Source organism: Sphingobacterium daejeonense (assembly GCF_901472535.1).
Lineage (GTDB): Bacteria > Bacteroidota > Bacteroidia > Sphingobacteriales > Sphingobacteriaceae > Sphingobacterium > Sphingobacterium daejeonense.
Genome location: NZ_LR590470.1, coordinates 1,555,188 through 1,670,530 on the forward strand (window position 1 = coordinate 1,555,188; position 115,343 = coordinate 1,670,530).

At 37.7% G+C, this 115,343-nt stretch carries 127 protein-coding genes, 1 tRNA gene and 5 pseudogenes (2 of these 133 cut by a window edge); 64 read left to right on the forward strand and 69 right to left on the reverse strand.

The window, feature by feature from the left end; genetic code table 11:
- Together FGL31_RS07410 and arsB are read left to right on the forward strand one after the other, a co-directional pair.
- A protein-coding gene (locus FGL31_RS07410; RefSeq protein ID WP_002993237.1) for a low molecular weight phosphatase family protein crosses the window boundary here: on the forward strand, nt 1-328 show its 3' portion. The gene continues 287 nt to the left of window position 1, outside the view; the window shows 328 of its 615 coding nt (coding positions 288-615); its start codon lies off the left edge, out of view; it ends in the stop codon at nt 326-328.
- Between the two features lie 3 nt (nt 329-331).
- Nucleotides 332-1,361, forward strand: a pseudogene (gene arsB / locus FGL31_RS07415) (ACR3 family arsenite efflux transporter).
- Nucleotides 1,362-1,434: 73 nt separating this feature from the next.
- Here arsB and FGL31_RS30290 read toward each other — a convergent pair.
- Nucleotides 1,435-1,911 (reverse strand): hypothetical protein, encoded by a 477-nt coding sequence (locus tag FGL31_RS30290; protein ID WP_262709056.1) that lies wholly within the window; start codon nt 1,909-1,911, stop codon nt 1,435-1,437.
- Nucleotides 1,912-1,927: 16 nt separating this feature from the next.
- Here FGL31_RS30290 and FGL31_RS30295 point away from each other — a divergent pair, with 16 nt between their 5' ends.
- The 23 genes and pseudogenes from FGL31_RS30295 to FGL31_RS07515 all read left to right on the forward strand — a co-directional run bounded on the left by FGL31_RS30295 (nt 1,928) and on the right by FGL31_RS07515 (nt 18,953).
- Nucleotides 1,928-2,314 carry an efflux RND transporter permease subunit gene (locus FGL31_RS30295; RefSeq protein WP_446677064.1) on the forward strand — a complete coding sequence of 129 codons (387 nt, stop codon included), beginning with the start codon at nt 1,928-1,930 and terminating at the stop codon, nt 2,312-2,314.
- 3 nt (nt 2,315-2,317) lie between these two features.
- Nucleotides 2,318-2,653 carry a hypothetical protein gene (locus FGL31_RS24895; RefSeq protein WP_232046374.1) on the forward strand — a complete coding sequence of 112 codons (336 nt, stop codon included), beginning with the start codon at nt 2,318-2,320 and terminating at the stop codon, nt 2,651-2,653.
- A 165-nt stretch (nt 2,654-2,818) separates the two neighbouring features.
- Entirely contained in the window at nt 2,819-3,193 is a 375-nt protein-coding gene (locus FGL31_RS24900) for a hypothetical protein (RefSeq protein WP_232046375.1), read from the forward strand.
- Between the two features lie 574 nt (nt 3,194-3,767).
- Nucleotides 3,768-4,331: pseudogene (locus FGL31_RS07435) on the forward strand (helix-turn-helix domain-containing protein).
- Nucleotides 4,332-4,797: 466 nt separating this feature from the next.
- Entirely contained in the window at nt 4,798-5,199 is a 402-nt protein-coding gene (locus FGL31_RS07445; RefSeq protein WP_138090282.1) for a TonB-dependent receptor domain-containing protein, read from the forward strand.
- Nucleotides 5,183-5,623, forward strand: coding sequence for a hypothetical protein (locus FGL31_RS07450; RefSeq protein WP_138090284.1), 441 nt, complete (start codon nt 5,183-5,185; stop codon nt 5,621-5,623). Before FGL31_RS07445 ends, FGL31_RS07450 begins: the two co-directional genes overlap by 17 nt.
- 218 nt (nt 5,624-5,841) lie before the next feature.
- The gene (locus tag FGL31_RS24905) at nt 5,842-6,030 is read left to right on the forward strand and encodes a hypothetical protein (protein ID WP_232046376.1); all 189 of its coding nucleotides are present in this window, start codon (nt 5,842-5,844) and stop codon (nt 6,028-6,030) included.
- Nucleotides 6,031-6,181: 151 nt separating this feature from the next.
- Nucleotides 6,182-6,406: a hypothetical protein gene (locus FGL31_RS24910; RefSeq protein WP_232046377.1), complete on the forward strand. Its 225-nt coding sequence runs from the start codon at nt 6,182-6,184 to the stop codon at nt 6,404-6,406.
- A gap of 264 nt (nt 6,407-6,670) precedes the next feature.
- Nucleotides 6,671-6,958 carry a heavy-metal-associated domain-containing protein gene (locus tag FGL31_RS30300; RefSeq protein WP_446677065.1) on the forward strand — a complete coding sequence of 96 codons (288 nt, stop codon included), beginning with the start codon at nt 6,671-6,673 and terminating at the stop codon, nt 6,956-6,958.
- The gene (locus tag FGL31_RS30305) at nt 6,915-7,448 is read left to right on the forward strand and encodes a cation transporter (RefSeq protein ID WP_446677079.1); all 534 of its coding nucleotides are present in this window, start codon (nt 6,915-6,917) and stop codon (nt 7,446-7,448) included. The genes FGL31_RS30300 and FGL31_RS30305 overlap by 44 nt, the downstream gene beginning before the upstream one ends.
- A complete protein-coding gene (locus tag FGL31_RS30310) occupies nt 7,336-7,650 on the forward strand; it encodes a hypothetical protein (RefSeq protein ID WP_446677086.1) in 315 nt (104 codons plus the stop codon). The genes FGL31_RS30305 and FGL31_RS30310 overlap by 113 nt, the downstream gene beginning before the upstream one ends.
- Nucleotides 7,651-7,669: 19 nt before the next feature.
- Nucleotides 7,670-9,085, forward strand: coding sequence for a copper-translocating P-type ATPase (locus FGL31_RS30315; protein ID WP_446677066.1), 1,416 nt, complete (start codon nt 7,670-7,672; stop codon nt 9,083-9,085).
- 99 nt (nt 9,086-9,184) lie between these two features.
- Entirely contained in the window at nt 9,185-9,406 is a 222-nt protein-coding gene (locus tag FGL31_RS07465; protein ID WP_002993257.1) for a heavy-metal-associated domain-containing protein, read from the forward strand.
- 260 nt (nt 9,407-9,666) lie between these two features.
- Nucleotides 9,667-9,846 carry a hypothetical protein gene (locus FGL31_RS07470; protein WP_002993259.1) on the forward strand — a complete coding sequence of 60 codons (180 nt, stop codon included), beginning with the start codon at nt 9,667-9,669 and terminating at the stop codon, nt 9,844-9,846.
- 267 nt (nt 9,847-10,113) lie between these two features.
- Nucleotides 10,114-10,995 carry a DUF3347 domain-containing protein gene (locus FGL31_RS07475; RefSeq protein ID WP_037459498.1) on the forward strand — a complete coding sequence of 294 codons (882 nt, stop codon included), beginning with the start codon at nt 10,114-10,116 and terminating at the stop codon, nt 10,993-10,995.
- A 14-nt stretch (nt 10,996-11,009) separates the two neighbouring features.
- Nucleotides 11,010-11,315: a hypothetical protein gene (locus tag FGL31_RS07480; RefSeq protein ID WP_002993263.1), complete on the forward strand. Its 306-nt coding sequence runs from the start codon at nt 11,010-11,012 to the stop codon at nt 11,313-11,315.
- A gap of 18 nt (nt 11,316-11,333) precedes the next feature.
- Nucleotides 11,334-13,455, forward strand: a pseudogene (locus FGL31_RS07485) (heavy metal translocating P-type ATPase).
- Between the two features lie 6 nt (nt 13,456-13,461).
- Nucleotides 13,462-14,127, forward strand: a complete 666-nt coding sequence (locus FGL31_RS07490; protein WP_002993266.1) for a DUF3347 domain-containing protein — start codon at nt 13,462-13,464, stop codon at nt 14,125-14,127.
- 11 nt (nt 14,128-14,138) lie between these two features.
- Nucleotides 14,139-14,663, forward strand: a complete 525-nt coding sequence (locus FGL31_RS07495) for a DUF305 domain-containing protein (RefSeq protein ID WP_002993268.1) — start codon at nt 14,139-14,141, stop codon at nt 14,661-14,663.
- 26 nt (nt 14,664-14,689) lie between these two features.
- Nucleotides 14,690-15,109, forward strand: coding sequence for a hypothetical protein (locus FGL31_RS07500; RefSeq protein WP_002993270.1), 420 nt, complete (start codon nt 14,690-14,692; stop codon nt 15,107-15,109).
- A 122-nt stretch (nt 15,110-15,231) separates the two neighbouring features.
- Nucleotides 15,232-15,597, forward strand: coding sequence for a heme-binding domain-containing protein (locus FGL31_RS07505; RefSeq protein WP_232046378.1), 366 nt, complete (start codon nt 15,232-15,234; stop codon nt 15,595-15,597).
- Between the two features lie 13 nt (nt 15,598-15,610).
- A complete protein-coding gene (locus FGL31_RS07510; protein WP_037459500.1) occupies nt 15,611-17,884 on the forward strand; it encodes a multicopper oxidase family protein in 2,274 nt (757 codons plus the stop codon).
- Nucleotides 17,885-18,110: 226 nt separating this feature from the next.
- Complete coding sequence (locus tag FGL31_RS07515; RefSeq protein ID WP_002993275.1) at nt 18,111-18,953, forward strand: RteC domain-containing protein; 843 nt, start codon at nt 18,111-18,113, stop codon at nt 18,951-18,953.
- Nucleotides 18,954-19,071: 118 nt separating this feature from the next.
- Here the strand turns inward: FGL31_RS07515 and relB (FGL31_RS07520) are convergent, their stop codons facing one another.
- Together relB (FGL31_RS07520) and relB (FGL31_RS07525) are read right to left on the reverse strand one after the other, a co-directional pair.
- On the reverse strand, nt 19,072-19,488 hold the full coding sequence (relB, locus tag FGL31_RS07520) for a type II toxin-antitoxin system RelB family anti-toxin (protein WP_002993276.1): 417 nt from the start codon (nt 19,486-19,488) through the stop codon (nt 19,072-19,074).
- A 7-nt stretch (nt 19,489-19,495) separates the two neighbouring features.
- Nucleotides 19,496-19,906 (reverse strand): type II toxin-antitoxin system RelB family anti-toxin, encoded by a 411-nt coding sequence (gene relB, locus FGL31_RS07525; protein WP_002993277.1) that lies wholly within the window; start codon nt 19,904-19,906, stop codon nt 19,496-19,498.
- Between the two features lie 308 nt (nt 19,907-20,214).
- Here relB (FGL31_RS07525) and FGL31_RS07530 point away from each other — a divergent pair, with 308 nt between their 5' ends.
- From FGL31_RS07530 to FGL31_RS24935, 8 genes are all read left to right on the forward strand, one after another.
- Nucleotides 20,215-21,543 carry a TlpA family protein disulfide reductase gene (locus FGL31_RS07530; RefSeq protein ID WP_094280393.1) on the forward strand — a complete coding sequence of 443 codons (1,329 nt, stop codon included), beginning with the start codon at nt 20,215-20,217 and terminating at the stop codon, nt 21,541-21,543.
- 13 nt (nt 21,544-21,556) lie between these two features.
- The gene (locus FGL31_RS24915) at nt 21,557-23,560 is read left to right on the forward strand and encodes a carboxypeptidase-like regulatory domain-containing protein (RefSeq protein ID WP_232046379.1); all 2,004 of its coding nucleotides are present in this window, start codon (nt 21,557-21,559) and stop codon (nt 23,558-23,560) included.
- 296 nt (nt 23,561-23,856) lie between these two features.
- Nucleotides 23,857-24,537, forward strand: a complete 681-nt coding sequence (locus FGL31_RS24925) for a hypothetical protein (RefSeq protein WP_232046380.1) — start codon at nt 23,857-23,859, stop codon at nt 24,535-24,537.
- Entirely contained in the window at nt 24,531-24,752 is a 222-nt protein-coding gene (locus tag FGL31_RS24930; protein WP_232046381.1) for a hypothetical protein, read from the forward strand. The genes FGL31_RS24925 and FGL31_RS24930 overlap by 7 nt, the downstream gene beginning before the upstream one ends.
- Nucleotides 24,753-24,908: 156 nt before the next feature.
- A complete protein-coding gene (locus FGL31_RS22575) occupies nt 24,909-25,121 on the forward strand; it encodes a hypothetical protein (protein ID WP_171017575.1) in 213 nt (70 codons plus the stop codon).
- Nucleotides 25,069-25,410 (forward strand): RagB/SusD family nutrient uptake outer membrane protein, encoded by a 342-nt coding sequence (locus tag FGL31_RS29740; protein ID WP_394366130.1) that lies wholly within the window; start codon nt 25,069-25,071, stop codon nt 25,408-25,410. The genes FGL31_RS22575 and FGL31_RS29740 overlap by 53 nt, the downstream gene beginning before the upstream one ends.
- A 17-nt stretch (nt 25,411-25,427) precedes the next feature.
- Nucleotides 25,428-25,766, forward strand: coding sequence for a hypothetical protein (locus FGL31_RS22585; RefSeq protein ID WP_171017577.1), 339 nt, complete (start codon nt 25,428-25,430; stop codon nt 25,764-25,766).
- A complete protein-coding gene (locus FGL31_RS24935) occupies nt 25,730-25,927 on the forward strand; it encodes a RagB/SusD family nutrient uptake outer membrane protein (RefSeq protein WP_232046382.1) in 198 nt (65 codons plus the stop codon). The genes FGL31_RS22585 and FGL31_RS24935 overlap by 37 nt, the downstream gene beginning before the upstream one ends.
- A 212-nt stretch (nt 25,928-26,139) precedes the next feature.
- On the opposite strand, the gene FGL31_RS07545 is transcribed toward FGL31_RS24935, so the two are convergent.
- The 4 genes from FGL31_RS07545 to FGL31_RS24945 all read right to left on the reverse strand — a co-directional run bounded on the left by FGL31_RS07545 (nt 26,140) and on the right by FGL31_RS24945 (nt 27,832).
- Nucleotides 26,140-26,454 (reverse strand): hypothetical protein, encoded by a 315-nt coding sequence (locus FGL31_RS07545; protein WP_002993282.1) that lies wholly within the window; start codon nt 26,452-26,454, stop codon nt 26,140-26,142.
- Between the two features lie 134 nt (nt 26,455-26,588).
- A complete protein-coding gene (locus FGL31_RS24940; RefSeq protein ID WP_232046383.1) occupies nt 26,589-26,729 on the reverse strand; it encodes a hypothetical protein in 141 nt (46 codons plus the stop codon).
- Nucleotides 26,730-26,903: 174 nt separating this feature from the next.
- Entirely contained in the window at nt 26,904-27,167 is a 264-nt protein-coding gene (locus tag FGL31_RS29745; RefSeq protein WP_394366131.1) for a MauE/DoxX family redox-associated membrane protein, read from the reverse strand.
- Nucleotides 27,168-27,589: 422 nt separating this feature from the next.
- Nucleotides 27,590-27,832, reverse strand: coding sequence for a helix-turn-helix domain-containing protein (locus FGL31_RS24945; protein ID WP_232047136.1), 243 nt, complete (start codon nt 27,830-27,832; stop codon nt 27,590-27,592).
- A gap of 172 nt (nt 27,833-28,004) precedes the next feature.
- On the opposite strand from FGL31_RS24945, the gene FGL31_RS24950 reads away from it, so the two are divergent.
- Complete coding sequence (locus FGL31_RS24950) at nt 28,005-28,208, forward strand: hypothetical protein (RefSeq protein WP_232046384.1); 204 nt, start codon at nt 28,005-28,007, stop codon at nt 28,206-28,208.
- Between the two features lie 748 nt (nt 28,209-28,956).
- Here the strand turns inward: FGL31_RS24950 and FGL31_RS29750 are convergent.
- The 8 genes and pseudogenes from FGL31_RS29750 to FGL31_RS07585 all read right to left on the reverse strand — a co-directional run bounded on the left by FGL31_RS29750 (nt 28,957) and on the right by FGL31_RS07585 (nt 34,814).
- The gene (locus FGL31_RS29750; protein ID WP_262709059.1) at nt 28,957-29,370 is read right to left on the reverse strand and encodes a hypothetical protein; all 414 of its coding nucleotides are present in this window, start codon (nt 29,368-29,370) and stop codon (nt 28,957-28,959) included.
- Entirely contained in the window at nt 29,363-29,770 is a 408-nt protein-coding gene (locus FGL31_RS29755; protein ID WP_262709060.1) for an ORF6N domain-containing protein, read from the reverse strand. Before FGL31_RS29755 ends, FGL31_RS29750 begins: the two co-directional genes overlap by 8 nt.
- The gene (locus tag FGL31_RS07570; protein WP_262709061.1) at nt 29,767-31,407 is read right to left on the reverse strand and encodes a type IA DNA topoisomerase; all 1,641 of its coding nucleotides are present in this window, start codon (nt 31,405-31,407) and stop codon (nt 29,767-29,769) included. The genes FGL31_RS29755 and FGL31_RS07570 overlap by 4 nt, the downstream gene beginning before the upstream one ends.
- Nucleotides 31,385-31,852: a toprim domain-containing protein gene (locus tag FGL31_RS30320; RefSeq protein WP_262709062.1), complete on the reverse strand. Its 468-nt coding sequence runs from the start codon at nt 31,850-31,852 to the stop codon at nt 31,385-31,387. Before FGL31_RS30320 ends, FGL31_RS07570 begins: the two co-directional genes overlap by 23 nt.
- A 2-nt stretch (nt 31,853-31,854) precedes the next feature.
- Nucleotides 31,855-32,247 carry a DUF3945 domain-containing protein gene (locus tag FGL31_RS30510; protein ID WP_512745622.1) on the reverse strand — a complete coding sequence of 131 codons (393 nt, stop codon included), beginning with the start codon at nt 32,245-32,247 and terminating at the stop codon, nt 31,855-31,857.
- 104 nt (nt 32,248-32,351) lie between these two features.
- Nucleotides 32,352-33,323, reverse strand: a pseudogene (locus FGL31_RS07575) (DUF3945 domain-containing protein); the annotation flags it as partial.
- Nucleotides 33,324-33,424: 101 nt separating this feature from the next.
- Nucleotides 33,425-33,706 (reverse strand): helix-turn-helix domain-containing protein, encoded by a 282-nt coding sequence (locus FGL31_RS07580; protein WP_002993296.1) that lies wholly within the window; start codon nt 33,704-33,706, stop codon nt 33,425-33,427.
- A 262-nt stretch (nt 33,707-33,968) separates the two neighbouring features.
- Nucleotides 33,969-34,814, reverse strand: coding sequence for an RteC domain-containing protein (locus FGL31_RS07585; RefSeq protein ID WP_002993297.1), 846 nt, complete (start codon nt 34,812-34,814; stop codon nt 33,969-33,971).
- 1,075 nt (nt 34,815-35,889) lie between these two features.
- On the opposite strand from FGL31_RS07585, the gene FGL31_RS07590 reads away from it, so the two are divergent.
- The 3 genes from FGL31_RS07590 to FGL31_RS07600 all read left to right on the forward strand — a co-directional run bounded on the left by FGL31_RS07590 (nt 35,890) and on the right by FGL31_RS07600 (nt 38,979).
- Nucleotides 35,890-36,612: a DUF2071 domain-containing protein gene (locus FGL31_RS07590; protein WP_138090285.1), complete on the forward strand. Its 723-nt coding sequence runs from the start codon at nt 35,890-35,892 to the stop codon at nt 36,610-36,612.
- A 62-nt stretch (nt 36,613-36,674) separates the two neighbouring features.
- A complete protein-coding gene (locus FGL31_RS07595; protein ID WP_138090287.1) occupies nt 36,675-37,796 on the forward strand; it encodes a WD40 repeat domain-containing protein in 1,122 nt (373 codons plus the stop codon).
- Nucleotides 37,789-38,979 carry a putative Ig domain-containing protein gene (locus FGL31_RS07600; protein WP_138090289.1) on the forward strand — a complete coding sequence of 397 codons (1,191 nt, stop codon included), beginning with the start codon at nt 37,789-37,791 and terminating at the stop codon, nt 38,977-38,979. Before FGL31_RS07595 ends, FGL31_RS07600 begins: the two co-directional genes overlap by 8 nt.
- Before the next feature lie 62 nt (nt 38,980-39,041).
- On the opposite strand, the gene FGL31_RS07605 is transcribed toward FGL31_RS07600, so the two are convergent.
- Complete coding sequence (locus FGL31_RS07605; protein ID WP_138090291.1) at nt 39,042-39,668, reverse strand: hypothetical protein; 627 nt, start codon at nt 39,666-39,668, stop codon at nt 39,042-39,044.
- 144 nt (nt 39,669-39,812) lie between these two features.
- Here FGL31_RS07605 and FGL31_RS07610 point away from each other — a divergent pair, with 144 nt between their 5' ends.
- Together FGL31_RS07610 and FGL31_RS07615 are read left to right on the forward strand one after the other, a co-directional pair.
- Nucleotides 39,813-40,478, forward strand: a complete 666-nt coding sequence (locus FGL31_RS07610; RefSeq protein WP_138090293.1) for a hypothetical protein — start codon at nt 39,813-39,815, stop codon at nt 40,476-40,478.
- A 102-nt stretch (nt 40,479-40,580) separates the two neighbouring features.
- The gene (locus FGL31_RS07615; protein ID WP_138090295.1) at nt 40,581-41,135 is read left to right on the forward strand and encodes a dihydrofolate reductase family protein; all 555 of its coding nucleotides are present in this window, start codon (nt 40,581-40,583) and stop codon (nt 41,133-41,135) included.
- Nucleotides 41,136-41,144: 9 nt separating this feature from the next.
- On the opposite strand, the gene FGL31_RS07620 is transcribed toward FGL31_RS07615, so the two are convergent.
- The 8 genes from FGL31_RS07620 to FGL31_RS07655 all read right to left on the reverse strand — a co-directional run bounded on the left by FGL31_RS07620 (nt 41,145) and on the right by FGL31_RS07655 (nt 47,975).
- Nucleotides 41,145-41,612 carry an RES family NAD+ phosphorylase gene (locus FGL31_RS07620; protein WP_138090297.1) on the reverse strand — a complete coding sequence of 156 codons (468 nt, stop codon included), beginning with the start codon at nt 41,610-41,612 and terminating at the stop codon, nt 41,145-41,147.
- Complete coding sequence (locus tag FGL31_RS07625; RefSeq protein ID WP_138090299.1) at nt 41,612-42,112, reverse strand: Xre family toxin-antitoxin system antitoxin; 501 nt, start codon at nt 42,110-42,112, stop codon at nt 41,612-41,614. Before FGL31_RS07625 ends, FGL31_RS07620 begins: the two co-directional genes overlap by 1 nt.
- Nucleotides 42,113-42,237: 125 nt before the next feature.
- Nucleotides 42,238-42,828 (reverse strand): hypothetical protein, encoded by a 591-nt coding sequence (locus tag FGL31_RS07630; RefSeq protein WP_138090301.1) that lies wholly within the window; start codon nt 42,826-42,828, stop codon nt 42,238-42,240.
- On the reverse strand, nt 42,794-43,081 hold the full coding sequence (locus tag FGL31_RS07635; RefSeq protein ID WP_138090303.1) for a hypothetical protein: 288 nt from the start codon (nt 43,079-43,081) through the stop codon (nt 42,794-42,796). The genes FGL31_RS07630 and FGL31_RS07635 overlap by 35 nt, the downstream gene beginning before the upstream one ends.
- Complete coding sequence (locus FGL31_RS07640; RefSeq protein ID WP_138090305.1) at nt 43,038-43,421, reverse strand: hypothetical protein; 384 nt, start codon at nt 43,419-43,421, stop codon at nt 43,038-43,040. Before FGL31_RS07640 ends, FGL31_RS07635 begins: the two co-directional genes overlap by 44 nt.
- Nucleotides 43,422-43,954: 533 nt before the next feature.
- Complete coding sequence (locus FGL31_RS07645; protein ID WP_197734128.1) at nt 43,955-46,108, reverse strand: pectate lyase-like domain-containing protein; 2,154 nt, start codon at nt 46,106-46,108, stop codon at nt 43,955-43,957.
- A gap of 87 nt (nt 46,109-46,195) precedes the next feature.
- Complete coding sequence (locus FGL31_RS07650; protein ID WP_138090307.1) at nt 46,196-46,705, reverse strand: SH3 domain-containing protein; 510 nt, start codon at nt 46,703-46,705, stop codon at nt 46,196-46,198.
- 253 nt (nt 46,706-46,958) lie between these two features.
- Nucleotides 46,959-47,975 carry a DUF3626 domain-containing protein gene (locus FGL31_RS07655; RefSeq protein WP_138090309.1) on the reverse strand — a complete coding sequence of 339 codons (1,017 nt, stop codon included), beginning with the start codon at nt 47,973-47,975 and terminating at the stop codon, nt 46,959-46,961.
- Between the two features lie 236 nt (nt 47,976-48,211).
- On the opposite strand from FGL31_RS07655, the gene FGL31_RS07660 reads away from it, so the two are divergent.
- From FGL31_RS07660 to FGL31_RS07685, 6 genes are all read left to right on the forward strand, one after another.
- Nucleotides 48,212-48,508: a hypothetical protein gene (locus tag FGL31_RS07660; RefSeq protein WP_138090311.1), complete on the forward strand. Its 297-nt coding sequence runs from the start codon at nt 48,212-48,214 to the stop codon at nt 48,506-48,508.
- A 143-nt stretch (nt 48,509-48,651) separates the two neighbouring features.
- Entirely contained in the window at nt 48,652-49,578 is a 927-nt protein-coding gene (locus FGL31_RS07665) for a hypothetical protein (RefSeq protein ID WP_171017578.1), read from the forward strand.
- A 53-nt stretch (nt 49,579-49,631) separates the two neighbouring features.
- A complete protein-coding gene (locus FGL31_RS07670) occupies nt 49,632-51,572 on the forward strand; it encodes a TonB-dependent receptor (RefSeq protein ID WP_232046386.1) in 1,941 nt (646 codons plus the stop codon).
- Between the two features lie 5 nt (nt 51,573-51,577).
- A complete protein-coding gene (locus FGL31_RS07675) occupies nt 51,578-51,952 on the forward strand; it encodes a hypothetical protein (protein ID WP_138090315.1) in 375 nt (124 codons plus the stop codon).
- Nucleotides 51,953-52,008: 56 nt separating this feature from the next.
- Nucleotides 52,009-52,869 carry an MbnP family protein gene (locus tag FGL31_RS07680; RefSeq protein ID WP_138090317.1) on the forward strand — a complete coding sequence of 287 codons (861 nt, stop codon included), beginning with the start codon at nt 52,009-52,011 and terminating at the stop codon, nt 52,867-52,869.
- Nucleotides 52,870-52,925: 56 nt separating this feature from the next.
- Entirely contained in the window at nt 52,926-53,969 is a 1,044-nt protein-coding gene (locus FGL31_RS07685; protein WP_138090319.1) for a cytochrome-c peroxidase, read from the forward strand.
- 59 nt (nt 53,970-54,028) lie between these two features.
- Here FGL31_RS07685 and FGL31_RS07690 read toward each other — a convergent pair whose 3' ends face one another.
- From FGL31_RS07690 to tnaA, 8 genes are all read right to left on the reverse strand, one after another.
- The gene (locus tag FGL31_RS07690) at nt 54,029-55,153 is read right to left on the reverse strand and encodes a hypothetical protein (RefSeq protein ID WP_232046387.1); all 1,125 of its coding nucleotides are present in this window, start codon (nt 55,151-55,153) and stop codon (nt 54,029-54,031) included.
- Nucleotides 55,068-55,553, reverse strand: coding sequence for a DUF5689 domain-containing protein (locus FGL31_RS24955; protein ID WP_232046388.1), 486 nt, complete (start codon nt 55,551-55,553; stop codon nt 55,068-55,070). The genes FGL31_RS07690 and FGL31_RS24955 overlap by 86 nt, the downstream gene beginning before the upstream one ends.
- Before the next feature lie 18 nt (nt 55,554-55,571).
- On the reverse strand, nt 55,572-57,092 hold the full coding sequence (locus tag FGL31_RS07695) for a SusD/RagB family nutrient-binding outer membrane lipoprotein (RefSeq protein ID WP_138090321.1): 1,521 nt from the start codon (nt 57,090-57,092) through the stop codon (nt 55,572-55,574).
- A gap of 95 nt (nt 57,093-57,187) precedes the next feature.
- Nucleotides 57,188-58,180, reverse strand: coding sequence for a SusC/RagA family TonB-linked outer membrane protein (locus tag FGL31_RS24960; RefSeq protein ID WP_232046389.1), 993 nt, complete (start codon nt 58,178-58,180; stop codon nt 57,188-57,190).
- Nucleotides 58,122-59,726: a TonB-dependent receptor plug domain-containing protein gene (locus tag FGL31_RS24965; RefSeq protein WP_232046390.1), complete on the reverse strand. Its 1,605-nt coding sequence runs from the start codon at nt 59,724-59,726 to the stop codon at nt 58,122-58,124. Before FGL31_RS24965 ends, FGL31_RS24960 begins: the two co-directional genes overlap by 59 nt.
- Nucleotides 59,665-59,916, reverse strand: coding sequence for a TonB-dependent receptor plug domain-containing protein (locus FGL31_RS24970; protein ID WP_232046391.1), 252 nt, complete (start codon nt 59,914-59,916; stop codon nt 59,665-59,667). Before FGL31_RS24970 ends, FGL31_RS24965 begins: the two co-directional genes overlap by 62 nt.
- A 31-nt stretch (nt 59,917-59,947) precedes the next feature.
- Entirely contained in the window at nt 59,948-60,343 is a 396-nt protein-coding gene (locus FGL31_RS24975) for a carboxypeptidase-like regulatory domain-containing protein (protein WP_232046392.1), read from the reverse strand.
- A gap of 611 nt (nt 60,344-60,954) precedes the next feature.
- Entirely contained in the window at nt 60,955-62,331 is a 1,377-nt protein-coding gene (tnaA, locus tag FGL31_RS07705; RefSeq protein ID WP_138090323.1) for a tryptophanase TnaA, read from the reverse strand.
- Nucleotides 62,332-62,555: 224 nt separating this feature from the next.
- On the opposite strand from tnaA, the gene FGL31_RS07710 reads away from it, so the two are divergent.
- A complete protein-coding gene (locus FGL31_RS07710; protein ID WP_138090325.1) occupies nt 62,556-63,641 on the forward strand; it encodes a Gfo/Idh/MocA family protein in 1,086 nt (361 codons plus the stop codon).
- Nucleotides 63,642-63,697: 56 nt separating this feature from the next.
- Here the strand turns inward: FGL31_RS07710 and FGL31_RS07715 are convergent, their stop codons facing one another.
- A complete protein-coding gene (locus FGL31_RS07715; RefSeq protein WP_138090327.1) occupies nt 63,698-63,967 on the reverse strand; it encodes a hypothetical protein in 270 nt (89 codons plus the stop codon).
- A gap of 339 nt (nt 63,968-64,306) precedes the next feature.
- On the opposite strand from FGL31_RS07715, the gene FGL31_RS07720 reads away from it, so the two are divergent.
- Complete coding sequence (locus tag FGL31_RS07720) at nt 64,307-65,104, forward strand: glycerophosphodiester phosphodiesterase (protein ID WP_138090329.1); 798 nt, start codon at nt 64,307-64,309, stop codon at nt 65,102-65,104.
- A gap of 45 nt (nt 65,105-65,149) precedes the next feature.
- On the opposite strand, the gene FGL31_RS07725 is transcribed toward FGL31_RS07720, so the two are convergent.
- Complete coding sequence (locus FGL31_RS07725) at nt 65,150-65,764, reverse strand: NAD(P)H-dependent oxidoreductase (RefSeq protein ID WP_138090331.1); 615 nt, start codon at nt 65,762-65,764, stop codon at nt 65,150-65,152.
- Between the two features lie 99 nt (nt 65,765-65,863).
- On the opposite strand from FGL31_RS07725, the gene FGL31_RS07730 reads away from it, so the two are divergent.
- Together FGL31_RS07730 and FGL31_RS07735 are read left to right on the forward strand one after the other, a co-directional pair.
- Nucleotides 65,864-66,760, forward strand: coding sequence for a LysR family transcriptional regulator (locus tag FGL31_RS07730; RefSeq protein ID WP_138090333.1), 897 nt, complete (start codon nt 65,864-65,866; stop codon nt 66,758-66,760).
- 162 nt (nt 66,761-66,922) lie between these two features.
- Nucleotides 66,923-67,417: an ankyrin repeat domain-containing protein gene (locus FGL31_RS07735; protein WP_171017579.1), complete on the forward strand. Its 495-nt coding sequence runs from the start codon at nt 66,923-66,925 to the stop codon at nt 67,415-67,417.
- Between the two features lie 154 nt (nt 67,418-67,571).
- On the opposite strand, the gene FGL31_RS07740 is transcribed toward FGL31_RS07735, so the two are convergent.
- Entirely contained in the window at nt 67,572-67,970 is a 399-nt protein-coding gene (locus FGL31_RS07740) for a hypothetical protein (RefSeq protein ID WP_099372563.1), read from the reverse strand.
- A gap of 127 nt (nt 67,971-68,097) precedes the next feature.
- Here FGL31_RS07740 and FGL31_RS07745 point away from each other — a divergent pair, with 127 nt between their 5' ends.
- Nucleotides 68,098-68,844, forward strand: coding sequence for a copper homeostasis protein CutC (locus tag FGL31_RS07745; RefSeq protein WP_138090337.1), 747 nt, complete (start codon nt 68,098-68,100; stop codon nt 68,842-68,844).
- 34 nt (nt 68,845-68,878) lie between these two features.
- Here the strand turns inward: FGL31_RS07745 and FGL31_RS07750 are convergent, their stop codons facing one another.
- Both FGL31_RS07750 and FGL31_RS07755 read right to left on the reverse strand, forming a co-directional pair.
- The gene (locus FGL31_RS07750; protein WP_099372565.1) at nt 68,879-69,058 is read right to left on the reverse strand and encodes a spore protein; all 180 of its coding nucleotides are present in this window, start codon (nt 69,056-69,058) and stop codon (nt 68,879-68,881) included.
- A 31-nt stretch (nt 69,059-69,089) separates the two neighbouring features.
- A tRNA-Cys gene (locus tag FGL31_RS07755) sits at nt 69,090-69,160 on the reverse strand.
- Nucleotides 69,161-69,456: 296 nt separating this feature from the next.
- Between FGL31_RS07755 and FGL31_RS07760 the strand changes: the two genes are divergently transcribed.
- From FGL31_RS07760 to FGL31_RS07775, 4 genes are all read left to right on the forward strand, one after another.
- Entirely contained in the window at nt 69,457-70,080 is a 624-nt protein-coding gene (locus FGL31_RS07760; protein ID WP_099372566.1) for a porin family protein, read from the forward strand.
- A gap of 295 nt (nt 70,081-70,375) precedes the next feature.
- On the forward strand, nt 70,376-70,999 hold the full coding sequence (locus FGL31_RS07765) for a porin family protein (protein ID WP_138090339.1): 624 nt from the start codon (nt 70,376-70,378) through the stop codon (nt 70,997-70,999).
- Between the two features lie 158 nt (nt 71,000-71,157).
- Nucleotides 71,158-71,787: a porin family protein gene (locus FGL31_RS07770; protein ID WP_138090341.1), complete on the forward strand. Its 630-nt coding sequence runs from the start codon at nt 71,158-71,160 to the stop codon at nt 71,785-71,787.
- Between the two features lie 188 nt (nt 71,788-71,975).
- Entirely contained in the window at nt 71,976-72,623 is a 648-nt protein-coding gene (locus FGL31_RS07775; protein ID WP_099372569.1) for a porin family protein, read from the forward strand.
- 304 nt (nt 72,624-72,927) lie between these two features.
- Here the strand turns inward: FGL31_RS07775 and rpsJ are convergent, their stop codons facing one another.
- The 8 genes from rpsJ to fsa all read right to left on the reverse strand — a co-directional run bounded on the left by rpsJ (nt 72,928) and on the right by fsa (nt 80,656).
- Nucleotides 72,928-73,233, reverse strand: coding sequence for a 30S ribosomal protein S10 (gene rpsJ / locus FGL31_RS07780; protein WP_013667229.1), 306 nt, complete (start codon nt 73,231-73,233; stop codon nt 72,928-72,930).
- 76 nt (nt 73,234-73,309) lie between these two features.
- The gene (gene fusA, locus FGL31_RS07785; RefSeq protein WP_099372570.1) at nt 73,310-75,433 is read right to left on the reverse strand and encodes an elongation factor G; all 2,124 of its coding nucleotides are present in this window, start codon (nt 75,431-75,433) and stop codon (nt 73,310-73,312) included.
- A 126-nt stretch (nt 75,434-75,559) separates the two neighbouring features.
- Nucleotides 75,560-75,685 (reverse strand): uS7 family ribosomal protein, encoded by a 126-nt coding sequence (locus FGL31_RS30325; RefSeq protein WP_349676342.1) that lies wholly within the window; start codon nt 75,683-75,685, stop codon nt 75,560-75,562.
- Nucleotides 75,678-76,028 (reverse strand): 30S ribosomal protein S7, encoded by a 351-nt coding sequence (gene rpsG / locus FGL31_RS07790; protein WP_446677067.1) that lies wholly within the window; start codon nt 76,026-76,028, stop codon nt 75,678-75,680. Before rpsG ends, FGL31_RS30325 begins: the two co-directional genes overlap by 8 nt.
- A gap of 15 nt (nt 76,029-76,043) precedes the next feature.
- Complete coding sequence (gene rpsL, locus FGL31_RS07795; RefSeq protein WP_002993550.1) at nt 76,044-76,457, reverse strand: 30S ribosomal protein S12; 414 nt, start codon at nt 76,455-76,457, stop codon at nt 76,044-76,046.
- A 321-nt stretch (nt 76,458-76,778) separates the two neighbouring features.
- A complete protein-coding gene (gene rnr / locus FGL31_RS07800; RefSeq protein ID WP_138090343.1) occupies nt 76,779-78,908 on the reverse strand; it encodes a ribonuclease R in 2,130 nt (709 codons plus the stop codon).
- Between the two features lie 537 nt (nt 78,909-79,445).
- Nucleotides 79,446-79,910: a Fur family transcriptional regulator gene (locus FGL31_RS07805; protein ID WP_138090345.1), complete on the reverse strand. Its 465-nt coding sequence runs from the start codon at nt 79,908-79,910 to the stop codon at nt 79,446-79,448.
- Nucleotides 79,911-79,996: 86 nt separating this feature from the next.
- Complete coding sequence (gene fsa / locus FGL31_RS07810) at nt 79,997-80,656, reverse strand: fructose-6-phosphate aldolase (protein WP_099372573.1); 660 nt, start codon at nt 80,654-80,656, stop codon at nt 79,997-79,999.
- A 278-nt stretch (nt 80,657-80,934) separates the two neighbouring features.
- On the opposite strand from fsa, the gene FGL31_RS07815 reads away from it, so the two are divergent.
- Nucleotides 80,935-82,164, forward strand: a complete 1,230-nt coding sequence (locus FGL31_RS07815; RefSeq protein ID WP_099372574.1) for an MFS transporter — start codon at nt 80,935-80,937, stop codon at nt 82,162-82,164.
- Here the strand turns inward: FGL31_RS07815 and FGL31_RS07820 are convergent.
- The 5 genes from FGL31_RS07820 to FGL31_RS24985 form a co-directional block, all read right to left on the reverse strand.
- On the reverse strand, nt 82,131-82,583 hold the full coding sequence (locus FGL31_RS07820) for a retropepsin-like aspartic protease (protein ID WP_138090347.1): 453 nt from the start codon (nt 82,581-82,583) through the stop codon (nt 82,131-82,133). The genes FGL31_RS07815 and FGL31_RS07820 overlap by 34 nt on opposite strands.
- Before the next feature lie 19 nt (nt 82,584-82,602).
- Nucleotides 82,603-83,547 (reverse strand): malate dehydrogenase, encoded by a 945-nt coding sequence (locus FGL31_RS07825; protein WP_138090349.1) that lies wholly within the window; start codon nt 83,545-83,547, stop codon nt 82,603-82,605.
- Between the two features lie 134 nt (nt 83,548-83,681).
- Nucleotides 83,682-85,979 (reverse strand): translocation and assembly module lipoprotein TamL, encoded by a 2,298-nt coding sequence (gene tamL / locus FGL31_RS07830; RefSeq protein WP_138090351.1) that lies wholly within the window; start codon nt 85,977-85,979, stop codon nt 83,682-83,684.
- Entirely contained in the window at nt 85,969-88,557 is a 2,589-nt protein-coding gene (locus tag FGL31_RS24980) for a translocation/assembly module TamB domain-containing protein (protein ID WP_232046393.1), read from the reverse strand. Before FGL31_RS24980 ends, tamL begins: the two co-directional genes overlap by 11 nt.
- A 67-nt stretch (nt 88,558-88,624) precedes the next feature.
- Nucleotides 88,625-91,288 (reverse strand): DUF748 domain-containing protein, encoded by a 2,664-nt coding sequence (locus FGL31_RS24985; protein ID WP_446677068.1) that lies wholly within the window; start codon nt 91,286-91,288, stop codon nt 88,625-88,627.
- Between the two features lie 451 nt (nt 91,289-91,739).
- Between FGL31_RS24985 and FGL31_RS07840 the strand changes: the two genes are divergently transcribed.
- Nucleotides 91,740-92,210, forward strand: a complete 471-nt coding sequence (locus FGL31_RS07840) for a Dabb family protein (protein WP_138090353.1) — start codon at nt 91,740-91,742, stop codon at nt 92,208-92,210.
- A gap of 60 nt (nt 92,211-92,270) precedes the next feature.
- Here FGL31_RS07840 and FGL31_RS07845 read toward each other — a convergent pair whose 3' ends face one another.
- From FGL31_RS07845 to FGL31_RS27645, 3 genes are all read right to left on the reverse strand, one after another.
- Nucleotides 92,271-92,585, reverse strand: a complete 315-nt coding sequence (locus FGL31_RS07845) for a DUF4342 domain-containing protein (RefSeq protein ID WP_138090355.1) — start codon at nt 92,583-92,585, stop codon at nt 92,271-92,273.
- A 161-nt stretch (nt 92,586-92,746) separates the two neighbouring features.
- Nucleotides 92,747-93,067, reverse strand: a complete 321-nt coding sequence (locus FGL31_RS27640) for a sulfite exporter TauE/SafE family protein (RefSeq protein WP_262709234.1) — start codon at nt 93,065-93,067, stop codon at nt 92,747-92,749.
- Nucleotides 93,030-93,527: a sulfite exporter TauE/SafE family protein gene (locus tag FGL31_RS27645; RefSeq protein WP_262709063.1), complete on the reverse strand. Its 498-nt coding sequence runs from the start codon at nt 93,525-93,527 to the stop codon at nt 93,030-93,032. The genes FGL31_RS27640 and FGL31_RS27645 overlap by 38 nt, the downstream gene beginning before the upstream one ends.
- A 565-nt stretch (nt 93,528-94,092) precedes the next feature.
- Here FGL31_RS27645 and FGL31_RS24990 point away from each other — a divergent pair.
- From FGL31_RS24990 to FGL31_RS07875, 5 genes and pseudogenes are all read left to right on the forward strand, one after another.
- Entirely contained in the window at nt 94,093-94,218 is a 126-nt protein-coding gene (locus tag FGL31_RS24990) for a YeeE/YedE family protein (RefSeq protein WP_232046395.1), read from the forward strand.
- A 236-nt stretch (nt 94,219-94,454) separates the two neighbouring features.
- Nucleotides 94,455-94,673, forward strand: a complete 219-nt coding sequence (locus tag FGL31_RS07860) for a DUF6691 family protein (RefSeq protein ID WP_232047138.1) — start codon at nt 94,455-94,457, stop codon at nt 94,671-94,673.
- 155 nt (nt 94,674-94,828) lie between these two features.
- Nucleotides 94,829-95,057 (forward strand): annotated as a pseudogene (locus FGL31_RS23230) (rhodanese-like domain-containing protein).
- Nucleotides 95,058-95,099: 42 nt separating this feature from the next.
- Nucleotides 95,100-96,479 carry an MBL fold metallo-hydrolase gene (locus FGL31_RS07870; protein WP_138090357.1) on the forward strand — a complete coding sequence of 460 codons (1,380 nt, stop codon included), beginning with the start codon at nt 95,100-95,102 and terminating at the stop codon, nt 96,477-96,479.
- An 11-nt stretch (nt 96,480-96,490) separates the two neighbouring features.
- Nucleotides 96,491-97,117, forward strand: coding sequence for a Crp/Fnr family transcriptional regulator (locus FGL31_RS07875; RefSeq protein WP_171017580.1), 627 nt, complete (start codon nt 96,491-96,493; stop codon nt 97,115-97,117).
- Here FGL31_RS07875 and FGL31_RS07880 read toward each other — a convergent pair.
- Nucleotides 97,101-97,331, reverse strand: coding sequence for a sigma factor-like helix-turn-helix DNA-binding protein (locus FGL31_RS07880; protein WP_171017581.1), 231 nt, complete (start codon nt 97,329-97,331; stop codon nt 97,101-97,103). The genes FGL31_RS07875 and FGL31_RS07880 overlap by 17 nt on opposite strands.
- A gap of 134 nt (nt 97,332-97,465) precedes the next feature.
- On the opposite strand from FGL31_RS07880, the gene FGL31_RS07885 reads away from it, so the two are divergent.
- Nucleotides 97,466-97,663 carry a hypothetical protein gene (locus FGL31_RS07885; RefSeq protein ID WP_138090363.1) on the forward strand — a complete coding sequence of 66 codons (198 nt, stop codon included), beginning with the start codon at nt 97,466-97,468 and terminating at the stop codon, nt 97,661-97,663.
- Between the two features lies 1 nt (nt 97,664).
- On the opposite strand, the gene FGL31_RS07890 is transcribed toward FGL31_RS07885, so the two are convergent.
- From FGL31_RS07890 to FGL31_RS07960, 15 genes are all read right to left on the reverse strand, one after another.
- A complete protein-coding gene (locus tag FGL31_RS07890) occupies nt 97,665-98,492 on the reverse strand; it encodes a DNA adenine methylase (protein WP_138090365.1) in 828 nt (275 codons plus the stop codon).
- Between the two features lie 168 nt (nt 98,493-98,660).
- On the reverse strand, nt 98,661-99,641 hold the full coding sequence (locus tag FGL31_RS07895; protein WP_138090367.1) for a hypothetical protein: 981 nt from the start codon (nt 99,639-99,641) through the stop codon (nt 98,661-98,663).
- Nucleotides 99,610-101,412: a phage tail family protein gene (locus tag FGL31_RS07900; protein ID WP_138090368.1), complete on the reverse strand. Its 1,803-nt coding sequence runs from the start codon at nt 101,410-101,412 to the stop codon at nt 99,610-99,612. Before FGL31_RS07900 ends, FGL31_RS07895 begins: the two co-directional genes overlap by 32 nt.
- Nucleotide 101,413: 1 nt before the next feature.
- Nucleotides 101,414-102,901, reverse strand: coding sequence for an SGNH/GDSL hydrolase family protein (locus FGL31_RS07905; RefSeq protein WP_232047139.1), 1,488 nt, complete (start codon nt 102,899-102,901; stop codon nt 101,414-101,416).
- A 13-nt stretch (nt 102,902-102,914) separates the two neighbouring features.
- Entirely contained in the window at nt 102,915-103,610 is a 696-nt protein-coding gene (locus FGL31_RS07910) for a hypothetical protein (protein ID WP_138090372.1), read from the reverse strand.
- Nucleotides 103,611-103,617: 7 nt separating this feature from the next.
- The gene (locus tag FGL31_RS07915) at nt 103,618-104,124 is read right to left on the reverse strand and encodes a hypothetical protein (protein ID WP_138090374.1); all 507 of its coding nucleotides are present in this window, start codon (nt 104,122-104,124) and stop codon (nt 103,618-103,620) included.
- Entirely contained in the window at nt 104,114-108,094 is a 3,981-nt protein-coding gene (locus FGL31_RS07920; RefSeq protein ID WP_138090376.1) for a glycine zipper domain-containing protein, read from the reverse strand. Before FGL31_RS07920 ends, FGL31_RS07915 begins: the two co-directional genes overlap by 11 nt.
- Nucleotides 108,091-108,465, reverse strand: coding sequence for a hypothetical protein (locus FGL31_RS07925; RefSeq protein ID WP_138090378.1), 375 nt, complete (start codon nt 108,463-108,465; stop codon nt 108,091-108,093). The genes FGL31_RS07920 and FGL31_RS07925 overlap by 4 nt, the downstream gene beginning before the upstream one ends.
- 324 nt (nt 108,466-108,789) lie before the next feature.
- Nucleotides 108,790-109,287, reverse strand: a complete 498-nt coding sequence (locus tag FGL31_RS07930; RefSeq protein ID WP_138090381.1) for a hypothetical protein — start codon at nt 109,285-109,287, stop codon at nt 108,790-108,792.
- Between the two features lie 40 nt (nt 109,288-109,327).
- Nucleotides 109,328-109,771 carry a hypothetical protein gene (locus FGL31_RS07935; RefSeq protein ID WP_138090383.1) on the reverse strand — a complete coding sequence of 148 codons (444 nt, stop codon included), beginning with the start codon at nt 109,769-109,771 and terminating at the stop codon, nt 109,328-109,330.
- Complete coding sequence (locus FGL31_RS07940; protein WP_138090385.1) at nt 109,761-110,294, reverse strand: hypothetical protein; 534 nt, start codon at nt 110,292-110,294, stop codon at nt 109,761-109,763. The genes FGL31_RS07935 and FGL31_RS07940 overlap by 11 nt, the downstream gene beginning before the upstream one ends.
- A complete protein-coding gene (locus FGL31_RS07945; protein WP_138090387.1) occupies nt 110,291-110,695 on the reverse strand; it encodes a DUF5675 family protein in 405 nt (134 codons plus the stop codon). Before FGL31_RS07945 ends, FGL31_RS07940 begins: the two co-directional genes overlap by 4 nt.
- On the reverse strand, nt 110,679-110,993 hold the full coding sequence (locus tag FGL31_RS07950) for a hypothetical protein (protein WP_138090389.1): 315 nt from the start codon (nt 110,991-110,993) through the stop codon (nt 110,679-110,681). The genes FGL31_RS07945 and FGL31_RS07950 overlap by 17 nt, the downstream gene beginning before the upstream one ends.
- 59 nt (nt 110,994-111,052) lie before the next feature.
- A complete protein-coding gene (locus FGL31_RS07955; protein ID WP_197734131.1) occupies nt 111,053-112,156 on the reverse strand; it encodes a hypothetical protein in 1,104 nt (367 codons plus the stop codon).
- A 61-nt stretch (nt 112,157-112,217) separates the two neighbouring features.
- On the reverse strand, nt 112,218-113,264 hold the full coding sequence (locus FGL31_RS07960; RefSeq protein ID WP_138090391.1) for a hypothetical protein: 1,047 nt from the start codon (nt 113,262-113,264) through the stop codon (nt 112,218-112,220).
- Between the two features lie 176 nt (nt 113,265-113,440).
- Between FGL31_RS07960 and FGL31_RS07965 the strand changes: the two genes are divergently transcribed.
- Entirely contained in the window at nt 113,441-113,896 is a 456-nt protein-coding gene (locus FGL31_RS07965) for a terminase gpP N-terminus-related DNA-binding protein (RefSeq protein WP_138090393.1), read from the forward strand.
- Nucleotides 113,896-115,343 carry the 5' portion of a hypothetical protein gene (locus FGL31_RS07970; protein ID WP_138090395.1) on the forward strand. 79 nt of this gene lie beyond the right edge of the window, so the window shows 1,448 of its 1,527 coding nt (coding positions 1-1,448); it begins with the start codon at nt 113,896-113,898; its stop codon lies off the right edge, out of view. Before FGL31_RS07965 ends, FGL31_RS07970 begins: the two co-directional genes overlap by 1 nt.

Genomic DNA, 115,343 nt, shown 5'->3' on the forward strand with positions numbered 1-115,343 from the left:
TGAACAGGGTTTTTCTGCTTTCAAAATTTCGGAAGCGGACAATCCTGTTTATGCTATTAAGTACAGTGAAAATGCTTTGCCGATTATCGGTTTTTCAAAAAAGTACGATAGCCCTTTCAATCCTGTATCGGCATTCACTGCCATTATGACCTGTTCACAGGCAGACGATGGCTGTCCTTTTATTGCAGGTGCAGAAAAGAGAATACCTATCACATTTGAAGACCCGAAGATTTCAGACGGCACAACAGAGCAGACAAAGATATATGCGGAAAGGAGTTTGGAGATAGCAACTGAAATGTTCTATGTTTTTTCAATGATTAAAAAATAACCAATGCAACCAAAACTAAAATTTCTTGACCGTTACCTTACCCTATGGATATTCCTTGCTATGGCATTTGGCGTAGGATTAGGATATTTCTTTCCCAACATTTCTAACGTAACAGACAGCTTGTCCGTAGGAACCATTAATATCCCGCTGGCAATAGGTTTGATACTGATGATGTACCCGCCATTGGCAAAGGTGGATTATACAGTATTGCCCAAAGCGTTTAAGGATAAAAAAAGTAATTGGAATATCTTTATTCCTCAATTGGGTAATCGGTACGGTAATGATGTTCGGGTTAGCCGTTCTGTTTTTAAGGAATGAACCCGATTATATGACGGGATTGATTTTGATAGGATTGGCAAGATGTATCGCAATGGTAATTGTATGGAGCGACCTGGCAAAAGCCAACAGGGAATATACGGCACTATTGGTAGCGTTGAACAGTGTCTTTCAGATATTGAGTTACAGTTTTTTGGTTTGGCTTTTTATCAACGTATTGCCGAGTAAATTAGGATTAGCCAATTTCAATGTAAATGTATCAATGAAAGACGTTACCGAAAGCGTGTTGATATACTTGGGTATTCCTTTTTTTACAGGTTTCGTGAGCCGATATGTTCTTATAAAATCAAAAGGCATTGAATGGTACAATAGAAAATACATACCGGCAGTATCACCTATTACACTTTACGCATTATTGTTTACCATTGTACTGATGTTCAGTTTGAAAGGCGACAAGATATTGGAGTTGCCAGTGGACGTGATTAAGATAGCCATACCGCTAATCATCTATTTTGTATTGATGTTTTTCGTGAGCTTTTTTATAAGCAAATCCCTGAATGTTCCTTATGACAGGAACGCGTCCATAGCATTTACAGCCACCGGGAACAATTTTGAATTGGCCATAGCCGTAGCCATTGCGGTTTTTGGTATTCATTCTCCACAGGCATTTGTTGGCGTTATCGGACCATTGGTCGAAGTGCCTGTACTGATACTATTGGTAAGGGCAAGTTTATGGTTGAAGAAGAAACTATACTAAGTTGATGTAAATAACTTAGCGGGATTTTAGAATTGTCAAGAAACTAAAATTAAACCCTCTGAATCCGGAGCGTTTATTGTTTGTTCAAGATGTGAAGCATCCTGCCCACCTCAATATCCATTCGGGAAAATGCAAACCATTTTTTGCCCAGGTCTTTGAGCGAAGCCCCTATATGGTAAAGCTCCGCTTGGTCTATTATCAAAAATCGGTCGTGGGTATCGGAGAAAACCTTAATTTCAATCGGGAGGTATTGGCTGTTGTACCGTTTTATGTCCAATTGTAGCTGATTGCTGATTGCTTTGGTGTAGATTGTTGCGGTTACATTTTGTTTTCGCTTAACCAATATCGTTAGTGCCGTTGAGGAAATCCAACAGATAGTGGGGCGAAAAAATAAAGCTGCCCGAAGATTACCCACATTGAATACGGTGGGCAATTTGAAGCGGAGGCAGAAGCATCGCAGACCTTGATTGCGACCTCCCTGCTTTCCATTCTGATTATTTTCCTGATACTGTTCCGGGAGTTCCAAAACGGTAAAGTTAGCCGCCATCATTTTAATCAACCTGTCTTTGGCATTGATTGGCGGTGTGTTCAGCATCTATTTTACCAGTGGCATTTTGAGCATTCCTGCCATTATCGGTTTTATCACCTTGTTTGGTGTGGCTACCCGTAACGGCATCCTGCTCGTATCGCATTACAATACATTGTGTGATGAGGGGGTTGGATTTGTACGATACGGTTATACAAGGCTCAAAGAACAGGTTAAGCCCCATCCTGATGACGGCACTTACCGCAGGGCTGGCATTGATACCGCTTGCTATTGCGGGCGATTTGCCCGGCAACGAGATACAAAGTCCTATGGCAAAGTGATATTGGGCGGCTTGCTTACTTCTACATTGCTCAACATTTTTATTGTTCCGGCGGTGTACTATTTATCTAACAAAAAAAGCAGCTAAAGCATGAACATAAAATTTTTAACGGCAATCTGTATGTGCGTTTTTACCATACAATTGCAGGCACAGTCAGGATTGGAAACCGTCTTGTCTGATGTTGCCAAGAACAATAAAACGCTGCAAACCCAAAGCAAATATTGGGATGCGCAGAAGTTATTGTACCATACGGGCAATACGCTGTACGACCCTGTGGTCAGCTACGATTTTATGCGTGGCTCACCCTATGCCATTGCGGGCAACCAAACGGACATTAACGTCTTGCAGCGTTTCGACTTTCCCACGGTTTACAGTAAAAGAAAGCATTGGCTGGCGAGCAGAGTAAGCAGGCAGATTTTTCGCTAACAGCCAACAGGCAGGAAATATTATTGGGAGCGAAAAAGATTTGCATTGAACTGATATACCGCAATAAACTTCAGGAAAGAATTATAGAACGGAAAACAAAAACCGAAAAGTTCCTGGACCGACTTTCAGACCAAACTGGATAAGGGCGAAGGTAATGTGCTGGACGTGAATAAGGCTAAACTTCAATTGATTGAGATTAATAAAGATTATCAGTTGAACATTTCCGCTATCAACCAACTTCATCAAAAACTGACGGAACTTAACGGCGGTATAGAGATAGTCTTTAACGATACCATATACCCTGAATATAAGCCCGTTCCTGCATTTGAAGAATTGGAAGAAACAATTGAATACAAAGACCCGGTAAGAAAATATTTGACACAACAGACCGTAGTAGCCCAAAAGGATATTGAAGTTACTAAGGCATTGACCCTGCCAAAATTTGAAGTGGGTTTTCATTATCAGGCTATTTTAGGGCAGCAGTTTTACGGTGCAAAAGTAGGCGTGAGCATTCCTTTGTGTGAAACAAAAATCGGGTGAAGCAAAAGCAGGCTGAATTATCGGTGGCAGAAGTACAGGTAGCACGGCACAAGAACGAACATTATTATCATTTGAAGCAACTGTATGAAAAGTATATCAACCTGCAAAAGACGGTAAGCAGAATATGAGAAAGTATTAAGCAGTATCAACAGTATTAAACTATTGGGATAAAGCGTTATCATTCGGAGAGATAACCACTATCCAATATTTTTTGGAGGCAAGTTAACTTTTATACCGCTACCAATAATTATTTGCAGGCGGGAGAAAGAGTACAACGATGCAATAGCCGAACTGTACCATTATTTGCTATAATTTAATATTGTAGGGTGAATGCAGACCATTAGCAAAGGCAGATGTATCACTGTTTTAAAACCTTGCGGAATACAACTTTCGCAAGGTTTCAATTAACTAAATTAGAAGCCTGGGCCGAGGCTTCAGGTTAACAAAAACCCAAATTAAAAGCGCCTATGCAGACAATGCAATCAGATAACTTGATTTAGACAGGAAGCAACGAGCGTAGTTCGACTTAAATCGTAAATTTGTTTATTGTGCTTAATATAGCAGTTAGTAAGATATGAATACACTCTTTATTAAAAATATGGTATGCGACCGCTGTATTATGGTGGTGCAAAACGAATTGGATAAACTTGGTTTAGATGCTAAAAATGTAAAGCTGGGCGAAGTACCCTTACCAAAGAAATTACACCTACGGAGAAAGAGGCTTTGGTCAAGACTTTAGAGCCATTGGGGTTTGAAGTAATTGATGATAAAAAAAGGCAGGATAATAGAAAAGATAAAGAACATTATCATTGACCTGGTACATCATCAGGATAGTGATGTAAAAACCAACCTTTCCGATGTATTGAGCGATAAACTGCACCACGATTACAATTACTTGTCCAATCTGTTTTCAGAAGTAGAGGGTACAACTATTGAAAAATACTTTATCGCCCAAAAGGTGGAAAAGGTAAAAGAACTGCTGGTGTATGATGAACTGTCGTTAAGTGAGATTGCCATGCGCCTCAACTATTCAAGCGTAGCCTATTTGAGCAACCAGTTCAAGAAAGTAACGGGGCTTACCCCGAGCTATTTCAAACAAGTCCGGGAAGATAAGAGAAAGCCGTTGGATAAAGTATAGGAACGGCTACGCTTATTCAGGAACGCTGCGGGCAAAGCCCTGACACCGTAAAATTGACTTCACTTATTTTATATCCTTTAGGCAACTTAAATAACGGTTGCACATCCTCTATACAAGTTACCGATTTACATTTTTGACAACTGAAATGCAAGTGGTTATGATTGTGGACTACTTCACAGTTATGGCAACTTGCATATCCTACACCCCCGTCAACGTTTACCACTTTGTGGACTAAATCTTCTTCCATTAACCTATCCAGTACCCGGAGATATTTGCCGGAGAGAAAGCCGGGAAACTGAACATACAGATTTGCCGCACAATTCAACAACAGGGAAGAATTTGATATAGTCAGGAACAGCGAAATTACAACGCCTCAAATGACTTTGAATGTCAGCACGATTTCCGAAGAAATTTCTTGGGAGCATCCCACATTCAAAAACTTTAACGAAGTATCGGCATATCCGCTATGCAGCAGGACAATACCTACAAAGGTCGGTATCTCATCCCTGCCTACAATTCCCAAACATACGGTGCATACTGGATTGAAAAATGGAAGAAGAACAAATGGGAGCTTCAGGGCGGTATCAGGTATGATTTTAAGCAAATCAGTACGGTACGATACCCTTACAATAACCAGCCTGTGGAGCATGACTTTGATTTTTCAACAATCGGGGCATCATTCAATACCATCTACCATCTTTCAGACCATATCAGGATAAACGGAATGGTCAGCTTTGCCAATAGGGCTCCCCACGTTAACGAACTGCTCATTGACGGCATACATCAAGGTACTGCCACCTATGAACTTGGGGACGTAAACCTGAAAATAGAGCAGGCTGTAAAACACGGTCTTGGGGCTTTCATATAGCAATGAAGAAAAATCAGTAAATATAGACTGGTCTGTATTCTACAATTCCATCAACAACTTTATCTATTTACAGCCCCGCCCGGGAGAGCCTGTATTGACCATTGCAGGTGCATTTCCCAAATTCGTCTATCAACAGGCTGATGCCTATCTCACGGGAACGGATTTATTAATCAATTACAAGCCTGTACAGAAACTGGACATCATAGGAAAGGCATCTTTGCTAAGGGCGTACAATAAAACGATAAACGACTGGCTGATTTCCATGCCATCGGACAGGTTTTCATTGGGGTTCAATTACGAACTGCCCGATATAAGGTCTTTCCAAAAATCCTATATCGGGATGGAAATTCCGCTGGTCTTAAAACAGACAAGAGTACCTGATGAAAACATACACGGCCAGCAGGATTATAAGCTTGCCCCCTGATGGTTATCTCCTGACAAATATATCCGCTGGTACAGTGGTCAGTGTCTTGGGCAGGTCACTGAACATCAATCTTGCAGTGAGCAACCTGTTCAATACCCGGTACAGAAACTACTGAACAGCTTCAGGTATTTTACGGACGAAATGGGCAGAAACATCTCCGTTAGATTAAAGTACGTTTTCTGACAAACACGTTTTTCAACAATTAAATTTATATAACAATGACACAGAAATTCAAACATTTTTCTTCGATTGCCGTAGCGGCAATCGTACTATTCGCAACCTCATGCAGCAAAGACGATGACCCTATCCCCGAAGAAAACGACAACGAGGTAATCACTACGGTACAGCTACGTTTTAAGGAACAGGGAACCACGAACGAACTTCTTTTATGCTTGGAAAGGTGCTGACGGAGCCGGAGGAAACGCCCCGGTCATAGACCAGATTGCACTGCAACCGGGTAAGTCCTATGATGTCAGCGTATCCTTTCTTGACGAGGTAAATGGTGAAGACATTACCGAAGAAGTAAGTGAGGAAAATATAGACCACCGTATTTATTACGTGCCATCTTCCACATCAAATATACAAATCACAAATTTGGATAAGGATGACAACAACGTTACGTTAGGGCTGGAAAGCGTTTGGACAACCACGACCGCTTCCACTGGTACGGTCAGGGTTGTGCTGCGCCATTATCCACAGGGAGGAAAGATTGAAACGGACTTGATTAATGACCCTAAGTCATCAACTGACGTAGATATTCAATTTAATTCTAAAGTTGAATAAACCCCGCACCAAGAAGAAGACCGGGCATCCGTCAGTATTTTAAGACCACAGCTTTTTAAGCAAACAATAAAGCATTGCGATTATCTTTCGCAATGCTTTGTGGTTTTAAAGACCATCTAAAACTGGCTTTATGGCGATAACCATCTGATGAAGTGGCTCACCTATACAGGATTTCAATAAATCTTACAAATCAAATCCAAAATTTCACAACAGTACCCATAATTATAATAGCCAATTTTGCATTGTAAATTAAAGCAGGCAAATATGGCGACAAACAGAGAAAATATATACATACCGTTGGAGGATGTAGAAAGCGAACACTGTGCATTAATCGTTGAAAAGGGATTGGCACAGGTAAAAGGCGTAGAAACCCATAAAGTAGAGCTGAACAACCGCAGGGCAGCGATTACAGTAGATAGCAATGAAACCGTAGGCGAAGCTGTTAAGGCAATTAAAGATTTAGGTTACGGAGTTCCTACGGTTAAAAGTGCTTTTTCCGGTATTGGGCATGACCTGTGCATCCTGTGCGGGCAGTGCCGAAAGCATTGTTAAATACCAACCGGGAGTAGTTAATGCTTCCGTGAACTTTGCAACGGGCAATCTTACCGTGGAATATCTGCCCAATATGACCGATGCCTCCACCCTGCAAAAAGCGGTTCAGGGAGTAGGTTACGACCTATTGATTGAAGACAAAACCAAGCAGCAGGAAACGCTCGAAGCCATCCACGAAAAGAAATTCCGAACCTTGAAAAACAAGACCATTTGGGCAATTATCCTTTCCCTGCCCGTGGTAATCATAGGAATGTTCTTTATGGATATGCCCTATGCAGACCCGATAATGTGGCTCTTTTCCACGCCCGTTGTAATATGGTTGGGCAGGGATTTTTTTTGTAAACGCTTGGAAGCAGGCAAAGCACCGTTCCGCCAATATGGATACGCTGGTGGCATTGAGTACAGGTATTGCCTACCTGTTCAGTGTTTTCAATATGCTGTTTGCCGACTTTTGGCATCAACGGGGACTGCATGCTCACGTATATTTTGAAGCGGCTGCCGTTATTATCGCATTCATCCTCTTGGGAAAACTGCTGGAAGAAAGAGCCAAAGGCAACACCTCTTCAGCCATTAAGAAGCTGATGGGCTTGCAGCCAAAAACGGTCATCGTGGTACATGCGGACGGAACGGAAAAGCAGACCGCTATCGAAGACGTAAGCGCAGGCGATGTGATACTCGTAAAAGCCCGGTGAAAAGATTGCGGTAGACGGCATGGTCATATCGGGCAATTCGTATGTGGACGAAAGCATGTTAAGCGGTGAGCCTGTACCTGTATTGAAAAAAGAAAAAGAAAAAGTATTTGCAGGAACGATTAACCAAAAAGGCAGCTTCCGGTTCAGGGCGGTAAAAGTGGGCAAAGAAACCATGCTTGCCCACATCATCAAAATGGTGCAGGATGCACAGGGAAGCAAAGCACCCGTACAGAAACTGGTCGATAGGATTGCGGGCATCTTTGTTCCCACAGTGATAGGTATTGCCATCCTGACATTTACGCTATGGTTGATTTTGGGAGGCGAAAACGGGGTTGTTCAAGGTCTGTTGGCAGCCGTTACGGTATTGGTCATTGCCTGCCCCTGTGCTTTAGGCTTAGCGACACCCACCGCTATTATGGTAGGCGTTGGTAAAGGTGCTGAAAATGGCATTTTGATAAAGGATGCCGAAAGTTTGGAACTGGCCAAAAAAGTAAATGCCATCGTTTTGGACAAAACCGGAACCATCACCGAGGGAAGACCACAGGTAACGGGCATTAAATGGCTGAACAATGAGGACACTGCAAAAGAAATCCTTTTGAGCATCGAAAAGCAATCCGAGCATCCATTGGCAGAAGCCGTAGTGAAGCATCTTGGCGATGTAGCGACCACCTCTTTATCCATGTTCGACAGCATTACGGGCAAAGGCGCAAAAGCAGACCATGACAACGAAACCTATTATGTAGGCAACAAAAAGCTATTGGCAGAAAACAACATTGCCATTGCCGGCGAATTACAAGACCAGGCCGAAGAATGGGGCAAACAGTCTAAAACCGTTATCTGGTTTGCAAACAGCAAAAAGGCTCTTGCTGTAATCGCTATCGCCGATAAGATTAAGGAAACATCGGTGCGGGCTATCCGGGAAATGCAGGAAATGGGCATTGACCTGTATATGCTGACCGGAGATAATGAAGCTACTGCAAAAGCCATTGCGGAGCAGACAGGCATCAAGCATTACAAAGCCGAAGTTTTGCCACAGCACAAAGCCGACTTTGTGAAAGAACTGCAAAGTAAAGGAAAGGTAGTGGCAATGGTGGGCGATGGTATCAACGACAGCACCGCATTGGCAACAGCCGATGTAAGTATCGCAATGGGCAAAGGCAGCGACATCGCAATGGACGTAGCCAAGATGACCATCATTTCGTCCGACCTGACCAAGATACCGCAGGCAATACGCTTGTCCAAACAGACCGTAGCCACCATCAAGCAAAACCTGTTCTGGGCGTTTATCTACAACGTAATCGGCATTCCGGTAGCGGCAGGCATCCTTTACCCTGTTAACGGCTTCCTGCTCAACCCGATGATTGCGGGTGCGGCAATGGCATTGAGCAGCGTGAGCGTGGTCAGTAACAGCCTGCGGTTGAAGTGGAAGAAATAAAACAGTAAATCTCACAAATCAAACAAGAAATTACACAACAATAACTAACTGAATAGTACGGAAATTTGCATTATCAGATAACTCTAAAATTTGTAAACAATGGAAAATAAACAATTTCAATTCAAGACGAACATCAATTGCGGCGGCTGTATCGCATCTGTAAAGCCGCACTTGGACAAGGCAGAGGGCATCTGCCATTGGGAAGTGGACACGGCCAACAAGGACAAAGTACTTACCGTGAAGTCCGAGGGCATTACCGAGCATGAAGTAATATCGACCGTGCAAAAGGCAGGCTTCAAAATAGAACCTTTGGATGCCTAAGCCAGCAACTTTTTGAAATGCCCTTTTTCCGACCGAATTTCCATGAGGTTGGGTTGATGAAAAGGGCATTTTATCAATTCTGAAAAAAGGCGATAGGTTATTGCGTATATGGCATTATTTTTCCATATAGCAAAAAAAACGTAAAACGATATAAAAAACCAATCTAATTTGTAACTTTGTTGCGTTGAAAAATTATAGAATACATATAGGCATTTTGACATTGTTCTGTTTGGTTTTCTTTATGATACCAAGTCAGAGCTATGCCTGTTCCAAAAATTCAACAAAGACCGAGCAGTCTTCCTGCTCAAAGGAGAAATCCAAAAAATCAGAACATACAAAAGGTTGCAAGAGCAAATCCTGTAAAAAATGCAAAAGTGACAAATGCGGGGGCGGTTGTTCCCACAGCTCTTGCAGGTGCGGTGCTTCAACCACTTCCCTAAATGTCCCAACCGTAATCGAATTAAAGGCAAAAGATCACTTAGCAGCAGCTAAAAAGCAAAAATTCGCTTTCAAAGAAGCCTATTATTCTTCGGGCTTTTTTTCCATTTGGCTACCGCCTAAAATAAGCTAAATTTATGGCCTGCCAGCCATAGGTATGTCCTGTCAGAAGCCGCTTCGGCTTTTTGCAAATCCCTTATTTGTATCATTTATTTAAAGTTTAAAACAGAAATGGGCTTTCAATACTTCATTTCTAAAAAGTAATTATTATGAAATCATTATCAAAAATAGTGATGGTAATCGCCGTATTACTATCCTCAATGAATGGTTTCGCACAAATCAAAAATGCGAAAACAGAAACCGTAAAGATTTACGGCAATTGTGGTATGTGTAAAACCACCATCGAAAAAGCAGGTAACATAAAAAAGGTAGCCAACGTGGACTGGAACAAAGATACCAAGATGGCTACGCTCACGTATGACAGCGAGAAAACAAATCAGGATGAAATCCTGAAACGTATCGCTTTGGCGGGTTATGATAGTGAGAAGTTCCGTGCGCCGGATGACGTATATGCGAAACTGGCTGAATGCTGCCAGTACGATAGACCTTTGAAGACAATTGCCCAAAACAAAGGGGCGGCAATGGACATGAAAGTCGGACATGGCAATCACAACCACGGTGAAATGGCAGCACCCGCTAACAAGGATGCAGCTCAAAATCAATCACAGCTAAAAGCTGTGTTTGACAACTACTTTTCAGTGAAAGATGCTTTGATAAAAACCGATGAGGCAACTGCATCTGCCAAAGCCGCTGAATTGGCTGCATCCCTTAAAGCAGTCGATATGAACAAGCTTTCGGCAGAGGAACATACGGCTTGGATGAAAGTAATGCAGGACTTGACAGCTAATGCGGAAAGCATTTCAAAATCAAAAGACGTTGCAAAACAAAGAAGTGCTTTTGCGGCACTTTCGGGAAGCATCTACATACTGGCTAAAGTGTCTAAACAGGATACACCAGTTTATTACCAGCACTGTCCTATGTACAATGGAGGTAAGGGGGCCAATTGGCTAAGTAAAGAGAATGCCATTAAAAACCCATATTACGGCTCACAGATGCTTACCTGCGGCAGTACGGTCGAAACCATTAAATAACAGGTCGGAAAGCTATGGAACAGTATAGTGATATGGTGCAGGCTCTTAAAGACCTAAGACAACGTGGGTACAGTATTGATTTTAGTCTGTTGCCGGACTGCCTTTACTGTGCGTCAAAGAGCCTGAAACTAAAACCGGAGGATTTTACGGTTACGGAAACTCATAGGTTTGAAAGCCTCGACAGCAGTCCTGATAACAATGCCGTGATTTATGCCATATCGTCCAATGACGGTAAGAGCAAAGGGGTACTTGTTGATGCCTATGGTACTTATGCTGAAGAAATGACCCATGAGATGGTAAAAAAATTAAATGCAACATAACTTTTAAAATCCCTTGTTATGAAAAAATACACGTGTCCCATGCACCCGCAGGTGCTAAAAGACGAACCGGGCAAATGCCCTCTTTGTGGCATGGCATTGGTTCCCGGTGGCGGTACGTCAGCTTCTCATGAACACACGCCAGAACATGAGCATTCCGGGCATTCTCAACATGGCCATGATGACGAAAACTTTGATAAACATGAGGGGCATAATACAGGCGATTTCCTCACACGTTTTTGGATAAGCCTTGTCATTACAATCCCTATCCTGCTCCTGTCGCACATGATACAGCAATGGTTGGGTTTCTCCCTTGCTTTCAATGGCGATAAATATGTGCTGTTGGCATTGGGTACGGTGATTTATTGCTATGGAGGCTTACCGTTCCTAAAGGGAATGATTGGCGAGGTGAAAGCCAAAGCCATAGGGATGATGACACTTGTTGCCATTGCCATATCCGTAGCCTATGTTTATTCCGTAGCCGTTGTATTTGGCTTGCAGGGTATGGACTTCTTTTGGGAACTGGCAACCCTAATTGACATCATGCTGTTAGGGCATTGGCTGGAAATGCGTTCCCAAATGGCTGCTTCACGGGCATTACAGTCATTGGTGGCTTTGCTGCCCAACGATGTTACCGTGGAACGTGGCGGAGAAGCTGTAAAGATAAAGCTCGAAGACCTGCAAAGCGGTGAAACGGCTATCATAAAACCGGGAGAAAAAATTCCAGCCGATGGATTGGTACTGGAGGGGCTTTCGTATATCAACGAGAGTATGCTTACCGGGGAAAGTGTTCCCGTAAAAAAGGAAAAGGACGGAAAGGTCATCGCAGGCTCTATCAATGGCGATGGTGCGCTGAAAGTTAAGGTAACAGCCGTGGGAAAAGACAGCTACCTGAACAGGGTTATCAATCTTGTGCAGGAAGCGCAGGCTACTAAGTCTAATACACAGAACCTTGCGGACAAAGTTGCCAAATGGCTCACCTTTATTGCCATTGCCGTGGGCATAGGCACATTTGCCTATTGGTATGCAAGCAGTGGAGATATTGCCTTTGCGCTTGAAAGAATGGTGACGGTAATGGTAACGGCCTGCCCGCACGCATTGGGCGTGGCTATCCCGTTGGTGGTCGCCATTTCCACAACGCTTTCGGCGACCAATGGCCTGCTCATCCGCAACCGTACGGCATTTGAAACCACCCGAAAACTTTCCACCGTCATTTTTGATAAGACCGGAACGCTCACCAAAGGTTCCCATGCCGTAGAAAAGGTTATACCGTTAACAGACGAATATAATGCCGATGAGGTTATCCAGTATGCTGCCGCAGTACAGCAAAATTCGGAACACCATATCGCCAAAGGCATTATGGCTACATTGAAAGAAAAGAGCCTTGCCTTATGGAAGTCTGAAAACTTCAGCTATATGCAGGGCATAGGTGTTAAAGGTGTTGTGAACGGGAAAAATGTCGTAGCTGGCGGCCCGAATTATTTCACCGAAAACCACCTTTCCCTGCCGGAAATACCAAGCGAAATCAATCAGGAAGCCGAAACGGTCAACTTTGTCCTCATTGATGACCGGGTAATCGGCATCATTACTTTGGCAGACAGCATCCGTGAGGGGTCGGCACAGGCGATTGAGGAACTCAAAAAAAATGGGCATCAAGTCCTTTCTGCTCACCGGGGACAACGACAGGATTGCTGCTGCCGTAGCCGGAAAATTGGGTATGGACGGGTATTTGGCTAATGTGCTTCCGCACAACAAGCAGGAGAAAGTAAAGGAGTTTCAGGCAAAAGGCGAAATCGTAGCAATGACTGGTGATGGTGTAAATGATGCACCTGCACTGGCACAGGCAGATGTGGGCATTGCCGTGGGGTCCGGTACGGACGTGGCTGCCGAAACAGCGGATATCATATTGGTAGACAGCGACCCGAGGGATGTGGTCAAACTGATTGACTTCGGCAAACTTACCTACAAAAAGATGGTACAGAACCTGATATGGGCGGTTGGCTACAACGTGGTGGCAATACCCCTTGCGGCAGGCGTACTCTATCCGAATTTTGTTTTAAGTCCCGCTATGGGTGCTGTGCTGATGAGTGTAAGCACCATTGTAGTGGCTATTAACGCAAGTTTTTTAAAAATCAAAAAATAAATAAAAATGAAAAATCTAACATTATCAATCATTGCTGTTATCATGGCATTTGTAACAGTATCATGCAATCAGGCATCCAACAAAAACGAGCAGTCTTCAAGTGATACTGCTGTTGTATCACAAGAACAGTCAGCTTCCCAACCAAAAGAGGATGATACGGTAGCTGCGCCCGTTGTGAGTGAAACTCCGAGCGGTCAGGAAGCAAAAGCAACAGGAAAAGAAGAAGCAAAAAACTTTTCTATTGCGCCCATAGTTACCGATTATCTGTCCTTAAAGAACGCCCTTGTTTCGGACGATGACAAAGCTGCCGCCAGTTCAGGGAAAAAGCTGTTAGCTACCCTGAATAAAGTGGACATGAAAGCCGTTCCTGCCGATAAGCACAAAAAGTACATGGACATAGCGGACGATGCTAAAGAACACGCAGAACATATCGGGGAAAATGTCGGCAACATCCACCACCAGCGGGAACATTTGGCCTCGCTTGGCGAAGATTTGAAAGACCTGATTGATTTGTTCGGTACATCGCAAACATTGTATCAGGACCATTGCCCGATGTTCAATGACGGTAAGGGTGCTGTTTGGTTCAGCGAAAACAAGGAAATCAAAAACCCTTACTACGGTTCTAAAATGCTGACCTGCGGTAAGGTGGAAAAAACAATTAACAGCAAATAAAATTCAGGGTTATGGAAAATATGCAAAACAGTCACCATGCGGGTCATTCCTCGGAGCATGGCACGCACAATACAAAACATGCTTCGGCCATGTACAAACGCTTTGCGGTGATGGCTGTAGCCATGTTCGCAGTGATGTATTTTATCATGTACGCCATGATTGACGGGTGGCAGAACCTGATACCCAATATCAACAATTTGTACATGACCCTGCTGATGACCTCGGCAATGCTGCTTATCGAATTAGCGATAATGAAAGTAATGTACCCCAACAGGAAGATGAATTGGGCGATAGCCATCATCTCGGTTGCTGTTGGCATCTTTTCATGGTTTGGTATCAGGGAACAAATCAATGTCGGGGACAAGCAGTTTGCAAAGGGTATGATACCCCATCACGCAGCAGCCATATTGATGTCCGAAAAGGCACACCTGACCGACCCGGAACTGATAGAGCTGCAAAAAAATATACTTAAAACCCAAGCGGAAGAAATTGAACTAATGAAGCGCAAGCTAAAAGAGTTTGAAGAAAGTAAATAATAAAATTTAAAAAAACAAGTTTGGACATGAACAAAATAATAATTGGCTTTATTTCCTTATTAACCCTGCTATTCACCGCTTGCGGTCAGGCGGGGTCAAATAAGGATGAAGCGGAACAGCAGCATTCGCAGGCAACTCCGGAAAGCAACGGACATACTACCCAAATAGGTGAATTGGTTCCATCGGATGAAGTCTGCATGGTCAACGATGCCTATATGGGCAAAAGGCAGTTTGACGTAAAATTTGATGGTAAAACCTATTACGGATGTTGCGAAATGTGTAAGGAACGTATTCCAAAAGATGCGACCGTGCGGATGGCGATAGACCCCTATTCCCATAAGCAGGTAGACAAAGCTAATGCGGTGATTGCTGTGACAGGAAATAACGGTGAAGTTTCTTATTTTGAAAACAAGGAGAATTATGCCAAGTATGTGAAAAAACAGTAGACACAAAAAGATGAAGCCACAATAAAATAATTATGACCATAAAGAAGAAAATCATATTGGGGCTGGCTGTCGTCCTGATTGCCATACAGTTCTTTCAGCCCTTACGGAACCAGGCGGTTGAAGTGCCAGCCACCCATATCGAAAGGGTGTACACCGTACCCCAAAATGTAAAGGCTATCCTTGTTCAGTCCTGTTATGACTGCCATAGCAACAATACCCATTATCCGTGGTACAGCCGTATCCAGCCCGGCGCATGGTACATGGCAGAGCATATAAAAAAGGGGAAAGAGGAACTCAACTTTAGCGAATTTGGCGACTATTCTGTCCGCAGGCAGCGAAACAAGTTCAGGGCTATGGCCGGGCAGGTTAAGGACGGGGAAATGCCATTGTCGTCATATACGCTAATTCATCGTAATGCAGTATTGTCACCGGAGGATAAGCAGGTTTTGATAGCGTGGTTTGGCACAATGGAAGACAGCATTAAATAAAATTTTTCAACGAATGAACAGATATAAAAAAATACCCATAAGAATATTGCAAACAGTGCTGATGCTGCTTTGCACGCAAACGCTGTTTGCACAGAGAGTAGTGCATTACGAGCTGTATGTAAAAGATACACTTGTCAACTATGCAGGTAAGCAAAAAAGGGCGATTGCCGTAAACGGGCAAATCCCCATGCCCACCCTTACCTTTACCGAGGGCGACACTGCCGAAATAGTGGTGCACAACCAATTGAAAGAAAGCACATCACTGCACTGGCATGGTGTGTTCCTGCCCAATAAAGAAGACGGTGTGCCCTGGCTTACGCAAAAGCCCATCGCACCGGGTACAACCTACACCTACCGTTTTCCGATTATCCAGCATGGCACGCACTGGTATCATTCGCACTCAGGCTTGCAGGAGCAGATAGGCATGTACGGTAGTTTTATCATGAAAAAAAGAGGCGACGATAAAACCTTTAGAAAAGGAATTGACGATTTGCCGACCGTCCCGATTATATTAAGTGAGTGGACAAATCTTAACCCGGATAACATCAACCGTATGCTACACAATGCAAATGATTGGGCGGCCATTAAGAAAGGTGCTACGCAATCGTACGTTGAAGCTATTAAGGAGGGAAAATTAGGCGTAAAGGTAAAAAATGAGTGGAAACGGATGCTGGCGATGGATGTCAGTGATGTTTACTATGATAAAATCCTAATAAATGGTAGCCATAGCACCGATTTGAAAACAATTGGTGGTAAAAAGCTAAAAGCAGGTGACAAAGTCAGATTACGCGTTTCCAATGGCGGGGCGTCTTCGTATTTCTGGCTAAGATATGCTGGAGGGAAAATTACAGTAGTAGCGAATGATGGAAATGATGTTGAGCCTGTAGAAGTGGATAGATTAATCATTGCAGTTTCTGAAACTTACGATATTGTAGTGACTATCCCTCAAGATGGGTTAGCATATGAGTTTTTAGCAACAACCGAGGACAGAACACAATCAGCAAGCTACTTTATAGGTGATGGGGTCAAACAGCTTATTTCCCCGCTCCCACGATTGAAGTATTTCGAGGGGATGAAGATGATGAACGATATGATGAAAATGAATGGCGATTTGGACGATATGGGCATGAAGATGAGCCTGAACCAAATGGACATGAATGTAGTGATGTATCCCGAAATTACCGGAGATGCAGCAAAGAAATCAGACCACAGCAAGCATGAAGGTATGAACATGGATGACGACCCTAACCGTTACAACGCTAATGCCTTGGGAGACATCAAAACATTAAATTATGCTATGTTGCAATCGCCTTACAACACCTCCCTTCCAAAAGATGCGCCTGTAAAAGAGTTGAAGTTCACACTTACTGGCAACATGAACCGCTATGTATGGAGCATGGATAATAAAATACTTTCGGAAACGGACAAAATACCTGTAAAAAAAGGAGAAATCCTACGGATTACCATTTATAATAATTCGATGATGCGGCATCCTATGCATCTTCACGGATTTGATTTTAGGGTGATAAACGGAAAAGGCGAAAAATCGCCGCTTAAAAATGTGTTGGATATCATGCCTATGGAAACGGATACCATTGAGTTTTTAGCAAATGAGGAAGGTGATTGGTTCTTTCATTGCCATATATTATATCACATGATGGCGGGAATGAACAGGGTGTTTGAAGTTGGAGACTACAATAACCCCTATTTACCTGACAAGGCAAAAGCCTATAAAGAATTGCAAAGAGAAAGTAATATGCCCCATTTTATGGCACAAAACGATTTTGCAACCAATGGTAATGATGGAGAAGCTATGCTAATGAATGCACGCTATCAATTAGGAACAGAATGGCGCTTAGGCTATAATAGTATGCACGGGTATGAAGTAGAAACTCACTTAGGTAGATACATTGGAAAGATGCAATGGTTCATGCCCTTTGTAGGTTTTGATTTTCGTTACCGGAAAATGGGAGAAGATGAGCACGAAAAGAACATATTTGGACAAACCAACAAGAAAGACACCCGCAAGGCGTTCAGTTTAGGGTTTATGTATACGTTACCTATGCTGGTCAATTTCCAGGCAGAAGTATATCACGATGGAATTGTAAGATTGCAGTTAATGCGCGAAGATATTCCAATTTCAAAAAGATTAAGAGGTGGCTTCATGGTAAATACCGACTTAGAATATATGGGGGAGCTTAGGTATATCATCAATAAAAATATAGGTATACGTACCCACTATGATAGTGATATGGGATTTGGTGTAGGGCTTGCATTGACATATTAAAATAAAATACCGGATGGTTGTAAACTGCAAACCGTAAAATTACGGCAAAATACAGTGGGTGATGCGGGGTATAATTCGTTTGGATTAACCTGCATCATACTACAACCCATCAGACAATACAACAGTTCCACCACCAGCATCATACTGGTTGTTCTTTCATGTAGTTGCATGGGCTAATACGAGCAGTATTAGCATTTCTATATTAATCAGTATCATATTTATCAAAATGAAACGAATGGATAAATTTTACAATGAAACATATCTTAAATTGGAAACAGAAATCCAAGAACTGGAGATTGAAAACGATAACCCGGTACAACGGACAGAAGCCATTATATACCGGATTGTGGAATGTCTGTCCGAAATTAAAGATTATGTTTTGAAACGAGGATTTACAAATGTTGATGAAGAAATCCGATTTTTTAAATATCAAAAGCCAGTCATTGTTTCAAAATTGATTTATTATAATGCCATTTACAAAATCGAGACGAGGAAGCCCTACGGGGCTAAGCGCATTAGAAAATATCTTAAAAAAGAATTGAAGAAGCTAAAAAGGTTTTTCGACAATAACATTGATTTTTATAAATATTACCGAAGCAACAACTCGTTTCTTGACGAGAAAATGTTTGTTCGGGGCAAGCACGATATAAAACTGTGGCTGGATACCTATTATTTTCAGTCCGACCAATCTTTTTCTACTTCCCACGATTATAAGGTAGCCAAGATAATGGCGAATGATTTGATACAGGTGTATCTCGAAGACCAGCTTTACTGCACCTACAAGCGTTTGTTTATAAAACGAACTGCTATTTCGGGGCTGAACTGGACAGGTAGTAAAGCTGCTTTGACAGAACTCATTTACTCCCTATACTACCAAAGCGTTCTCGATAATGGCAATACGGATATTAGGTTGATAGCGGAATATTTTGAAAATGCCTTTAATATTGATTTGGGAAACTTTTACCATACCTATCTCGAAATACGCAACCGGAAACGAAACCGTACCAAATTCCTTGATGCACTGCGGGATAACCTTATTAAGAAAATGGATGAGCAGGAGGAAAAATAATGACAGCGATAGAAAGAGAAACGGCGGACTTGCAGATCCGCCGTTTCTTTTAAAATTCTTCGCTTCTTGGTTACGAGGGAAGCCTGAATCTATCGTTATGCTTTAAAAGATACTTTAGTTATTTCTTATCTTTTGCTTTCTGAAAATGTTCCCGCTCCATTCTCAATAATTCTTCAAACAGCTTGGTTGCCTGCTCAATTGAAAACTGATGATTATTTTCAATTCTTACTGTACCAACCATAGCACCATTTGTCGGTTCAACCTTTTCGTAAAAATTATTAGTATGGTAAAGAACCTGCCCCACATCAAATTTCTTCAAACCCTCTACGCTTACGCCAAGCGCAATAGCTACTTTTTCCAATCGTTCGTCATCCACGTTCTCGGTTTGTTCCAATTTAGATACAGCTTGCTTGGTCACACCCATACGCTCTGCCAAATCCTTTTGCGTAATACCTACCAATCGCCTTGCACTGCCAATTTTTATACCCATGTGGTTTTTCCCCTCCAAATACACGGTTTCTTTTTCTTTTTCCATTGTTATTTTACGAATGATTTTTTTGGTTTATAAATAATTCCAGTTTCTCCCGCTCACTTTGCAACAACCGTTCGTATAACTCGACTACTTTATCTAACGGATTAATATTCTGCGTACTATTCTCACCATGTTGAACAGTACTATCTTTATAACTGTTGATATTATAAATAGCTCGTTCCACATCAAATTTCTTAATGAGGTCAGGGGTTACGCCTAATGCAAAAGCAAATCGTTCCAACATTTCCGGCTCTAAAACAGCTTCCCGTTCTATGGCAGAAATTTGTGGCTGGCTCATACCCAATTCATTAGCAAGCACTTCTTGCTTAATGCCCAAGTAAATACGGATACGCTGCGCATTTCTGCCCTGATGGTTTTCTTCCAGCGTTTCCAAAACGTGTACTTTGTCTTCCTCTTGCATATTTCATTGTCATTTGATAGCGTAAATATAATAAAAGACAACCAAAAAAGCATAATAGACAACCAAAATTACTTCAAAAAAATCTCCATTTCAACGTTATTTGGAACAAATAACTAATAGTGAGAAGATTGACAAACAATTATAAACAATATTACTTCCTTTCCCCAACGGGAGGGATAAAAAGCGATGTTTTGTTCTTCTCAAAGAAATTCAGCCTCCGCTGCATCATCAAAAGCCCGGATTAGCACGTCCTGCAACCATACTCGGAGCAATTAATCATTTCCCAATAACCATAATTTATAAACCCAATGGCGAATAAACTTATTCGTAATAGGATAACGATTTTTATAGCCTGCCATAACCCGGAACTGGTAACGGGCGGCAGGCACTTCCTAATTCTAATTTGTTTCATGTTGTTTGGTGTCGGCATAGCCCGTCCGCAGTCCCGAGAAGTCGGGACTGCAAACAACCAAAACATCACCGCTTTAAACATCGGCGACCAAATCCCTGATGCTCTTTGGAACACACCTTTGCAGGTGGTGAACCACCCGCAGGACAAAAAAAACATCACCCTTGCCGATTACAAAGGCAAGCTGATAATATTGGATTTTTGGAGTACGTGGTGCGGTACTTGTGTAGCTGCATTGCCAAGACTTCACGAACTGGAAAAGGAGTTTAAAGACGATGTTATCATTTTACCGATGACAGACCAGAAAGCCAACGAAATAAAAGCATTCTTAAAGAAGAATCGAGTACTTTCCCGATTAAACTTGTTTTCAGTTACCGATGACAATACATATAAATTCCATTTCCCTTACACCATGTTGCCGCATGAGGTATGGATTAGCAAATCCGGCGAAGTACAAGCTATTACACACTCATCTGATGTAACAAAGGAAAATATTACTTCGGCATTGAAAGGCAATGCAAATAGCATTGCACAGAAAAAGGACAACCTTACCTATGATGACACACGTCCATTACTGCTTAATAATAATGGTGCTGACGGGGATTTTTTTGTTAGCAGAAGTATTATTACGTTAGCCATAGAAGGCATTCCTCGTTCAAATGCTCTACCAAAAGTGAACGAAAAAGAGAGCACCTTTCGGGTACTATCTACCAATGCTGACATCCGCCGTATGTACGAACTTGCATTTAGAGAATTGCTAACAATGCCACCTAACCGGACAAAGCTGGAGTTGAAGGAACCATTTTCTGTTTCGGAGAAAAGGTTTTTACAGGATAAGTATTGCTACGAATGGATTGCCCCATTGTCAGTATTGAAGCACTTTCCCCAAAAAGTACAGGCTGACCTCAATTATCACTTTGGCATAAATGGGCGTATGGAAAAACGTAATACAAAATGCTATACCATTAAGATTATAGGGAAAACGACAATAATCCCCAATAAACCCGAAGACGGCTTACAATACCTTTCGGCTTGGGTAAACAAGACCAATAAAGATATACAGCATATTCCTGTTGTAAATGATTTTACTGACCAAAAAATAGCCATCCCAAAAATAGCACATGCTATTGAGGATGTGGAAGCTGTTAACAGGCAACTTAAACCATTCGGTATTGCCATCGTGGAAGATGAAAGAGTGCTGGATTTTTTTGTCATTTCTGAACTATAAACCAAACTACTCAATGAAACGAACAATTACTTTTTTACTCATACTTTTTTCAGTTACCAATACCATTGCCCAAAACATATCCAACATTCGGGGTAAGGTAGTCAATAATGAAAATGGTCAGCCCGTAGCAGGTGCTACGGTCAAATTGTTGAACCGCAGTCAGAATAACACCGTACAAACTGATGAAGACGGAAATTTTGAATTTACAAATAAAGCATTCCCTTTAGCAGTTAGTGTTAGTTACATTGGATTAGCAGATACGACATTTGTCCTTTCTGCTGCTCCACAAAACCCATTGACGGTGCACCTAAATCCGGCAAGCAATACTTTAAGCGAAGTAGTGGTATCCACGGGTATTCAAAAAATACCCAAAGAAAGAGCCACAGGGTCATTTGACCATATCGACAACGAATTGTTTAATCGTCAAATCTCTACCGATGTATTGAGCAGGTTGGACGGTATTGCCAGTTCAGCAATGTTTGATAACAGACCCGGTGTAGGCAGTAACAATTTGAGCATACGAGGTCTAAGCACTATTTTTTCCAATACGAAACCATTAATCATACTGAATAATTTTCCCTACGAGGGCAATATAAATGATATTAACCCGAACGATGTGGAAGATATTACCATTCTAAAGGATGCAACCGCAGCCTCTATATGGGGCGTAAGAGCCGGAAACGGTGTAATCGTTATAACGACCAAGAAAGCCAAACGGAACCAGCCGCCTGCCATATCGTTTAACAGCAATATGACTCTTATTCAAAAGCCGGATATGATGCAACTGCCTTATATGTCTTCTGCGGATTATATAGGTGTCGAAAAAATGCTTTTTGACAATAACTTTTACGATGCCAATGAGCAGTTAGGCTACGTGCCATTATCCCCCGCAGTGGAATTAATGTATAAAAATAAACACGGGTTACTAACCGATGCCGCATTGCAACAAGGGCTGAACGAATTAGCGCAATACGATATACGTCGGGAATTGAATAAATACGTTTACAGGAAAGGGCTAAACCAGCAATATTCCCTAAACGTGAGTGGGCAGAGCGAAAATGTAAGCTATTATCTTTCTGGTGGCTATGATGACAATACCAGCACCACCGATGGAGGTTATAAACGGTATAATCTACGTTCTGACAATACGTTTCGACTTTCCAAAAAATTGAGTTTGGATGCCGCCTTGTTTTTTACCCATACCTTCACAAACGCAGGAAGACCTACCAATTTTTCTTCGTTACCTTATGCCCGTATTGCGGACGAAAATGGAAACGCTTTACCAATAGACCGATATTATCGGTCAAACTATATTCAGGAAACAAAACAAAATGGATTATTAGATTGGACGTATCGTCCATTGGACGAAATAAACCTCATCAACAATAAGCAGAAAACAAACAGCCTGATATTGAATACAGGGCTGAATTATGACATTGGCAAAGGGCTGATTGTAGAAATCAAATACCAATATGAAAACGCACAGGGAGCAGGAAAAGATATACGGAGCATGGCATCCTATTATACCCGTGATAGGATAAATACCTATACACAGGTTGGTACGGATGGAGCGTTATTCCGCCCAATACCTTTGGGCGATATCTTAAATGAATCAACAAACAGCTTCACGTCGCAATCTCTCCGTTTACAACTGAATTACTCCAAAACTTGGGATAAACACCAGCTAACAGGTCTTGCTGGAGCAGAGGCTCGTCAGGCAAACACCACTCTAACACAGTCTACACAATATGGTTATAATCCCCATATTTTGACGACTATCGCAGTTAATTACGATACTGATTATACTTTGTACAGTCCCACAGGTGGAATTGCAAAAATTCCAAATCCATATTTTACATCCGAAACTAACGATAGGTTTATATCCTTTTTTACCAATTGGGCTTATACGTTTGATAACCGCTATAATCTTAACATTAGTGCAAGACAAGATGGCTCAAATCTGTTTGGAGTAAGGAGCAATCAACGGTTTACCCCACTTTGGTCGGTTTGGTGGTAGCTGGCATCTGACGAATGAACGGTTTATCAATATTACATGGCTTGACCTGTTGAAGCTAAGGACGACTTTCGGTTATAGCGGTAACCTCAATCGCAATGTTTCGGCTCTGCCCACAATGCGTTATTACATGGTGGAAATTTAATAAATACGCCTTATGGTGTATTAGTTAATCCACCGAACGAAAATCTTCGTTGGGAAAAGAACGGGCAGTTCAATGTAGGGTTTGACTTTGCTGTTTTAAAACAACGTTTAAGCGGTACATTTGAATACTATCACAAGAAAAATACCGACCTTTATTGGTTATATGCCTATCGACCAAAACCACAGGTGCAATAGGTTCCTTAAGTAGCCGAGGGTTCACTTATCTTGGAAATTCGGCTTCCATGACCGGAAACGGAATAGATATACAATTGCATAGTGTCAATATCCGTAAAGCATTTGAATGGCGGACAGACTTGCTGTACAGTACCGTAAAAACTAAAATAACGGAATATCTTGCCGAGACAAGAGACCTCAATAATTATCTTAATAGCGGATTGGTTATTTCGCCCATCATTGGAAAACCCGCCTATTCTATTTTTGCATTTCGATGGGCTGGTCTTGACCCCGAAACAGGCGACCCTATGGGCTACCTTCATGGCGAAGTAAGCAAAGATTATGCAGCCATCCGCAACGAAACCACACCAGAAGAACTGATTTATTATGGCTCCGCCACTCCTACACATTTCGGTGCTTTAAGAAATACGTTCTCATGGAAAGGGTTAAGTCTTTCATTCAATATCAGCTATAAATTAGGGTTCTATTTCAGGAGAAACAGCGTGTACTATAACGCAATATTCAATGGCACAGGTTCGCATTCGGATTTTAGTCTAAGATGGCAAAAGCCGGGTGATGAAGTCACCACACAGATTCCGTCAATGGTCTATCCGAATAATAACAATCGGGATGGCTATTTTTATCACGTGCCGAAGTGCTGATTTCAAAGGGAGACAATATACGCTTACAGGACATCAACCTTAGTTACCAAATTAAATCATTGGAAAACAAATGGAAACTGAAAAGATTGGAGGTATTGATGTACGCTACCAATTTAGGGACGATATGGAAAGCGGATAAACATAACGTCGACCCGGAATTTGGAGATTTATCACCACTAAGAACTTTTTCATTTGGTTTAAGAGCAGGCTTTTAAAATTTAGAAACTATGACACGATATATAATAATATACTGATTACAATAATCACATTTTCAGGATGTGAAAAATATTTGGACGTTAAACCGGATAAATCGCTTGTCGTACCGACCACGGTTGCAGACCTTAGAGCATTATTGTATATACACATCGAGAATGAATAGCTGGTATCCCTCAATTCAGGATGGTGCTACGGATAATCAATTTGTACAAACAGAAAATTTGAATAGATTCACTTCATTAACAGCAAAAAACATCTATACATGGAATGATGATGTATTTAACGATGATGAAACCAACGAATGGTCGATGATGTATGCAGCAAATCTACTCATGCAATTTGATTTTGGAGCAGTTGGAGAAAATTGAACCTGTTCCGGTAGAAAAAAACCAAATTGAGGGAGAGGCTTTGTTTTCCGCTCCTTTGCATTTTACAATGTTGCCCAGCTTTGGGCAAAACCTTATGAGAAAATACGGCACAAACAGACTTAGGTATTCCACTAGGTTAAAATCTGATATTGGTGAGAAATCTATAAGGTCATCGGTTGAAGAAACTTATACTAAAATTACCAATGACTTGAACAGGCTGTTATACTTTTATCCGTCAATAGCCCATATAAAACAACACCAACGAAGCAGGCTGTCTATGGACTGTTAGCCCGCATATACTTATCAATGGAAGACTATGATAAAGCACTATCTTACGCAGACACTTGTTTAAGCTATTCAGATGCTTTACTTGATTACAATACATTAACAATGGGGTCGGCAACCTCATTCCCGATACCTCGCTATAATGAAGAAATAATTTTTCATGCTAACGATTTTGGGCGTATGGTGATGAGCATTACCTATGGAAGAATTGATAGCAACCTATATAAGCTTATGAATCGAACGATATTAGAAAAAACAGCTTTCTTTGAGAACAGAGCGGGCTATTATTCCTTTAGGGGAAATTACGATGGCAATTCAGGAATGTGGTTTGCCGAATTTCTACCAACGAAATCTATCTGATAAAAGCTGAATGTGAAGCAAGAGCAGGAAATATTACCACGGCTTTACAGACCGTAAACGAACTATTAAAAAATCGCTATAACAGCACATTTATTCCATTCAGTTCGGACAATGATGAAACTGTATTAAGGTTATCTTGGATGAGCGAAGAAAGGAATTAATATGGCGGGGATTACGGTGGTCGGATTTAAGACGATTGAACAAGGACAGCCGTTTTCAAAAACGATAACAAAGAATATTGATGGAAAGATTTATACATTAGAGCCAAACAGTCCAAAGTATGTCTTTCCCCATACCCAATAGTGTGATACTTAACAACGGTATGCAACAAAACGAGCGGTAACAAGGTTCAGCATAATACCGCTAATAATTATTATTCTATCCTTGTATATATAGACGAAATAACTGTATTCATATCAGGGTGTTCAGTATCTCCAATGAGTGGTTTTGCCTTAATAGCACACAATATATCATTTCCCGTTATACACGGAGGTGCTGTACTACCATTTTCATTAACAAGTGCGAAATTTTCTGGGTTGGAGATGTTACCATCTCCCGTTTCATCTGTATAGGCAAACCATTTTTCTCCAGCAAGACTGGCGTTTTTCATTACCGAAAAGGACATTGTTACAGATGCAATGGTTACCGCTGCCAGTGCAAATAGGTTATTTTTTATTTTTTTCATCATTTTAAAATTTTGAGGTTGAAGAAATGGTCTTTTCCTTTGGATGATTAAATCTAATTAACGAAAGTATTCTCTAAATAGAGTGTGAACATGGGATAATCCTTGTTCACACTCTTTCAAATTATTTACTGAAAAAGCTATTGCAGCTTTCTTTCTCTGTCGTCAATAACAGTACCTAAATTGGGATGTTCTTCACCACCAATCATCACAGGTTGAGCCCTTAACCGCACAGATTTCGTCACTTCCTTCAGGACACGTAGGCGGATTAGCGCCATCACTTGGCGTGAGTATATAATTTTCAGGATTGTTTGGGATTTCCATCTCCGGTTTCACTCAGTGTACTCAAACCATTTTTCTCCTGCAAAACTGGCGTTTTTTCATCACGGTAAACGACATGGTTACAGCTGCAATGGCTATTGCTACTACAGCAAATAGGTTCATTTTTAATTTTTTCATCGCTTTAAAATTTTGATGTTAAAAAATACTTTTTTTATATGTCTTTTGGCAGACGCGCCCTCGGTAGCTTCGCCTCCGGCGTTGCTACCTCGTAATTTATGCCATAAGTAAAGCCCCAAAATGCTTAGGGAAAGGAAAAAGAGATTAAAGAAAAAATGCTGTGTCCAGTTCATACCACTTATCACCGAACCACACCCGCATGGTAATTTTTCCCATGCACCCATAAGAGCCACAGCGATATATGCTGTAAAAGCGGTCATTAATACGGTAGATAGTATTAGACCTGCTTTGCGATAACTTTTCCATTACCAATGCCAGCACTGTTATTAACTCCAATGCCGGGAGCGAGTATATTAGTATATATCCTATGCTATCTGAAAAAGGTTGGCGGAGAATGCCTTCCTTTAAACGCTGTAAAGTCTGTTATTTTTATCGATGCCTACGGGTATCCAAAGAAGCAGCAAAAGAATAAATAACGACATTGAGTGTTATCCGTTTTTCTTTTGATTTGGTTTTGATATGTAGCTGCTGTTTCCATTGTCTTTGTATCTTAATGATGGTTATCACCATCCTTTGATACAAAGTTCATCAAAGCCGTAAGCGTGTGAAAGACAAAATCGGTAAATATTGAGCAACTTTGTGTAAGAAATTTTCCGATTTTATCAATTTCGGGGAAATTCCGTTACCTGCGTTTCAGGTATTGCTCTAAAGCAGTACGAAATGGACGTTCATTGGTGTAGCCAACTTCCATATATACGTCTTTTATAGCTTTCCCTTGTTTTTCGATGAGGAACAAGGCGTGAGAAATGCGCAATTCGGTAATAAAATCCTGTACGCTTATGTGGTACTGGCGTTTGAAGATATTGAGCAAAGTACGTTCCGTAACGAAAAAGTATTCTGAAAGGAATTTTATGGTAAAGCGCATTATCACAATAATGTTCCTGGATATAGGCTTTGATTTTATAAGCAAGGTCGGCTTTTTGGTCTTCTAACATTGTGTCGTAATGCTCCAGAAGGTAGCTGATATACTTGCGGAGATTGCCATCCAATGCCCCGATATTGGTCTGTGAATAACTGTATATTTTATACAGCCATCGGTGTATCTTCCTGTCCATCCTGCATTGGTACATGGTGTCGTAGGTGCGGTTATCGTGTTTAAAACGATGCAGGACGTTTTGGATATTAGGGTAGTTATGGTACATGCTTTCTATCCATTCAGGCAAAATACTTACCACGAGACAGATATGCATGCCTTTTTGGGCATAGGCGAAAATACCTGCCCGAATCGTAATAGGACATGAGGAAGCTGTTAGGCTGCGTTTTTATAATCGGCTTACGGCTTTCAGTCATAATACAACAATGTGCCTTTGAGCATAAAATAAAGGTACAGTTGCCGCTCTTGAATGTCGAAAGGAATATAAACAGGGTTGCTTACATTAAGCTGGCACTAAATCTATAAAAAAAGGACTGTTTTTAATTTGCTGGCTCAATAGTTCATAATACGGCAGCGTAAAGCCCTGCCTTTGGACAGCGAAAGGTAATGGGTATTTGCTCCACTCCGGGAGGTCGTTGGGATTGGCTATCCACCTTTTAAATTCGCTTTCTATTTTTAGGATATAAGGTATTTCCATAGGCGGTAATTTATTCTCCTATCGGATGCCTTAATAAATTCCGCCCTCTTACTTCAATTCCACTTTTACGGTAAGGGGTTCCTGTAATCAAACGGATGGAATTTGATATAGGCTATACAAATCTGAACCATTCAAATGAATAAAAAACCCAAGTTGGGTAGAACTTGGGTAAAATTTTTTTTCAAACAATTGAAGCAAGTGGGAAAGAAAGTGTACCGGGGCGTGCCACCGTCTGCATTTAACCACCGCACAGAGGACGACCCAAAAATGCAACCGGGTCGGGCTATCCGCTATATCTTTTGCGGATCTTAAAGGACCACAAAAGGATGTCGCTGCTATCCCTCACGCAATATGCCCATTTAGTAAACTAATCATCTTACTTGCCTCTGCGCTCATTTTGGAAAAGGCAAACCATTTCTTACCCAAATCCTTTAGTGATGCGCCGATGTGGTATAGTTCCCGTACCGTCAATAATGAGGAAACGGTCATGGGCATGGGCAAATGCGTGTACATTGATAGCCGGATATTGACTGTTGTAGCGTTGTAAATCGAGTTGTAATTGATTACTGATATTTTTGGTGTAAATAGTGGCAGATACGGATTGCCCACGCTTTCCGAGTAGCGTTAGCACCGTATCATCCACATAGTTGTCTATAAGGATAATTGACCTTTGTGCGCTCTGTATAATATCGGCGACAAAGGTATAGGCATCAAATATCTGCCCGTCATAGAAAATACCTTTATCACTGTGCAGCTTCCCGCTTTCCAAAGCCTTAAAGATTTCCTCAAATTTGCCGTCCGCTTCAATCTGTTTGAGTTCGATTTTATCCATCCGGGAGAACAATGCGGCATTTCCGATTAACAATCTGCGCATTTCCACCAAAGGCATTCATAATCTCGATGCTGACCTTTACAGCTATCTCGCTGCGCAAAACGGCGGACAGCATGGCGACCCCTTGCTCGCCAAAAACATAGGGCAGGTAACGCCTGCCGCCGTAATTTAAACTTGAGGTTCCAATTTGGAACCTCAAGTTTTCAGCTTCTTCTTCTGTTAATTGAAAGCAGAATGATTGGGGAAACCGCTCTATGTTTCTTTTTACGGCTTTGTTAAGGTTTTTTGTTTCGACCTGGTACAACTTGGCAAGGTCGCTGTCCAACATAACCTGTTTGCCCCGTATTGTGTAGATAAGGTTTTCTATTTCCTTTCGGCTTATGATTGCGTTGCTGTTCATCTCTTTTTATATGTGCTGTTGTCAAATTCAAACGATGTTTCATAGGTATCTTTCAGTACGATACGGGCATCAAACTTTTTGCCTGCTTTGCTTTTCATCCCTTTGATAAGGCTGGTCGTTCCTTTGTTTACGAGGTTCTCCACTTCGTTAAGGCTCAACCGTACCCCGCAGATATTGCGGAACAAAAGCCAGTTGCACGCTTCATCGGGACATTTGACCACCTTATCCCTGATGAGCAGTTTATGGGCTTTGCACTTTTGGCAGGTCAGTTCGTGCTGCTTTTCGCCCGCAATGCTGATGCTCAACAGTTCCTGCGTAACGGCCGAGGCGTAGGCTTCCATGGATTGGTGAAAATCCATAGCATCTGCCTCGTTGTTTTCAATCTTCTGCAAAGCCATTTCCCATTCGGCGGTCATAGCTACATCGGCAATTCTTTTGTCCTTTACAGCATCATAAACCTGCAATCCTTTTTCGTTAGGAACAAGGGATTTCTTTTCACGCTTGATATAATCCCGCTTAAAAAGCGTTTCGATTATTGCCGCTCTTGTAGCGGGTGTTCCAATGCCAATGCCTTGCAAGGCTTTACGCTCATCTTCATTCGCTATTTCCTTTCCGGCATTTTCCATTGCCGACAATAGTCCGGCTTCGGTAAACAGCACAGGTGGTTTTGTTTTCTTTTCCAAACAGGAGGCTTCTTTGATTTTCAATTCACCGCCTTTTTTCAGTTCGGGCAAATCCTGTATCGGTTCGGTATCTTCGTCCGAAAATGTTCCTTTGATCGAACGCCAGCCCGCTTCCAAAACTTTACAGCCTTTTAGCATAAAATCGTAGTGTGATACTTCCAATGCTATATCCGTTATTTCTTTAATGCAAGGCTGAGAGATAGCTTCGAGCAGTCGAAAGGCAATCATATCATAAACCTTTGTTTCGTCGGCATTGAGTGCAGACGGCACTTTGTCCGTGATGAGTATTCCGTGGTGGTCTGTTACACGCAGGTCATTCACGACACGTTTATTGAAGCGACCCCATTTTAATTTAGAAATAGCTTGCTTAAAGTTATCATTGTCCTGTAACGCTCTTACAAGATTAGGTATCTCACTCCACATATCTTCGGGTATATATTTGCTTCCGGTACGTGGATAGGTAATAAATTTCTTTTCATAAAGGTTCTGGGCAATATTGAGTGTTTGCTCTGCCGACAGGTTCAGCTTTTTATTGGCTTCTTTTTGCAAGCCTGTGAGATCAAAAAGCAAGGGGGGTTGCTCCGTGGTGTTTTTGTTTTCCACAGATATGACCGTTGCGGTTCCGTGTCTTTGGACCAGTCGTAATGTATCTTCCGCAAGCTTTTGTTCGTTCCATTTGGTTTTTGAGATACTCTTAAAATCAATATTCTCTTTGCGGTGCAATAGCTGAATTTGCCAATACTTTTTAATAGCGAAATTTTTATTTTCCAGATAGCGTTTACAAATCAAAGCCAATGTAGGTGTTTGCACCCTGCCCAGCGAATAAATGCCGTTGCCAGCGGCTATACTCAATGCCTGTGTCGCATTGATGCCGATCAGCCAATCGGCACGGCTTCTGCCTTGTGCAGCCTGAAATAAGCCGTCAAATTCTTTACCGTCTTTCCAGGCTGTCAAACCCTTGCTTGATTGCTTTTTCAGTAAGCGAGCTTATCCAAAGCCGCTGAAAGGGCTTACGGCATTTCAGATATTCATAAATGTACCGAAAGATAAGTTCACCCTCACGACCTGCATCGGTAGCTACGATAATACTGTTGCTTTTATGGAATAGCTCCTTGATGACTTTCAGTTGCTTTAATGCTCCAGTATCGACTGTATAACCTTTGTCTTTTTTGACCTTACGAACAGTCAAAATAAACGGATTCGGGAGTATCGGCAAGGAAGCCTTGTCAAATCCCGAAATCCCATAATCTTCGGGCATTCCCAAACCGATAAGGTGTCCGAATGCCCACGTAACGAAATAGCCATTGCCCGTTAGATAACCGTCCTTTTTTTCGGAAACACCCAACAAGCTGGCTATTTCCCTTGCTACGCTTGGTTTTTCTGCGATAATTGTTTTCATACCTAACTCACTTTCCTACCCTTTGATTTTGCAGGTGCTTTGGGTTTGTTCTGTTGCTCCTGTTGCTTTTCGTTTTTCGGTCTTTGCTGCCCTTTCTGTAGAGGCTCTTTGATATTCTTGGTCGCTTCGTTGGTCTTGCCCTCGGAATTGACGGCAATCTGCGTTTTATGGGCTTCTGTAGGTTTTATCCGTTCCTTGTATTGGTTGGGAAACTCAAAGTTGGTTTTTCCTGTTTCCTTGTTGAATGTGATATAGCCGTTATAAGTTTGCCCTTTCTTATCGACCAAATTCGGAATGTAAACTGTTTGACCGTCTTTGAACTTGTTGTATTGTTCATCCTCCAGTTCCTTTCCCCTAAAGGTTTTCGGGGCTTCCTGCGACCTGCTTTTGCTGATTGTCCTGTTGGCTGTTTTGGGTTTGCCTGTTTATTGTTGCTTCGGTCAAACAGAAATTCCACATACCGTTTATCCGCATTGAACTGTACGTTTGCATCAAAGGGAGTACCTTTTGTAGAAATCATTCCCTCAATGAACAGGGGTTTGCCCTCCACTAAGGTTTGTTTTTGTTCGTCATTTAGTTTTATACCTTTAACCTCATCGGGGATTTTGATGAAATCTGTTTTCAAAGCAATCAGCTCATTGGTAAGCCGGTCCACACTAATGATGGACGGCATCAATTCGCCTGTTTTGGAGTCTATCAGATCGACCACACGCCCCATATTGCCTGTTTGACGTAAGTTCTGTTTGTCCTCGTCTGAGAACTTGTGTCCGAAAAACTCAAAGTTTAAGTTGGGTTCACGCCTGATACCGTGTACCGCTGCCACAACGTCCCCCTCCGGGGTGGACTGTAAAGACAAGCGGGCATCTGTACGGACGACCGCACCGCCAAGATTAACGCTTATAGGTACAAGCTCATTGGTCTTGTAACCCCTCAATAGTGGGTCAAGGAGGTTCTTTTTCTCAAGGTATTCCTTGCTTAATCCGAGATTGTTCATTGTTTCCCAATCAATCTGTTCCGGCTGGAAGCGGTACTCGCTTGTTTCCGGGGTTGTCTCTGTTTTTGTCATATCATTTTTATTTTCTTGTTTTTGCTCTTGTTCGGGTTCATTTTTCACTTCATGCTTTTCCATTTTCTTTTTGCCTTCGGCAGTTGGATTGTTTATCTGATTCTGAAATTCTTTTGCTTTCTCTACGGCTTCGTCAGCCGAAACTTTGAAAAGAGCAAATTTGGTAGGGTCTTTTAACTGCCTCCAAAAATTGGAAAGGAAATTGGTCACGAAATCACCGTGTTTATCCACCCGCATGAACTCGCTTTGGTTCTTCTTCGTAGGGTCAACCGTTTCCATTTTTCCGCTTTTGTCAATACTTTTTACAGCTTGGATTTTCATTTTTTCTTTATCCAGCACTAAAAGTATATCCGATAACTGTTCGGAAGCAACCTGTTGGTTTTCTGTTTCTTTTTCTTCACTCATAATCTGAAAAGTTTAAAGTTTTATTGCCGAAAGTAAATGAAGCAGTTACTGCATCGCCCGAAGTGGCAGTCAAAGGCAGTATTTTGGCACGCATTGGCGTTTTACTTGTTAAAACTCTCCCTGATAAACTGGTGCACATCGGATAGCTTGTAATACAGTTTTCCGCTAATGGTATAGTAAGGTAGTTTACCTATGGAGCGGTAGCGTTGCAGGGAACGGTTACTGATTTTCAACATTTGCAGCAGGTCCTGGTTATCGAGCAGTTCTTCTCCGTCTATGCTATTGCGTTTCTTTTTTAAATCGTCAATATTGTCGCCCAACATATCAAACCTGTCCATGATGCGTTCCATCCACGCTATAAATTCCATTCTGTCAATATTCATAGTCGATAAGTTTTAATGTTCACCATGCAAAATTGGGAAGCGTGGCAGTGTTTATCAGCCAAGCCCTGCCAATTGGTTTGGCTGTTTTTTGAAAATTTTTGCAATTGGGAGAAACCCTTGTTTGGTAGGGCTTAAAAAGAATTTCGAGTATTTAGGAGATGGTTTATACCATCATTTGCCAATTGACATACATTGGCTTATGGTATAAACAAAAAAGCAGTACACAACAATGCACTGCCCTGAACAAAAGACCTGCATTGGGTTAAAGGTCTTTATCCATATATTCTTCCAATGAAGTTTTAAGCTGGTCCAAGAATGCCGTTCGGGAACCGCTTCGGGTTTTCATTCTGTGGAATGCGTGGTGCAGGTCACCGAGCGTAATGCCAAAAAGTATCTGGAACATCAAACTGATTTTTCGGACACCGGTTTTACCGTGCGAAACTGCTGCCGAAGCATACAGGGCATATATCAATTCGACAAGTGCGTTTTTGCTTTCTGTCCAAAAAATATCTTTGGCGTTTTCCGGCTTTTGTAAAATAGCATCGGGATTTTCATCTGGATTGATTTTCGTCAGCAGATAGGTATAAAGCAATTCGTTGGCGATAATCCTTGCGGTCTTGTAATCGTAGAAAGTAGAAAATTCGGGATCAATTTCAAAGACGATACTGTTCAGACCGTCGTGGTAATTTATGTTGCCTCTTTTGAAATAGGTGTCGTCACGGTCCGTACGCCCCGAACGATAGTACCTATAAAAATCTGAATTGCAGATATGCTCAATGTACTCTCTTTTAAGATTGGCTAATTGAGTCGAAAAGTAACTGTAATACATTTTGCCGTTGCTGACCGGACAGGTCGTTTCAATCCGGTAAATTTTATTGTAGTAGATGAGTTTTCCAAGTATTTGGGGTTTGATGGTTCGGAAGAATTTTATTTCTTCCCCATCATTTTGAAAGCCCTTTTTAGCAATATATTTCTTGACCTCAAATAACAGGTCTTGTAGATACAAGGTCATTTCATAAGCCTCATCAATCAACCTTTTGCTCTGTGATAAAATCTTATCTTCCTTATTATGTATCTCTAAAATAATGGTGTGTAAAGAATGCTGCATAGCCCATAATTTTTGTGATCAATACCGAATTTCAAATTCAGTTTATCCCTAATTAATACACAAACATCATTATATTAAGTGATACCTTTACCCAAGTTCACCCCACCTGTGGGAAGATTTTTGCCATAAATCTCACCCAACTGTGGAGATTATTTTATAAATATTCAGTATGAAATGACTTTGAAAAGCCCCTTTAGTAAACGCAAATTTAACGGATATAAAGAGACTTTAAGTCTGATTGCTTTATTATATAACTTTGAACCTTGTTAATCTTTTTATTTGAAAAAATGAGCCAGAAAAATCGCTTTAGTGATTTTGAGGTTTAAATCAAAAATCACCAAATTGTATTGCTCAATCAAATTAAATGATTAAATTTGCAACATCGAATCACAAATTATATGTGAGTTAAACGGTGAGTAGTTCTTTTTAAAGAAAGTCAACATATTGACATATAGATATTTGAGTGTGCGCAGATTCGTCCTGCCACCCCGACAAACAAAATCGAAGCCTTCCGCATAGCGGGAGGCTTTTTTCGTTCGTGGGGGCGAGCCAAATTTATTTGAGCTCGCCCCCAGGAACGAAAAAAGCTCACTTTAGTGAAAAGCTTCGATTTTGTTTAAGTTCACCCCAACACCAGGATGGCTGCGGCCAAGAGTGCGGGAATTGGAGCGACGCAGCCAATCCTGACACCCTCTTGAAAGTATTTAGTATTTAGTACTTAGTATTTAGACTTCCTCCCTTCAAATCCCCCCTCAACAAAATTATTTTTGCTAAAGAAATCAATATATTGAACTTTAAAGCTCACTTTAGTTAAAATCTTAAATTTTGTTTAAATCCACCCAAACCAAGATTATTACCACCACGACTTCGGGGATTAGAGCGAAGCAGAAAATAAGCTTTGCCTTCTATTTATTAAAACAACAGCCTTTATATTTCCCATTTTTCATAAAATTTAGTAAATTATAAAAAGCTGTTGCTCAAGTCGGTGCAAGATTAAAAATTTCGTTTTCTAATCCGCCACTTTCACAAAGTCGCCGCTTAATAACTGCATTGGTTTCTAAACAATACGCATAAAATGAACATCCCAACAATTCACGGATTTATAGAAAGACGAATTCTTTTAAACTATGTTGCAGAACCAAGTGTTGTCGAAAAAATCTTACCCAAACCTTTCAAACCAAAATTATTTGAAGGAAAAGCAATCGTAGGAATTTGCTTAATACGTTTAAAGAACATTAAGCCAAAAGGATTTCCTGATTTCATAGGTGTAAATTCTGAAAATGGTGCACATAGAATTTCAGTTGAATGGGAAGAAAATGGAGAAAATAAAGAAGGCGTTTTCATTCCCAGAAGAGATACAAACTTAATACTTAACGCAATTGTTGGCGGAAGAATTTTTCCAGGCAAGCATTACTACGCAAAGTTTAACGTAATTGAACAAAACAATAATTATCATTTAGATTTTAAAAGTTCTGATAATACAACAATAGAAATTGATGCTGAATTGTCGGGAAATTTTGATGAAAACTCTATTTTCAAAACATTAATTAATGTTTCTGCTTTTTTTGAAAATGGTTCAATTGGTTATTCTCCAAACAGAAAAAATTTTGACGGATTAAAATTAGAAACTTACGAATGGAAAGTAAAACCTTTAAAAGTCACAAATGTAAAATCAAGTTTCTTTGAAGATAAAAACATATTTCCTGAAGGTTCAATAAAATTTGACAACGCAATTCTTATGGAAAATATTGAACACGAATGGAAATCAATAAAAACGATTAAACACTATCACCAATAACCCAGCCCATTATCCCTCATTTTTTCAAAACCCGAAATAACCCAACAAAACAGATGAAACAAATGCAGCACGAACTAATCGACAAGAATTCAGATAAGGTAATTAAACTAACCCTGAATAACAAAATCCTTATTTCTGAAACTGGAAAAAATAATAAACTAAAAACAACCGAAAAAGAATTTTCGAGTATTGAAGATGCTTTGAACAATTTTTATAAAAAAGAATGGGAAGCCTTAAAAAAAGGGTATGTTTTAAACAACGAAAACGCCGAAATCGGACAGCCTATTTTGCACAAATATATTGGAGGAGCATACACTGGAGCCTTAGCAATTGAGAATTCTCCAAATGGCATATTTGTTTATGAAGACAAAATACAAAACTCAGAAACTGTAGGCTCGATTAACATCATTGACAACAATGGAGACATCCTCAAAACCATAGAATTACCAAAATCTTTAGCGTGGAACATTGAGTACAGATCAGATAGAAACTCTTTAATTTTAGATCTTGACCACTATATTTTTGAGTTTGATATTGAAAAAGAAACGTTCAATAATTTAGGCCAAGAAAAAAGTTATGTTGACAGTTTCATATCTGTAGCAAAAGACAAAATCGCGTTCGCAACATTAGGCAAACTATCTGTATTGGATAATCAGAACAAATTTTTACACACATCAGAATATAGTGTAGAATTAATAAAAGGAACAGCACCATTCTGCGGAAAATTATCAAACGATGGAAAACTATTGGCATTTCATAATAAGGTTGGTGAAATTCAAATTATAGATGCAGAAAATGGAACACTTTTAAGTAAAATAAATGGCGATTTCGAAATGGTTTTTCAATTTGAGTTTGCTAATAACAACGAATTATTGGTCGTTAGAGAACGTTATGGAACTTGGGGAATGCGATATTTTGACCTTACTACAAATCAAGAAATCGAATTGAAAGAACTAGAAATTCCTGAATATACAAAAGATGTTAATGCTTTTTGCTTCAATGCTGACCAAACAAAATTGGTTCTACTACAACGAGCAGATGCACACGTTTTTGACTTTGTAAATAAAAAACTATTAGCCAGTATTAAGATTGAACATCTTGTGAAAAAATGTGAAATTAAATTTGTGGGAGAAAAATTAGGTGTAAGGACAGATTACGGATGTTTTAGTTTGTATAATGTATAAAAAAATTACAGCCAATATGCCCAAATTCTTTCTAACCGTAATTTTTATCATTTTCCTTATCGGCTGTAAACCACCTGATTATTTGAATCATAAAGCCCCTAAATCAAATCCAATTATCTTTGCTCCCAATGTTATTTCTGTTGTAGGAAGATTTGAACATGGAATATCATTCTCACCCGATAATCAAGAAGTAGTATTTGGAATACTTTCCAATAATGACTTATCAGGTCAAATATATCATTCGGAAAAAATCAAAAATAAATGGAGTGAACCAATTCCATTCGAACCACTAAAAAATCTTAATGTTTATCTTCCGTATTTTACCCCTGATGGTCGTTCTTTACTTTACGCTTATAGTGAAGATAAGGAGGATAATTCTAATACCAATATTGGAATCTTGATCAAGGCTAATGGGCATTGGGAAAAATCAAAACCTTTATCAGAACAAATAAATTCACGTTTTCGAGAAGGTAATGTAAGTATGACACTTGATAGAACAATCTATTTCTCATCAAATAGAGGATGTGAGGGAAAGGATAATTGTCATCAAGCTGATTTATATTTTTCTAAGAAAAGTGAAGATGGATATCAAGAAGTACACCCAATTTTAGAACTTAATTCTGTTAAAGACGAAGAAAGTGTATTTGTATCTCCAAATGAAGATTATATTATTTTCTGTAATTATACAGGAGATGAAACAGGAGCTGATTTATACATAAGCTATAAAACATTTAACAATAATTGGACTCAGCCTATTATGATTGATTCTACAATTAATTCAAAAGATTGGGATCGAAGACCATACGTGACTTTTGACAGTAGATTCCTGTTTTTTACCAGGCTAAAAATTGATCAAGATGGATTGAAAGAATCGGATATTTATTGGGTAAATACTTCAAAGCTATTTAAACCATTTGAATATAAACCTGTAAAACCAATTGTAGCTCGAAAAGATTTTAGGTTCGAAATTGATTTTCCTAAAGATTTTTTTAAGGATATAGATAGTGATAAATTAAAATATGAAATTATTGACAATCAATACGATTGGTTGAAATTCGATCCGAATAAACTCAAAATATCAGGTACACCAATAAAAGTAGGGACATTTGAAGTAACGATTTCTGCTAAGGATAAACATGGAAACAGGAGTAATGGAACCATAACTTTTACAGTAGTAGACTGATGCTTGCATGGGATTTATAACCCAATTAAAACCAATAATTAAATATTTATAAATCCCCCCCTCTAAATCTTCAGCTTATTCCTCTCCATCGTGTCCCTTAATTTCTCTTTCAAAATCTGCTCATATCCCGGAGAAGCTTGCAAATCTACCGTATACATCAATAATTCATCATAAATCTCAGAATACTTAGCCTTTGAATAATTGATTTTAAACTTCTCAATCGTAGCAGTCGGCATTAATTTCTTGATTTCATTTCCAACTAAAGCTCCAGCAATCACGGCTCCACCAACCATTGCTTTTTCGCCCAATGTTATTTCTTCTGCATCGATCCTTTTTTCATAAAAGCCACTTTCGTTTTTAGTATACGATTGATCGTATTCAGGATCGAAAACAAAATCCAATCCTGTTTGGGCTATATTATTGACAACCGGAACATTTTCCTTTTTGTCAAACTTTACTTTTAAGGATTTTATATTTTCCACCGGAATAACAGACAGATCCTTAGATGTCATGATTTCTACCTGGTCCTGAGTCACTTTCTGCAAAATTCCCTTAACTTTACCTTTAAAAGTTTGAGCAACCACATTATAAACAGAAATCTCTCGATTATTCTTTAATTGAATATTCTGAGCATTTAAACAAATAGAAAACGTTGTTAAAATTAACAGAAGGATAATATTTGGTTTCATAAAGCAAATATATTAAACTATAGTCTATATTGAAAATCTGATTCTTAACAAATAACTTTCTACAGATACTGAACGATATATAATTTAAATATGAGTGTAATAGTCAATATTAAATGATTTAAAAAACATCCAAACGACTTAAATATGAAAGCATTGAAGATCTCATCAATTAAAGGGTTATCTATTTTACTCTTTATTTTCTATCCACTACTAGGTCAATCTCAAATTAAAGCTAAGGAGATAGATTATTTAAAAATATCCAATATTGAATATTCAAAGGATTCATTGTTTTACATACTTCAAATTCGACCGATGCTGCCCAAAATGGATACTACTAGAGGTACAGTTCATAAGATTGCTTTATCAGATAAAGAAAAATCCAAATATCTTAAACTGCTAAACAAATCCGATATCCTGAGTATTAAGTCAAATAATAATAAAAGTCAGAATTCGATAGTACCTTTTAGGATGAATTATAATTTTGCTGGGCAAAATCATGAAATTTTAGCTTATCAACCGGGGATGACTATTTCTGAAAAAGTAAGTTTTGAAAAATATATAGACGATGTCGAAAGAATAGTTGATAGAAAAAAGGTAGTAAGAGAATTCCTTTTAGGGATGCCAGATGGTAAATATCAATTACGAAGTCCTCAAAAATATGTTATAACTATTGGACCAAGCGGGTGGGAAACTTGGGAAAAGAAAAATAATGAAGTATATAGAATTAGTATGCAATTGGTCTTTTTGAATGGAAAAGAAATAGAACCAAGGGCAATTGAAAAAATCAATCAAAAAAAATTAAGTCATTAAAAGTACTCAAACCACATGAAGCCGATTCACTTTACGGTGAAAAGGCAAAGTATGGAGTAGTGATTATTACAACCAAATAAGAATTTTAAGAGAACGCTTTCTATGACTAAAATTTGTGCAGCTTTCAATATGACCCTGGATGGAATATGTGATCATACAACGGGAATAGCAGACCAGGAATTGCATCAGCATTATGCTGATTTATTACGAACTTCAGATACCATTCTTTATGGTAGAATAACCTATCAATTGATGGAGTATTGGAAAAATCTGGTAAAAGAACCTTCAGGAGTTAAGGAAATGGATGACTTTGCCATCGTAATGGATAAGATCCCAAAATTAGTCTTTTCCAAAACACTTAAGGAAATTGATTGGGAAAGTGCAAAACTCAGTGATAAAGGTCTGCAAGATAAAGTTGAAGAACTAAAACAGCAAATTGGGAAAAATATATTAGTTGGTAGTCGTAGCTTAATAATTCAACTCCTAAACCTCGATTTGATAGACGAACTTCAACTCAGTATTCATCCAATAATAGAAACAAAAGGGTTGGAATTCTTTGAAAATATAAATGTTAGAAAAGATTTAAAACTGATTAAAACAAAAGTCTTCAAGAGTGGGGTAGTGACTTTATATTATGAGATAAAGAGAGAATATTGATTTGATTTCTTACCTGCTGTCAGACTTTAGCCTTTCATCGATCGAAAGGTTTAAAAACTCAAGAATTTCTACTTGACCAAAGTTTTTATAAAGTGGATTTAAAATGTAGTTGTATTCTAATGGAACAATAGTAGAAGGTACTTTAAGACCAAAAAAATCTCGGTTTTTAGCCATTTTGCTAAACACTTCAGTAGTTTTTGAAGAGTATGGATATTGGTTCCAGCGTTCCGGAAGTTCTTCTAATTCATCAATAAAAAAATGGTCAGGAACTTCTATTTTAGCGACACCAATTTCAGTTGGTAGATTTGCTATATTTTCCGAATGAACATAATATTCCAATAAAGCCAACGAAATATTCTCTGAACAGTAAACTGCTCGTGTTCCCACTTTATTCCATCTGCCACCTACTTTTTCCGCACCAATACCAGACAAGGCCGAATCCTTATACCTCAAATTTGCAACACGAAAAACAATCATTAGCTATACACATTGTATTGGATTCTGATTATTTCATTGGTGACAATCTCAAAACCAAAACTACTATCTAAAAAATCAAAAGGCCTTTTATTGCCTAAAGCCTTGGAAGGAGTCATTAACCAGTTTTTGAATTGATCAGGACTATCGAATACCTCATAACCCAAACCATACAATCGAGAAATCTCATAAATACGCTCTGATGTCTCTAAGCTATAAACTTCTTTCTTTTGCATGCTGCTGATAGAGGTGGGTAGGATATCCTCAAATTCCTTTTCGGTTGAACCAATATGGTGAATCAAATCCTTCCAATCTGATTTCTTGACCCCTTGACGAATCCTTTCTATTAATTCTAAATGATAACCTGGTGCATCTTTAGGATGATTAACAACCCAAGATGGAGAATATTTAGACACATATGAGGTCATACTTTCTTTAGCTATATCTGAAGATAGTATATCTTGTTTTTGATTGCCTTCTGGCTTCTTGTTTTTTGAACCCATAACAAATTGTATTTTTTCCTCTTACCTACACCCAAATTTACCATTTTTCTATTGGGATAAAAAATCATTTCTCAATTTTTTTCTAATTTATTAATTTGTTTAAATTATTGAAAAAATAACAATTCTTAATATTTAAATATTTTAAGATATTTTAAAATTTCGTGTATGGTTTTTCGAACTTCTTCATCCTTTTCAGGAAAGCTGTAATAAAGTTCTAAATACTTATTGTCTTTTGTATAGGTTTTAGCAATTCCTTGGACGAAATTTCCAGAAGATTGTTCTTCGTAAAAAATTTGTTGAAGGCCATTAAGATATTTACTCTGATTTGCATTTGCTTTATTGAAATCAGTTTCATTCTTGGTGATAGGTTTAAGTTCGGTATATAGCTCTACCAAACCTTGAGGTGCTTGGTATGAAAAATAATAATCCCCTTTTTCTTTCTGGTTGGATAATTCAAGTTTAGTGTTTTTTGTTTTTAGATAAACTTGATCCATTGTATACTCATTCATGTATAAGCCAACATAAGGATCATTCCAAAAAGTTTTAGGTTCATCATTAACTCTCAGTGCAGAACTGCTCACATTTTCCCATTCGGGAATATTGAGGTTCAGATTTTTGTTAATCTCCCCAAGCTTATTAATAGCTGCAGCAGTATCCGTCCCAAGTAATGGAACGACTGCTTCAAATACAAGCTGACCTTGCTGATAAAAACCCAAATAAATAAACTTTCGAATTTGCATCGGCCCAATACAGACCGGTCTTGTAATCATCATGCTTAGCTTGAACCGAAGTTTCATATAATGTAGAACTATAAATATCGCCGCTAGCCTCAACTCCTCCAAAAAATGGATCGCCAGTTGAATTTGAACTTTGCTCTAGAAAAAGCTCTTCATCGTCATATAGTAAAGTTCCTGAAACAAATACATCACCCCAGACTGGATCCTGAAAAATAAGATGTTTTTTGCTCATAGATACTAGTGTCGGTAGTAGCAATAGTGGTGCTAAGTGGTCCAATATCATTGTTGAATTTGTTCATAAATGGAAAGACCTGATCAACATTCGTAATAACAAATTCATTTTCATTGTCTTTTTTTAATTCATTTTGGTAAGGTGTCTTTCGCAACCAACTTTCTAGGTCTTTGCCAGTTATTTCAGCAACCTTTGGAACCCAATTAAAATCTTTTGAGCCTTGATCACTACAAGAGACAGATACAATCGAAGAAATTATTAACAAGAATATAAATATTTGAGGGGTATCCTTCCTCCCAAAAATATGGATCATAGAAATTAAATTAGTTAAAAGCTTCATAGAGATTTTATTTGTTGAACCTGAGATAATAATTCAAAAATCAATTCAATATTGAAGATAAGATATTAATGATTAACTCATTTAAATTTGAAGTGTACATTATATCTACAAATTGTTTACATAAGGAATAAACCATTGATAGTCAGGTAATCGGTTTGATATCAACTTTAATATCCCAAAATAAATCCCAGTTTAACAATGATCAAAATAGATTCATAAATCATCCTTTTTTAGATCCTTCGTAACAAAATAATTTTTCTTCTAATCTTATTCCATTCGTGTTCTATTCTTAGTCGTGTCTCATTCGTCTCTCGTTCGGACTTCCTTCGGACCTCGTTCGGAGCTGCTTCGGAATACACCGAACAAGGTCCGAACGAGGTCCGAAGGAAAGAGGACTGAGAGTGGAAGGAGAGTGGAAGGAGAGTGGAACAAAACTCTATTAGGAGAAACTAGATCAATAAATAATTGATCCAAAAGGATGGGGGTACCACAGTGAATAAATTTGGCCTCTGGATATGATTATTCCCTCGTTATCAATTCATTTCGATATAAGATGGATAGGACTCCTTGTCTGGAAGAGAAAACTCTTCATCAAAAGGTTGTGTGCCATTCCTGTTGTAAAGTTCAACACGTTTGACACCAGTCTTTGTAGTTCCGCCAATACCGTTGATAACGTTTAGGATATTGCCGGGTCCTGCAAATTTCGTGATGACCATTTTTTCCAATTTAACATGGGGAGAATTAGGAGCTTCAAATGCATTGTCTTTGTTTACATTGCCATCAGTACCGGTGAAAACTGCATAAGATCCCATGCCTATACTATGATGTTCTTTGACAGAATTGGCAACCTTAAACGCTGCAAAGCCTTTAACCCGATTGTTTTGACTGCTCCATTCCTCTTGATTCGGAGCATCGTATGGAGGTTCATTCTGAAAAAAATATGTTCGCCCGCGTTCTCCTAACCATAAGACCTCATACTCTTGATGATGTTCGGCAAATAATCCATAAAGTGTGATATCATCCCCTGATACAATTAATCCATTTTTGCTTCTGTCTCTAGTCCATCGTTTCTTGCCTCCAGGTTGTGAGCCATGGTCTGCCCGCCATAACCAAAAATGATCACCGATAACATTGTTGCTGTTGATCTCCATGGATGCATGAATCTGAATATCGTTAGCTTGTACTCCGCCAACACGACAAGTGATATCTGTTAGCAAAATTGGATTTTCAGAATGATCACTTTGTGAATCTCGATTCCCTACACGAATTTGGTAGGTCGTGCTGTTAAAAGAATCCATCAATAAGCCAGCTACTATAATACCGTCTTGATCATCGACATAAATACAGCCCCATTTATTATTTGCCGTAGGTTCCAAGGTGACAGAAGCGATACCTGCACCCAATAAAATCGCATTCTTCCTATTCACCTGAATAGGAGCATTCAATGAATAATGACCAGGTGTAAAGAAAATATTCTTCCCCGCTTTCAAGGCAGCATTGATCTCCATTTCCGTATCTCCTTCATTAGCGACATACCATTGAGTCAATAAATCTTGAACTTCTCCTTTACCCATATCCTTTGAATCCCATGAAACACCAACTCTATTCTGTTGCCATCCGGGAACAAATACTTTATATTCTCCATCATCTCCAATAAAGAGAAAAGGCTTTTCTCTTACAATAGGAGTCTTGGCAATAGGAGTATTGATGGAGTCTTCGGTAGGAGGGTTAATACATCCTTGCCAAACCATGTTATAGGAACCTCCCATTTTATCAGTGCCACTGGGAAACCTGCTGTTTCGGGTATACCATTGCTGTTGACCGCCCCAATTTGGTCTAATTGAAGTGAAATAACTGTCAGCAATATAGCCGCCACTGCCCCAAAAGTTCGTGTGACCGACGTCGGAAATAAATTTGGAACTGCTTTCGATCTGCATTCTACGAGCACTGGTAGATTGAGAAACAGTCCAGGCAAAGTCGCGCATCACAGATAAATTTTCTACTGACCGCCAAAAAGTACATGTGGCATTTGCCCCACCTGAAAGATGTGGCCGTGTAAACAAGGATCCTAACTTAACATCTGTAGGTAATTTGCCTAATCCACCGATATGCGAGTAAAATCCCAGTTCTATGGAATTGGCAGATTCTGAAGATGCAGAACCAGAACCTCCAGGATCATAAGATTGCCCATCAATATTGGGCTTGAAATAATAAGCCTGTCTTTTCGTAGTCCATTCACCGTTTGTACCACCCAACCCAATAAAAGGGAAGTGTGTTTTCATCTCCTGTTGAGCAGTGGAAGCATCCTCATACTTCCGGTCATAGAAATACACATTATCTCCGAAAATTTCATTCTCCAAAGAAATCAATATGCTTTCAGAACCTCTGGTTATCTTATAATAGTTTTCGTATTTATTCTGATTAGGCTTTTTATCCTTGAAAGTAAGCTTGCTGGTCTTCCCAATGTTTATAAAATTATTGGCTAACCTACTTCCACCGCGACTAATGATATAATCACCCGATTCTCCAAATTCACTCCATCTTAACGTAATCGTTTTGTTTTTCTGGTTATAGGTAATTTTGTTCGTGTTTTGATTGAAGCTGCGAAGTTTTGCATTGCAAATTGAAGAATAGGTTAGTAAACAGAAAAATAGAATTATAGTAGACCAAAATAACTTGACGTTCATAGGTTTCGATAGTTTTGATTTATTAATCAAAATTTGAGAAGTTTTAAAATTTATACCTTAACCAAGATATTCATTTTTTTTGAACTACTAAAGAGTCGAAATATATGATCGATAGACATAACCAGTTTTATTTAAGAATTTTACCTTTAGCCAATTTCCGTTTGTTGAAATATGTTCTAATTTTTCAAATTTGCCAATCAAAATAATTTTCTCATAATTAGTTCCTGGACCTTTTCTCAAATTAACATTTGCATTTGTAAACACATATCTTTTGAAATCTTTTCCAGAGTTGTTTATAGACTTAGAATTATTATTAGGGTAATTGTTAATTTTCTTTTTTTTGGACACTGCCTTTTTATATGCATAAGGAGATGTTTCTCTTGAATTAGAAGAAGAGCATACTCCACATGATCCACCGTCTCTATTACAATGCTTACAACTGCTGCAAGTAGTGCAAGCTGTACAGAATGCAGATCCGGTACATTTGCCATGGTTGTCTTCTTTAAAATTTGAGGTCAATAACCTATTTTCTTGTGAAAACACTATTTGAATAAAGAAAAAGAGTATTAAGGTTAAAATAATATAAGCAAATTTCATGGATAATTTATATTTACATAGTGTGAAAGATTAACCAAATTATAGAATGTTTGATAATAAATATTACGGGTTACCGTAAATACATTTTTTAAAATTTGATTGTTATTTTTTCACTATATGTAATTGCAAAAAATGCCTAAAAGAGGAGGGTCGGGAGTCGTAAAACCCTATAAATTAGATGGAATGCTCCATGTGGAACGTGATATAATTCTAGGAAAGAATATTCCAGATTATAATTAAAAATTTTGGATGCTTATTCTCCAAATTTGACTAGGCAATGCCAAGTATATTTGGCCAATTGACAGGAGTCTTTGAATTTTGATTTCAACTTTTTATTGGATAATGCTTTGCCGAGGATGTAAGCATTTATTTTGTTCTCTTCAGCAATATATTCAGCGAACTCGAAAGTTTCAACTCCCCTAAAGTTATTTGGGAAATTACTCAGGTCTATGGAATATCCCTGATTCCAGATCAATGAAATATCAAATTTGTCGCATAGTTCATGGATCCTATTTTCCAATTCAGTTCCTTGATAGGAAGGATCTACCACAAGTGTGGAAATATCCTTTTGAAGATCTACTTGCTCATGAATTTGACTCTCAATATAAAAGTCCAAATTGTGTGAAAGCATATTGTGCAAGGTATTGGATTCAAGGAAGTGATTCGTCTTGTCGTGAAAATCGGAAAGATTCTTATAATAGAATCCAAGGGCAGAATTCCTGGTGAAAATATCATGATACAACCGTGCGTATACTTGGATAAGGTTCTGGATTGTTCCTCTTTCTTTTGGAAGAAGATAGGAATCTCCATATGTAAAAGTGCACTTGGATTTTATCTCAGGGTAGGTGATAAAATAACAAGAACCAAACCTCGGAGAGGCTCCGTCGCTTGTTCCAGTCAGATTTAAAGCTCCATATTTAGGACGGTCTTTTGTGCTTGAACCAAAAAGATTATTGAATAATTTATTTTCCCATTTATCCCTGTCGCCGCCAATTTTAGCACTCAAGCTTCCGGATGATACTTGAGTCTGAAACTGATTAAGATATTCCCCAGATTGTATTAAGCCGTCAATAATTTGAGAGCCATCTTTCAAAAACCTGTCAGGATGGAAATGAAGATTTACACAAGCTTTATCAACCAAATTCCTGTTGAAAGATTGATGTTGTTCTTCAGAAAGGTTCGAAAATTTTAAAATCTCCTGAATTTCTTCTATCTCTTTTCCGGAATTATATTCTAATTGTTGATTTAACTTCTCAAAAAACCTTTCCATAAAGCAATATTTTTAAATAAACTAGATTTATAAAGATAAAAAAACGATAGGATTAATTCGGAATGCCTTCAAAAACAAAATTTAATGATGATAATCATTTATGCTGATAAATCTTTCCGTATATTTGGCGATAATAATTTAAGACATAAAACAATTTATAGGTTTTGAAACGTTTCTGCACATATTTTCTTTTACTTGCATTGACCTTACAATCGTTCTATCGATGTTTTATGACTATGGATTATGAGATCCATTTACCTGAATACATCGCCCAATGTATCAATAAGGATCGACCAGACTTACACTGTAACGGTCAGTGTGTTCTGATGAAAAAAATAAAAGAACAGGAGAAAGAAGAATCTAAAAAGAACTTGATCATCTATGAATATAGCTCGCTATATGTTCATAAATCTCAACCCGTTTTTGATTTAAAAGTAACTAAAGAGGAAATTGTAGAAACACATTTCTCTCCTTATTTAGTTGATTATAGATTCAACCACCATTCATCGGTTTTTCGCCCTCCAATTGCCTAAACTATTCCTTAAAAGGTTGAATATACAATCCACTCTAGTATAACTTTCATCATCTGAAAGCATCAAGAGTAAATTTCCTATTTATTCACCTCCAATCCCAAAATTTATTATTTAAGAATCAATTGATTATCAATTCATTTTAGATGAAAAGATTACTAATAGTTCTTGCAGCTATGTGCTTGATGTTGGCGTCTTGTACAAAAGCGAAGACTGACTATGAAGGAGAAATTAAGCCTATAACACCAGGTGAATCTGGATTTAAAGAGGCTGTTTCAATAAAAGAAGCTGGTTACGAAATCAGTATATTAACAGAGAACGGAGCCTTTTATAAAGGTTATAATGAGTTAAAAATAAATGTTGTAAATGCTCAGTCAAAAAAGAAATTTAAAGCAGCCGAAGTTTCGCTTTTGCCAATATCTACTGATGCAAAAGGGAGTAAATTTTCTGGTCCACATTTATATAATTTGAAGTTTAATGAATCAGACGAAAGCTATTCAGGATACGCAGTATTTCCAGAAGTAAGTGCAAATCAGTTTAACTGGAAAATATACCTCAAAATAAATGAGGCAGCAAAAATTGTCAAGGTAAATAAAGAAATAAAAGTACAAGAGCAAACCAACAAAAACTTAAATATGACTTCCTTTATTGGCAATGACTACGAGCAATATTGGATCGCTTTAATTTCACCTCGAAATCCAAAAGTTGGAGAAAATGATATTGTCGCTGGAATTTATAAATATAACAAGCCTAATACAGCCATAGCAGCAGAATTTCCTGACGAAACTCAATTTTCATTTTCTGAAGCGAAGGATTATGTCCTTCAATTAGATCCGAGGATGCCCGAACCATCCATGGGAAATCACTCTTCACCCAATAATAAGGATCTCATACAAGGAGATGATGGCCTCTACCATGGTGTAGTGAACTATACCATGACAGGAAACTGGACCTTGAATTTTATCATGCAAAATCAGGTTGGTAAAATCTTGAAAGGTACAATAGTTCCAACCACTTTCACACCAGGTGTGGAAGGTGTAAAAAGTGAGTTGCACATTGATATTTTATTCTGATAGTCATGAAGAGAATTAGTATAACCTTAATAGTTCTATGCATTGGAATAAATGTGAACGCACAACAAACAGACGTTCAGAAAGATACCGTAGAAAAAATTGAAGAGGTAAGGGTTAAGGGGTTTATCAAAAGGAAAATCCAAACCGACCTTAAAATGGCAGTATCTGTCGATGAATATTTAGCTTCCTCAGACAATATCAGTTTCATTAAAAGAGGAGCATACGCATGGGAGCCATTGCTGAACAACATGAGTTCGGAACGATCAACCATAACGATTGATGGTATGCATGTCTTTGGAGCTTGTACGGATAAAATGGATCCCATTACATCCTATGTTGAAAGCAATAATCTATCTAGCATCGATGTGACATCAGGTCAAGAAGGTTCCATGCATGGCGCAACGGTAGCCGGAAGTATCGACCTGAAAAGAAAAAGTACTTCCTTTTCAGAACAAAAGACTTGGTCTGGAGCCTATCAAACAGGCTTTGAATTTAATAACAAGCAATATTTCAACCTTGGTAACCTTTCATATTCAAGTAATCGTTTTGTCGCTGACGGAAGTATTGCTTTAAGAAAAGCTGGGAATTACTATGATGGTCATGATCATGAAGTAAACCATTCTCAATATAACAAACTGAATGCCTCATTAGGTTTAGCCTATAAAACGAATGAGCTTTCCTCGATTAAAATAGATGCAATTTTTGATCGAGCAAAAGATGTTGGTTATCCTGCGCTGCCTATGGATCTATGGCTATCTAGAGCTATTATTACTTCTGCAGCCTATAAACAAATGTTTGAAAAAGGGATAGTAAAAGTGTGGGATACGAAGCTGTATTTTAATGCCATAGAACACTATATGGACGATACAAAACGACCTGAAAATTTGGTTCACATGGATATGCCCGGATGGAGCAATACCTATGGATTGGTTTCCAAGGTAAATCTTAAAAACAATCGTTTCAGTTCGGAAATTCAATTAAATGCCTATGAAAACCTTTCTATTGCCGAAATGACCATGTACCCTCAAGATAGGTCAAAAAAAACAATGTTTGCGTATAGTTGGCCTTGGGTTACCACCCGATTTGCAGGCGTTTCTATCAACAACTCTTGGGAATTTAATGACTTTTCACACTTGAATTTTGGAGGTACCTTGAGCTGGAATTATAATAAAGTAAAATACCCTGAATTCAATTGGATCTTTCACCCAGGGACACCTCAAGAGAAAAACAGGGTGTTGCCAGGATTGCATGCAAGCTATCAACTTTCTTTGAATCAATTCGAGTTTTCCGTTGGCACAGGCTATGGACATAGGGCTCCCTCAGTTTCTGAAGGATATGGATATTATATCTATAACAGTTTCGATAGATATGATTATATCGGAAACCCAGACCTCAAAAATGAAATATCATATGAAGCGAATGCTAGTGCAGGATATAAAACTGAAAAGTTGACAATTGAAGCTAAGGTCAATTATTTCTACATAAAGGATTATATCGTTGGAAAAATCTTGAGCTTGGGAAGTCCCATGAATTATCAGTCAGTAGGAGTGAAGGGATATACATCTTTGGATCATGCTAAGCTTTTTAACTTCGCCTTGAATGCCAATTACGATATCTTGGAGCATCTGCATTGGAAAGGAACTTTGACCTATGCAAAATCTCAAGATCATAAAGGTGGGAATTTACCCTTTATCAGGCCTTTGAGTTATATGACATCCGTGCATTATATGCATCAAAACTTTGGAATACGGGCTTCTTTGAATGGAGATCTGGAGCATAAGGATTTCAGCCCTGAATATGGCGAAGATCAAACTCCAGCATATACCGTATTTAATGCCTCTGCCGATTATTCCATGCCATTTCGACAATATAAGGCATCCGTACAGATTGGTGCAGAAAATATATTTAATAAATACTACAGTACTTATGCAGACTGGGGAAATATCCCAAGAATGGGAAGGAACATGTTTGTGGCTTTGAAAATAAGTTTTTGATAGGGATGAGACAGTTTGTAAGTGTTCTAATGATGTTTTTGTCTTTGCTGATAGGCTTTCAGCAAACCATCATTTATACGCACTTTATACTAAATCAAAAACAAATTGAGGAACAATATTGCATCAATAAAAATAGGCCAGCTTTGAACTGTCATGGTCAATGTTTCCTGAAGAAGAAACTGGAAAAGGCACAAAATAAAAACGACAAAAAAAACTTACTGCAAAATTATAAAAAGGTAGACCTGTATGCTGCGGTAGATTTTGAATTGTTGCCAAAGTCTCTTTCAGTAAATATTAATAAAAACTATTCTTCTTATAAAGATAAAACCTATAAAGAACCTGAGCTAGAGATATTTATTCCACCACCACTATATTGTTAAAATACCGATTGAAAAACTCAATTAATAAAAATTCAAAATTTAAAAATAAATATCAAATGAAATTATTATCAAAGTATTTAACTCTAATATTAGCCGTATCAATATTAACTTCTTGTAGTAAAGAGGACAGTGAACAAGTTGCCAATGAAGTAACTCTGCATTTCAACAATACTTTCAAAGGAAAAACCATTGTATTGGGTGATGCTACTTCAACTGCAGCAACAAAAAATACATCAGCGGCTAATCAAATTCATCATTTTTCAGAATTAAAGTACGTAATCAGTAATATCAGATTGATCAAAGACGATGGAACAGAATTGCCTTACAATATCAACAACCTAGACAATGGTGCAACGGTAATTGATCATTCAAAAGTACAGACCTTGGATTACAAATTAACAAATATCCCGGTAGGAGAATACAAGGAAATAAAATTCGGTTTAGGTGTTAAAACTGATTTAAATAAATTGGATGAAACCAGATTTCCAGCCTTTTATAGTCAAGCTGGAGCAAACGATACTAAAATGCATTGGGAATGGGGTACAGGCTACCGATTTGCCAAAATCGAAGGTTTCTATGGTACAGACAATAAAACCCTTTCCATCCATACCGGTAGCACTGTGGCGGGGAAAAAGGATGATGAATCTACCTATAAACAAGGAGTGGATGCCTACAGAGATATTACCTTAAAATTACCTCAAACAGCATCGGTCAGCAAGAAATCTCCGAAAATTACTATTGATGCTGATTTTGATAAATTATTGAGTGGAAAAACAAATACCATAACCTTAGGTGCCGGAAATGCTACACCAAGTTTACATACAGCGATGGAAATGGTAAAATTTGTAGACAATCTCGGTGGGAACGGAACTAGCGATGTTTCCGGAATATTCTCCATCAGTAAAGTAGAAAATTAATAAACAAAGGATGTGGTTGTCATTCATTAAAATGATGACCATATCTCTTTTATTTCATGAAAAAAATATTATTTGTTTTAAGCGTTTTCATTCTTCTTATTGCTTGTAAAAGCGAAGAGGTTGACCTTCCAGTGCCCATTGATAATCCAGAAGTTCCGTTGAACTTACCTATGGGATTTCCTAAGGTCAATAGTTCGGTTTTGGAAAATAGGCCAACTAAATATGGAGTTCAGTTGGGGGAAAAGTTGTTTAATGAAAAAAGGTTAAGCGGAAACAACACGATTTCATGTGCGAGTTGTCACAATCAATCAAATGCTTTTGCAGATAATAATCCAAAAGCTGTTGGCATCTATAATCGAGTTGGACTGCGCAATACTCCTCCTATCCAAAACCTAGCTTTTATGGAATTCTATAATTGGGATGGAAATATCCTTGAACTAGAAAATCAACCCTTGGTTCCTATCATTACTCATGAAGAAATGAATTCCTCAATCCTAGAAGTAATTGGCAAATTAAAAGAGGATAAACATTATGCAGACTTATTCTTCAAGGCGTTTGGGGATTCGGAAGTTACTGCTGAAAGAATCTATAAAAGTATAGCTCAATATGCTTATATGTTGGTTTCAGCTAACAGTAAATATGATAGGGTGAAAAGAAAACAAGGGGAGAAGTTTACAGATTCAGAAGCAAGAGGCTATGCTGTATTCCAGCTCAAATGTGCCAATTGCCATAGCGGTGAATTATTTACAGACCAAAGCTTTAGGAATATCGGATTCCCATTAAACCCTAGTTCTGAAGAAGCTGGGCGAGCGAGGGTTACTGGTAAATTAGAAGATTATATGGCATTCAGGGTGCCATCCTTAAGAAATGCCGAGTTTACTGCACCATATGGTAGCTTTGGACAATTCCCAACCTTAAGGGCAGTGTTGGATTATTTGGATGCTGGTGTTGAAAATGCAAGCAACCTAGATCCTGTATTGAAAAATAAAGGAAATAGAATAGAAATGACTGAAAGCGAAAAATTAGATATTATATCTTTTATCAATACTTTAAGTGATAAGGATTTTGTTGCTAAGGAGAATAAACCAAGTATAGAGTAAAAGATTGAAAAAATAAAAGGGAGGTTTTTGACCTCCCTTTTATTCAATATATTCCATTGTTAATCTATGAGTTTCGTAAGAAACTCTGGATTTTCTATATCTGCCAATGTTGAAGTTTTCTCCAAAATAGGAGCATACTTAACTCTAGCTTTCGTCCACCTGCTTAATTTGATGTTATATTCTCCTCCCATCATATTAAAATAACCTGCATCTGAAGGAGTATTATAAGGTATATTGTTATTATTCGATCCAGAACGATAAAAAGGTTGTTCTTTTAAAGAAACTGGATTGATGATATCATAAAAGTCTGTATTGGCAATTCGATAACCCAAACCATTACCAACTAGACTCCCGCCTGTAGCCACGAAAATGACATCTTCAGGAATAGACTGTTCTGTAACTTCTGTGCCTTGAAAAATGGCTATTCCATAAGCGTTACCACTGTTTGCCAATAAGTTGCTTGTTTTATTGCCAAATCCTTGACCATCATTTCCAGCATAGTCATATGAAGTAATCCAATTCGCATCAGCGATACTAGTTGATCCAGTACTCATTATCAATTTTTTTGAACCACCCACATAAAACAAGGTTCCTTTCTTTGCGAAACCACTGGTCAAATTGAATTTATAAGTACGCATACCTCCCGTCGCCCATCCTTTTCGAGGAAATCCGGTCGGAGTAGATGCATTGGCATTATTTGTTGTCACGACTGAGAATGGAGTCTTGGAGAAATCAATATCTTCAGTTGCCATAAACTGAATATATTCGTTGTTTGAATCCGTTCCTTTAGGGTCATTTGTCCATCCGGTAATGATGGCTTTTGGAACTTTGTACTCTGACTTAAGTTCCACCAAATCACTCTTTTTCCTCAATCGTTGGTATCCTATAACACTATCCTGAACTGTCTTAGTGAAAATAATACCATAGTAATTTGCCATTTTATATTGAGGCAAATTCGCGATAGAAGATGAAGCATCTGTTGTTAATGTAATGGTTCCAAATCCATCATTAATTGTTTGGTCCCCAGAGATTACCTGACCTTCTGTAGGGCTATATTCATAGCCTCCTTTAACAATAGCAACCAATGTGCTTTCATAATCATATGGTTTTGCAGCAATTCTTGCTGTATTGGTCATCGTAGCAAAGACTGTTTTCCCAGATGCTACTTTTTTGAATTTTATCAACGGTGATGTTTTTGATTTGAAGTACATCATCCACTCGGTCAAGTTCTGCACCATCAATATTGATAACCAATGAATCCCCAGGTACAAAATCTTTTGCCTGGGAACCCAATGGTATAGCGATTCCTCGCAAAAGATCCAGCCGTTGAGCGTCTTGAACAATTAATAATCCTTCAGGAATGTTGCCTGCAGAATGATCAGAAATAACAGTTGCTGAAATATTGTTGGATCCTCCCAATGACTCCACATTTAAACTGACTGGCGAACCTTTATATAAATTGCGTACATCATAGATTCCAATCGTAGGATTTACTTCTCCCCCAGGGTAGTTTGTGTCAGCACAGCTTGCCGTAATGCCCAACAAAACCGCAAATCCAATTATTTGTTTTATAATACTTTTCATGTCAATAATTTCTTTTGGTTAAGGTTTTTGCCACCACATTTTTGTATTGATTTCATCCGCACCTTGTCGCGCCACAGCTTCTCTGTAACTTGTTGGATTGGAAGATTGAACATAAACAGGATACTGCATACGGGCAGGCATCTCGCCATTGTTCTTTAAGCCTTCTCCCTTCGGAAGAATCGGATGTCCTGTTCTTCGATATTCAAACCATTGTTGCAAATCCACTAAGAATAAAGCGAAATATTTTTGTTGGTGTATTTTTTCCATCTTCTTGTCAAATGATGCTGCAGGATCCCAAGCTACATCAGAAGCAGCTAAATGTTCTTTAATATCATCTGCCCATGTTGGAACCCAGAGCTTAATGGAGTTTTCAGCTCCAGAGTAAAATGGAACACTGGGATCTCCAGTAATATAACCTTTTAACATAGCTTCAGCCTTGATAAATTCCACTTCAGCAAAATTCATGATCATGCCGGTCAATGGTTCTTGTTGGATGCTGTTTACTCCATTATTTTGGTCTGCTGAATAGAAATATGACATTTTCGAGTAATCTTCACTTCCTGCCGCATATCCACTCGGAACGCCAACAAAATTTCCGGAAACTGGAGCGATACCCCAACGGTTTACTCCGGAAGTTCCGTATTCCGGAATATTCAAGCGAGGATCGTTTGTATCCCTAAGAAAATCAATAAAATATTCTGCTATAGCCGTAGCCCTAAAATCTTGTACACGAGTGGACATGAATGGCGAAATAAATACGCCCTCTCCAGTCCATCTTAAAATCGCTGATTCCTCATTGTTTGATATAACTGGGTAATTCGAACTGTTTGTTTCTAATATTTCCTTAATTTTCCCTACAGCATATTCTTTCATTTCCGCTTTATGAGCAACTCGCAATAACAAGCGTAAGTATAAAGAATTTCCAAATTTTCTCCATTTGGCCACATCTCCAGCAAAAACAGGGTCCACTGTTGCATTTATTCCCGTATTTGCTTTCAAAAGATTGTTTGCGGTATCCAGCTTTGCGAACATATCCGCATAGATATCTTTTTGAGCATCGAATTTAGGTTCAAATAGCAAAGAATCCCTTCCCAGAGTAGATTGTGAATATGGAATGTCGCCATATGTATCCGTAAGGATAGAATAGGTCCAAGTTTGTAAAATCAATGAAATTCCTTGGTAGGATGGATTTAATGTTAATTCATTTGTTGCTTTAGCATACATGTCTTTATAATTCGACATATTCAAGAAATGGCTGCTCCATAGGTAATCAGACCAACTTCTCCTGAAATCATACCTGAAGACTTTATATTCTCCATCGCCGAGAGAAACGGTTACTTGCATCAATTCATTGTTAAATCCTCTGTTTCGGTTCATGTTTGCCGAAACCGTCTGCATCAAAGCATGGGTCATGAATTGTTCAGGATATGCTTCGGTTGTTTTGGTGGGGTCTATATTGAGCTCATTGAACCCTTTGTCACAAGATACTAAGGTCAAAACACTCAATAACCCAAGTATAAATATATTTTTCAGTTTCATAATTTTCAAATTAAAAGCCTACGATAAGGTTAAAACCAAAGGTGCGTGTTGAAGGGAATTGTGCGATTTCAAATCCTTTCACAATATCACCACCATCAAGTGTTCCAAATTTCAGGGTCAAATGCCGGCCATTTTGTCCATATAAATAGATCACGACCATAAACCCCTATTGTTGCACGGTTAATGCCTAACCGTGATACCAGGTTCTTACTTAATGAATAGTCTAAACGTGCTTCCCTAAATTTGATGAAGTCAGTAGGGAAGGTGCTACCCTCAGCATTGTCCTGTCCAAAATGTGATCTATAATATTCATCGATATTTTTAGCAACAACATCATTAGGACGGAAAGTGCCATCTGCATTCTGGATTACACCGTTACCGATCATACCACTATATCTGCCTGGCAATGTGTTAACCGTTTTACCTTGTTCTGCAAGTTTATAATGAGTCAAAGAATGTCCAACGCCACCCCATTGTGTGTCAAACAAAACATTTAAACGAAGTCCTTTATAAGAAAAGCTGTTTCCAAATGAAGCTTTTCCTTTAGGGATCGTATTCCCTAGATAAACAACTTGATTAGTCAATTTCGCATAACCAGTCGATTCATCGTAAATTACCTGACCATCGGGCGCTCTTAAATATCCGATTCCATATAGATCCCCTAAACTTCCACCGACCATACCCACAATTTGTCCAGAACCAACTGAGCGTTGTTGAAGAACAATTGAGCTGTCCGTTAATTGTTTGATTTCATTTTTATTCGTCGTAAAGGTTAACATCGATGACCAAGTGAAGTCATCCTTTTTTACTTGATCTGTATTTAAGCTGATTTCCAATCCTTTATTTTCTACTTCACCAAAGTTCACTAAGAACCTACTAACACCAGATGCTGGATCAACGAACCTATATAAGTGTTGGTCCATAGAATTAGCTTTATACCATGCGACATCTAATTTTATACGGTTCTTTACCATACGGATATCCGTACCGAATTCAAGAGAAGTCGTGCGAAGAGGACGAATGAGTGGGTTAACTAAGCTTGTAGGATTTGATAAAGCACCTCCGATTAAATGAATTTGGGTTCTCATAAACAAAAGAAGTTTGATAAGGTCTCTGAACTCCTGATCCTGTTCCAGCAAATGATGCCCTGATTTTACCGAAATTGATGAATTCTGGTAATTCCCATAGTTTAGAGAACACAAAACTACCATTGATCGACGGATAGAAGAAGTTTAATTTCTTATCTGGGTAATAGATTGTAGCTAGCGTACTGGTCCAGTCCATACGAGCTGTCGCATCAAGGTATAAGAATTCCTTATAACCTGTTGTGATCAATCCATAGATACTATTGGTTTCAAATTTTTCTATAATTTGTTTTGTTTTAACACCATATCTAGCGTTTCCATGGTTGTAGACTCCTGGATAAAATAAACCATCAGAGGTTAATTCATCTCTTCTGTATTCGTTACGAAGGGTACTTCCACCCGCCGTAACTGAAAAGTCAAAATCTTCATTGATTTCTTTGTTATATCTAACCAAGAAATCTAGATTTGTTTCTCTTGAAAATACCGATTGACTACGGTAAGAACCTTCACGAAATCTGGAACCTGCATCATAGGGGCGATTTTGATTTCTGTCCTCTGTTGACATGTCCATTGCAGCCCGAACCTGAGCCATTAGATTTGGAGAGAACTGATAGCTTGCCTGAGCGTTACCGGTGATGGTATGTCTGTTGTTGGCATTGATGAATTCATAAGAAATGGCATATGGATTCTCAGGATAAGTACTGAATGGATAGGAAATCTTACGATCTTCTTCACCATTTACCCAGTAGTTCCGTAGCCAATTGATATCTGCGCTAGGTTGCCAAAAAATATACCAGTACATCAACGATTGATTTCCATAACCTGAACCAGGTAAATTGTCGGACCAACGGTTGTTGTAGTTGATTTTCGAATTGATTGTTAGTTTATCAGTAACTTTTGAATTAACCGAAAGGGCCAATGTATTGCGTTTGTAACCAGTATTTGGTACAATCCATTTGTTTTGAACGTTGGTAGCTGAAAATCTTGCAGTTGTTTTGTCAGTGCTACCATCAATGGAAACAGAGTTTGTGAATGTACGGCCGACATCAAAGAATCCGTTGACTCCATTCTTGCCGTCATATGCTCTCCAAGGAGTTCGCGACTCCCCAACTTTCTGTGTCAAGGGGTCCCATTGAAAAAATTCTTGTCCATCGAACTTAGGACCATATGCAGAACTCGTTCCACTTGTACTTCCACCATCAACCGTACTTCCAAATGAATAATGAGCAGCACCATCAAGACCCTGACCATATACGTATTGCAGTTCAGGAGAACGGTTCATGGATTCAAAAGAAGTATTTGAATTCACTGTTATCCCAATTCCCTTTGATTTTTGAGTTCCTGATTTTGTAGTAATGATTACGGCACCATTTGCGCCCCTTTGCCCATAAAGTGCAGCAGCTCCAGGTCCTTTGAGGACGGTAATACTTTCTATATCTTCCGGATTGATATCATCCATACCGGAGCCATAATCTACAGGCATATTATCAGATCCAGTTCCATAAGGACTGTCTGAACCTAGTGCTGAACGACGCCCTGACCCCCCCATTAATAATTACTCCATCAACAACAATCAAAGCTTCATTTTCACCCGTTAGATTGTTCTCACCTCTTAAGATAATTTTAGTTGAACCTACAGGTCCTGAATTTGAGCGCATTAAGTTGACACCTGCGACTTTACCAGATAGTGCATCCATCCAGTTGTTGGATAATGCCTCTGTAAGTTGTTCCCCTTTCACAGTACTTGCAGCATACCCTAAGGCTTGTTCCTCACGTTTTTATGCCCAGTGCTGTAACAACAACTTCTTCGATAGATTCATCAACTTCCGTTAATTGGATGCTGTAGTTGTCTTTTTCTGCCCTAAAAGTGGTGGCATTATAACCAATCATTTTAATGTTTATCGTTGATCCTTTTAATACAGAACCTTGGAATACACCATTTGAATTGGTAAAGCCAATAGCTTTATTGTTGTTCATGATGTTAGCTCCATTTAAAGGATTTCCTGTCTTTGCATCAACGACTGTAATTTTAACATCAATAACTTCCTGAGCTGAATGCTCTGACATCGGAAAATGACTCAGATTTGCTCGAGCATGCGTAGTGTAGGAGAAACCCAGCATCAACAGGAGTCCTACCTTGCTAATTTTTGTAAAATGATTCTTCATTAAAAAATTTAGTTAATAATATCAAACAGTTAATTATTAAAATACTTTTGGTCTGCAAACATTAGAAAATAACTACATTGCGGTTTTTTGAATGGTTTGATTTACCACCTTAAATCCAGTTAAATTTTAAATAGTTGGTATTGAACTATTTTAATTTTCAATTAGTGCTGTTTGTTGCACTTCTTATGAACTGCATTGCGCAAAACTACAATTGGAATGTAAATTCTATGTTAAGAAAATGTTGAATAATTAATAAGGTTTATAATAATTTAATTGATTCTCTGACTAAAAATAAGAAATGTGTTTTAATATTTAAGACGTTTGCTAAAAATTTTAATTTAATATTGTTAATTTTTCTTTCGTTTTGTTAAATAAATATGGATTTTTATAGAGGTAGGATGCTATTTTATGCTAATTTTTCTTTATTAAAATATTTATATCAAATAAAATTAAATTGTAATAAAACAGGGAATGGGTACCTTGTTATGCAATGATGCATAAAGACGCAAAAATGGAAAATGCAATAAAAAACCTTTATCTCTCATCTTTGATTCTGTAAAAATCATTTGAAAGATAAAGGTTGGTTTATTTGAAAGAAAAGGGTGTCTATCTTATTTTTTCTTCAACAAAATGGTGAAGTGTCTCAATATTTCTGATTCCCATACGATTTCCAATCCAGATTTAATTTCATCTCTACGGTCGAAAATGTTTTTCAGAGCGACAGCGACATAATCTAAATGTTTGTAGGTATAAGTTCTCCGGGGAATAGCTAAACGGAGAAGTTCCAATTTAGGGAATCTATCTTGCCTAGTTTCTGGGTCACGATCAGCTAATAGAGTTCCAATCTCTACGCCTCTGACTCCAGCTTCCTTATATAGTTCTATAGCTAAGGTTTGAGCTGGATATTCTTCCCGAGGGACATTGGTCAGAAAATTCAAAGCATCCACAAAAACTGCATGTCCACCGATCGGTTTCTGAATAGGAATTCCATATTCAATTAATTTGTTGCCAAGATATTCGACTTGATCAATTCTAGCTTTCAAATAGGGTAGTTCCGTCGACTCCAATAATCCCTGAGCCAAAGCTGCAAGGTCACGTCCTGCCAATCCTCCATACGTAATAAAGCCTTCGTAGATAATGCCCATATTGCCACAAGCGCGGTATAACTGTTCATTTCGCATGCCTAAAAGTCCTCCAATATTAACGAGTCCATCTTTTTTTGCTGACATGGTAAATCCATCACCATATGAAAACATTTCCTTAACAATTTCTTTGATGGTCTTGTCTTGGTATCCTTCCTCTCTTTCTTTAATGAAATATGCATTCTCAGCAAATCGAGCAGCATCGAAAAAAACGGGAATTCCATATTTATCTGAAAGTGCTTTTACTGAAATAATATTCTCCATAGATACTGGCTGACCACCCGGTGAATTACAGGTAACAGTAATCATACAAAAAGGTATGTTTTCCTTTGGATGCGCCTTATAAACTTCCTCTAATTTTTTGAGGTCTATATTTCCTTTAAAAGGGTGCAAATCATTGATATCAAAAGCTTCATCTATTGTACAATCAATTGCATGTGCTTTGCGAAACTCAATATGTCCTTTCGTCGTGTCAAAATGTGAATTCCCAGGAACTACATTGTTTTCTTTCACTAAGATGCTAAACAAGACATTTTCGGCGGCACGTCCTTGATGTGTAGGAAGAAAATAAGGAAATCCTAAGGTATTCCTGACCACTTCTCTCAGTTTCAAATACGATTGAGATCCGGCATAACTTTCGTCACCCATCATTATTTCTGCCCATTGCCGGTCAGACATGGCTCCCGTTCCACTGTCAGTCAGTAAATCAATAAAAACTCGATCACTTGCTAAGTTGAATAAATTATTGCCTTCCTCATCGATCCATTTCTCTCTTTGCTCGCGGGTAGACATGTAAATTTCTTCGACCATCTTCACCTTATAAGGCTCTGCCCAGGGTAATTCCATAAAATTTATTTTTGGTTATAAAACGAGATTAAATTAACATATTTCTAATAATAAAAGATAAAATTTCGTTTAAATGCATTTTTTGTAAAAATTGGACCGATGTATTGCAAAAACATATTCCCAAATGGCAATTCTGTGAAAAGTTCAAATTCTATTTTTCGCTCTTTTTGCATATTTTAGGAATACATCCTAAAAAATTAATTACAATTATAGAAGTCATTCCTATGAGATCATTATTACTTTCCTTGTTTATTGTTGTGTTTGCAATGGAAACATTTGGACAAACTCCTCTGAAACTTGCCATCGCCGGGCTCAGTCATGGTCATGTAGATTGGATCTTTAATCGTAAAGACAAAAACGATGTGGAATTGGTAGGGATATATGAAACAAATCCTGAATTAATTGAGCGATATTCGAAGCGATATAACTTAGATAAATCTATGTTTTTTACGGATCTGGACCAAATGTTGGAACAAAAGAGACCTGCTGCAGTATCGGCATTCGGTGCAATTAGTGAGCATGTTGATGTAGTAAGAGCTTGCGCTCCCCGGAAAATCCATGTTATGGTAGAAAAGCCTTTGGCAACTTCCTTGGCTGACGCAATTGAAATCGAGGATTTGGCCAACAAATATAACATCCATGTGTTGACTAATTATGAGACTTCATGGTACCAGAGCAACCAAGAAATCAAAAAATTATTGGAAAAAGGCCAGTTAGGTGAAATCCGAAAAGTAGTGGTTAATGATGGTCACCAAGGACCAAAAGAAATTGGTGTAAGCAACGAGTTTTTAGAAATATTGACAGACCCAAAAAGGAATGGTGCTGGAGCCTTAGTTGATTTTGGATGTTACGGAGCCAACTTGATGACATGGCTATTAAATGGAGAAAGACCAATTTCAGTAACAGCAGTTGTTCAACAGAACAAACCTGAAATATATAAAGATGTTGATGATGAAGCAACCATTGTTTTGCAGTATCCAAAAGCACAATGTATCATTCAGGGTTCTTGGAACTGGACTTTTTCAAGAAAGGATATGGAAGTGTATGGCAATAAAGGCTATGCTATTGCTGTAGATCCAACCACATTGAGGTCTAGATTGCAGGAAAACAAACCAGAGGAGATCCATAAGCTTCAACCAAGACCTGTACCTTTCAATGATCCATTTTCATTCCTAGCAGCGGTTGTAAATGGAACTTTCAAAATGCAGGAATTCGATCAATATGGATTGAAAGTGAATGTAATCGCGGTTGAAATATTGGAGGCCGCAATGAAATCCGCAAAAGAGAAAAAAACGGTTTATTTAAACTAAAATTCAGTCAAATAACATAAATGATTCTCTTCGAATCTAATAAATATCCTCAGAACTTATTGTTCTGAGGATTTTGAAGTTAAAATTATATTTGTGTTTTTTTGATCGTTATTAGGCTCTTCCGCTGGTAGCAATTCTTTTTCTTTGTTTTTATTTCCCATAATCCACAATACTGCTCCAACGACTACAAAGACGATTTTTATGCCCCAAGCGGTGCCTTCGCCCCAATTGTAAATCCATAAAAGAAGTCTTGGAACAGCATTGAAAAAATTCATAATAATGGCTAACAAACCATAAATAAATAAAATTGAACCGATACTTTTCATAATCTTAAGTTTTAGTTTTGGTTTTCCGAAGAAGAAATTCTCTTCGGGTATTTTTTGATTAAATAATTTTAAAATTCACCAATAAGAATAAATAGATGTTTATAATTTAAATATTAAAATAAATAAAAAATATTTATCAATTATATTAAATTTTATAATTGTTCAATTTTATTCTGAAAATATTCTGGTTGATGTTATATTAATTTTATATTAATAATCTGTTTGATTTGTTCCTAAAATATATAACCCCTTATATTTATAGTTTGAAAAACAAAACCTTAAAAAATGAAATCAACCTATTTATCAAAACCTAGTAATTGTAACAACCTCCTTGTCCTTATGATTTTTTTATTTGCATTTATTCCCGAAGGATTTTCTCAGAAAGCTGAAGTAAAATTATTTGCACATAGAGCCGGGGCTCATGAGTATGATGAGAATACCATTTCAGCCTTTAAAGCAACTTATGAAAAAGGAATGCGAGGTTACGAAACGGATGTAAGACTGACAAAAGATGGGCAACTCGTAATTTTTCACGATGATAACCTAGAAAGAATAGTTGGGATTAAAGGGAAAATTGAGGAAATGACCCTTGAAGAAATCAAAAAACTAAAAACGAAAAAAGGAAATCCCATACCGACTCTCGATAAGGTGGTAGAATTCTTTAAGGATAAGCCAGGAGTTTACATTGAGTTTGAGATGAAAACCAATAAACCGATGTATTCGGAGGAAGATTTACAAAAATATTGTGATCAGCTCTATGAGAAAACATATTCAAATAAACCTGCTGGGTCAGATTACCTATTAACGTCTTTTGATAAAAGACCTTTGCAATATTTGAAAAAGACTTATCCAAAAGTAGACATGCTTTTTATTAAAGGTGAAGGATTGACACAAAAAGTAGTTGATGAAGCTAAAGAATTAGGAATCAACAGAATTGGAGCCAGCGTACATGGTACAACTAGAAATATGGTGATCGAAGCAAAGAAACAAGGAATCATAGTGAGCTTATGGCCAGGAAGATCAATTGATGATTTCCTTCTGGGAGTATATTTAGGTAGTGACTATTTATGTTCTGATGTGCCAATTTCGGTAACAGAATGGGTGAAAGAAAATGCTCCTGAAATCAAATTGAAATAAAAAAAATGGAAAAGCGAAACCTATTTCGCTTTTCCATTTATGTTTTTATTCGCAGACTGATTCTATGGAAGAGAATTCATTTGCTAAATGTTTAAGATATTGCTGATGGTAATTGTTGATCCTTTCAGCAGTTGCATTTTTTTCAACATCGTGCAAATGGAAACCAGGGATTCTTTCCATTCCCACAAATTGGTTCATTTTATGGAAGCCGTATAAGATGCCATTATCTACAGAAATTTGATCAAAGAATTCTCCTTCCAATGTAAAAGCGGTATCTGGAGCATTCCATGACGTGGTGGCCATATATTTTTTCCCATGCATTAAGCCCCCTTTTCCGTAATTTATTGCTGGGTTTTTTCTGCTTCTACCATCGCTAAAGTACATTCCATTTTGATGGCCAGCATTGAATACCTCATCAATATAAAATTTAAACTTATTCGGAACTTGAAACCACCAAATAGGCATATGATATACTATGATATCTGCCCATTTGAAATTTTCCACCTCTTCTAAGGGATCAAAATTATCGTTGATGTCTGTTACACGGACGTCATAACCATTTTGTTGAAAATAATTGCGCGTCCAATCTGTTATACTGCGATTTAATGCTCCTCCTGAATGTGAAAAGACTTGTCCTGCATTGATTATAAATATGTTCATATTTCTATCATTATAATTTGTGATAGGACAAAGTTCTATTACTTTTATGTATATTTAAAATAATTTAAGTTTGGTGTTTATATAATTAATATTATAGTTATGCGATGGAATTTAGAATGGCTGCGAACATTTAAAGCAATTTATGAAACAGGAACTTTGTCAGCTGCGGCTCAAGAATTATTTATTTCTCAACCTGGGGTTAGCCTCCATTTAAATTCCTTGGAATCGTTTACAGGAACAAAATTGTTTGACAGATCAGCAAGAAAAATGGTTCCTACAGAACGAGGTAAGATCCTTTATAATTTTATCCTTGAACCTTTAGGGAAATTGGAATTGGCAGAGGAACAATTTCATAAACGTTCACAAACTGAGCGCGCTACCATCTCAATTGGTATGTGCTTTGAAACCTTTCAGTATACATTGGAAGAACATGTAACAGAGTTGCCTTTTAATTTGATCATCAAATTTGGAGAATATGAACAAATGCAAGATGATTTGGATAATGGGTCATTGGATTTGATTGTTTCTTCACATAAGGGAAATCAGAAGAATTTGGAATATGAGCCATTTTCTAAAGAAAGAATTGTTTTAGTAGCTGGAAATAAAACAGACACCGTCGAATTAGAAAAGCTTTTAAAATCTGGGAAGCTAAAGGAGGCTTCTGCTTGGCTGAAGAAACAATTGTGGTATAGTACGGCTGCTGATATGGCTCACCTTAAACACTTCTGGATGAAGCATTTTGATGAACACACTGATTTTAGCCCGAACTATATCGTGCCGAATATATCTTCCATAATCCGTTGTCTGGGGAATTCTGAAGGATTTTCCGTAGTTCCTGATTTTCTATGTCAGGATGCTCTAGAGTCAGGAAAAATAAAACTGGTATATGAAGGAGATGACCCTCTGGAAAATATCCTATATTTTGGAACCCGGAAAAAAACTATCTATAAAAAAGAAATAGAAAAACTAGAAGAACTGTTGAGAGAAAAATGGTAAAACCTAAATTGAAATTTTTGAAACCGATATCATAACTGACGGTTATGTTTTGAGTTTATGATTTTTTTTTGTTAACTTATTTTAGAGAAAGCTATTTACAAGACTATTAAAAAAGGGTTTTTTGGAATCCAAAAAGAAAGGAGTAGGGCTTTGACTTTTAAATTGAAAGAAATTGATACACCTATTGAGGCCATAAAAAGAAGTGAGTTTCATAAAGTAAAAGAGTATTACAGAAAGAATGGTGTTAATAAAACCGATAGATTCAATAGGACATTATTATTAAATGCTGCACTATATGGAGAGCCGCAACTTGTAGAGTGGGCAATTCGGCAGCATGCAAACCTTAACCATCAAGATAAAAAAGGACTCAGCGTTTTGCATATTGCTGTTCAAAGCAACCAATTAGATTTGGTATCGTTATTACTTAAATCTGGAATTGAAGTTGATTTACAAGACCATTTTGGAAATACTGCCCTGTGGCGAGCAATGATGGATAATGTGGATATAAATATAATATATCTATTACTGCAGTATCGTGCTAACCCAGATTTGAAAAACAACTATGGTATTTCTGCAAGAGATCTCCTTTGCGACGAAAATAAAAATTGGGAAATCTTAAAGAAAATATTCGAAGAACCGGTGTCTTTTGGCAATTAAATTTCTTTTAATGCTATTGGATAATTCAAGGGTAAAAATAATTTACAATTTTGATAGTATAGAAGCGTGTAGTTTTGTTCTCTAGGAATTCATTTGATAAATATCGATGGACCAAAAGAAATTCTCCTAAAGTGAAACAGGCAAATAATTTGATTTATCTGTGTTTGTTTGTAATATGGTCCTGCCATTTTTTAATGACAGCACATGTTTCGTAAGCTTCCTGCTTTACGAATTGTTTGAGCAGCGATTCAAGTGTTAGGATAAATTCATCCATATGAATGAAATTTCCTTCTTCATCACGATAATCAGAAAGAATATCTAATAGAAAACAATGGGTTTCGAACTCACGGAATTTGTTCTGATAATTACGGTCTGCTTTAAGCCATAACTTTTCAAGTTGAAAGCCAGACTTAATGTGTAGATGACAGGCGTCTTCATACTCAGATCGATGGGTCTTGAGTTCCTTCTTCATTTTCTCGACACTAGTTTGCAGGTTATCATATAGCGATGATAAATGAATCTGCACTTCTCGTTGTTTTGAAATAAGTGGCATAATGTTGTTATTTTGCTCGCACGATTTTCAACAAGTATAATCTCATTTTGTTTTAATAATTTGTTGATTATATGTGAATTAAATAATTATGTCGGTTATACTGGTTTAAAAGGAATATATTTGGTTTATGAATGAAGTTAAGATAAATGGTTTAAAATTGGAAATTTGTTCCAATTCAATTTTCTCAGCAAAGCAGGCACAGGCTGGTGGAGCAAGTAGAATTGAGTTGTGTCAGAACTTAGAAAATGGAGGAACAACGCCATCTTATGGGCAGATCAAATTGACAAGAGAAAGCTTAAATATCGGTGTACATGTTTTAATAAGGCCAAGAACCGGTGATTTCCTTTATAACGATGATGAATTCAATGAAATCCGTCAAGATATTATTTATTGCAAAGAAGCGGGATGTGACGGAGTTGTTATTGGAATATTGAATGCTGATGGTTCTGTTGATAAAGAAAGAATGAAAATTTTGGTAACAGAAGCTAAACCAATGTGTGTTGTATTCCATCGGGCATTTGATCGCTGCAAAGATCCAATGCAGGCATTGGAAGATATCATAGAATTGGGATGTGACCGGATATTGACTTCAGGACAACAGAATACTGCATGGGAGGGAAGGGATCTTCTGAAGAGGCTAGTTCAGCAAGCTGGGGATAGAATAGAAATAATGCCAGGCTCTGGAGTTGATGCTGCGAATGTAACAGCAATTTTAAATTACACGGGTGCCAAAAGCATTCATTCTTCAGCAAAAGTGATTGAGAAATCAAAAATGGAATTTAAAATGGATGCTGTGAGTGGGATGGATGAGGACGAAATTTATAGTTCTCAAGCAAAGGTTGAGGAGATTGTAGCCCAAATAAAAAGCCTGTAGATATTCTACAGGCTTTTTTATGTTGTTGTTAAACTTATTTAGCGTCTGCTGAAAGTTTATCTAAGATTGCGTCATTCTTAGTGATTTGGCTGTTTTTCGGCATTTTGCTTTTTGAACCTGGTTCAATATTACGGCCAAGCTTTAAAAACTGTACTTCAACGCGTGCAACAGTTTTATTTCTTCTATCTTTTCTTTTTAAACGTGTAACTCCCATTGTGATAAAATATTTTTAATTGTTATTAACGAGGTCGGAAGCGGATTCGAACCGCTGTAGGAGGTTTTGCAGACCTCAGCCTAGCCACTCGGCCATCCGACCCTTTACCCTTACAGGCATGCAAAAATAGGATTAAATTTTAAAATAAAAAAACCTTTTTCGCTTTTTGTTTAGGTATTTCTTCTTAACCTCTCTAAGGCATTGATTTTTAATTTAATTAATTGGATCTAGTGAATACCATAAGATGAAAATAAAATTTATTGAAAAATAAACACTTGATTATAAATGTTTTAATAAGGTATTTGTTTAAAATTTTCATTTTGGTCTAAACTTTGCAAGTCTTGCAGTGTCTCAACTACAATTAATGAGACCATTAAATAAGAAAAAATAAAAAGAATATGAAAAAATTATTACTTACTATGGGTGCTGCATTTTTATTAGCAGCTGGAGCACAAGCTCAAACTAGCTACGGATTAAAAGCTGGTGTTAACTTAGGTAAATATTCAAACCTGGGTTCAGATCAAAGCAATAACGTGTCTTTTCACGTAACAGGTTTTGCTGATATTCCAGTAGCATCTCAGTTCTCTATCCAACCAGGTGTTTCATTACAAGGTAAAGGAACTAAATTTACTGGATCATTAGATAACTCTAGTGCAGAGTATACTAGAAATGTAATGTCTCTTGAAGTTCCTGTAAATGCGGTATATTATATTCCAGCTGGTGCAGGTAACGTTTTCTTGGGTGCTGGTCCTTATGTAGGATTCAATATTTCAGGTAAAGACAAATTAAAAGGAGATTTAGCTGGATATACTGGTGAAACTGAATGGGATTTAGAATTTTCAGGAGATAATAAAGATATGAATCTTATTGATGCTGGTGTTAACTTCCTAGGTGGTTACAAATTCAACAATGGATTATTAATCAACGCTGGTTATGGTTTAGGGTTAACAAATCTTAATCCTGGAGATGGCGATAATATCAATAGCCGTACCTTATCATTCGGTCTTGGTTTCCAATTCTAAGCAAATTGAAAAGGCTTAATCGCCTTAGTGAATAAATAAAGGGCAATCCGTTAGGGTTGCCTTTTTTTTTTGTGCTTGTAACATTTAATGCCCTCAAATGTTATTTTGCGTCTGCTGATTAAATAATTGAAAAATTAAATGATTTCAAATATTTTAATAAAATAATTAATTGAATTTTTTAAAATTTTATAATAAAATCTTTATAGTAAATAATAGCATTCAATTTATTGTTAATTATTTTGAAAATATAATAAAAGTAAATTACATTTACTTTATTAACAATAAATTATGATTTATGAAAAAAGTTTTATTATGGGCGATCCTATGTGGATTTGCGATTCCTGGAGCTATGGCTCAGACAGGATTTGGTCTAAAGGCTGGAGTCAACATGGCAAAAATGACTATTGAAGTTGAAAAAGGAGTGAAGACTCCTAGTCATGTGTCCTATTTTGTCACTGCATTCGCTGATTTACCTTTAGCTGACCAATTTTCAATTCAACCAGGCTTGTCTTTGCAAGGAAAGGGTGCTAAAGCATCTATTAAAGAAGGTGAGAACGAAGCTTCCATTCGTACAAATCTTATGTCGATAGAAATTCCCGTAAACGCTGTATATTATATACCTGCAGGTTCTGGAAAAGTATTTATTGGTGCCGGACCTTACATTGGATACAATATCAGTGGAAAGTACAAGGAAACGGTAAATGGTAAAAGCGCAGAAGAGAAAATTAAATTTTCAGGGAAGGATAAAGATATGAAACCACTTGATTTTGGTATTAATGCTATGATAGGGTATAAGCTTTTTAGTGGACTATTGATTAATGCTGGTTATGGATTAGGGCTTGCAGATTTGAATGTTGATAAGGAGGAAAAAGCACTATCAAATAGAGTATTTTCTATAGGTGTTGGATTCCAATTTTAACCTGAATTTTGCTAAATAAAAAGAGAAGGACTCGCTTAGGCGAGTCTTTCTCTTTTACTGCAAAATTATCCTGTGTGAAATATTGTTAATTAACAGTTTGGTAACATTTATTTGTGGTTAGGTATAATACTTTTGGGTTCACATTATAAATAATCATTATGAAAAGAATTTTATTTTCAATGGCAATTGGCGCCTTGTCCATCTGTGCCTTACACGCTCAAACTACTTATGGTCTAAAAGCTGGAATGAATCTATCAAAGGTCTCCAATCTAGAAGATCAAAAGTTCAACCCCTCTTACTTTATAACTGGTTTTGCAGACATTCCTTTGTCTTCTCAATTCTCTATTCAGCCGGGAGTATCCTTGCAAAGGAAAGGTGCAAAATTTCAATCAGCAGGTTTTAACTGGGATCAAACTCCTATGGAAGACTACAAATCAACATTAAATACGATGTCTATTGAGATTCCTGTAAATGCTGTATACTATGTTCCAGTCGGAAATGGGAAAATGTTTATTTCTGCTGGACCTTACCTTGGATATAACATCAGTGGCAAAATCAAAGATTCTGGTCCCAATGGCGAAAGTGAACGTGATGTCAACTTCAGTGGAAACGACAAAAACATGAATAGACTAGATGCCGGCCTTAATTTTGGCCTAGGTTATAAGCTTTTTAATGGAATATTGTTCCAAGCAGGTTATGGCCTAGGTTTAAGCGATCTAAACGCCTCCAAGAACAGTAAATCCTTCTCCAATCGAACCATTAATTTCGGAGTAGGATTTCAGTTTTGAGTTTAGATATGAGATGTGAGATATGAGATATGGGATAGAAGGGGGGATGGCGATATGAGAATTGAGAAATAAATTTCCCAGTTAATATCTCAAATCTCATATTTCATGCAACATAAAGTACGAAACTTATAAAACTTCATTTAAATACAATTTAAAATACATTTTGGTCTAAAATTAAATTATGAATCATGAAAACAATTTTATCAGTTCTAGGATTTTCCTTTATTTCCATTTTTGCAGCGAATGCTCAAACTACTTATGGTTTAAAAGCAGGAATGAATTTTTCCAAGATTACGGAGCGTAAATTCCAAAATTACACTCCTTCTTATTTTGTTACCGGATTTGCAGAATTTCCCCTGACATCCCGCTTGTCCATTCAACCAGGTTTGTCCTTACAGGGAAAAGGTTCTAAAACAATTGCTCCAGGTTCTATCATGGATCCTGATATAAAGGGGGATTATAAAGGGACTATGAATACCATGTCCATTGAAATTCCTATAAATATGATTTATTATGTTCCTGTTGGTTATGGCGATATCTTTCTTTCGGCAGGTCCATATATTGGCTATAATATTTCAGGAAAAATAAAGGAATCAAATTATGAGCCAGGTTCGACTCAAGAAAGGTCATCAGACATCAAATTCAGTGGAAATAATAAATACATGAACAGGATAGATGCCGGTGTTAATTTTGGTTTAGGTTATAAATTGAAAAATGGCCTTTTATTTCAAGCTGGATATGGACTCGGATTAACAGATCTAAATGGAATAAAGAATGTTTCATTACCTTCTTCCTCATATAGAACATTTAATTTCGGTGTAGGATTTCAGTTTTGAGATTAGATATGGATATCGATATGAGATATGAGATGTGAGATTTGCGATAGAAAGGGTATTAGTATTTATTAAAGGAGATATGAGATATGTGATATGAGATGTGAGATAGAAAGGGTATTAGTATTTGTGACAGGATATGCGATATTGATGTGAGATGTGCGATAGAAAGTATGCTTTGGAAAATAAGAGTTGAGAAATAATTTTCCGGTTAATATCTCAAATCTCATATCTCAAATCTCGATAAGAAAAAAACAAAAGAGCCCATTTTTCAATGGGCTCTTAGTTTTTTTCTTATCGAAATCTATCACACTTTGATTTCAACTTCTACACCTGAAGGTAATTCTAATTTCATCAACGCATCAACAGTTTTTGAGTTAGATGAGTAGATGTCTAACAATCTCTTGTAAGAACACAATTGGAATTGCTCACGTGCTTTTTTGTTAACGTGTGGAGAACGTAAAACTGTATAGATTTTTTTCTCAGTAGGCAATGGAATAGGACCACTAACAACTGCACCTGTAGGTTTTACTGTTTTTACGATTTTCTCAGCTGATTTGTCAACCAAGTTGTAATCGTATGATTTCAATTTGATTCTGATTCTTTGGCTCATTATATATTTTGTTTTTAAGATGATCCCTGATTAGAGCTATTAACAACCAGGGATCGGTTTATTTTAATTCTAAAGATTAATCTTCTAGACCTTTAACTTTTCCTTTTGCTTTTGAGATCACATCTTCTTGTACGTTACGAGGAGCGTCTTCGTAGTGATCAAATTCCATTGTAGAAGTTGCACGGCCAGAAGTGATCGTACGTAACTGAGTTACATATCCGAACATTTCAGAAAGTGGTACTAATGCTTTGATTACTTGAGCACCATTACGTGAATCCAAACCTTGCATTTGACCACGACGACGGTTCAAGTCACCCATTACATCACCCATGTTTTCCTCTGGAGTCAATACTTCAACTTTCATGATAGGCTCCATTAATACTGGAGAACATTTAGGAAGTGCTGCACGGTAAGCCATCTTAGCTGCTAATTCGAAAGATAATGAGTCTGAATCGACTGCGTGGAATGAACCATCAATCAAACGAACTTTCATACCTGACAATTGGTAACCTGCTAAAACACCATTTTTCATGGAAACTTCGAATCCTTTTTGAACTGAAGGGATATATTCTTTAGGAATAGATCCACCTACGATTTCATTTACGAATTGAAGAGGGTTTTTAACAACATCCCAATCCTCATCTGCAGGAGAGATAACAACTTTGATATCCGCGAATTTACCACGACCACCTGATTGTTTTTTGTAAACCTCACGGTGTTCAGTAGTTCCGTTGATAGACTCTTTGTAAGCAACTTGAGGAGCACCTTGGTTTACCTCAACTTTGAACTCACGTCTCAAACGGTCGATCAAGATATCTAAGTGAAGCTCACCCATACCTGAAATAACTGTTTGACCAGTGTCTTCGTCAGTTTTTACTACGAATGTAGGATCCTCTTCAGCTAATTTGCTAAGTCCGATACCTAATTTATCTACGTCAGCTTGAGTTTTAGGCTCGATCGCTAAACCAATAACCGGCTCAGGGAAAACCATTGATTCAAGAACGATAGGGTTTTTCTCGTCACATAAAGTATCACCAGTTTTGATGTCTTTGAAACCAACAACAGCACCGATGTCACCAGCACCAATTCTTTCGATTGGGTTTTGTTTGTTCGCGTGCATTTGGAAGATACGAGAGATACGCTCTTTGTTGCCTGAACGAGTGTTCAATACATAAGAACCAGCATCTAATACTCCTGAATAAACACGAGTGAAACATAAACGACCTACGAATGGGTCAGTAGCGATTTTGAAACCTAAAGCTGCGAATGGCTCAGACTCAGATGGCTTACGAACAATCTCTTCGCCAGTACGAGGGTCAGTACCTTTAACAGCCTCTTGATCCAATGGTGAAGGCAATAACTCCATAACGAAGTCAAGCATAGTTTGAACACCTTTGTTTTTGAAAGATGAACCACAAACCATAGGAACAATTGCATTATCTAAAACTGCTTTACGTAAAGCGTCTAAGATTTCGCGCTCTGTCAATGAATCTGGATCTTCGAAGAATTTCTCCATCAAAGACTCATCATATCCAGCAACAGCTTCTAATAATTTCTCACGGTATTCAGCAACCTCTTCCAACATATCCTCAGGAATTGGAACCTCAGTAAAGGTCATACCTTTATCAGCTTCATTCCAAACGATACCACGGTTGTTGATTAAGTCAACAACACCTTCGAAGTTATCTTCAGCACCGATAGGTAATTGAAGAGCTACTGCATCAGAACCTAACATTTCTTTTACTTGCTTAACTACTTTTAAGAAGTCAGCACCAGAACGGTCCATTTTATTTACGAAACCTATACGAGGAACTTTGTATCCATCCGCTAAACGCCAGTTAGTCTCCGATTGAGGCTCAACACCATCAACCGCAGAGAACAAGAATACAAGACCATCAAGTACACGTAATGAACGGTTTACTTCTACAGTAAAGTCAACGTGTCCTGGAGTGTCAATAACGTTTACTTGGTATTTTTTGTTACGGTAGTTCCAGAATACAGTTACAGCTGCAGAGGTAATCGTGATACCACGCTCTTGCTCTTGTGCCATCCAGTCAGTTGTAGCAGAACCTTCGTGAGTTTCTCCCAACTTGTGGTTTACACCAGAGTAGAATAATATACGCTCTGTAGTTGTTGTTTTACCAGCATCGATGTGTGCAGCGATACCAATATTTCTTACTAATTTTAAATCTTTTGCCATGTTATTTATTGCAGTTTGCCTATTGGCTGATTGTTATTTCTTTAGAAATAAATACACCGACTTTGATAATGGAAAAATCTATTATCTAAAGTCGGTGTAAACATATTTGATTCTTTTTGTTCAAAATTAGAATCTGAAGTGTGAGAACGCTTTGTTAGCCTCAGCCATTTTGTGCGTATCTTCTTTCTTCTTAACAGCAGCACCTTCACCTTTAGAAGCTGAAATGATTTCTCCCGCTAATTTTTCAAACATAGTTTTTTTCACCACGTCTGCGAGCGTAAGAAATTAACCATTTCATACCTAAAGCGATTTTGCGCTCAGGACGAACTTCCATTGGTACTTGGAAGTTTGCACCACCAACACGACGAGATTTAACCTCTACTGCTGGCATTACATTGTTAAGAGCTTTTTTCCAAGTCTCAAGACCATTCTCTTGAGTCTTTTGCTCTACTAATTCAACTGCATCGTAAAAAATTGAATAGGCGATAGATTTCTTACCGTCTACCATCATATTGTTTACGAAACGAGTTACCTGAACATCGTTAAACTTTGGATCAGGTAAAATGATTCTCTTTTTTGGTTTTGCTTTTCTCATTTTCTTTTCCTCCGTTTATTTTTTCTTACCTTTTGCTGGTGCAGCTGCTGCTTGTCCTGGTTTAGGACGTTTTGTTCCGTATTTAGAACGACGTTGGTTACGACCTGCAACACCTGAAGTATCTAATGCACCACGAATGATGTGGTAACGAACTCCTGGTAAGTCTTTAACACGACCGCCACGAATTAATACGATTGAGTGCTCTTGTAAGTTATGGCCTTCTCCTGGGATGTAAGCATTAACCTCTTTACCGTTTGTTAAACGAACACGAGCTACTTTACGCATTGCTGAGTTTGGTTTTTTAGGGGTAGTAGTGTATACACGCGTACACACACCTCTTCGCTGTGGACATGAATCCAACGCTGGTGACTTACTCTTGTCTACCAGAGCTACTCTACCTTTTCTAACTAGTTGTTGAATAGTAGGCATTTACCTGTTTTTCTTTTTTTTGATTTTGTTAAAAAATGTTTTTAAGTCCGCAAAGATATAAAGAATAATTTAAAGTGTAAAGAGTTGTATGTTAAGTTTTTTGAAAATAGACATAAGACATAAGACAAAAGACAGAAGAATTGAGACTACTTGAATTATAGTTTTTATTCCCAACTGGTGATTTCAACCATTATTAATAGTTTATAGGCGATTTCAGACAATCTTTCTTTTGTATTTGGCATAATACCCAAATACAAAATGAACCTGCAAAATTTAACTCTTGCAGGTTCTATTGTCTTATGTCTTATGTCTATTGTCTTCTTAGCTCATCAAAGTAAAATCAATCTGTCTCTTCTCAAGATCGACTTTTTTGACTTTGATTTGGACCTCATCACCGAGTTGATAGGTTTTCTTCTTTCTCTGACCGATAATTGCGAAGTTCTTTTCGTCTAAGGTGTAAAAGTCATCGGTGATATCTCTTAGGCGTACCATACCCTCACACTTGTTTTCCTCAATCTCAACGTACATTCCCCATTCTGTGACACCTGAAACAATTCCTTTGTATTCCACACCGATCTGGTCCTGCAAGAATTCTGCTTGTTTGTATTTTACTGAAGCTCTTTCTGCTTCCGCAGCTTTTTTCTCCATCTGTGACGAATGCTCCGACATTTTTTCATAATGTTCAGCATTGACCTTTTTACCACCGTCAAGATAATATTGCAGTAATCTATGCACCATAACATCTGGGTAACGGCGGATAGGGGAGGTGAAGTGCGTGTAATAATCAAAGGCCAACCCGTAATGAGAAGTTTTCTTCGTTGTGTAAATCGCCTTTGCCATAGATCTAATGGCAAGTGAGGTTAAAAGATTTTGTTCTTTGGAACCTTCGATTTTTGTCATTAATGCGTTTAAGGACTTTGCAGTTTCTTTGTCAGTCTTTATACTCAGGCGGTGACCAAACCTAGAAGCAAACAATGAGAAGTTCGTCAATGTTTCGGGATTAGGTACATCGTGGAATCTATAGACAAAAGGAAGTTTGTTTTTGCCTTTTCCCTGTCTGCCGATATATTCGGCAACTTTTCTGTTGGCAAGGAGCATAAAATCCTCAATTAATTTATGAGCTTCTTTTCTAACTTTAGTGTATACTCCAATTGGCTTGCCATTTTCATCGAGGTTGAATTTTACCTCATCGGTTTCAAAACTAATTGCTCCAGCTTTGAATTTTCGTTCCCTAAGAATTTCTGCAAGTTCGTTCAGTTTCAATATAGGTTCTGAAAGTTCATCCTCTTTGCCCTCGATAATCTCTTGGGCCTCCTCGTAACTGAATCTACGGTCGGAGTGTATAACGGTTCTTCCAAACCATTGTTCCAATACATTAGCTTTATCATCAAGTTCAAAAACTGCGGAAAAACACAATTTATCTTCGTTGGGCCTTAAGGAACATAAATTGTTTGAAAGCCTTTCAGGTAGCATTGGAATCACCCTGTCAACTAAATAAACGGATGTTCCCCTTTCAAAGGCTTCTTTATCTAAAACGGTATCTGGAATCACATAGTGTGATACATCAGCAATATGTACTCCGATTTCATAATTTCCATTCTCCAATTTTTTGAATGAAATAGCATCATCGAAATCTTTGGCATCAGCTGGGTCAATAGTAAATGTTGTAGTGCCTCTGAAATCCTGGCGTTTTGCAATCTCTTCTTCCGAAATGACATCAGAAATTGCATTTGCAGCATCTTCGACTGCTTTGGGGAATTCCAGTGGAAAACCAAAGTCTGCCAAGATAGCGTTCATTTCTGTATTGTTCTCGCCTTTTTTACCTAGGATGTTTTTTACTTTACCGATAGGGTTTTTAGCATTCTTTGGCCATTCAAGAATTGAAACGACCACTTTTTCTCCATTTTGTGCTCCGTTAAGGTTGTCCAATGGAATAAAAATATCATGGAGCATTTTCCTATCATCGGGTTGGAAAAATGCATAGGTCTTGGAGATGTCGATTGTACCTGTGAAATCGGTCTTCGCTCTTTGTAAAATCTCAACTACTTCCCCTTCGCGTTTGCGTCCTTTCTTGCGTTCATAAACATGGACTTTGACAATGTCATTATGCAGTGCCTGTCTTAGTTTTCGAGGTGCCACGTAAATGTCGTTTTCATCCTCATCATCGGGGACAATGTAGGCCGATCCATCGGCGGTCATATCCACCTTACCTGTAACATACACATGGAGCTGTTTGAGCTGAAATTTACCACGGTCTGGTTGGTTGAAAAGACCAGACTTTATCCCATCTGCAAGGATGTCGGAAATGGCAACTTTGGAGTCACTGTCTGTGATGTTTAATTTTGCTGCTACCTGTTTATAGTTAAGTGCGGTGTTACCGGATTTTTCAAAAATATCAACGATCAGTTGGGTTAAAACTTCTTTGTAAGGATTCTCTTTTCTTGATTTCATATGCTGTCGTTTTGTCTGTTCTTTCATCATTTTATTTTCGGATGAAAGCTAGGAGAGGAGGGTAGCGTTGTGTCTAATTATTGTTGTTTATTTTCTGCTTCTCCAGTCGTCGAAACTAATATACTGAAAACTGCCCATTTTTGTTTTAAATAAAAAAAATGGGTAATAATAATTTTATCCCATTTGTATATAAATATAAAATCTATTTTAGCTTATAAATAGTGCTGATTATTAATTAAATATGGTTAATATGCTAAAAATATATTAAGATATTAATTATGTAATTGTTTGATTATCAAATCAAAATGAATTAATTGCTGTTAAAAGGTTATTATTGCTAAACTTTTTACATTAAACTAATAAGTATTTCAGAATATTTTAAAACACTATAAATAAGAATTTTAAAAATTTTATAACTAAAAATTAGCAAAGTATAAAAATTAGGTTTAGCAGACGTTTTTGGTATAAAAATATTGCCCATGAAAAATCTTTTGGAGAAAGATTTTCACGGGCAATTTATATAAATTTTATGAGATTTTAAGTTGTTTTTTTGTTGCAAGAGTTACAAATCCCTACAGCATTAATGGCAATAGAATGCAATGAAAAGTTGTTTGGTAAGCTAATTTTTGGAAGGGCTATTTCATCGAGACAGAAGACAGAATTGCAGACTGAGCAAATGAAATGTACATGCTGATCATGGTGGTGATCCGAGGTGCACTTAGTCGAACAGAATGCATAAGTTGCCGTTCCATTCAGATCAAAAACTTTGTGCAAAATTCCTTTTTCTTCAAAGCTTGCCAGTATCCTATATAGAGTAACTCGGTCGATTTCATTGCCTAAAATCTTCTCCAATTCTGGTTGTGAAATGGCTGATGTTTTTGTAGAAATAATCTCCAAAACCCTAAGTCTGGGTTGAGTAACTTTTAGTTGGTTTGTCTTTAAAACTTGGCTGAATTCTTCTAATTTTTCAGGCTCCAATTCCATGCTCAATTCCGCTTTCATGATATAAAATTACGGAATAAATTTGGGTAATAAAAAAGCCCTTACAGGGTGATGTAAGGGCTTTATATTTTGTGAATAATTATGAATTATTTACCTGCAGCTTTAGCGTGGTCTGCTAAGAATTGAGCTAAACCGCTATCCGTTAAAGGGTGTTTCAATAAAGCTGTAATTGCAGACAATGGTCCAGTCATAACATCAGCGCCGATTTTAGCACAGCCTAAGATGTGCGCGCTGTGACGTACTGAAGCCGCTAAGATTTGAGTTTCAAACCCATAATTGTCGTAAATCTCACGGATTTCTTCGATTAAACCTAAGCCATCTACCGAAATATCATCCAAACGACCGATAAAAGGAGATACATACGTAGCACCTGCTTTTGCAGCTAATAATGCTTGACCAGCAGAAAAAACCAACGTACAGTTTGTTTTAATTCCTTTTTTGCTGAAATATTTTATTGCTTTAACACCATCTTTAATCATCGGAACTTTAACAACAATCTTGCTGTCTAATGCCGCCAATGCTTCACCTTCTTTGATCATTCCTTCATAATCTGTTGAAATAACCTCTGCGCTAACGTCACCATCAACGATGTCGCAAATCGCTTTATAGTGGTTGATTACATTTTCTTCACCAGAAATACCTTCTTTAGCCATTAAGCTAGGGTTGGTTGTTACACCGTCTAAAACGCCAAGATCTTGAGCTTCTTTGATTTGTTCAAGGTTTGCGGTATCAATAAAAAATTTCATGATAGTATTTGAATTAATTTTGTTTTGTAGTATTCCAGCATTCTTGCTTGGACCATGCAAAGGTAGTTATATTGTTTTAAGATTTGAAGTTATAACCCTCTAAACCAATAGAATTATTCAAATCTGGGATTATTTTAACCATGTTACAACAATTAACACCCTTTTAATGTTATCAAATTAAAGGATTGAAGTATTTTAATAGTTCTTCTATTTAATGACTTCCAAATTGAATTACAATCCGTTATCTTTAAAAAAGCTGTAACAAGAATTCGCATTTCATGCAAATATTTAGATCTCTTAAGTACCCCAATTATCGATTACACGTCATAGGTCAATCTATATCTCTATTAGGTACTTGGATGCAAAGGATAGCTATAAGTTGGCTCGTTTACCAACTAACAGATTCAGTATTCTGGCTAGGATTTGTATCTTTTATTTCCCTTTTACCCTCGCTAGTTCTTTCACCATTCATTGGTGCATTCGTGGATAGGCATAAAAAATATAAGCTGGTTTTAATTACTCAATTTGGATTAATGATCCAGGCCGGATTATTGGCCTTATTGGTCTATTTAAAGATGGAATCAGTTCTCTATTTGTCAATTCTAGGTTTTATTCAGGGCGTAGTCAATGCGTTTGATGTGCTTGGCAGGCAAGCTTTATTAGTAAATTTGGTAGATGAAAGGAAGGATTTGCCCAATGCTATTGCATTAAATAGTTCCATATTTAATGCTGCAAGGATGATAGGTCCAGCGATCGGTGGAATTTTGCTGTCTACATACGGTGAATTGGCCTGTTTTACCCTGAATTTTGTGAGCTTTATACCGGTAATCATCTGTTTATTAATGATGAATGTAAAGGAAAGAGTGATCATTATACCCAATGAAAGTGCATTCCAAGGACTAGTCCATGGATTTAACTACTTAAAAAGGTCTCCCCATATCGCGTCCTTAATCATTATTCTAACATTTTCAAGTTTACTGGTTATTCCTTATACATCTTTGCTTCCTGCAGTGGCACGTGAGCTTTTTCATGGTGATGAAAGAACATTTTCATGGTTCGAGAGTGCTGCCGGATTGGGAGCCATGATTGGAGCTATTAATATGGCGAGACTAAAGACAGGCGAAAACTTGAGATACAGAGTAATGTTTGCAGCATTTTTTATGGGGATTTCGCTCGTTTTGTTAGCATTTGCTCATTATTTACCTTCGGCTTTATTCTTTACAGGTGCTGTTTCATTTGCAATGATGATGCAGAACTCTTCTATAAATACTTATATTCAAACGCATGCAATGCCAGCTTACCGAGCTAGGGCAATGTCTTATTATGTGATGGCATTTCAAGGGATTTTCCCAATAGGAAGTTTATTGACAGGTGCGGTAGCGGAAATTATAGGAATAAAAAACACCCTCTATGTAATGGGAGGGTGTGGTATTTTAATATCATTAGGGTTTTATATCTATCTGAGATTACATATTCAACGTAAATTATTCAAATTTAATTTACGCTGATTTAAGGTAAGCGTATTCTTTTTGTAATCAATTTTTGCCCCGAATAATTGAAGGATATCTCCACCTAATACGCCTATTACAGGATCTAAACCTATTTGGCTATATGCAAAATTAATTGAACTTAAGTCTAATACTGCTGCAGTAAAGTTTCGTGTAGACCAATCTGAGAGTTTCATCAAGGGAATAGTAATCATAAAACTCTGCATATTATTGGTTCCTAAGCCTGTAGAAAGGATGTCCGTGATTAAGAATTCCTCTTCATTAATTCCCGAATTCAACAATGTTTCTTTATCTAATACAGTTTTAGAGGCACCTGTATCAATGACCATTTTGAATTTTTTCTCAAAAATTTCGACTTCTGTAATAATATGAAAGCCATCGGCTTGCAGGCCGATGACTTCAAATGGAATATTTTGCATTTATATTTTAATATTTATCTTATTTCTTCAAAACGCCTTCATCAAAAAGGACCTCATTCATCTTTCTAACAGCGTCAGCACTCGCTTTAAATAGCTCTTCTTCTTCTGATGAAAGATTCATTGGTACGATACGATCCCAACCCTTAGCGTTAATAATCACTGGAACACCGACATTGATATCTTCCTGTCCATATTCGCCTTCTAGATATACTGACGCGGTAAACAATCTGTTTTGGTCTCTGACTATGCTTTCAACCATTGCAGCTGCTGCAGCACCAGGTGCATACCATGCTGAAGTACCAATTAAGGCAGTCAAAGTAGCGCCTCCAACCATGGTTTTCTTCACAATTTCTTGCTCTTCCTCTTCTGTTAAAAAATCTGAAACTGGAACACTGTTCCAAGTGGCATGTTTTATTAAAGGAATCATGGTAGTGTCGCCATGACCTCCAATTACAATTGCATTTAGATCATTGGCAGATGCATTCAATTTGTCAGAAATCTGATATTTAAACCTTGCTGAATCCAATGCTCCACCCATTCCAATAATCCTGTTTTTAGGTAATCCACTAGATTTTAAGGCTAGGTAAGTCATCGTATCCATAGGATTCGAAACTATTAAAATGATAATATCTGGAGAATGTTTGATTAAGTTTTCTACTACGGACTTAACAATATTAGCATTGGTGCCTATCAATTCTTCACGAGTCATACCTGGTTTTCTAGGAATCCCAGATGTAATTACTGCAACGGTTGATCCAGCTGTCGCTAAATAATCATTTGTTACACCTTTGATAGTAGAGTCAAAACCCAATAATGCAGAAGTCTGCATCATGTCCTGAGCCTTGCCTTCAGCAAATCCTTCTTTAATGTCCAACAAAATGATTTCTTCAGCTACATTTCTTCTAACAAGATTATCAGCGGTCGTTGCTCCAACTGCCCCTGCTCCAACTACGGTTATTTTCATATAGTTAAGGGTTATATTTATTTACTTTAAATTTAACAAAAATAATCGTCAATGAAGCGTGAGGACCGTCAATTTAATGTAATTCAATAATTTTGCATAAAAAAAAGAGCAACATTTGATTGTTGCTCTTTCTGTTAGAATGGATAACCTATTGCTAAGTTGAAGACCAAATTCTCCCTTCTCCAATCTCTATTTCTTATATCGATATATTTAAATACCCAACGGTCGTCTTTTGGACGGTATGGAACCCTAAATGGGATTGCGAAATCTGTACGAATGATTAGGAAGTCAAGATCCAATCTTAATCCCAATCCACCACCAACAGCTAATTCACTTAAAAATTCTTTACTGAATTGACCTCCAGGTTTATTCTCATCCTTATTTTGCAACCAAACATTACCAGCATCGATAAATGCTGCCCAATGTAGCATGCCAGCAATCTTTGCTCTATATTCAGTATTTAATTCCAACTTGTAGTCACCTGTTTGGTCTGCAAAGAAATTTTCCTCACCAAGGTTTTCTGGCATTGATGAGCCAGGTCCTACAGCACGTGCTCTAAAGGCTCTCAATCCATTGGGACCACCGGTGTAATATTGTTTTAAATAAGGTAATGAACGAGAGTTACCATATGAATAACTGGTACCAATCATTATACGTGATGCTAGGGTAGAGGTTGGCGTTATTTTTAAATAATGCCTCAAATCAGCTTCCGCTTTTATAAACTGAGAATATGGTGTTCCAAATAATTCTTTAACATTACCCTCATCGTAATTTGCTCCTTGAATCAATCCTAAAATATTACCTGAGGTATTTAAGCCTGCTTTTGCATAAAAAGTATGCTTTTTATTCTCCATGGTATTCGTGAAGGTGTAAACATAATTTGGACCGAAAGAGAACTGAGGGTCAACAATATGTCTCAATGTTGGAACGGTATCCATTTGTGCCCTATATTCATCTGAAATACCGCGAGGTTGAACATAAATAATCTCTGCCAGGGTTAAATTATGATCTTTCTGTTGGTTCTCTTTCCATGCATAACCATAGTTCAAGGTCATGGAATTCAAAGTATAGGCCGTCCTACGGTTCAAGAACTCGTAACCTGCTTTTAAAAATGTTTTTGGAATATATTGTTTGCTAGGAGCCCATTTATATGGAGAAAGTAAACGTGGCCATGTAATTGAAACTTCTGTACCATAACGGATATAGCTTGAATTTAAATTTACATTACCTCCAGTTTGTGTTTCATAACCTCCAAATAAGGAAACCGTTAAAGTTTCAAAACCTTTAAATGCATTCTTTAAAGTCCAATTGGCGTTAACCTCAGTACCATTATACACTGCTGCGGTCTTACCAACTAGCTCCAAACGAATGGATTTTTTTTCCATCGGAGTCAAATAATAATAAACATCTAAATGGTTGGTAGAATCAGGACTGTCTACAAATTCATTCTTAACAAATTTAAATGTGTTTAAATTTACTAAGTGGTTGATAGTCATATTATGATTCCAGCGGTTGTACATCTGCTCTGGTTCTAAGAATAGATGATTCGCTAATACCTTCTTCCGATATTTATTTTCAGGATCAATGATATAAAATTTATCATCGTATTTCTCAACACTGCGAGGTATTCTTCTCCTGGATCCACTAGTTTCTTTATAATCAGCAAATACATAGACATTACCTATATGTTGTGGTTCTTTTGCCTGCTTTGGCGTTTCAGGCTTGACAGTCATGAACATATTGACTTTATTATCGCCAATAGTACTGTCTACTTCTACTAATAAATTGTCCGGACTGAAATAATAATAACCTTGGTCTTTCAACTTATTGTCTATCCTGTCCCTTTCATTTAAGATAACGTCCAAATTGTAATTGTTTCCAGGCCTTAATAAACTTTCATTTTTAGTTGCCATAATAGAATTACCCAATCTAGTATTACTGTCAACTTCAAATTTTACTTCATTTATACGATAAATCTTTCCTGGAAATGCATCATAACGAACGGTCGCCATCTTGCCATCAATCAATGTGTCTGAAGTAACCCGAGCTGTAAAGAAACCAAGATTCTCCATCTTATTGCGGAGTAGGTTTTCGTTATATTCACGGTTTACATCACTTAATAAAACAGGTTCTTGGCCTTGTTTTTTCAACCATCTTCTGATAAAATTATTGCTGGTGTCTGGACCCCCGCCCATATTCCATAAGCCTACCTTGAAATAAACACCCAAGATTTTACTGTTCGGTTTCGGCAATAATGCTTCTTCCAAATAACTTTCAAATCCTTCTTTTCGCTCTTTTGCTATTGTATCATTATGGATTACAACATCACCTTCCTTATAAAATTTATCGCCTTCAGCAACATATTTAGTTGGATTACAACTTGAAATAAGCAATAACCCTATAGAAAAGGCCAGAAATTGTTTAATTTTCATTGTTGCCTCCTTCTTCTTCTTCGTTTTTAATAGCAGATTTATTTGGTTCAATTATTTGATTGTTCGTTGTATCTCTATTTGTTGTATCTCTTCTTGTAGAATCAATAGGATTTATTGTACTATCTTGATTCTTTAGCTCTTCCTGTTTTCTTTCTTGCTCTCTTTCTTCCATACGTTTTCTAAACTCAGGGCTATGGATCATTAAGCTGTCACGGATAACCATTCTTACCGAATCGCGGTATACAGAATCTGTTTCCATCCTGTCAACATCAAATCTCCTTCTGAAACCACGGCTGTCAGTGTTATAATACTCCTGCAATGCTTTGGAATTCATGAATAATTCTCTAAATCTATTATAGCTCATATTGATGATGAAACCTATACCGGTCTCTACAAATTGACCTTGTAAAGTAGCTTGATATTGGTTTTTACGGTAGACACGAGCAAAGTATCGACCATCTTTAGATAATTGATAATCAAGAGAAATGTCTCCAGCAATATTGGAAGCTTTTTCACCCGGACGTGTGTTACCTTCCACCTCAAAATTAGAACCGATGGTGATTTTTAACCTGTCATCGAACAGCATTTTGGAAATACCTACATTTAAATCTGTTCTGGTCTGAGCATTACCTGTCAGATAATCTTCCTCTGAATTTAAGTTGAAATCCAACTCAACTCCTTTGATAAGATCTGAAGCCAGGTTGTTTAACTGACCTGTCAAGAATGAACTTACTGTGCTTCTTACCATTGCCTCAGTACCTCCACCAGATAAACTTTCAAATGGATTTGCAGACATAAATCTTCCTAAAGCAATCAATGAGAAAACTTGTTTGTTCAATTCTGCTGGGTCTTCACGTAAATTTGAAAGCGCAATATTTACTTTACTTACTACATCTTGAGAAACAATTGCATTGTTTTCATCTAGATCGATATCAAAATTTATTTGAGGCTTGAATAACTCACCAGTAAGCTTTAATAGGACATTAAACGGAACACGTTGTTTATATAAGTTTTGGCTTTCCGAAGAAATTTGATTTTGTACCAATTCTAAAGTCGCAAACTTTCCAGTATAAACTGCCGTGATATCCAACCTTGCATCCAAAGGATCGCCATTCCAAGTTATAGTACTTCCTTTTTGGAAACTAAAATCTTTTGAAATTGGACCAAATGAGAAAGTATAGTCACCTTTCTCTACGGTGAAAGTTCCTGACATTGTTATCTTATCGTTGGCATCAATACTTGTATTGATTTCAGCTATACCTTGGATATTCAATGCATCTTGAGTTCCTTCGTCTAAAATTACTTTAAACTTAGCATCTGGGTCTGTAGTTAAATTCAAAGCTATGTCGTATCCTGATAGGGTGTTCGACACAGTAGTCATAGAATCTAACTGCGCAAATACGTTTGCCCTAGCCGTATCACTTCGATCAACAAATTTTACCACACCTTCACGCTGTGCTACACCCGGATCTTCATTAGGAACTATAAAGTTGAAATCAGTATTGTCATTTGCCTTAACATTACCATCGATTCTTGGTTTATTTAAGTCACCAGTGATTCTTAAGTTTGAGGTAACATACATTTTTCCAAAGAAAAGGTCGTTATCCAATCGGGTAGAATTCATCACCTCAAAGTTGTCGGTGGTTAAATTCAGATTAAAAACAAAGTCTGTATAGGTTGTTGTTTTTATGGTACCATTTAACCTCGCAACATTGTTTTTAGAATCCACTAAATTAAATTGTCTGAAAGTAATTCCTTGATCGTTGAAATAAATCTTTTGATTATCAACTTTCATATTGGAGTTTAACATCGAAGCATTTATGATAGCATCGTGGAATGTTAGTTCTCCATTTATCCGTGGGGCAGAGGTTGTGCCGGTGATTTTAAGAGTACCTTCTAAATCTCCCTGTGCGTCACGCAGATTCCCTAAACTGAATGCTTCGATTGTCTTCATCCGCATTGGATTCAGATTTAGAGTAGCATCAATTTGCATATCTCCCTCTGGTGGAGAAATTACATCACCCACTAAATGAACATCATTTCCATTTTCCGTAATTCTAACATCGGCAGAGTAGGTGTTTTCCTTGATGTTATTAACTTTCAATGCGACATTACCAATGGTATCTGTACCAAAGAAAAATTTATCAATTGTTAGGTCTGAAACAAATACTGGTGTAGACTCAAATCTTGAAACAGTAGCATTTCCGTTTATTCCACCACCAAGTTTCAATGTTTCAGATTGCAGCATTTCAGTAATGGTTTCAATTCTAAAGTTGTTGAAGTTTAAATCAACAGGTGAATTGAACGTTGAATCTTGAGATTGAATCCTTAATTCTTGGCCATCATTGGACAAGATAAATCCAGAAGCTCGAACACCACGGTCTCCAAAACTGATTACATTATTAGGTTCAATATCCCAATCTTCATAATTCAACATCAATCCGTCCTCTTTCAAGGAAATATTGTAACTATTATTAGCAACTTGCATTGTCGCTCCTAAATGATATTGCTCTTTATCTTCTTTATCCTTGATCCATAAACCAAAGTCCACATTGTTTTCAACGACACTACCACTCATAACTGTGTTTCGTAGTTCAATGTTATTTACCAATATATGGCCAATTAAAGCATTATAGTACATTGTACTATCTGCAGTAATAATATCTAATCCGACATTCTCGATTTCTGTGCCTGCATAGGTAATTTTTTGGTGCTAGCAACTTGGCCATAAGATTATGATCAGCACTATTGAAGGTACCATCGAGGGTAACATCTTGCATTTCTGTTAAATCCGGAAGAAAATTTCTGATAATTCTTGAATGATTTAATCGCGCAGAAAACTCAAACTGTTGCGGTGAATATTCATATTTGACATTTTGACCTGTAGGATTATAATATGTTTGAATAATATCCTGAATAGAAGATCCTAATTCAGTTAATTTATAATCACCAGTCAAATGGGCATTTAAAAACTCTGAGCTTAATAATATCGTATTTCTTCCAGTATCAGATTGCGCTGTTAAAGCAACGGTGTCCAAAGCATACAGATCTTTTTCATATGCTATAGATGAATTGGTGACATAAAGTGAACCGTTAAGATTGTCCAAATCCAAGGTTTCAAAATCTGCTATAATCTTTCCATGATATCTCACATTCTGATCCATCAGCTTAAGATTTTTGAAATTAATGCTGTCGATCATCATTTCAGCATATAATTTTGGAAATTGTCCACGCATATCTGCCTGGATATTGGCGTCTAAATCGATATTTGGGTCAGGGCTATGTAGGGTTCCTGCAATATCTCCGGATTTTGCTGTCAAATCAAATTCAATGTTTTTGTAACTATAACCCATTGCATCAAACTGATTCAGAGTTCCTACAACATCCGCGTCCATAGTTTTCGGATTCAAACCTGTACCATTCACCTGCGCTTGAGCTGAAACATAGCCTAAAACAGAATCTTGTTTTAAAAATTCACCTAAATTGAAATTATCTACAGTTACAAAGGCATTGTAAGTGGTGTCTCTGCCCATGTTTAATTTTCCATTAACTGTAGCATTACCTTGTTCAGTTATCAGCTTCATATTAGCATCAAAGCCCGTCATTCCTCCTTTGAACGTTCCTGCCAAGCTGATATTTCTAGGTAATTGAATGCTGTCTGGCATCAATGAAGGTGCAATAAGTTGATTAAGATCATTTCTACCTGTCACCAATTTTTTCAGATCTAAATCAATATAGAGTTTATCCATGTCAGGCAACCCTTTGATGTGAGCTGTAGCTATAAGATGCGTATTGTTTAATGTCTTGAATTCAAACCTTGGGATTCGTAAATCATTTAATTTACCCATTACACGACCATCTATGTAGAATTTTTTGGTCATTAATGGTTTCATTACTTCTTCTTTTTCTAAGTCTGGTGCTAAAAATCTAATATCCTTCATGTCAATGTGACTTTTCTTGATATTCGCATTGATTGTCATTGCAGAAGGATTTTCGGAAACTGCATCCAAGGAAGGGTAGGAGATTTCAATCTCATCCCGTATCAATGTATTCGGAGTCTCCAATAACAGGTCTTTAATGGTTGCACCTGTATTGGTATAAACAAAATCTCCTTTGAGCTGATTTAGTTTAAAGCCTGAATGGTCTGCAACAGTTAAACCCTTCAGGTTACCTGAAATGGAATCCGAAGAGTAATAAACATCATCCATTGCGCCAGCAAGGTCCGTAAGCTTAAGGTTAAAATAGTCAATTCCTTTTGTACGAGGTTGGTTATCATCCTTATACCAAACATTTGTGTTTTCAATGACGAGCTTATTTACCGAAACTTGCCAATTCATGGAAGTGGTCGTGGTATCTGCTTCGTCATCAAAAGTATGCTCCTGAGTAGTTTTGCCAAATAAAACCTCTGAATCAGAATCAGAAAGTTTTATTTCCTTCAATTTTACAATTTCTTTGTTTAAATCTATTTGTTCGACATTACCAGCTAAGTTTTTGATATCAAACTTAGTTTCCATGTTGATCGCTTTGTCGTGATATCGTACCAAAATATTCTTTAGATCCAATGTTTTGATATCGATATCTGGAAGTAAGCTAGTGGTTTCTACAGTGTTGTCAGTGATTCCGAAATCAGATGCTTTTACAGAATCTTGACCTGTAATGACCTGCCATTGGGTAATGCTGGCAGATAAGCCATCAATTTTTACATCCGGCATACCGAATGCCATATTATTAGTAAGGTCAAATTTGGTGACTCTAGTATTGAATTTATTTAAAGAGATATCAGCAGAGGTTCCTATGACATCATCTTTATATTTGAATTTTATATTTTCAAATAGTACTTTATCAATATCGAAAGTTAGAGCAGAAGTTGAGTCAGCAGTAGGAGTGCTTTCTTTTTCTGTTGCAAAGGCTGCTACGATGTAATCAAAATTGAAACTACTGTCAGGGAGTTTACGGTTAATCTTGGCAGTAATTCCTTTCAACTCCAATTCATTGATCTCAACAGTATTTTTTAATAATTTAAGCATATTGATGTCAACCATCAACGATTCACCCGCTAATAAGGTATCTTTAGATTGATCAGCAAAGAAGACATTGTTTAATTCCAGCTTTTTTGGGAAATTAATATAAATATGGCCAATATCAACTTGAGTTCCTAGTTTATTCTCAAGGTAATTCGAAACCTTTCCCACTACATAATTTTGTACTGAGGGTAAGCGAATTAAAAAAACTAATAGTAAAAGTAATGCTATTATGGAACCAATTATCCACAAGACTGTTTTTAATACGATTCGACCAAATCTATTCAAAGCCTGATATATATCCTTTAATAATTATTAATGTATCCTTACTTAACACCTTTAGGCAACTTTTGTTTAAAAATAAATCAATTTAATTGCGGCATTATTTTCCTGCAAATATATACTTTGAAAAGGAAAAAACCCTTTATTTCTTTATTGACATACACCAAATTCAAGCAAGGAATGTGCCGCTTATTCTATTAATAATCAATTTGTTTACATTAACTATTTTGATTTAGGTAAGTTGAAATTATTATTTATTATAATTTAAATATAATTGCACTATAGTTATTTAAATTTCTTTATATAAACATAGCTTAAACGCTACTTTTGATACATTTGTAATATTTTTCAGGCCATCAAAACTAACTTCAGCAAATAATCACAAATTTTTATTTCAAAAGCCATTTTAAGGCTGAAAATTAGTATCTTAAATTCCTCAATCAATCTAAATTATAATATGAATAGAAAAAACTTTATTACAAGTCTAATCGTAGGAGCGGGTACCGGAGCTTTCTTGAGTTCTTGTGCCAATGAAAATTCCCAAAATAAATCTGATAATCAAACAACAAACAATGAAAATATGAGTAACACAGCAACACAAACTGATGAATTATCTACTGGCTTAATTTTGCACTCAGTTTATTTTTGGCTTAAAGAAGGTATAACTCCAGAAGAAGACAAGGATTTCTTGAACTTTTTCGAAGCATTAAAGACTATACCGTCTGTAAAAACTTTGAAAGTTGGAAAACCTGCTCCTACACATCAAAGAGATGTCGTAGACAATTCATTTTCATACCTATTATTTGTGACATTTGAAAGCATGGATGATATCAACAATTATGAAGTGCATCCGGATCACTTGGCTGCTATTGATAAATACAGTAAATATTGGACAAAAGTTCAGGTTAAGGACGCCATCTTAATTTAAGAAAATAAAAGAAGCCCCAGCATATGCTGGGGCTTCTTTGTTCAGTAAAAAATCTAGAAATTAGTGTACTTCAATATCAGTACTTTGAGTGTTTTCTTCAGTTTTTGGAGCTTCTTCACCTTCATTTTCGGCAGTTTTGTCTGTGCGTTCTACAGTGATTTTACATTCTGTAAGCAAAGCAGCTAAAGCGCCAACGGCAGCAAAAATTGGAGCTAAGACTACTCCGATCACTCCTAGGGTTACTGGAAAGCTCATGATATCTTTCCCGTGTTTATCAGAAATGCTGATCTTCGTAACGTTTCCTTCAGCAATTAATTCTTTGATTCTTTTTAATAAGTTCTCTCCTGTTACCGAGAATGTTTCTTTAATTGACATAGTTGTTTGTTTTTATTTGATATACAATTTGTTGCACTCCGTTAATCTTTATATTCAAAGATAATACTTGTATCATGCTAACAAGTATAAGATTAGGTCAATCAATATAAATTTTCGGTAATTACCTCCAAAATATCGGTGAAACTCATCTTAACAGATCTTTATTTTATGAGCTCCTGCATAATGACCACTAATCCCATGATTAAAACAAACCAACCAAAAGCAGGTTTTAATTTTTTACCATCAATTTTTTGGCTCATTCTTGCTCCTATTAGTATTCCAACTATGGCAATCACGGATATTGTAAGTAGAAAGTGCCAGTCTATTAACTGTAGATCCAAATTCCCAATAAACCCGAATAAAGAATTACAAGCAATTATAACTAAAGAAGTCCCTACGGCATTTCGCATGCTCATGTGATTAAAATAATCAAGGCAGGAATAATTAAAAAGCCGCCACCAGCGCCAAACTAATCCGCTGATTAAACCGACAGAAGATCCCTTGAACGATCAAGGAGAAAATATTCCCCTTACTGTTTTTATTTACCTTTTCACCAGCTTTACCCTTAATCATTTTATATGCCGCGAATACCATCAAGACAGCAAATAATAACATGATCGCTTGATTCTTGTTAAATTCCCAGCCGCTAGTTAGCATGAAAGTTTCAGGAATTAGGTCCAATAGGTAATGCCTTGTCAGAAATACAGTGATAATAGAAGGCAATCCAAAATATAATGCGGTTTGAAAATCTATGGATTTAGATTTTAAATAAGGTAAAGCACCTACTGAGGAGGTTGTTCCAACAATAAATAAAGAATATGTGGTAGCCATTAGTGGTTCAACATGAAATAAATATACAAGAACTGGCACAGTTAAAATGCTCCCACCTCCACCTATTAATCCCCAATGATATACCAATTGCAATTGCTGAAAGATATCCAAATATTTCCATTCCTAAATTTTCTTTATAAAAAGGTGAAGGAAAGAATATCCAGAGTTGGTCACTTTAGTTACAGAACTCATTCTCATTTAGTTTGTTCAATTTTTGGTAACATTGGTTACTGTTAACGATATCTAATCACTTTATCTTTGTTTCAATAAATTATTTAAGATATGGAGTTAATTATGGGGCCGTGGCCTTGGTATGTTGGAGGAGGCATTGTTGCCCTTGTTATGATTGCCTTAATTTTATTAGGTAGGAGTTTTGGATTTTCTTCCAATTTTAGAAATATCTGTTCGGCATTGGGAGCAGGTAATACCTGTAGTTTCTTTGACTTTGATTGGCGAAAACAGAAATGGAATCTGCTTTTTTTAGTAGGAGCTGTTATTGGCGGGTTTTTATCAGCACATTTCTTGTCAAACAATCAAGTGCCTCAAATTTCAGCAGCAACCATAGCAAAGTTGAATGAGCTAGGATTTGAGAGTGCAGGCAAAGAATATGTGCCATCAGAAATATTTAAAACGATGAATCTCAAAAAATATAATACTGTTATCAGTAGGGGGGCTTTTGATTGGTTTTGGTACACGTTACGCTGGTGGATGTACATCAGGACATGCAATTTCAGGGTTGAGTGACTTACAATTACCTTCATTAATTGCAGTTATAGGATTTTTTATTGGTGGACTGGCTTAATGGTTCATGTGTTTTTCCCTTTTATATTTTAAGACATGAGAAAAATTAGTATATATATTATTGGGGCGTTGTATTTGGGATGGCTAATGTATAAAGGCAGAAGCAGCGTCGTGGTTTAGGATTTATGAGATGTTTAATTTCCAGTCATTTCATATGTATGGATTTATGGGACAGCATTGTTAATAGGATTACCTGCAGTTCAATATTTAAAAACGTAAAAAAATCAAAGGACATTGATGGTAACCAGATCGTCATACCTCCTAAAGCTAAATCAATTCCGCGATATTTTGATAGGTGGTATACTTTTTGGATTAGGCTGGCCCTTAATTGGTGCTTGTCCAGGACCAATCTTTGTTTTGATTGGAGCAGGAGTATATCCTATGTTGATCGTTGCAGGATTCGCTATCCTAGGAACATACTTATATGGATTGGTAAAAGATAAATTGCCTCATTAATAGTATGATGTGTAACAAAAGTAGCGGAATTATATGGATTAGTGGATTAGCTTTGTTATATTAAACCAGTTGTTATGATTAAAATATTATCATTGCCTGAGTATAAAGCTCAGATAGAAATGCCAGATGTTCAACTTCTAGATGTTAGAACAGAAATGGAATATGAGTTGGGGAAGATTAAAGATGCCCAACTTATCAATGTTCAGTCCTCCTGATTTCGAGGAACTAGCAAAGCAATCATTAAACTTTCAAAAACCTATTTATCTATATTGTAGAGCTGGTATAAGATCTCAATTGGCAGCGAATATATTGAAAGGATTAGGAGCAAGTGAAGTTTATGACCTACAAGGAGGATACCTTAATTGGGTACAGAACGAGAAATAAAAGACATTAACTAATTAGAAATTAATACATAAAAAATAAACTATGTTTTTTCAACAAGTATATGATAAAACTTTAGCCCAGGCCAGCTACTTTATAGGTTGCCAGGCGAAAAATGTAGCGATTGTAATCGATGCAAAAAGAGATATTGACACTTATTTGGAGATTGCAAAGCAGAACAACATGAAAATAACTCATGTTGCAGAAACACATATTCATGCTGATTTCTTAGCGGGTTCACGAGAACTCGTAGAGGTCACAGGCGCTGACTTGTACCTTTCAGATGAAGGTGGTGAAAACTGGCAATATGAATTTCCACATATCGGCTTAAAGGAAGGAGATAAAATAGAGGTCGGCAATCTATCTCTAGAAGTGATACATACACCAGGGCATACGCCTGAAAGTATCAGTTTTGTTTTAAGAGATCATCCAGCTTCTAATGAGCCTGTTATGATTTTTACAGGTGATTTTGTTTTCGTTGGTGATATTGGTAGGCCCGATCTTTTGGAGGAAGCAGCTGGTATGGTCGGAACTAAGGAGATCGGTGCAGAACAAATGTTTGAGTCATTGAAAAAATTCGCTGCATTGCCAGATTATGTTCAGGTTTGGCCGGGTCATGGTGCAGGTTCAACATGTGGTAAAGCTTTAGGAGCCGTTCCTAGCAGTACAGTAGGATATGAAAAAATCAGAAATTGGGCCTTCCAGTTTGGTGATGATTATGAAGGATTTAAAAACTACCTTTTAAGTGATCAACCTGAAGCTCCAGTTTATTTCGCAATGATGAAGAAACTGAATAAAATAGACCGTCCATTGTTGGTGGAAGTTCCTCAACACCCAACATTATCTTTGGATAATATTGCTAACAGAAATGACCTTACATTAATAGATACGCGTCATAAATCAGAATTCGCAAAAGGACATCTTAAAGGTTCTATCAATATTCAGAATAATAACTCACTCGCAAATTGGGCTGGCTGGATGATTCGCTATGATGAAAACCTGGTATTAATAACTGATGATGGAAATCAAGAAGAAATTACTCGCAAATTAATGCGAATTGGATTGGATAATATCAAAGGTTTTATAACCAATATAGATGACGCTGAATTAGAAAAGACGAAAATAGTAGATGCTGATGAAGTGGAGTCTATGAAAGAGGATGAAGATACGGTCTTATTGGATGTTCGTGGTAAATCTGAATTTAAAGCAGAACATATACCTGGAGCGGATCATAGATTTGTCGGATCATTCAGAAAATCATTACCTAATGATATTAAAGATAAAAAAATCATAATCCAATGTCAATCTGGAGACCGGGCAACTATAGCAGCCTCGTATCTTGAAAAAAATGGATTTGACAAAGTATATAACTACGCTGGTAGTTTCTTAGATTGGAAAAAACAAGGTAAAGAAACTACTAAATAGTATATTTGAGTATGAGTCTGATCGAGGATGCTTATATAGGAATATTAGAACCCGCCTTAATTGAGGAAATTAAGGCGGTTGCTACTTTAAGAACATTCCAAAGTGGTGAAACTATAATGGATATTGGGCAATATATTCGTGCAATGCCTTTATTATTGTCTGGAGCAATTAAAATTATGCGTGAGGACGAAAAAGAAGGCGAATTGTTGCTGTATTATCTTGAAAAGGGAGAGACCTGCACCATGTCAATTGCCTGTTGCATAGGTAATAAGAAAAGCGAAATTAGAGCGCAAGCTGAAATGGAAACTACTGTAGCAATGATTCCTAACCAATATTTAAATGAATGGCTCGCGAAATATGGCTCTTGGAGGAGCTTTATTCTCAACAGTTATTCATCTAGAATGAATGAAATGCTGGGTGCTATAGATAACCTTGCATTTTCAAAAATGGAAGATAGAATTCTGAATTATCTAAAAGAAAAAGTCAGACTTACAGATGATAGAATTCTAACTGTTACACATCAAGATATTGCTTTGGACTTGAATACTTCAAGAGTAGTAGTTTCTAGGATATTAAAGAAACTGGAAAACGAAGATAAAATTGTTCTTTTGAGAAATGAAATTAGGGTGTTGATATAAAAGACAATAGAAGCCCAAATTGATAGTATGAAATATTTTTGTGTTTAAAAACCTTCTTCAAGGTTGCAATAGCCTTTGATCGAGAGAAATAAACATTACTGCTTGTTGTACCTAATTCAGCACATATTTCTTCTGTATTTTTCCCTTCTAAAACAGATAGTTGGAAAATTTGACCTTGTTGTTTAGGCAATTTCTCAATCTCAATAACTATCAACTCTATTAATTCTGTGTAGATAATTTTGTTTAAAATATTAAAATCGCAAAATCCAGTTGACCCAAATTTTCAAGATTTTATAAAAACGAGATGTGCCAATTTTAAATATATTTGTTAGATCAAATAAATATATCATGGAACTAATCAAATACATTCAAACATCAAATAATCAGCCTGTGTGGATCGATCCAACAAATGTAATAGCTGTATGTAAAACAAGTGAAGGCAAATCAACACTACTTTTATTGGGAGGACATAAAATAGATATAGATTTAGACCCTCACTTCTTAATGGCAAAAATGGAAAAGTTTATAACAAAACAAGAGGCTTAGACTAAAACAAGGTCAATTCACCTTTAGGATTATTGAGGTCATAATTAGCCGTTATGACCTCAATTTTCTTTTTCCCTGATCCACCAGTACCATTTGCTACACTAACACTTTGCTCAATCTTCTTTGTTCTCCATCCGTTTTTAACTGTATATTTAGACAATATTTCACTTGGATAACTACTCATTAGAAACTTGCCTTCTATTTGCTCTAAGGTCTTTAAAAGAGCCTCAAAATCCTCAATTGAATAACCATCATAATGACCACAGTCAGAATTAAAGTAAGGAGGATCACAGTAATGAAATGCACCATTATAATCACGTGATTTTATTACTCTCAAAGCATCTGTATTCTCAATTTGAACGCTCTGTAATCTTATTGCATAATCTTCAGTAAAGGAATCTCGTTTATTGCTTATTTTTCGGGAAGTAGTTCCCTTCACAACATCGTAGCCCCATGTACCATCAAGCATTGCACTAAACGATTGTGAAGAAAGTACCCAAACAGCCCAAGCCCTCTGTATTCTAGTAAATAGATGTGGATTATTATAAATTACTGTTGCATCAGCATGTAAAGAACGTGAATGCAAGCTAATCCTTACCATCTTTTCTAATTCAATAAATTCATTTTGACACACATCATAAAAATTTATAAGTTCTCGGTTATAGTCATTAATGACTTCTACTTCACTAGGTCTTTTCGCCCAAAATATTGCGCCCCCTCCAACAAATGGTTCTACATAAGTTTGATGTTTTGGGAATAAAGGAACAATTGTACTTACTAAATTTTGCTTACCTCCGTAATAACTTATAGGCGTTTTTAAATCTCTCATATCTTTTATTTAGCTATATTTGTATCTCTCACCTTTTAATGCAAAACACCCCAGTCAGAAGACTTGCAGTCCTCCGCTTGGGGTGTTTTGCTCTAAAATTAAAAGGTGAGATGTTTAATTTTGCGGAGGACTCTTTTTTTAAGCCTATCCTCCTAAAGGCTTTATATGTTACCCATAACCTTCAAGCCACTGACTTCCTGAATATCTATACTTGTAAGTTCCTCCACGTACAAGACTTGAATTCCCTGAAGCCGTGTTATCCATTTTATAGATATCGCTTCCATTACCATAGATTGTGATATTGCCACCTGTAGCATTTTTAATTAGCACCGAACGTCCTGTTTCAACCCCTACAGATGGAAGAAATACATTTGAATTTGAACCACCTTTGGCAACGAAGTAATCAAATTCAGTGATGTAAGTATCAGCGTTATCATTGTCAATCCTTACAGGTTCGTACATAGCACCAAGAAACTTAACGCTTGATAGCATTGCACCGTAACGCCCCCACGCACCCCAAAGTAATTGTAATGCCTGTGCTGCTAAATCTTGTCTTCTGACACCGATTACACCAGCACGAACATCTGCTGTGAAAATTGGACGTTCAGAAGGTCTTACAACAGAAGCTTCACCAACTATTGAACCTGAAAAGTCCAAACCTGTTGAGGATGGCAAAAAGCTCATCCCTGCATTTCTACTCAAAACACCCCAATCACTTAATATAATTCCGCTTGATGGGTTAGTCGGATTTGAACCTCCATTATTAACGTCTGTTGATCTTAGTGTTGTTGTATCAATAACGAAGCCCCCAATTTTCCCTTTGCTCGCAGACATAGAACCATCATTTAGCACGTTAAAAGGGGCTGTATTACGACCTTCAGCCGTTGCACCAGCCCAGAACCTTACCGATGAATTACCGTTGTCTGAAAGCCCCGAAATACCTGCATTTGAATAACCATCAGAACCGACACTTATCAATTGAGCAAATAACCGAACAACATTGATAAAATAAGCTGTGATCGTATCCGTCTCGATATCACCACCGCTGATCATGGTAAACATTTTTGTAGGTCTGAAGGAACGTTTACCCTCGATAACGGATGAAAGTACACCAAGATTAAAAAAACCAGTAGCCGTTTTCCGAATCAACAGCCAGTTGATCCGTTGTCAAAACCCATTCACCAGTTAAAGCAGTTTGAGAACATTTAGCAGCTAAATAATATGGTTTGGTAGATATTAGACCATCAGCATTAAAAACAGGCAAATCCCATATATATCCAAGCCCATCAATTTTATACCGCTTGTGTATGAGTTTGCCAGCCGTCAAACTGATAGCATTGGCATCATTTCCAGCATTGACAGTTAACGAAATACCATCCAAATCATAATACATGCTATCTGTACCGAACAATCCAGCAATAGCCTGAATCAAGGCGTTTTCCAAATTGCCATCAGGATCAAACACAAGCCCTTTAAATTCATTCAGAGCTTGGACGTTCCTGCGATCATTTTCAATACTTGTTTTGCTTACCTGCGTAACAACCTCTTTTGTTTCTTTGATATCCTTTTCAACCTTTTGAATGCGTGTATAAGTGACCTCGTTTCCAATTTCAGCGGTGAACTTCATTCCCTGCTCTAAGACAGGGAACAAGGCTGGATAACTGACGGCGGTAACCCGAATATTATCGTCAAGTCCTATCTTTTCATCCACTACATGAACAATATCGCCTTCATGTAATTCGGTGTTTTGTCTCTTTAGCCAAAGGATGTCCGTATCAAGTTCATAAACCACTCTAGGCACTTTGTTAGAATTCAGGTATTCCAAGCGTTTTGCTTCTAATTCGGATAAAGCAGCTGTGACATAAGTTTCAGGCATCCTAATACCAATGAGCGTATATAAGTCACCGACTTCAGCAACCATAGTACCAAAGGGGCTAACATTGCCATTTGCATCCTCATTTGCTTTGTATCGGATTGTTTTTGATGTTGGACTATATGAAAGAATTGCAAACTCCTGACCGTTCAAACCTCCCGACTTAAAGACAATTTTTGCTTCAGTTCCCTCAATGCGTTGACCGTTCAAATCAAAATCTAAACTGCTATCCGAAATACTAAATGTACGGTCATTGATCTGCTCGACACCTGTAACCGATCCAGTGCGTTTGGGGTAAATCTCCTGATCCTCAAAAATACCTTCACGGACTCCATAAAGATCGACCGATACAGGATCATCAAGATAACCATCCAACGTCAATTGCTTTTTTGAATATCCCTGAGGCAAATTTTGTGTACCGCCCACAGCATAGGCACGTGTAATAATGGAGCTATTGACCAATGTCTGACGTGACAATGAATACAGACCGTTGTCCTTTCCGTATCGCAGTGTCAAAGCTCTAGCCGTTCCAACTGTTTTTTTTATGGTTATTTCTTTACCAATGATCTGCCATTCACATTCAGAAGCTTCAGCAATATCATTTAAAGCAGACAAGCAATCGATTTTATTGAATTCCAAAGCAAACGGTTCGACTTCTTCCAATTCTCCAACCGCCCATCCCGAATCAACCGAATTGAGACATTCCAAGAACATAAACATATAATCGTTCAGGTCTCCAAAATAATCGAACACAAATGAACCTTCATCTTTCAATTTGAACCTTTCTAATGTATGCCTTGCACCCTGAAAGGTTACAACGTATTCAAATACGTTGCTTCCTAGCTGGGTATATTGCGGTTCTTGGTTCACGGTCATTAATTCACCTTTATAAGTCAAATAATCGCCTATGGTTATATCCAAAACATTTGCTGAATTGACAGTAAATACAAGCGTATGCTCTGACATAAGTCTTTTTGTATAAACAGCTGAACTTAAATTCAAATCAGCAACCTTTTGTCCAATACTGTTTTTTACTTCAATTTCCATGTTAATTATCCTCCAAAAACTTACACAACATTTCGCCCATCAATTTATACCCAGCATTTGTCGGATGCAAGTAATAAGGAATATCGACACGGTCGCCTATATACGTTCGCCAATTAACTTTATTGATAAAGCTCTTGTCATACCAGTTGCATACTGGAATTGCGTATATTTTTCCGATTTCGATTAAAGCATTTATGTAATCCCTAGAAATAAACATCTCATTATTATAAGGACCAGGCACATTACTTGTTCCTGACTCGTTAAACCAACCATTAATAGGGGTTATTAAGTATATTTTGGTCGCAGGATTTTGCAAAATGATATGTTCTATTGCTTTTTGCATAGCTCCAATGTACGTCGATGCATCAAAGGATGATCCGATTGGGGCTATGGCACCAAGTGGAATTCCCTTTCTAGCATCATTTGCTCCACTTGTTAGAGTAACAAAATCAATATTGCTATAACTTGAAAAGCCAGTAACTACATTAACAATCTGAGTAATGTCCCATCCGCTTTGACCGCTGTTGATTATTGAACAATTAAAGTATTCCCTCAAATACGTTTGATATCCTTTGGCTATAGTTCCCGATTCGATGTGGGTTGTAAGGAAGGCTTTACCATCATACCAAGTTATTGAATCACCAAAAGAAACACCAGTAGCACCTGTCCATTTTTTTGTAATATCTAGACCATTATCAACAGTTTCCCTCAAAGATTTAACTTCATTGATTAGAGGGTTATCAGACACCTCACGTTCGATAAAGAATGAAAATCTTTGATTGTTATTAGAAACTATTAGATTGCCCGTGCTTCTGTTAATTGTGAACCAAGGTCTGGACTTACTATAATTTCCCTGACCATGAATAGGATTTGAAGGTTGATCTAACGCATTACCACAAAGGATATACAGATTCCTTGAAGCATTTTCTATTAAATTAGTTACTCCCAAATCATCTGAAGTAAATACATTCAATCCTGCTATACAAGAAATAAGTTTTGTATGCTTAACGATAGCAATTCCATTATTTATTTCTGCAAAATATACATGAGCATCTCCAGCACCTTTTGCAAATATTTTAAGTGTTCCTAATTTGTTTGCGGAGTTCACAAAAATCTCTTCCTCTCCATAAACTGAAGAAGATGCTCCTGATACACCTAAATTTAAACCGTTTCTATTTTCGGGGACTGTTTCCGTTACGTTTCCAGCAACCATGTTTATCGTATTCTCCAACATTGTTTTAGATTTTGGAAAATCCGAAAGGACAAAGTTTTGCGATGTTTCTACTATAAACCATGTACATCCATTATGTATGGTATCTGTAACTGTAAAGTTGCTTATTGACCCTACCGAAAGTTTTCCATCAGTATCATTTAGAAACCTAGTTTGACCTAATGATGATGGCGTAATTCCAATATAAAAAACAGTCTGTGACAGCACAGAAGATGGAATTTCCAATTGTTGAGCAGTAAAGGAATTGATCCCAACCACCAAAGAAACGGTTTTAGTATGTAAGATATTTAAGACGTTCGCTGTTCTTGTAAAAAACCCTTATGGTTGCATCACCTGTAACATAAGATTTTACATAAAAAGTCTTAAAACCTTTATGGTTAACATTTTCAAAATATATTCCCGAAGTGGTTTGATTTTGATTAAACACAAATGATGTTTTGTCCTCAGGAACTATACTCTCAATTCTTATTGAATCGGTATTTAAATTCAGCACCTTAATGGCAACATCCATATCATTTGTAGTCGCATATTTAGCTACAGCTTTCTCTGTTGGAATGGCATTTCCATCAGGATTAATGTGGTCAGTTCCCTCGACCTGTGGTAAAGGATCTTCGTTAACTATACTCCATGTTTTTAAGATTCCATCCCAAAAAATATCGGCGACCATATTAATGCCTACTGGTAGATTTTTTGTGATAGCAGTTACAGGATCAGTATATGTGAAATTTCTCCCAATTTGCCCCCCTCTTACAGTAGCCTTTTTGTTTACAGTTCCGAGTGTAGGTAGAACTAGGCTTTCAATTTTAACAGCATCACCTACATTTTTACCAGCCTCTAAAACCAACAGGTCAAAATGAACAGCACCGATTGTACCGTCATCCCCATTAACAGCAAGCAAAGAACTTACTTTATTTGCCTGTTCAATCTTAGGGGTGCCTTTATCAAAATATATAATTTTATCTTCCATAAGTCGTTTAATAACTTGTTTTAACCATCATTTTTTTATTATTGATCACAATGTATCTTCCTGAATTGTCCACGAGGTACTTGAATACATACCCTTTGTTGTGATTGCATTCTAAGCGCAACACAAAGCGAGCTGAAGTAGATGAACCTAAATCGACATTGATAAAGTTCCAAGATGCGACACCTTTGTATCTCAATCGGAATGCTTCACCCCAATCAATTACTTGCAGATCAAATTCACCGTTAAAGTCTATCAGAGACAAAAAGTCCTTTTTCTTCTTTCGGTAATCAACCATATTAGAAGCCGTAATCAGAAACGGAACTTCAAAAGTTTGAGCTTGATAAACTACAGGTGATTCCGTGTCGTAGTCACGTCCATTCTGATCAGACCATTCATTATAAAAAGGCTCTTTGGGTGTAGCAGGAACTTCAAAAACTTGCAACCCACCATCTTCAAGATATACCCCAAACGCATCCTTTAGATCAAATCCGTTTATCAGGACACTAACCGCCATATTTGCCCCCTTTCGTATTTGAATTGATAGCCTTCAGCTCTGTAACTGCATTCTTTAACTCAGTCACGGTATTAGCTGTGTTATCCCTGATTTCCTCCTGAACTTTCAAACTCTGTACAAGTGTTCTGTAAGTGCTTTGAATGAAGTCTAAAGATTTTTGGATCAATTGATACTTTTGTTTGTTCAGATCGTAGTCAGCACGATTGATCCCCATGAGTTCCGTACCTGTTTGCTCTGAGATTCGTTCAATACCTGAAGTCGCTAAAGAGTTAGATGAACTGGTTGTATTGAAGATGTCCAAACCTTGCTGTTTAGCTGCTTCCTTAGCTGCTTCCATCCATTTGTAATAATTCTCACCAGCTGAACCAGCATCCTTCAGGAATTGAGCAAAAACATCAATTACATCACCTTCCTCACCAAAAAGCAAAGTATCTGTCAATTGATCTTCAAATTGTTTAAAGATTTCATCAAATGCTTTGGAGAATAAGAGCTGTGACATCATGTCCTCCAAAACCTTATTAACGGTTTTACCCATTGCTAAAGCAGCCGATTCACCTTGCTTAAAATATTCGACAAGGTTATTCCGCATATCAGAGCCGAGTGATCCAGTAAGCTCCTGAACTACCTCTTTTATTTGCGCCCTAGCTTCTTCTATCTTTTCAATCCATTCAAGAACACCCTCGATCATTTGCTTGGTGTTCGCATCGACTGCCTTATCATTGTTTAAAGACGTAAGCAACGCTTTTACATCCCTTAAATCTTGTGGCTCTGAAGATGTCAATACATCCGCAACCTCTTTTGGAAGATTGGTGTATAAATCCTCATACTTAGGCTTTTTCTTTTTGCCTCCAAATAAACCAGTGAAGAAACCTACAACAGCACCAACAGCACCCCCGATCAACGTACCAATGACTGGTATAACTGAACCTATAGTAGCACCAATAACAGCACCGCTTACCGCTCCCGAACCAACATTTTTCCAATCAACGGCATTTTCTAAACCTTTGCTGATTTTCCCTTTTTGGGATAGCTCAATTACTGCTTTCTGATAATTTTTGATAGCATCTTCAGCAGCCAACATGCCATCCTTCATCCTGCCTACATAATCCTTCAGATAGATACTTTCACCTAATTGGGATTGTAAGCGGATTTGATCATTCAGGCTTAAATTGTATTCCCGTTGTAAATCAATTATTGCCCTGTAATATTCTTCTTCAGCCTGTTTTCTTTCAGCAGCTGCATTTGCTACCATACTGATCAGGTCCACAGCTGAACTTATAGCAGCTGCATATTTTTCGGAGCTGGTTGCATTCTTATCAAAAGCAACTGATAAATTATCAATACCGATAGCTAAGCCTGAAAGAAATTGACCAGCATTGCTAATCAGGCTGTTTCCAAACGCATCACCTAAATTTGAAAGACTTTCACCAAGTTGACTAACTGAAAACGCTATACGCTGAAGAAGCTGGAGCATATTGCTCAAACCATCTTGATTGATTTGGTCAATTTCCTCCTGAGTTTCCTGAAGCTTATCGTTAACCGCTTTAATTTCTTCTGCACTCGCTCCAACCTTTCTTAAACGTACCAACTCATCAGCAAGCTTTCTGTATTGCTTTTGAAGATTTGCGAGCGTTGCAGCTCTAGCACCAAGTTTAGCAGTAGATTGAGCATTTGTTAATGCTGATTCTAGTTCATTGCGGAATTGTGGTGTTAAATCTTCACGAGCCAACAGGTCTTTAATAACCTTGATTTGCGCACGAATACCAGCAGTTGTGATGACTAATTGCTGTTTAGCTGCTTGGATCAGGATTCGGTTTTTCCTAGCTTCAGTTTCGTTCAACTGATCAATTTCATCCTGTCTAGCCTGTTTTAGAAGTTCCTTTTTTTCTTCTGACATCTCTTCACCTTGTGCTTTGTACAGCCTTTGGTATTTTTCATTGATGTCTGCAAGCTTATCACCGTATGTTTTGGTAAGATTAAACGATTCTAAAAAGGCTTTATCCTCCAAAGCTTGCTTACTTTGGTTGTACTCTTTTAGAAGCTCTAAAAGCTTGTTTAACCGTTCGGTTTCAGCTCCTGTCAATCCAACCGTGAACTGTTTACCCTGAAGCGCATTTATTTCGCCAGTTACATCACGGTAATAGTTCTTTATCTTGGAAAGGTCTGAAGCAAAACGTTTGTCAGCTTCCTTTTCACTCGATGAAGTTTTAAATTCCTCATATTCCTGAACCAGCTTTTTACGCTCATTCAATGATTCTGAAAGCTTATTCGTTTCATGCCTATACCTCAGGTCACTCATTGCCCTTTGCTCAATAGGATCAACAGCAGAAACGTCAATCAGATCAATCGGAGATTTTTTGTTTTTGGCATTGTACTCAGCAATCTTTTTGTTTTCATCCTGAAGCACACGTCTCAGATCGGCAAACTTTTGCTTTAATGCCTCAATTTCCTGTTGATCGTTTTCAAATGACTTAACCCTGTATTCAGCATCAATCTCCTGAATTTTTTCAAGGGCTTCCTTTCTGATGTTGACAATACGCTTGTAAGCATTCTCTAAGGCAGTGGTATTGACTTTAGGTGTTTTAGGATCATCACCGAAAACAGATATTCCCATTTTACCAGCGATCTCAGAAGCTTTTTTAAGAAAGTTGTCAGCAATTTTGGTCTGTGCATCTTCTGTTTTCTTAGCTTCAGATATTGCAGCGTCACGGGTTGCATTACCCATCCGCTCCATGTCCTTTTGAGCCTGTGCCTCTGCCTGCTTAACATCATAACGCATACCCTGACCACCAAGCCCCGGCATTCTATTCAGACCATCAACAAATTTTTGCCAGCCAGTCAAAGATTCTTCAGCGGTTTTTATTCTAGCTTGCTCAGCTTCATAAGCTCCTTTAGCAGCCTCCTGTAATGCGATGTTAGCAGCTGCTTTGTACATCGTCATTTTGACATAGTTTTGTGCATTGTCGATTAGGAAGCTTTCAACATCGTGGAGGGTTTTAACTTCACCTGTAGTTTTCCCAATGGTTTTATTGTACTCCTGTACAACTGCCTTTTTTGATACAAAGCCTTTTTTCGCTAAGTCAACCGCTATTTCAAGCCTTTTCACATTTTGCACGGCTGTGGTGTATTCCGTGCCAGCTAAAGAATTATGCAAAGCTTTGTTAGCTTCTTCCAGTGCATTTACTTCTTTCTTAGCATTAAATAGACCTTTGATCCATTGACCGATTTCCTTACCATAAGTGGTCATCAGGACAATTCCGACCATCATTGCGGTCTGCCAATTCAATATTGCTGATCCAAGTTCCTTCCATACGGATTTACCTTTTTTGCCTGAAGCTATAAGGGCTTCGTTTTCTTTTTTCACCCTTACTATTTCATCAGCGAAAATTGGAAGGTTGTTTGATATCGCCATTGCAAACGTCTGAAAGCCGTATGTCATGGCTGGCAATTCCCTAGTTAACTGATTGACGGAATTTTGCAGACCGTTCCAAGAACCGCCGATATTTTGCCCTTTTGTAAGCTTTGATATTTCAGAATTGATCAAACCAAGCTTTTGGCTGTACTTTTCCAAATTAGCTGGATTGGTCGCTTCCAACATTCCCTTTTCGTAAAGCTGGGCTGCACGGTACAAACGCTGTAAAATACCCTCATTAGAAAGCATCGCATTCCCATGAGAATCAAAACCAGCCCGACCAGCCCGACCGACACGCACAAGCTCCTGCTCATAACGCTGAAGCTCTTTGTTTATGGAAGCAACCGACATAACGGAATTAGCCTTTTCAGCTTCATTCTTCAGTTCAGCCATACGTCTCCGCAAACGCTCCAAAATACCTTCACGTTCTTTCAGCGGAGCATTACCGCCCTTAGCCTCATCGTTGACAGATTTGACACCCTTGCGGATATCATCCGTTTCACGCTTAGCTTCAGGCGTATTAAATCTAAATTCTATATCTAATTGTCCGTCACTCATTGTTTAGTATTTGGTAGCTCATCGAAGCCCTTTAATTTTTGTTTCTTTTTACCGCTGGAACGCTGTACTCTTGGAGCATCAGCCAGCATCATTCTGATATTGATCCAGCTTCTTTTATAAAGTATTTCATCCCAACTACATCCAGTTTCTTTTTGTGCTGTTATGATTGTTCCCCAAAGGCTATGTAGACCAACGGTCTTTAACTCCTCTGACTTTTTCTTTGGCTCGGATCGTTTGGTTTCGTCAGTCTCATCCCCTCTAACAATCCGATAGTATTCATAAAATCCTCTAGCCCTCCAAGCGTGATGATATGCATGATGTTCAGGAGAACGGAAAAAGGATAGTGTTTTAATAATTGCTTTGCCAGCCATTTTCCAGCTAGCCAGTTTCTTTTCCGACCTCGTAAAATGCCAATAGCGAGAATTCGACCAACTGTAAACCCATGATTTACCCTATACTTTAGACCATCTTCAACACTCATTTGCTCAAAGTCAACATCAGTTATCCCCATCTGCAAACGAAGTTTTGTTATACGCAAACAGACAGATGCAGTTGGATCGTGTAGAACAAGCGGAATCGTTTTGATTCGGAACAGCCTTAAAAAAAAGGGGGCAGGGATATCTAACCTGACCCCTTCTTCTAATATGGTCTGTGCTGCCTGTATTTCAGTAGCTGCCTCCATACTTATCCAGCATCTAATACACCAATGATTTCAGGAGCAATACCAACCTTTTAGGTTGCAATACCGTCCAGCGCAATTCAATGTGATTAGGTTCACCGACACGGAAACGACCGATAACCTTAGCATTGATACGACAACGAGGATATGTATAAGGCATACCTTTGCCATCAATGATCTGAATAGCCTTTTCGATGTTTGGCGTGCCTGAAGGAGCATGGTACTGACCAGCAACTACAGTTCCTCCCAATAGATCAGCTCCAACCTCAGCAGTAACCTTGATCAGGTTTGCCACACCAGTTCTAAGACCTGCTTTTAATGAGGTTTCTAGTGGAGTGGATTCACCTTGTGCATAAAATGCATTTTCGGTCGGATCATCCTGAGTGATTTCAATAGTATCTTCATGTACTTTCCCTGGGGATGTGAAGGCAGTCGCTAAACCTCCATCTGCTGGAATGTCGGCAATCTTAAAGCCGTCAATCTCCATATCATAGCTTACTTCGTCTCTAAACATGATTTTAAATAGTTTTAAAAGGGTTTTAAAAGTTTGTTAATTACTCGTTTGGCAAGGTAGTTTCTTCATTGCCTTCCACATTGTCCGATCCTTCAGGATCATTGGATTCAGCTTTCTTTTCGTCAATTAAAGCCTTGACTTTTTCATCAGACCATTTGTGATGTGGCTTGGTATCAAAAAGCTCAATGTATTCCTTTACCAACGCATCACGATCAGCTTCAGAAGATCCATTTCCTAAAACTGGTTCAATATTGCCTCCTGATAGAACTTCTTTAAGTTTTTCAACTATTTTACTAGCTGAGCCATGACGATGATAAACTTCAACAGTTCTATCTTTTAGCTTTTTCTTCCAGTCCTGTGCATAATGATCCGCACTGAAAACATTGCCATCAGAAGTGATGTAACAGGTGTTTTTATTACTGTTCTTTGGATTGACAAAAAACGCCTTGGCTTCTTGCTCAAATTTTTTATTATTATCTGTCATAAATCTTTTTATACAGTTTGAAAGCTCCATACCCGACAAATCCCAAAAGGATCACTCCGAATATTTTGCCCAGTTTGATAAATACTTTTTGAAAGAAGGTTAATTCTCGCTCGACTGGAACATTTACATACTGAGTTTCCTTTGTACTCAATTCCGTCACCAGTTCTTCAATACGAGCATGCAATTCAAGGTTCTCGGTTTGACAGTCAACCATCAATTGTCCTAAATCGTCCAATTTGACTTTAGGAGCTTGCAACTGATTTTTTCCAGCAATTGAAATGGGATTCTTCAATACTGGTTTATTGTTCACACATTCAATCCAAGCCCTGTAATAAGAGCTATCCGCTTCAACCTCGATCACTGTATCACGAACTGTTTTTGTGACCAGCTTTTCTACTTCAACCGTTTTTGTTGATGGGATTGTGATGGCTTGTTTGCTTTTGCATCCGATACACATCGCAATGATTGCCACGATTGCGAAAACTGCAATCTTCAATTTTATAGTCGAAATTGTTCCTTTCATGCTACAATTAGTTTAAAGCCTTTCGGGGCAAGTTTTAAAATTCTGTCTAACGTTATCCTACTGGATGTCACATCAAGGCTGCCATCGCCATTCATGTCCTTAAATTCCGAACCTACAAGGATGCACCCTAAAATTTGAGTGTGATAATTTCCAGTGTGGATCAGGATATAAGTCCTGTTAGGCACATCCAAAATGTGGTAATGCTTAGAAAACTTTGGAGATGTGCGAGGAACGACATTGTATGTACCTGATGGAATACATGACTTTTGAAACTCATTGTTCCTCCATGGAAGCTCCAACGTCTTGCACTTCATCAATACCGTTCCTTTATCATCTTTCAGGATAAATTCACCTAGTGTCTGTTTATCCGTTTTAATGGTTCTGTTAATTTGTGCTATCATAGCCCTGTTCCTTCTGTACTTTCTTGATTTGCTTCAACTCACTCAAAAGCCTTGCATTATCACGTCTGAGCGTTCCTATTTCCATCTGTAGATTTTGAATCTGTAAACTTTGCTCTGCCAGCTCTTTTTTTAAATCCTGAGCTATTTCACGCCAAATAGCAACCGCCTTTTCCACTGATTCTAATTCGCTCTGGACAGCTTCAGCTGTTTGTTTACGTCTTCCAAAAAACCAACCTGAAAAAGCCCCAGCGATGCTAGTAATGAGAGGAATCAAAAGCGATTCTATTAGTTGCTCCATTTGCTAAGGATTAGAAGCGGGTCGCACGAAGCATCCCCGCTATTGGTTTGGTTGATTAATTATGCTGCTGGCACTTGTTTTACTACACAAACACCTTCAAATTTTTCACGTTTTGCCCTTGCTCCAGCACGAACCAAGAATGAATAAATATCACCGTAGTAAGTTGCATCGTTTAGGTTTTCAAAGAATTTGATATCACCTAAGGCAAATTCAACGTTATTGCCGTTGTACAAAAGAATTCCTTCCACATCCGTTGTAGCAGCTTCAGCAGTCAAAGGCTTGAACGCACCAGCTGCATTCAACAATAAGACTGTTGAACGTGTGAAAATCTTAAAGCCCTGAGCTTTGTACATGACACCATTACGGCGTTCCTCTTCTGTTACGCTTGCCATGTAAGTAGCTGTAACTTGACTGTCAGCAGGGAACATTTGCGCCTCAGCTTCAGCCGTTATTACTGCATACATGTGACCTTCACGCCATGTTCCTTGACGAATAAAGAATGATCTACCACGTTGCAAATCCTTCAGACTGTAAGCCTTTACATTTGCAACTGCTGTTGGAGCTGTTGGAGCAACGGCACTACCTTCAGTAGGCAAAATACTAGCTGCTGGAAGATTGGTTGTTGTTCCAATGGAAGCCGTAACCGTAGACAATAATACGTCCTCAGCAACATTTTGATTTAGGTTCGCCTGTTCATCCTGTAGAACCGATTGACGTTTATCATAAGAAAGCTCAACAGTATCTGCATTAGGAATCAAGATCGGATCAGAAGTGTACTCATTGATTTCATACGATGTCGGAATATCTGTACGGGTCTTAACGGTTGCTGGTAATGAACTTCTGTTTTTAACCACATCGCCAGCCCTGCCAGCTTGTGGAATGTGTACTGTTGTACCGTTGATGTTTTCCTTGTCAGCCTTTGAGAATGAATTAAGGAAAGTATTGTTCTTGTACAGGTTGTTTTGGATGTCCTTTGTCCAAATCTCTTTTTGGATAGCCATAAACAAGGCAGCTTCAGGAGATTTGACGAATCCCAAAACAATACCTGAGACAATACCTACAGGAACGGAATAAACAATGTTCACACCTATCAAGGCAAACAACAACGCCACAACCAACACATTGTACAACAGGTTAAGCGGTTTGAATTCTAAATTTCTCATTTGATTTTAAATAGTTTTAAAGGGGTTTTAAAAGTTTGTTAATTACTACTTGATTTGTGGTTTAACCTTCGTACTCTTTGTCAAACTCAGCTTTAAAAAGCTCTTTGAACAAATTAGGATCATCAGATTTAAGCTTGATCAATAAGCCTTCCTGATCCAATTGTTCCCATGTCTTGTTTGCGTAAAGACTTACTTTGGCTTCCTTCTTTGTTTGGATTTGGCTCTGTACAGTTGGCGAACCTTGTTTGCCTCCCAAAATATTTGCAACTGAATCATAATCAGTCATTGCCAAAGTCACGAAATGTGGTTTTTCGTCAGCAGTGATTTTTCGGTCGTCTACTGCTCCCTGAACCAAGGTTTCCACTTTGGACGACAACTGAACTTTTTCAGCATCATCAACCTTTTTTTGTAAAGCTTGATTTTGGTTTTTCAGGTTGTCGATTTCGGTTTTTTGGGATGCAGCCAATTGAACCACTTCCATCACCTTTGTTTCAAATTGGTCAACTGACTTCACATCAGTTCCCAATATCGCTGCTGCCTTTGCAGCTGACAATTCGATTTTTTCCATATGTGATTTTTTATTATTGATAAGCAATGGGATTACAGCGTTCGTGTCGCTGGATGAGAGTTCAATGCGAGTATGATTGGAATCATACAGAGCAATGGATAAGGCGTTATTATCTGCACCTATATCGGCAATACTGACTTCTTCGAGAATAGACCTTGCTAAGGTTTCACCCCTTTGCCCCTGAATAATCAAAGTTTCATCCGATGACCATTCTACAGGTAGCAAACCAGCTGATCCCATACGAAGCGTACCGTTCTCATATTTATTGTAAATAGACACGGCAAAATCGTCCGTATCATCAAAGACTGGCAAACCTGTCAAGCATTTACCGATACCGTCAATGGTTTCTACCTTCAGTTCAATGACGTTCCCCAAAGGAAGGATCACTTCATTCTTTTTACCAAAGGCACGATAGTGCATCCAAAGTAAAATTGGGTTTCTTTCGTATTGTGCTAAGTCAACGCCATCAACCAAAGCCCTGAAGCCATATTTGTTGACCTGTTCACTTAAAATTATTAGCCGTTTTGTCGCTTTTAACATCTGTCTTTTTCGCTATTGTTGGCACAAACCTACATCGACAAAAACAGTCAAAAAAATCGCCTTTTTGAATGCTAACACCTTGTGCATGAAAAGCCTGCAATTATTGCAAGCTTTTAATTTTCCGATTTTTTACCCCTATATATAAGTGCCATTTTTGACCAGTTAACACGGTTTTTATGGCAAAAAATAGACTTAGCAAAGCAGAACTTCAGGAGAAAAGAGAACACGCAAAACTTCTTTTCATCCGTGAAAAATTAACCCAAAAGGAGATTTCCAGACGGCTTCAGATTACTGAGGGAACAATCAGTAAATGGTCAAACGAGGACAATTGGGAACAAGCAAAAAAGAGCATCATGATGACTAGGGAGGATCAACTTAGACAGATGATGGATGAGCTTGAAATTCTTAACACAGAGATTGCGACTGGCGGTAGAGGTTATGCAACAAAAGAACAAGCTTATATCCGAGACACATTGATCCAAAACATTAAGAAGCTTGAAACGGATGTTTCCGCATCAGAGGTATTTGATGTTGCAACCAAAATGATCAGCCATTACAGAGGTATTGACTTAGACAAAGCTAAAGCACTCACAGAAGATTTTGACGGATACATTAAAACGCTTTTAAGATAATGGCAGCACAAAAGTTTACAAACAAACAGATATCCATAAAATGGGAGGACTTTGCCAAAGAAATGAGGCAAGCAACACCCATTGACATCCATGAAACTCCAACGCAAAAACAAAAGCGGATCGCTCGCTTAGAAAAAGAAGGGAAGGAAGTGGAGTGGATGAAGTACTATTTTCCGAATTTCTGTAAAGCGGATTTTGCACCATTCCATTTAAAAACGTTTCGAAGGCTGATCAAAAACAAAAGATGGTTTGAGCTTCTAATGTGGGCTCGTGAATTGGCAAAATCAACCTCAGTGATGTTGATCGTGTTATACTTGGTTTTAGTAAGAAAAGAACTAAGAAACATACTTCTTGTTTCCAACAGCTTCGATAACGCTGTTCGTTTATTGATGCCATACAAATTAAGTCTTGAATGCAACCAACGCTTAATAAATGATTATGGAACTCAGGAAAAATTAGGATCATGGACGGACGGTGAATTTACAACCAAAAACGGTGTGAGCTTTCGTGCATTGGGTGCAGGTCAATCGCCTCGTGGTACACGTAATGAAAATTTTAGGGTTGATTGCATCCTGATCGATGATATTGATACAGATGAAGAATGCAGAAACCCACGCAGGATCATTGAAAAATTCAAATGGATTCAGGAAGCATTAATTCCAACGGTATCCGTTTCGGGCAATTATCGGATCATAGTATGTGGGAACAAGATCGCAAAAGTATGTGTCGTTTCGCTTTGCGAAAAATTAGCTGATTATGTCCATCAGGTAAATATTAGGGATAAGAATGGTAAAAGCTCATGGTTAGCAAAAAACAGTGAAGAAGATATTGACAAAATCCTTTCGTTGATCTCTTATGCTTCAGCTCAGAAAGAATACTTCAATAACCCCATTTCAGAAGGGACGGTATTCAAGGAGATGAACTATAAAAAATTACCGCCATTATCACAATACAAATGGCTGGTGTGCTATACTGACCCTTCATTTAAAGACTCCAAGAAAAACGACTTTAAAGCAACTGTCTTGGTAGGAAGATGGAAAGACGAATTCCATGTTATTAAAGCGTTCTGTGATCAGACCACTACTGCCAATATGATTGAATGGCATTATCAGATAGCGGAATTGGTTGCAGACCGTGTGCCAGTGTATTACATGATGGAAGCCAATTTTATTCAAGACACGCTTATAAACAAGTTTTATGAGTATTCCAGCGAGCATGATAAAAAGATCATTCCACTAAAAGGAGATCAGCGAAAAAAGGCTGACAAGTTCACTCGGATTGAAACCCTATTAGAACCATTGAACCGAAACGAAAAACTATGGCTTAATGAAAAGGAAAAAGAAAGCCTGCACATGCAAAGGCTGGAAGAACAATTTTTAGCTATCGAAGCTGGTAGTTCAGCTCATGACGATGCTCCCGATGCAGTAGAAGGAGCTGTATGGATAAT

Excerpts from the sequence above, each read along its gene's own strand:
- FGL31_RS30290 (WP_262709056.1), bottom strand. The coding sequence starts at position 1,911 with ATGATGGCGGCTAACTTTACCGTTTTGGAACTCCCGGAACAGTATCAG.
- FGL31_RS24895 (WP_232046374.1), top strand. The coding sequence starts at position 2,318 with ATGAACATAAAATTTTTAACGGCAATCTGTATGTGCGTTTTTACCATA.
- FGL31_RS07445 (WP_138090282.1), top strand. The coding sequence starts at position 4,798 with ATGCAGCAGGACAATACCTACAAAGGTCGGTATCTCATCCCTGCCTAC.
- FGL31_RS24905 (WP_232046376.1), top strand. The coding sequence starts at position 5,842 with ATGACACAGAAATTCAAACATTTTTCTTCGATTGCCGTAGCGGCAATC.
- FGL31_RS30300 (WP_446677065.1), top strand. The coding sequence starts at position 6,671 with ATGGCGACAAACAGAGAAAATATATACATACCGTTGGAGGATGTAGAA.
- FGL31_RS30305 (WP_446677079.1), top strand. The coding sequence starts at position 6,915 with ATGACCTGTGCATCCTGTGCGGGCAGTGCCGAAAGCATTGTTAAATAC.
- FGL31_RS30310 (WP_446677086.1), top strand. The coding sequence starts at position 7,336 with ATGGATACGCTGGTGGCATTGAGTACAGGTATTGCCTACCTGTTCAGT.
- FGL31_RS30315 (WP_446677066.1), top strand. The coding sequence starts at position 7,670 with ATGGTCATATCGGGCAATTCGTATGTGGACGAAAGCATGTTAAGCGGT.
- FGL31_RS07465 (WP_002993257.1), top strand. The coding sequence starts at position 9,185 with ATGGAAAATAAACAATTTCAATTCAAGACGAACATCAATTGCGGCGGC.
- FGL31_RS07470 (WP_002993259.1), top strand. The coding sequence starts at position 9,667 with ATGCCTGTTCCAAAAATTCAACAAAGACCGAGCAGTCTTCCTGCTCAA.
- FGL31_RS07475 (WP_037459498.1), top strand. The coding sequence starts at position 10,114 with ATGAAATCATTATCAAAAATAGTGATGGTAATCGCCGTATTACTATCC.
- FGL31_RS07480 (WP_002993263.1), top strand. The coding sequence starts at position 11,010 with ATGGAACAGTATAGTGATATGGTGCAGGCTCTTAAAGACCTAAGACAA.
- FGL31_RS07490 (WP_002993266.1), top strand. The coding sequence starts at position 13,462 with ATGAAAAATCTAACATTATCAATCATTGCTGTTATCATGGCATTTGTA.
- FGL31_RS07495 (WP_002993268.1), top strand. The coding sequence starts at position 14,139 with ATGGAAAATATGCAAAACAGTCACCATGCGGGTCATTCCTCGGAGCAT.
- FGL31_RS07500 (WP_002993270.1), top strand. The coding sequence starts at position 14,690 with ATGAACAAAATAATAATTGGCTTTATTTCCTTATTAACCCTGCTATTC.
- FGL31_RS07510 (WP_037459500.1), top strand. The coding sequence starts at position 15,611 with ATGAACAGATATAAAAAAATACCCATAAGAATATTGCAAACAGTGCTG.
- FGL31_RS07515 (WP_002993275.1), top strand. The coding sequence starts at position 18,111 with ATGAAACGAATGGATAAATTTTACAATGAAACATATCTTAAATTGGAA.
- relB (WP_002993276.1), bottom strand. The coding sequence starts at position 19,488 with ATGGAAAAAGAAAAAGAAACCGTGTATTTGGAGGGGAAAAACCACATG.
- relB (WP_002993277.1), bottom strand. The coding sequence starts at position 19,906 with ATGCAAGAGGAAGACAAAGTACACGTTTTGGAAACGCTGGAAGAAAAC.
- FGL31_RS07530 (WP_094280393.1), top strand. The coding sequence starts at position 20,215 with ATGGCGAATAAACTTATTCGTAATAGGATAACGATTTTTATAGCCTGC.
- FGL31_RS24915 (WP_232046379.1), top strand. The coding sequence starts at position 21,557 with ATGAAACGAACAATTACTTTTTTACTCATACTTTTTTCAGTTACCAAT.
- FGL31_RS22575 (WP_171017575.1), top strand. The coding sequence starts at position 24,909 with ATGAATAGCTGGTATCCCTCAATTCAGGATGGTGCTACGGATAATCAA.
- FGL31_RS29740 (WP_394366130.1), top strand. The coding sequence starts at position 25,069 with ATGCAGCAAATCTACTCATGCAATTTGATTTTGGAGCAGTTGGAGAAA.
- FGL31_RS22585 (WP_171017577.1), top strand. The coding sequence starts at position 25,428 with ATGGAAGACTATGATAAAGCACTATCTTACGCAGACACTTGTTTAAGC.
- FGL31_RS07545 (WP_002993282.1), bottom strand. The coding sequence starts at position 26,454 with ATGATGAAAAAAATAAAAAATAACCTATTTGCACTGGCAGCGGTAACC.
- FGL31_RS29745 (WP_394366131.1), bottom strand. The coding sequence starts at position 27,167 with ATGACCGCTTTTACAGCATATATCGCTGTGGCTCTTATGGGTGCATGG.
- FGL31_RS24945 (WP_232047136.1), bottom strand. The coding sequence starts at position 27,832 with ATGCGCTTTACCATAAAATTCCTTTCAGAATACTTTTTCGTTACGGAA.
- FGL31_RS29750 (WP_262709059.1), bottom strand. The coding sequence starts at position 29,370 with ATGGATAAAATCGAACTCAAACAGATTGAAGCGGACGGCAAATTTGAG.
- FGL31_RS29755 (WP_262709060.1), bottom strand. The coding sequence starts at position 29,770 with ATGAACAGCAACGCAATCATAAGCCGAAAGGAAATAGAAAACCTTATC.
- FGL31_RS30320 (WP_262709062.1), bottom strand. The coding sequence starts at position 31,852 with ATGAAAACAATTATCGCAGAAAAACCAAGCGTAGCAAGGGAAATAGCC.
- FGL31_RS07580 (WP_002993296.1), bottom strand. The coding sequence starts at position 33,706 with ATGAATATTGACAGAATGGAATTTATAGCGTGGATGGAACGCATCATG.
- FGL31_RS07585 (WP_002993297.1), bottom strand. The coding sequence starts at position 34,814 with ATGCAGCATTCTTTACACACCATTATTTTAGAGATACATAATAAGGAA.
- FGL31_RS07590 (WP_138090285.1), top strand. The coding sequence starts at position 35,890 with ATGAACATCCCAACAATTCACGGATTTATAGAAAGACGAATTCTTTTA.
- FGL31_RS07595 (WP_138090287.1), top strand. The coding sequence starts at position 36,675 with ATGCAGCACGAACTAATCGACAAGAATTCAGATAAGGTAATTAAACTA.
- FGL31_RS07600 (WP_138090289.1), top strand. The coding sequence starts at position 37,789 with ATGTATAAAAAAATTACAGCCAATATGCCCAAATTCTTTCTAACCGTA.
- FGL31_RS07605 (WP_138090291.1), bottom strand. The coding sequence starts at position 39,668 with ATGAAACCAAATATTATCCTTCTGTTAATTTTAACAACGTTTTCTATT.
- FGL31_RS07610 (WP_138090293.1), top strand. The coding sequence starts at position 39,813 with ATGAAAGCATTGAAGATCTCATCAATTAAAGGGTTATCTATTTTACTC.
- FGL31_RS07615 (WP_138090295.1), top strand. The coding sequence starts at position 40,581 with ATGACTAAAATTTGTGCAGCTTTCAATATGACCCTGGATGGAATATGT.
- FGL31_RS07620 (WP_138090297.1), bottom strand. The coding sequence starts at position 41,612 with ATGATTGTTTTTCGTGTTGCAAATTTGAGGTATAAGGATTCGGCCTTG.
- FGL31_RS07625 (WP_138090299.1), bottom strand. The coding sequence starts at position 42,112 with ATGGGTTCAAAAAACAAGAAGCCAGAAGGCAATCAAAAACAAGATATA.
- FGL31_RS07635 (WP_138090303.1), bottom strand. The coding sequence starts at position 43,081 with ATGAGCAAAAAACATCTTATTTTTCAGGATCCAGTCTGGGGTGATGTA.
- FGL31_RS07640 (WP_138090305.1), bottom strand. The coding sequence starts at position 43,421 with ATGAAGCTTTTAACTAATTTAATTTCTATGATCCATATTTTTGGGAGG.
- FGL31_RS07645 (WP_197734128.1), bottom strand. The coding sequence starts at position 46,108 with ATGAACGTCAAGTTATTTTGGTCTACTATAATTCTATTTTTCTGTTTA.
- FGL31_RS07650 (WP_138090307.1), bottom strand. The coding sequence starts at position 46,705 with ATGAAATTTGCTTATATTATTTTAACCTTAATACTCTTTTTCTTTATT.
- FGL31_RS07655 (WP_138090309.1), bottom strand. The coding sequence starts at position 47,975 with ATGGAAAGGTTTTTTGAGAAGTTAAATCAACAATTAGAATATAATTCC.
- FGL31_RS07660 (WP_138090311.1), top strand. The coding sequence starts at position 48,212 with ATGGATTATGAGATCCATTTACCTGAATACATCGCCCAATGTATCAAT.
- FGL31_RS07665 (WP_171017578.1), top strand. The coding sequence starts at position 48,652 with ATGAAAAGATTACTAATAGTTCTTGCAGCTATGTGCTTGATGTTGGCG.
- FGL31_RS07675 (WP_138090315.1), top strand. The coding sequence starts at position 51,578 with ATGAGACAGTTTGTAAGTGTTCTAATGATGTTTTTGTCTTTGCTGATA.
- FGL31_RS07680 (WP_138090317.1), top strand. The coding sequence starts at position 52,009 with ATGAAATTATTATCAAAGTATTTAACTCTAATATTAGCCGTATCAATA.
- FGL31_RS07685 (WP_138090319.1), top strand. The coding sequence starts at position 52,926 with ATGAAAAAAATATTATTTGTTTTAAGCGTTTTCATTCTTCTTATTGCT.
- FGL31_RS24955 (WP_232046388.1), bottom strand. The coding sequence starts at position 55,553 with ATGAAAAGTATTATAAAACAAATAATTGGATTTGCGGTTTTGTTGGGC.
- FGL31_RS07695 (WP_138090321.1), bottom strand. The coding sequence starts at position 57,092 with ATGAAACTGAAAAATATATTTATACTTGGGTTATTGAGTGTTTTGACC.
- FGL31_RS24960 (WP_232046389.1), bottom strand. The coding sequence starts at position 58,180 with ATGAGAACCCAAATTCATTTAATCGGAGGTGCTTTATCAAATCCTACA.
- FGL31_RS24965 (WP_232046390.1), bottom strand. The coding sequence starts at position 59,726 with ATGGGGGGGTCAGGGCGTCGTTCAGCACTAGGTTCAGACAGTCCTTAT.
- FGL31_RS24975 (WP_232046392.1), bottom strand. The coding sequence starts at position 60,343 with ATGAAGAATCATTTTACAAAAATTAGCAAGGTAGGACTCCTGTTGATG.
- tnaA (WP_138090323.1), bottom strand. The coding sequence starts at position 62,331 with ATGGAATTACCCTGGGCAGAGCCTTATAAGGTGAAGATGGTCGAAGAA.
- FGL31_RS07710 (WP_138090325.1), top strand. The coding sequence starts at position 62,556 with ATGAGATCATTATTACTTTCCTTGTTTATTGTTGTGTTTGCAATGGAA.
- FGL31_RS07715 (WP_138090327.1), bottom strand. The coding sequence starts at position 63,967 with ATGAAAAGTATCGGTTCAATTTTATTTATTTATGGTTTGTTAGCCATT.
- FGL31_RS07720 (WP_138090329.1), top strand. The coding sequence starts at position 64,307 with ATGATTTTTTTATTTGCATTTATTCCCGAAGGATTTTCTCAGAAAGCT.
- FGL31_RS07725 (WP_138090331.1), bottom strand. The coding sequence starts at position 65,764 with ATGAACATATTTATAATCAATGCAGGACAAGTCTTTTCACATTCAGGA.
- FGL31_RS07730 (WP_138090333.1), top strand. The coding sequence starts at position 65,864 with ATGCGATGGAATTTAGAATGGCTGCGAACATTTAAAGCAATTTATGAA.
- FGL31_RS07740 (WP_099372563.1), bottom strand. The coding sequence starts at position 67,970 with ATGCCACTTATTTCAAAACAACGAGAAGTGCAGATTCATTTATCATCG.
- FGL31_RS07745 (WP_138090337.1), top strand. The coding sequence starts at position 68,098 with ATGAATGAAGTTAAGATAAATGGTTTAAAATTGGAAATTTGTTCCAAT.
- FGL31_RS07750 (WP_099372565.1), bottom strand. The coding sequence starts at position 69,058 with ATGGGAGTTACACGTTTAAAAAGAAAAGATAGAAGAAATAAAACTGTT.
- FGL31_RS07760 (WP_099372566.1), top strand. The coding sequence starts at position 69,457 with ATGAAAAAATTATTACTTACTATGGGTGCTGCATTTTTATTAGCAGCT.
- FGL31_RS07765 (WP_138090339.1), top strand. The coding sequence starts at position 70,376 with ATGAAAAAAGTTTTATTATGGGCGATCCTATGTGGATTTGCGATTCCT.
- FGL31_RS07770 (WP_138090341.1), top strand. The coding sequence starts at position 71,158 with ATGAAAAGAATTTTATTTTCAATGGCAATTGGCGCCTTGTCCATCTGT.
- FGL31_RS07775 (WP_099372569.1), top strand. The coding sequence starts at position 71,976 with ATGAAAACAATTTTATCAGTTCTAGGATTTTCCTTTATTTCCATTTTT.
- rpsJ (WP_013667229.1), bottom strand. The coding sequence starts at position 73,233 with ATGAGCCAAAGAATCAGAATCAAATTGAAATCATACGATTACAACTTG.
- fusA (WP_099372570.1), bottom strand. The coding sequence starts at position 75,433 with ATGGCAAAAGATTTAAAATTAGTAAGAAATATTGGTATCGCTGCACAC.
- FGL31_RS30325 (WP_349676342.1), bottom strand. The coding sequence starts at position 75,685 with ATGTTTGAAAAATTAGCGGGAGAAATCATTTCAGCTTCTAAAGGTGAA.
- rpsG (WP_446677067.1), bottom strand. The coding sequence starts at position 76,028 with ATGAGAAAAGCAAAACCAAAAAAGAGAATCATTTTACCTGATCCAAAG.
- rpsL (WP_002993550.1), bottom strand. The coding sequence starts at position 76,457 with ATGCCTACTATTCAACAACTAGTTAGAAAAGGTAGAGTAGCTCTGGTA.
- rnr (WP_138090343.1), bottom strand. The coding sequence starts at position 78,908 with ATGAAATCAAGAAAAGAGAATCCTTACAAAGAAGTTTTAACCCAACTG.
- FGL31_RS07805 (WP_138090345.1), bottom strand. The coding sequence starts at position 79,910 with ATGAAAGCGGAATTGAGCATGGAATTGGAGCCTGAAAAATTAGAAGAA.
- fsa (WP_099372573.1), bottom strand. The coding sequence starts at position 80,656 with ATGAAATTTTTTATTGATACCGCAAACCTTGAACAAATCAAAGAAGCT.
- FGL31_RS07815 (WP_099372574.1), top strand. The coding sequence starts at position 80,935 with ATGCAAATATTTAGATCTCTTAAGTACCCCAATTATCGATTACACGTC.
- FGL31_RS07820 (WP_138090347.1), bottom strand. The coding sequence starts at position 82,583 with ATGCAAAATATTCCATTTGAAGTCATCGGCCTGCAAGCCGATGGCTTT.
- FGL31_RS07825 (WP_138090349.1), bottom strand. The coding sequence starts at position 83,547 with ATGAAAATAACCGTAGTTGGAGCAGGGGCAGTTGGAGCAACGACCGCT.
- tamL (WP_138090351.1), bottom strand. The coding sequence starts at position 85,979 with ATGAAAATTAAACAATTTCTGGCCTTTTCTATAGGGTTATTGCTTATT.
- FGL31_RS24980 (WP_232046393.1), bottom strand. The coding sequence starts at position 88,557 with ATGAGTGGTAGTGTCGTTGAAAACAATGTGGACTTTGGTTTATGGATC.
- FGL31_RS07840 (WP_138090353.1), top strand. The coding sequence starts at position 91,740 with ATGAATAGAAAAAACTTTATTACAAGTCTAATCGTAGGAGCGGGTACC.
- FGL31_RS07845 (WP_138090355.1), bottom strand. The coding sequence starts at position 92,585 with ATGTCAATTAAAGAAACATTCTCGGTAACAGGAGAGAACTTATTAAAA.
- FGL31_RS07860 (WP_232047138.1), top strand. The coding sequence starts at position 94,455 with ATGGTAACCAGATCGTCATACCTCCTAAAGCTAAATCAATTCCGCGAT.
- FGL31_RS07870 (WP_138090357.1), top strand. The coding sequence starts at position 95,100 with ATGTTTTTTCAACAAGTATATGATAAAACTTTAGCCCAGGCCAGCTAC.
- FGL31_RS07875 (WP_171017580.1), top strand. The coding sequence starts at position 96,491 with ATGAGTCTGATCGAGGATGCTTATATAGGAATATTAGAACCCGCCTTA.
- FGL31_RS07885 (WP_138090363.1), top strand. The coding sequence starts at position 97,466 with ATGGAACTAATCAAATACATTCAAACATCAAATAATCAGCCTGTGTGG.
- FGL31_RS07890 (WP_138090365.1), bottom strand. The coding sequence starts at position 98,492 with ATGAGAGATTTAAAAACGCCTATAAGTTATTACGGAGGTAAGCAAAAT.
- FGL31_RS07900 (WP_138090368.1), bottom strand. The coding sequence starts at position 101,412 with ATGGAAATTGAAGTAAAAAACAGTATTGGACAAAAGGTTGCTGATTTG.
- FGL31_RS07910 (WP_138090372.1), bottom strand. The coding sequence starts at position 103,610 with ATGGAAGATAAAATTATATATTTTGATAAAGGCACCCCTAAGATTGAA.
- FGL31_RS07915 (WP_138090374.1), bottom strand. The coding sequence starts at position 104,124 with ATGGCGGTTAGTGTCCTGATAAACGGATTTGATCTAAAGGATGCGTTT.
- FGL31_RS07920 (WP_138090376.1), bottom strand. The coding sequence starts at position 108,094 with ATGAGTGACGGACAATTAGATATAGAATTTAGATTTAATACGCCTGAA.
- FGL31_RS07925 (WP_138090378.1), bottom strand. The coding sequence starts at position 108,465 with ATGGCTGGCAAAGCAATTATTAAAACACTATCCTTTTTCCGTTCTCCT.
- FGL31_RS07930 (WP_138090381.1), bottom strand. The coding sequence starts at position 109,287 with ATGTTTAGAGACGAAGTAAGCTATGATATGGAGATTGACGGCTTTAAG.
- FGL31_RS07935 (WP_138090383.1), bottom strand. The coding sequence starts at position 109,771 with ATGACAGATAATAATAAAAAATTTGAGCAAGAAGCCAAGGCGTTTTTT.
- FGL31_RS07940 (WP_138090385.1), bottom strand. The coding sequence starts at position 110,294 with ATGAAAGGAACAATTTCGACTATAAAATTGAAGATTGCAGTTTTCGCA.
- FGL31_RS07945 (WP_138090387.1), bottom strand. The coding sequence starts at position 110,695 with ATGATAGCACAAATTAACAGAACCATTAAAACGGATAAACAGACACTA.
- FGL31_RS07950 (WP_138090389.1), bottom strand. The coding sequence starts at position 110,993 with ATGGAGCAACTAATAGAATCGCTTTTGATTCCTCTCATTACTAGCATC.
- FGL31_RS07955 (WP_197734131.1), bottom strand. The coding sequence starts at position 112,156 with ATGAGAAATTTAGAATTCAAACCGCTTAACCTGTTGTACAATGTGTTG.
- FGL31_RS07960 (WP_138090391.1), bottom strand. The coding sequence starts at position 113,264 with ATGTTAAAAGCGACAAAACGGCTAATAATTTTAAGTGAACAGGTCAAC.
- FGL31_RS07965 (WP_138090393.1), top strand. The coding sequence starts at position 113,441 with ATGGCAAAAAATAGACTTAGCAAAGCAGAACTTCAGGAGAAAAGAGAA.